Raw genomic sequence first — 114672 nt, forward strand, 5'->3', positions numbered from 1 at the left:
TCCCCAACCTCGGCTCGCTCCCCCACATCGTCGCGGCGGGTGCCTGCGCCACCGGTACCCACGGGTCCGGGCAGCACAACGGAGCGCTCGCCACCGCGGTGTCCGCCGTCGAGCTCGTGGGCGCCGACGGCGAGCTGCGCACCGTCCGGCGCGGCGATCCGGAGTTCCCCGGCTCGGTGGTGGCGCTGGGCGCGCTCGGGATCGTCACCACGCTCACGCTGGACCTGCGCCCCACGTTCGGGATCCGGCAGTGGATCTACGAGGGGCTGGCGCTCGAGGACGCCGAGGAGGCGCTCGCGGGCGGCTACAGCGTCAGCCTGTTCACCCATTGGGCGGGCGCCGGGTTCGAGCAGGTCTGGCTCAAGCAGCTCGACACCGACCCGGAACCGCCCGTCCGCTGGCTCGGCGCGACGCGGGCCCCCGCGCAGGTGCACATGGTGCCGGGCATCGACCCGCAGCACTGCACGCCGCAGCTCGGCGAGCCCGGCCCGTGGCACGAGCGGCTGCCGCACTTCCGCCTCGCGTTCACCCCGAGCAGCGGCGACGAGCTGCAGTCCGAGTACTTCGTGCCGCGCGCCGCGCTCGGCGACGCCCTCCGCGCGGTCGACGCCGTCCGCGACAAGATCACGCCGGTGCTGCAGGTGTCGGAGATCCGCACGGTCGCGGCCGACGAGCTGTGGCTCTCCCCGGCCCAGGGCCGCGACACCGCGGTGCTGCACTTCACCTGGGTGCCCGACACCGAGGCGGCGCTGCCCGCCGTGGCGGCCCTGGAGACGGCGCTCGCCGAGTTCGATGCCCGGCCGCACTGGGGCAAGGTGTTCGGCACGGCGCCCGCCACCGTCGCGTCGCTCTGGCCGCACCTCGCCGACTTCGCGGCCTTGACGCTGAAGCACGACCCGGAGGGCAAGTTCCGCAACGCGATGCTGGAGACGTACCTGCCCCGCTGAGTGCCGCGCCCGGCTCCGAGGTTCAGGAAAGCCACATTCAAGGCCTCTCCGGCCCTGAATGTGGCTTTCCTGAACTCGCCGGCGGGGCCTCTAGCCCTGCACCACCGGGTTCGTCAGCACACCCACTCCCGGGATGCGGCACTCCGCCACCGTGCCGGGGCGGATGTGGACCGCACCCGGGGTGCCGGTGGAGATGATGTCGCCGGGGTACAGCGGCATCACCGCGCTGTGGAAGCTCACGAGGAACTGCGGCGAGTAGCGCATGCGGGCGACGGTGTTGCTGCGGTGCACGGCGCCGTCGAGCACGGTGCTGACCTCCACCGACGCCAGGTCCCCCACCTCGGACAGCGGCACGATCTGGGGGCCGAAGGAGAAGAAGCCCGGGAAGTTCTTCGACCGGGTGAGGAAGCGCGGGTTGCGTTCGAGGATGTCCTCGGCGGTCTGGTCGAGCACGGTGGTGACGCCGGCGACGTAGTCGAGGGCGTCGGCCTCGCTCACGTTGCGGCAGGTGCGCCCGATCACGAGCCCGAGCTCGGCCTCGGCGGTGGTGCGGTTGCTCTGCGGCGGGATCGGGATCTCCTCGCCGGGGCCGATGACGGTGTGGTCGCCCTTGATGAACGACGCCGGTTCCTCGGGTACCTGCTCGGAGAGGTCGGCGGCGTGGTCGACGTAGTTGAGCCCGATGCCCCAGATCATCCGCGGGTGGCGGTAGGGGGCGCCGAAGGTCACCGAGGGCTCGGGGACGAACAGCCCGTCGGCCGCCGACTCGACGGCCTTCCCCAGCTCGGCGAGCCGGTCCTCGACGAGGAGGGTGCGGATGTCGCCGGTGAACCCGGGGAGCAGTTCAGGCACGCGGGCGACGCCCCGTGCCGGTTCGACGACAGCGGGGATCTCGGCCCCGTCGACGCGCACACTCGCCAGACGCATGCTGATCCTCTCGTGGGGGGTTCGAGCAGCCTACAAACCGGCCCGGGCGGTCCGCCGGATGCGGGGCAGCACCACGGGCAGCAGGACGAGCGCCGCCATCGCGACGAGCAGCACCAGGCTCGTGGGGCGCTGCAGGAAGATCGTGAAGTCGCCACCCGAGATGATCATCGTCTGACGCAGGGTCTCCTCCGCGAGCGGGCCGAGCACCAGCGCGATCACCAGCGCCGCGGGCGACATCCCGTACCGGCGCATGAAGAACCCGAGCACGCCGCAGCCCAGCATGACGGCGACCTCCACGAGGCTGCCGTTCACCGAGTACGTCCCGGTGACGCACAGCAGGATGATCACCGGCGCCAGCACCCGGAACGGCACGCGGGCGACGCTCGCGAAGGCCGGGATGCAGAAGACGTTGACCAGCAGCAGCATCACGTTGCCCAGATACATGCTGGCGATGAGGCCCCAGGCGAACTCCGGGTTCTGCTCCATGAGCAGCGGCCCGGGCTGCAGCCCCCACATCAGGAAGCCGCCCACCAGCACCGCGGTGGCCGCCGATCCCGGGATGCCCAGCGTCAGCAGCGGCACCATCGCCCCGGCCGATGCGGCGTTGTTCGCCGCCTCCGGGCCCGCGAGCCCGGCCATCGCGCCCTTGCCGAACCGCTCCGGGGTGCGCGAGACGGACTTCTCCACGTTGTACGACATCAGCGACGCCACGGTGGCCCCCGCGCCGGGTGCCGTACCCACGGCGAACCCGAGCAACGACCCGCGCAGGATCGGGCCGCGCGACTCCCGCAGGTCCTGCCGGCTGGGCCAGAACGCGCGGCCGCGCCCGCCCACGGTGAAGTAGCCGAGCCGCTCGAGGTGCCCGCCGCACCAGAGGGTGTGCAGGATCTCGCCGATGCCGAACAGCCCGATCGCCACCGGGATGAAGTCGATCCCGTTGATCAGCTCGGTGGAGCCGAACGTGTAGCGCTGGGCGCCACCGCCGATGTCGACGCCGACGGTGGCGAGCGCGAAGCCGATCAGCGCCGACAGCGCCCCGAGCAGCCGGTTGCGGCCGATCACCACGATGAGCGTGAGCAGCCCGGCGATCACGACCAGGAACAGTTCCGGTGGCCCGAAGCTGCTCGCCACCGCCGCCGTGACCGGGGCGGCGACGCTGATCAGCACGGCACCCACCGTGCCGGCGACGAACGAGGCGATGGCGGCGACCACCAGCGCGGGCCCCGCCCGGCCCTGCCGCGCGAGCGGGTAGCCGTCGAACGTGCTGGCGACGGTGGCCGACTCCCCTGGCGTGTTGATCAGGACGGACGTGATCGTGCCGCCGTACATCGCGCCGTAGTAGACGGCGGCCAGCATGATGATCGCGCCGGTCGGCTCGAGGCCGAACGTGAGCGGCAGCAGGATCGCGAGCCCGGCGGACGGCCCGAGCCCCGGGATCACGCCGACGACCATCCCGAGCAGCACGCCGGCGGCCAGCAGGAGCACGTTCTGCACGCTGAGCAGGGCCAGGATCCCCTGGCCGAGATCGGCGAAGACGTCCACGGTGTCGCCCCCGGCCCGTCAGAACGGCAGGACGCCGGCCGGCAGGCCCGCGTTCAGCACGGTGTCGAACAGCAGGTACAGCCCGAGCGGCACCCCGAGGCCGACCACCGCGTTGCGCACCGGGTGCGCGCGGTCGAGCAACCACAGGCAGCCCAGCAGGAACAGCGCCCCCGCCACCACGGCCCCGAGCACGGTGAACGCCGCGACCAGCCCCGCGCAGGCCGCGACGACGACCGCCAGGGTGCGCGGGTGCCGGTCGTCGGCCTCGGCCTCCGGTGCGCCGCGCCGCACGCTGCGCACCAGCGCCGCGAGCGTGAGCACGACCCCGGCCCCGCCGACGATGCGGGGGAAGAAGCCGGGCCCGATGCGCCCCGCGGCGGTGCGCCATTCCATGCCGAGGGCGAGCTGGAGGTAGACCGCGAACACCACGAGCAGGATCCCCAGGAAGACCTCCTGCGCGCCGACGTGCACCCCTCGTGCCACGTCGCGCTGCTGCACGGCCGTCACAGCGCGCCCTGCTCGGTGAGGATCCGCCGGAAGTCCGCTTGCGTCGTGTCGAGGAACGCGGTGAAGTCCGCGCCCCAGCGCAGGTCCTCGGACAGGTGGTTGTCCGCCACGTAGGCCTTCCACTCCGGCGTCTCGACGACCTTCTGCATGGTCGCGATCCACCACTGCTGCGCGTGCGCGGGGGCGCCCGGCGGGAGGATGAGCCCGCGGGGCATCGAGGGCAGACCGGTGAAGCCGAGCGACTCGTCGGTGGGCACGTCCGGGATCTCCGGCAGCGGCTGCGCTGCCGTGGTGAGCAGCGCCCGCAGCTGGCCCGCCTGCACCTGGCCCAGCACCGTGCCCGGGTTGGAGATGATCGCCTCGAGGCTGCCGGACAGCATGGCCGTCTGCATCTGGCCCTCGTCGTTGAAGGGCACGTACTCGATCGCGTACCCGGCCTGGTCGGCGAGCATCGACTGCACGATGAAGTCGACGTTGACCGTGCCGATGCCGCCGACGACCACCGTGCCCTTCGCCCGTGCGTGCTCCACCCAGCTCGCCCAGTCGGTGACCTGGCCCGTGCCGGGCACCAGGAACAGCGCGTCGTCGGTGGCGAAGAGCCCGACCGGCGTGAAGTCCTGGGGCTGCCACCCGGTGTCGGCCTGCAGCGGGGTGGTGATGAACGAGCCCGACGTGGTGGAGATGGAGTAGCCGCTGCCCGCGTCGCTGTAGACGTGCCCCCACCCGGTGGCCCCGCTGCCGCCCTCCCGGTTCTCCACCACGATGTCGTGCGGGTAGAGCTCGTGCCGCTGCAGGATGTCCACGATCGTGCGGGCCATGATGTCGTTGCCGCCGCCCGGCCCGAAGGCGATCGTCCAGTCCATGTCCTGCGACGGGTACTCCTCGGGCGACTCGTCCGTCGTCCCGGAGCAGCCGGCCACCACCGTCACGGCGGCCGCGGCGAGCGCAGCGCCCGCCCTTCTGAGGAACGTGGTGGCCATGACGGTCTCCCTTCCCGGCGACGGTGCCGGAGCGCGGGGTCTACCTACCGGGGCGTCGGATCCTTCGCGTCGAGTCGGTGCCACGAGCCGGCGGCGAACGCCACGAGCCGGCCCGCGTCGTCGGTGAGGCGGGACTGCAGGTGCACGAGCTTGCGGCCGGCGTTGAGCAGCTCCGCGGTGCAGCGCCCGTGGCCGGTGAGCGGGCGGAAGAAGCGCAGGTTCATCTCGACGGTCACCGCGGTGGACAGGAAGCGGTGGCACAGGTGCCCCATGGACACGTCCATCACGGTGGCGAGCACGCCACCGTGCACGGAGCCCTGGGGGTTGCACAGGTGCCCGGCGTACGGGAGCACCACCGTGCAGGTGCGGGCCTCGTCGTCGTAGGAGATGTCGAGGTCCAGGAAGCGGGCGAGGAAGAACGCGCCGAACTCGGGGCGGGCCTCGGCGGCGGCCCGTGCGGCGTGGGCCGCGACGTCGCCGCTCATCGCCAGGTGAACCGGGGCGGGCGCTTCTCCAGGAACGCGCGCACGCCCTCGGCGTAGTCGCCGGTGTCGAACGACCCGTTGCGGATCGCGAGGGTCTCCTCGTCGTCGGTGAGCTGGCCTGCCATCACCCGGCGCACCATCTCCTTGCCCTTCCGCACGCTGTACTGCGCGCGGGTGGTGACGACCTCCGCGAACCCGTACGTGGCTGCGGCGAGGTCGGCGCTGGGCACGACATCGTCGAAGAGGCCGAGCGCCACGGCCCGCTCGGCCGGGATCTGCTGCCCGGAGACGAGGATCCAGGTGGCCCGGGACGGCCCGGCGAGGTCGACGAGCCGGCGGGTGGACTCGAGGCTGTAGACGAGGCCGAGCTTCGACGGGGTGATCGCGAAGCGGGCGCGGTCGTCGGCGAAGCGCATGTCGCAGGCCAGCGCCAGTCCGGCCCCGCCGCCGATGCAGTAGCCGTGGATCATCGCGATGGTCGGTTTGACCATGCCGTCGAGGGCCCGCTCGGCCGCGGCCACGTGCTCGTTGTAGCGGCGGGCGCGCTCGGCGTCGCCGCGCTCGCGTTCGAACTCGGCGATGTCGGCACCGGAGGCGAACGCCTTCTCCCCCGCCCCGCGCACCACCACGACCAGGACGTCGGGCTCGGCGTCGAGCCCGGCGAGGAGCCCGGGCAGCTCCCGGTACATGTCGATGGTGATCGCGTTGTGGCTCTGCGGCCGGTTGAGCACGACGGTGGCGACGCCCGCGGGGCCGTCGCGCTCGATCAGGATCTGGTCGGGCAACGTTCAGCTCGCCTGCCTTTCGGGGTGGGCGTCGTAGGCGACTCCGGTCGCGAACAGCTCGGCCACCTCGTCGTCGCCGACGCCACTGTCGCGCAGCACCTGCGCGGTGTGCTGGCCGAGCCAGGGCGCGGGGCCGCGCACCCGGAAGTCGAGGGAGGAGAACTTGGTGGGCGGAGCGATCGTGCGCATCGGGCCCATGATCGGGTGCTCCTGCTCGACGATCATCCCGCGCTCGATGACGTGCGGGTCGTCGAGCGCTTCGGCGTAGGTGAGCACGGGCCCGCCGGGCACCCCGGCCCGGTCGAGGCGCTTGATCCACTCCTCGGTGGTGCGGGTGGTGGTGAGCCGCTCGATCTCGGCCTCGAGCTCGTCGATGTGGGCCATCCGGTCGGTCAGGGTGGTGAACCGCGGGTCGGTGAGCCACTCCGGCCGGTCGAGCACGCCGGTGACCAGGCGTTTCCAGAGCCGGTCGTTGTTGGCGCCGATCGTGACGTAGCCGTCGGCGGTGCGGTAGGCCTGGTACGGCGTGGACCGGCGGTGGCGGGTGCCGGTGGCCGCGGGCTCCTCCCCGCCGCCGAACCACGCGCCCGACTCCCACACCGTCCACGCCAGGCCGGCGTCGACCAGCGAGATGTCCAGGTACTGCCCCTCGCCGGTGCGGGCCCGCTGGATCTGCGCCGCGAGCACGGAGTAGATCGCGGTGGCGCCCGCGGCGATGTCGTTGATCGCGATGCCGACCTTGGCCGGGCGCCCGCCGGGCTCGCCGGTCATCCGCATCAGGCCGATGGCGCCCTGCGCCATGATGTCGAAGCCCGGCCGGTCGCGGTACGGGCCGGTCTGCCCGAACCCGCTGATCGAGCAGTAGATGACGTCGGGCCGCACCGCCTGCACGGCCGCATAGTCGATGCCGAGGCGGCGCACCACGCCCGGCCGGAAGTTCTCGATCACCAGGTCGGCGTCGGCGGCGAGGTGCAGGAACAGCTCGCGCCCGCGGTCGGTCTTGAGGTCCAGCGAGATGCTGCGCTTGCTGCGGTTGGGCATCGCGAAGGGGTAGCTCTCCCCCTCCACCTTCGGCGCGAGCCGCCGCGAGTCGTCGCCGGTGACGGGCTGCTCGACCTTGATCACGTCGGCGCCGAGCTCGGCCAGCACCATCGTGCAGTAGGGGCCGGACAGGAATCGGGTCAGGTCGAGGACGCGGAATCCGTCGAGCGGGAGCACAACACCGCCTTTCCCGTATCACGGGATATCATCCCGTTTCGTGGAAAGACTACGATCCGTCTCCGCCCAGGTCAAGGGCGCGCGTACGGCTGGAGGCGCGGTGAGCGAGGACGCGGCGGACGCGCCGGCACGGGCGGGCGTGCAGTCGATCGACCGGGCCGTCGCGATCCTGCGCTGCTTCGACGCGCGCCGGCCCGAGCTCGGGATCAGCGAGATCGCGCGCATGACGGGCCTGTCGACGAGCACCACGCACCGGCTGCTCGCGGCGATGCAGGGCAACAGCCTCGTGCGCCAGACCCCCGGCCGGCGCTACGGCCTCGGGCCGCTGCTCGTGCAGCTCGCGCGCAGCGGGGCCGTGCCCACGACGCTGCGCGACGCGGCGCTGCCGTTCCTGCGCGCGTTGCGGGACGAGATCGACGAGACCGTCGCGGTGCACGAGCTGCTGCCCACCGACGAGCGCGCGGTCGTCGACCAGGTGGAGAGCCACCAGGAGCTGCGCCGCACCTACACCGACATCGGCGTGCCGCTCGCCCTGCCGCACGGCGCGCCGGGCAAGGCGATGCTCGCGATGCTGCCGCCCGACCGGCAGGAACGTTGGCTCTCCCGCCCGATCCCGGCCGCCACCCCCCGCACCGTCACCGACCCGGACGAGCTGCGCGCCCAACTCGCCACGATCCGCACCCGCCGGTGGGCCGAGTCGCACGCCGAACGCCACCCCGGCATCTGGGCCGTCGCCGCGCCGCTGTTCGACCACACCGGGGCCGTGGTCGGCGCCCTCGGCACGTCGGTGCCCGAGGTGCGCATGGACGAGCGCCGCGCGGCGGAGCTGGGCGAGCGCGTGAAGGCCGTGGCCTGGGAGGTGTCGGAGGCCCTGGGCGCCACCGCGGAGGCGGTGACCCGCACGGTAGAGGCCGCGGGCGGCTGACGCGCCGTACGAACGGCACCCCCGTACCGCTCTATCGGACGAAGGTGCCGTTCGTACAGGTCAGCAGCTGCTCAGCGGCGGTTGCGGCGGCGTTGGTCCTGGGGCGGACCGTTGCGCGGCGCGGCGGCGCGGAGGTTGGGCCGCTCGCTCGCCGCGTCCCACCGGGCGTAGGCGTCGACGATGTCGGCCACCAGGCGGTGGCGCACCACGTCGGTGCTGGCCAGCTGGGCGAAGTGCACGTCGTCGACGTCGCCGAGGATGTCACGCACGACCGTGAGCCCGGAGCGGGTGCCGCCCGGCAGGTCGACCTGCGTGATGTCGCCGGTGACCACGATCTTCGAGCCGAAGCCGAGCCGCGTGAGGAACATCTTCATCTGCTCGGGCGTGGTGTTCTGCGCCTCGTCGAGGATGATGAAGGCGTCGTTGAGCGTGCGCCCGCGCATGTACGCCAGCGGCGCCACCTCGATGGTGCCCGCGGCGATCAGCTTCGGGATCGACTCCGGGTCGATCATGTCGTGCAGCGCGTCGTACAGCGGCCGCAGGTACGGGTCGATCTTCTCGTAGAGCGTGCCCGGCAGGTAGCCCAGCCGCTCCCCCGCCTCGACGGCCGGCCGGGTGAGGATGATGCGGTTGACCATCTTGGCCTGCAGCGCCTGCACGGCCTTGGCCATCGCCAGGTATGTCTTACCGGTACCGGCGGGCCCGATGCCGAACACGATGGTGTGGGCGTCGATCGAGTCGACGTAGCGCTTCTGGTTGAGCGTCTTGGGCCGGATGGTCTTGCCGCGCCGCGACAGGATGTCGAGCGAGAGCACCTCGGCGGGGGACTCCCCGATGCGGGCGCGCTCGTCGGCCTCGCCGTCGCCGAGCATCTCGACGGTGCGGCGCACGGCGTCGGGTGAGACCTGCTGGCCACGCTCGGCCAGCATGATCAGCTCGGTGAAGACGCGTTCGGCGAAGGCCACGTCAGCCGGGGTGCCGGTGAGGGTGAGCTCGTTGCCGCGCACGTGGACGTCGGCCTCGAGCATGTCCTCGGCGACGCGCAGGCTCTCGTCGCGCGAGCCCAGCAGCGCGAGCAGAGCAGCGTCCGGAACGGCCATGCGGGACTGGACGGGATCCGGATGGGTCAAGGGGTGTGCCGCCTGCTTCCTGTCTCTGCTCGTGGGACGTCCTCGATGGTAGCGCCTGCCCCTGTCGGAACGCCCGTTGTTTCGGCGCGCCGGCCGCCCTTGACAGCGCATTTAGTCCACCGATTGGATTTAACGCATGCACGACGACTCGAAGCTGGTCCGGGGGCGGATCGCCCGCTTCGTCCGCGAACGGCTCGTCACAGCCATGTACCGCGAACGCGTGCCGCTCGAGGTGACCGCGTGGACGGCACCGGGCGAACCCGTTCCGTTCGCCGAGGCGGTGCGCCAGGAGTTCACCCCGTTCGCGGTGGGCTCGCCGTGGGGCCGGCCGTGGGGCACGGTGTGGTTCCACGTCACCGGCACCGTGCCGGACGGGTGGACCGACCCCGGCACGCGCCCCGAGCTCGCCGTGGACCTCGGCTTCGCCGGCGTGCAGCCCGGCTTCCAGTCCGAGGGGCTCGCCTACACCCCCGACGGCGCGGTGGTGGCCGCCGTCGAGCCGCGCAACGCGCACGTGCCGCTCCCGGGCGGGCCGGGATCGGCCGTGGACCTGTACGTCGAGGCGGCGTCCAACCCCGGCGTCGCGAGCGAGTGGACCTACGCCCCCACGCGGATGGGCGACCTCGCCACGGCGGGTGACGACCCGCTCTACCGGCTCGTCGCCGCCGACATCGCGCTGCTGGACGTGCCGGTCTGGGAGCTGGCGCAGGACTTCTGGACGCTGGCCGGCCTGGTCGAGGAGCTGCCCGCGGACCTGCCGCGGCGCGCCGAGGTGCTGCGCGCGCTGGAGCGGGCCGTCGACGCCGTCGACCCCGACGACGTGGCGGGCACCGCGGCGCTGGGGCGGGCCGAGCTGGCCGATGTGCTGGCGAGCCCGGCGTGGCCGAGCGCGCACCGGGTGCACGCCGTGGGGCACGCGCACATCGACTCGGCCTGGCTGTGGCCGGTGCGCGAGACCGTCCGCAAGGTCGCGCGCACCTTCGCGAACGTGCTGGACCTGATGGAGACCGACGACGAGTTCGTGTTCGCCGCGTCGTCGGCCCAGCAGTACGCCTGGCTGGCCGAACACCAGCCCGGGCTCTTCGAGCGCGTCAAGCAGCGCGCGGCCGAGGGCCGGTTCGTGCCGGTGGGCGGGATGTGGGTCGAGTCCGACACCAACATGCCCGGCGGCGAGGCGCTCGCCCGCCAGTTCGTGGCGGGCAAGCGGTTCTTCATCGAGCAGCTCGGCGTGGAACCGCAGGAGGTGTGGCTGCCCGACTCGTTCGGCTACTCCGCCGCGCTGCCGCAGATCATCAAGGCGGCGGGGTCGCGCTGGTTCCTCACCCAGAAGATCTCCTGGAACGAGACCAACGTGATGCCCCACCACACGTTCCGTTGGCAGGGCATCGACGGCACGCAGGTGTTCACGCACTTCCCGCCGGTTGACACCTACAACTCCGAGCTGTCGCAGCGCGAGCTGCACCGGGCGCAGCGCCAGTACGCCGAGAAGGGGCGTGCCAACACCTCGCTCGTGCCGTTCGGCTGGGGTGACGGCGGCGGCGGGCCCACCCGCGAGATGCTCGCCGCGGCAGCCCGCACGAAGTCGCTGGAGGGTTCCCCGGCCGTGCGGATGACCTCGCCCGCCGAGTTCTTCTCCACCGCCGAGTCGGAGTACCCGCGCCCGCCCGTGTGGTCGGGCGAGCTGTACCTGGAGTTCCACCGCGGCACCTACACGTCGCAGGCTCGCACCAAGCGCGGCAACCGGCGCAGCGAGCACCTGCTGCGCGAGGCCGAGCTGTGGGCGGCCACCGCGGCCGTGCGCTCCGGGCTCCCCTACCCCGCCGACGTGCTGGAACGGTGCTGGCACACCGTGCTGCTGCAGCAGTTCCACGACATCCTGCCCGGCACCTCGATCGCCTGGGTGCACCAGGAGGCCGAACGCAACTACGCCCGCGTCGCCGAGGAACTCGAGGGCGTCATCGCCACCTCGCTGGCCGCGCTCGCGGGCGACGGCGAGGGCGCACTGGCCGTCAACGCGGGCCCCTATCCCGTCGACGGCGTTCCCGCGCTGGGCGGCGGCCCCCTCGCTCAGCCGGCCGCGGCGGTGCGCGTCGAGGACGGCCCCGGCGGCACCGTGCTGGACAACGGCGTCGTCCGCGCCGTGGTCGACGGCCGCGGCCTGCTCACCTCGGTGTACGACCTCGCCGCCGACCGCGAGCTCGTGCCGTCCGGCGCGGCGGCGAACCTGCTGCAGCTGCACCGCGACACCCCCACGCAGTGGGACGCCTGGGACATCGACGAGCACTACCGCCGCCACGGCCGCGACCTCACCGACGTCGCCGAGCTGGCGGTCGTCGACCGGGGACCGGAGCGGGCCGCGGTCCGGATCGTGCGCAAGACCGGCGCGTCGACGATCACGCAGGTCGTGTCGCTCGACGCGGGCTCCGCCGCGATCGACGTCGACACCCACGTCGACTGGCACGAGCGGCAGAAGCTGCTCAAGCTCGCCTTCCCGGTGGACGTGCACGCGGAGCGGTCCACGTCGGAGATCCAGTTCGGGCACCTGCACCGCCCCATCCACACGAACACATCGTGGGACGCCGCGCGGTTCGAGACCGTCGCCCACCGCTGGGTGCACGTCGGCGAGCCCGGCTACGGGGTGGCCGTGGCCAACGACTCGACCTACGGCCACGACGTCACCCGCTCCACCCGCGAGGACGGCGGCACCACCACGGTGGTGCGGCTGTCGCTGCTGCGGGCGCCGCTCTTCCCGGACCCCACCGCCGACCAGGGCGAACACCGGCTGCGGGTCTCGCTGCGGGCCGGCGCGACGATCGCCGACGCGGTGGCGGAGGGCTACCGGGTGAACCTGCCGCTGCGCACGGTGCGCGGCAGCGCGCCGATCGCCCCGCTGGTCACCGTCGACTCCCCCGCGGTCGTCGTGGAGGCCGTGAAGCTGGCCGAGGACGGCAGCGGCGACGTCGTGGTGCGGCTCTACGAGGCGCACGGCGGGCGGGCGAGCGCCCGGGTGACGGCCGGCTTCGACCACGCGGGCGTGGTGGAGACCGACCTGCTGGAACGGCCGCTGCCGGAGCCGATCTCGCTGGCGGCCGACGGCACCCGGCTCGACCTGCGGCCGTTCCGGATCGTCACGCTTCGGTACCGACGGATGTGAGCGCCAACATCGGTCATTGACACCCCTGTGATCGGGGCCATAGCGTCCGCTCTCCAAAGATCGAGCAAGGGCTTTCCGCCGCACACCCGTCAGCGAGGACGAGAGGCCAGCATGGCTGTCGAGAGATCCCGTATGAACCTGCCGTCTCGCATGCCCGTGTCCACCCGCCGCACGTTCCTGGCGCTCGTCGGCGGGCTCGGTCTGGGTGGCGCGCTGGCGGCCTGTGGCGGCGACAGCGGCGGCCTCGACACCGGCGGGGGCGGCTCCGGGGGTCAGCCCACGCTGCGGCAGTGGTACCACCTCTACGGCGAGTCGGGCACGGAGCAGGCCGTGCAGCGCTACGCCGAGGGGTACCCGCGGGCCACCGTCGACGTGCAGTGGACGCCGGGTGACTACGAGTCGAAGCTGTCGTCGGGCCTGCTGTCCGACAACGGCCCGGACGTGTTCGAGTACCAGCTCAACGCCGACATGGTCCGCAGCGGGCAGATCGTGCCGCTCGACGACATCGTCGGCCCGGTGCGCGACGACTACACCGACACCGACCTCACGGCCACCTCGCTCGACGGGTCGGTCTACGGCGTCAAGATCGTGGACGACACGGGCTTCCTCTACTACCGCAAGAGCCTGCTGGCGGCGGCGGGCGTGCAGCCGCCCACCACCATGGACGAGCTGATCGACGCCACGCGGGCGCTGGACCACGACGGGGTCAAGGGCCTGTTCATCGGCAACGACGCCGGTGTCACCCCGGCGTTCGGCGGCGGCGCCCTGCTCGACCTCGTGCTCTGGTCGGCGGGCACCGCGAACATCACCGCGGACAACCAGATCGGCTTCACCACGCCCGAGGCGAAGGAGTCGCTCCTCAAGCTGCGCCAGCTCGCCGAGAGCGGGTCGATCCTGCTCGGCGCTCCCACGGACTTCTGGGACCCCTCCGCCTTCACCCAGGAGCTGTGCGCCATGCAGTGGACCGGGCTGTGGGCGATGCCGAAGATCCTCGAGGCGTTCGGCGACGACGTCGGCATCGTGCCCTGGCCCGCGCTCAGCTCCACCGTCGGGAAGCCGGTCACCTTCCTCGGCGGCTGGTCGTCGATGGTCAGCGCCAAGGCCACCGACGTCGAACTGGCCAAGGACTTCGTCAAGTGGCTGTGGATCGACAACGCCGAGGCGCAGGAGGACTTCAACCTCAACTACGGTTTCCACATCCCGCCGCGCAAGAGCATCGCGTCCGGCGCCCAGAAGCTGCAGGAAGGCCTCGCCGCCGAGGCGCTGCGCATCTTCAACGAGTCGGCGGTGGCGCCCAACCCGATGTGGACGCCGAAGATGAAGTCGGCGTTCGCCGACGCCGCCACGGCCATCGTGCGCGCGGGTGGCGACATCGACGCCGAGCTGGCGAAGGCGCAGCAGGTGGTCGAGGCCGAGCTGGCCCGTCTCCAGGCGTGACAGCGGTACAGGCGCCTCCCGAGCAGAAGCCCGCCGCGGGTGCCCGCCCGCGGCGGCGCGGGAGCATGGGGGCCACCCCGGCGTTCTGGCTCTTCATGGGCCCGTTCCTCGCCGGGCTCGTCGTGTTCGTGTACCTGCCCATCGCCTGGAGCTTCGTCCTCAGCTTCAACCGGGCGCAGAACACCGTGCAGCCCCGCGAGTTCATCGGCCTGCAGAACTACATCGACCTGCTCACGCCCGGGCCGTTCCTCGACAGCCTGTGGACGTTCACGATCTTCGCGGCGATCATCGTGCCGCTCACGTTCGTGCTGGCGCTGCTGCTCGCGGTGCTGCTGAACCAGATCACGGTCGCGCGGGCCTTCTTCCGGTCGGCGTTCTTCCTGCCCACCGCGTGCTCCTACGTGGTCGCGTCGCTGGTCTGGAAGCTGTCGATCTTCAACGGCGTCCGGTTCGGGCTGGCCAACCAGGTGCTCTCGCTGTTCGGGGTGGAGAACATCGCCTGGCTGTCGTCGGTGAGCCCGCCGTGGTACTGGCTCGTGATCGCCACCGTGCGGCTGTGGCTGCAGCTGGGCTTCTACATCATCCTGTTCCTCGCCGGGCTGCAGCGGATCGCGCCGGAGCTCTACGAAGCCGCGTACGTCGACGGCGCCAAGGCGGGGTGGCAGACGTTCCGCCACATCACGCTGCCCCAGCTGCGCACCACGTCGGTGGCGGTGCTGCTGCTCAACCTGATCGCCGCCTACCAGGCCTTCGACGAGTTCTACAACCTGCTGGGCAACAGTTCGCTGGCCCGGCCCCCGCTCGTCTACCTCTACTACACCGCGCAGGGCAACCAGGACTACGGCCACGGCAGCGCGGGCGCGATGATCCTCGCCGCGCTGATCGTGCTGGTGACGCTGCTGCAGAACCGCGTGTACGGGTTCGGGAGGCCCGAGTGAAGCAGTCGACCGTCGCGGGCACCGTGGCGCGGTACGCGGCGCTGGCGATCGCCACCGTGCTGTTCCTGCTGCCGTTCTACCTGATGCTGCGCAACGCGTTCGCCACCGACAAGGAGATCACCGGCGTCGACTGGACGATCTTCCCGAGCTCGCTGCAGTGGGGCAACGTCGGCGAGGTCTTCACCGACACGTCGGCCAACTTCGGCCGCACGCTGTTCAACTCGGCGTTCATCGCGGTGACCCAGACGATCGGCACGATCGTGCTGTCGTCGATGGCGGGCTACGCGCTGGCCCGCATCCCGTTCCGGTACGCCACGCCGATCTTCTACGCGGTGCTGCTCACGCTGATGGTGCCGCCCGCCGTGACGTTCGTGCCGAGCTTCATCATCGTCTCGCGGCTGGGCTGGGTGAACTCCTACCAGGGAATCATCGTCCCGGTGCTGTTCAGCGGGTTCACCGCGTTCCTGTTCCGCCAGTACTTCCTCAACTTCCCGCGCGAGCTGGAGGAGGCCGGGCGCATCGACGGCCTCGGCTACCTCGGCGTCTTCTGGCGGATCGTGGTGCCGAACTCGCTGGGCTTCTTCGCCGCCATCTCGGTGATCACCGTGATCTCCTCGTGGAACCAGTTCCTCTGGCCGCTGGTCGTCGGGCAGGACCCGGACATGTGGACCGTGCAGGTCTCGCTGTCCACGCTCATGACCGCGCAGACGATCAACCTCCACCAGGTGTTCATGGCCGCGCTCATCTCGATCGTGCCGCTGGTGCTGGTGTTCGTGTTCCTGCAGCGCTACCTCGTGCAGGGCGTGGCGGAGTCCGGGATCAAGGGCTGATCGCCGCCAGACCATGCCGCATCCGGCGGCCAGGCTGGAGGGCATGACGGACGACGCGCTGGAAGTGCTGCGGGGCATGTACGCCGCCGAGCAGGAGTACCTGGACGCCGGCGGGCCCGGGAAGGCCGACTTCGCCACCCTGGCGCCGTTCTTCGCGCCCGACATCGCGCTGCACCAGGCCGAGGCGCTGCCCTACGGCGGTACCTGGCGCGGGCACGCCGGGATGGAGCGGTTCTTCGCCGCGATGAGCAGCGCGTGGGCGTCGTTCGAGATGCTCGCGCAGGAGTTCCACCCCGCGGGCGACGTGGTGGTGGTGCGCACGCAGGTGCGGGCCAGGGCCCGCGCGACCGGGCGGGAGCTCGAGTTCCCGATCCTGCAACAGGTGCGCGTCGCCCGGGGGCGGATCACCGAGGTCTGGCCGTTCTACTGGGACACGGCCGCGATCTCCGACGCCTGCGCGCCGGTTCCCGCCTGACCGTCACGGGGCGTAGAAGGCGCTGTCGTCGAGCCGGCCGCCGTCGCAGACGGGGCCGAGGTCCCAGATCACGGAGAACGGCGACGTCTCGTCCGGCGGGATCACGCGCAGCTGGCTGGCCGGCACCTGGCACGGCTCGTCCACCGGCTCGTCGCCGGTGGCCACCACGGTCCACCTCAGGTCCTTGCGGGCACTCGAGCCCGGCAGCAGCAGCACGAGGGACGGCCCGGGCTCGAGCGAGCGCGTCAACCGGGTCGGGATCGGCACGCCGCTCGCGGTGTAGAGCTCGGCGCCGCCGTAGCCGTAGAGCGTGCACCTGTTGGTCGACGTGTTGGTCACCACGAGCGTCGCCGAGCGGTGCCCCGCTCCCGCGTCGCCCGGCTCCATCCGCCCCTCGAGCTGGGCGGGCGCGCACCGGGGGTCGCCGTCGGAGACGTCGGGCGGCCGCTCCGGCCCACCGCCGTCCCCCACCGCCGGCGCCCCGGGGGCAGCCGCCGGAGGCTCCGCGGGTGCCGGCGTCGGCGTCGCGGCGGCGGCACTGCTCCCCACACCCGTGGGCTGCTCCGTTCCCCCGCAGCCCGCCAGCAGGCCGATCGCCACCAGCAGGACACCTGCCCGCGCCGCGATCCGAGATCCGTTCACGTCCGTTCCCCCTGTCCCACGACTCCCCCTGTGCCGGAAGAGACGTGCCGGGCCGGGGAACGGTTGCCATGGCTACGTGGTGTCAGCCGACCGGGGTAGCCGTGGAGCGGTCGGGCACGACGCGGTCGACGAGCCAGACCGCCAACGCGGCGGCCGCGTAGCAGGCACCCGAGATCGAGGCGGCCGGCCAGCCCCCGAGCGCGTAGAGGGTGGAGGTCGTGACGGCGCCGAGGGCCGAACCCAGCGAGTAGCTGATCATGTAGCCGCCGATGGTGCGGCTGCTCGCGTCCGGGTCCCGGGCGACGATCAGGCCCTGGTTGGTGACGTGCACAGCCTGCACGGCGAAATCGAGCAGCACCGCGCCGAGGGCCACGAGCCACAACGAGTGCGCGGCGTACCCGATCGGCGACCACGAGACGATCAGCACGACCAACGCCACGACCGTCACCAGGTCCGCCCGGCCGCGATCGGCCCACCGACCGGCGCGCGCCGCGCCGAGCGCGCCGGCCAGCCCTGCGAACCCGAACAGGCCGATCTGCTCCGGGGAGAGCCGCCAGGGGGCGTCGCTCAGCGGCAGTGCCAGCCCGCTCCAGAGCACGCCGAACGAGGCGAACAGGAAGAACGCGATCAGCGCGCGGACGCGGAAGACCCGGTCGTCGGCGCCCAGAACGAGCGTGGCGGCGACCACCCGTCCGTATGACGCCGGCGCGGGGAGCGGCCGGTCGTCGGGCAACGCCACCCAGGTGAGGACGGCCATGCCCACGGCCACGGCGGCCGCGCACGCGTAGACGGCACGCCACCCGGCGAGACCGCCGACGGCCCCGGCCACCGTGCGGGCCATGATGATCCCGACCACCACCCCGGAGGTGACGATCCCGAGGTTGCGGCCGCGCTCGTCGGGTGGCGACTGCGCCGCGGTGTAGGCGACCGCGATCTGGACCACCACCGAGAAGGCACCGGCGAGCGCCACCCCGGCGTACAGGACGGCGGGACCCGGCGAGACCGCCACCGCGGTGGCGCCCACCGCGATCACCAGCAGGTGCGCCGGGATGAGCGAGCGGCGGTTCAGCCAGTCCCCCAGCGGCACGAGCGCGGCGGGGCCGACCAGGTAGCCCGCCTGCCCGACGGCCACCACCCAGCCCAGCTGCGCCGTCGAGATCGACATTTCGGCGCCGACCCGCTCGAGCAGCGGCTGGGCGTAGTAGACGTTCGCGACCGACACACCGCACACCACCGCGAGCAGCAGGCGGCGGGTCCAGGTGAGGGCGGAGGTCGAGGGAGGCACGGTGGTCCGATCGGTAGTAGTTTGAAACCAATCGGCAACGTAGACACGAAGGTAGCGAAATGCAACCGATCGAAGCGGGCCACCGCCGGTGGACCGACCCCCACTGCCCCGTCGCGCGCGCCGTCGACCTCGTCGGGGACCGATGGAGCCTGCTGATCGTCCGCGACGCCGTCGAGGGCACCCGGACCTTCACCGACTTCCAACGCAACCTCGGCGTCGCCAAGAACATCCTGACCGACCGGCTCCGCCGGCTCGGCGACCACGGCGTCCTCCGCCGGCAGGCCGCTGCGTCCGGGAGGCGCCAGGAGTACGTCCTCACCGACGCCGGTCACGAGCTGTTCACCGTGATCGTCGCCCTGCGGCAGTGGGGCGAGGCGCACGCCTTCGACGCAGGCGAGCCCCACTCGGTGCTGGTCGACGACGAAACCGGCACCCCGGTCCCGCCGCTGCGGGTGGAACGGCCCGACGGCGTCGCGCTCACCGGGATGAACACCCATGTGGAGAAGGTGGGCTGACGCACGCGGGCCCACAGGCCGCCGGTGGCGCCGCGCATCGTGCGGGGCATTACGTGGGCAGGCGGGGCCTGCCCGGGTGGGCGCGCGGCGCCACCTCCGGCCGGTTCCGCGGTCATGATCACGGGTTTGGCACATTCCCGGGCGTTTTCGACACGGGAATGCGCCAACTCTCTGATCATGGGCCAGGTCGCTAGATGATCTCTGGGAGCGACCATTTGCCCTTGATCGCCGTGAAACCTCCGGCTCCGCCCCTCCGAGGGAAAGCTGCCTCCCGGTGGCGCCGCGCGCCAGGTCAGGCAGGCCCTGGCCTGCCCGTCCCCCCAATGCCAGCAAGGTGGCTTTACTGGCACATTGCGCCAGTAAAGCCACCTTGCTGGCACAAGGGGCGGCCTCAGTGCCCCCGGAACGCCTCCGCCAGCCACCAGGACCCGCCGTCGGAGGCGATCCGGGCGTGCACCAGCAGCGGCCGCTCCCGCGGCCCGTCCACCCAGCGCGCCACGCCGTCGAGGTCGGAGGGCGCGTTCACGGTGACGGCGTCGAAGCCGTAGCCGCGGCCGATGGCGGCGATGTCGGTGTCGGGGAAGGCGACGGTGGTGTGGTCCTCCCCGGTGAAGTGGTGCACCTCGGCGCCGTAGCCGCGGTCGTCGTACACCACGACGACCATCGGGAGGCCGAGCCGCGCCACGGTCTCCAGTTCGGCCGCCGACATCAGCGCGCCGCCGTCGCCCAGCGCGGCGACGGCGAGCCGGTCCGGCCGGGCGAAGGCGGCACCGATCGCGGTGGCCAGGCCGAGCCCGATCGACTGGAAGCCCTGGGTGAGGCAGTAGCCGTGCTCGTCGGGCACGCGCAGGTAGGCGCTGGGGTAGCCCATGAAGTTACCGGAGTCGACGGCCACGGTGCGTTCGGCGGGCAGCAGGTCGTCGAGGGCGATCGACAGGGTGCGGGGGTCGATGCCCCCGGGCCCGGTCAGGTCGTCGTACGGCTCGTCGCGCCAGCGGCCGCGTTCCGCGATCGCGGTGCGGACGTCCGGGGTGCGGTATCCGGTGCGGGTGCCGTCGAGCGCGGCGCGCACGTCGGTGGCGGTGGCCGCGGCGTCGCCGAGGACGCCGAGGTGCACCGGCCGGTTCGCCCCGATCGCGTCGGGATCGACGTCGACCTGCACCACGCTGGCGTCCGGCCCGATGAGCGCGCCGTGGCGCATCGTCCACATGTTCAGCGCGCAGCCCCACCCGACGACGAGGTCTGCGGCGGAGATCAGCTCGGCCGCGAGCGGGGTGGCGAAGCCGCCGGAGATCCCGAGCGACCACGGGTCGTCGGCGAAGAGCCCGGCCGCGACGGCGGACGTGGCGAGCAACGCCCCGGACGCGGCCGCCAGCTCCCGCAGTTCGGGGCCGGCGCCCCGGGCTCCCCGGCCCGCGACGAACACGGGCCGCTGTGCCCCCGCGACCAGCCCGACGAGCGCCTCCACCGCGTCCGCGCCGGGCCGGACCGGCACCAGCGACGGCAAGGCGGGCACCGGTGCGTCGTCCACCTCTGCCGCCTGCACGTCGAGCGGCAGGTTGAGCACCACGGTGCGGCGCTGCTCGACGGCGGTGCGGTAGGCCCGCACGACGTCGGCGAGCGCGGACTCGGGCGAGTGCACCCGTTCCGCCACCGCGCCCACCGAGCGGGCCAGGGCGTCCTGGTCGATCCGGAAGTTGGAGCGCACCGCCGCCGCACCGGTGTCGGCGGCGAGCACGAGCATCGGGGTGTGGCTCTTCGCCGCCTCGGTGATGCCGGTGAGGGCGTTGGTGAGGCCGCAGCCCTGGTGCACCGACAGCACGCCGACGCGCCCGCTGGTGCGGGTGTAGGCGTCGGCCATGGTGGCCGCGCCACCCTCGTGCCGCGCCGCGACGTAGGGCACGCCGCCCGCGCGCAGGGCGTTGGTCACGTGGAAGTTGCCGCTCCCGACCACCCCGAACGCGTGCCCGACGCCGAGCTCGGCGAGCGCGCGTCCGACCAGGTCCGCAACCCTCACCGCTCCACCAGCGCCAGCACGCGCGCCGGGCTGCCCGACCCGCCCACGATCGGCAGCGGACCCGCCACCAGCACGGCCCCGGTGGGCGGGAGCTGGGCGAGGTTCTGCAGCTGCGTGAGGCCGTACTTGCCGGCGCCGAGCAGGAAACTGTGGCACGGGAACGGCGGGTCGAAGCTGTGCGCCGCGCCCGCGTCGGTGCCGACGGTCTCCACCCCCAGCCCGATGATCGGCGCCTCCTCCGCGAGCCACTTCGCGCACGTCACGGAGAGCCCCGGCGTCGCGCCCGCGTTGAGGAACGCGGCGGCGTCGGCGCTGCGGGCGTCCCACCCGGTGCGGTACAGCAGCCAGCCGCCCTCGGGCAGCGGCCCGTGCTGCTCCTCCCACGCGCGCACGTGCTCGACCTCGAGGAGGAAGTTCGGGTCGTCGGCGGCCTGGTCGGCCATGTCGAGCACCGCGGCAGGCGCGATCAGCTTCTGCGGCGCGACCTGCGCGATGTCCTCCCCGTCCTTCGCGGTGATCCAGTGGACCGGCGCGTCGAAGTGCGTGCCCGTGTGCTCGGAGGTGTGGATGTCGTTCCAGTACCAGGCGGGCCCGCGGTCGTCGTAGCGGCTGATCTCGGAGAGCCCGAACGCGGACGCGTTGGCGAAGGGCGCGGGCAGCTGCAGCACCGGGGTGTCCGCCTGCAGCGGGGCCGTCAGGTCGACGACCTCGACGGTGCGGGCGCGCAACGCCGTGAGCAGGTCGGAGAGCACGGACACGGGAGCCTCCCGGGGGTCGTACGGACGGCACGTCGGTGCCAACCTATTGGACCGGGGTGCCGTTGGTGCGGGCTCCGTGCGCGAGCAGGCGCTCCAGCCCGTCCCGGCAGGCCCGCCACGCCTCGGTGGCCGGGTCGATCACCGCGAAGTGCTCGACGCCGGGCAGGGTCACCAGCTCCGCGGTGGCGCCCGCCGCGGCCACGAACCGCTCGCTCTGCCGGATCGGCACGTTGACGTCGGCGGTGCCGTGCACGCACACCACGGGGACGCCGATCGGGAGGCGCTCCACCGGCGAGGCGAGGGCGTAGCGGTCGGGCACGTCGTCCGGCCCGCCGCCGAGCAGGTCGGCCTGGGCGCCGTTGCCCACGCCGCGCCGTTCGGCGTCGGCGAGGTCGAGCACACCGGCCTGGCTCACCACGCCGGCGAGCCGCACGGCGGGCGCCGCGCCGGGGGCGTGCGGCGGAAGGCCCGGGCGTGCGGCCAGCCAGGTGGCCAGGTGCCCGCCCGCGGAGTGCCCGACGGCCACGACCCGGTCCAGCGGGAGGGGCCGGTCGGCGAGGACGTCGAGGGCGGCGGCGACGTCCTCGAACGTGGCGGGCCACCCGCCGTCGCCGCCGACCCTCCGGTACTCGATGTTCCACGCGGCGAACCCGGCGGCCGCGAGGTCGGCAGCGAGCGGCCGTCCGAGCTCGAGGCCGAAGCGCTGCCGCCAGAACCCGCCGTGCACCACCACGACCACGGCGCGGGGCTCGCCCGCGGGCAGCGTGAGCTCGCCGAACTGGCTGGGGTGGTCGCCGTAGGCGATGCGCTGCGGGGCGGTGGACACGTCGTGAGCATCGCATGATCCGGTTGCCGCGCCGCAGCGGACGTGGGGGGTACGCCCACTGCGGCGCGGCGTCCGCCGGCTGTGGGGGGAACCACGCCGACGGCCCCGTGGGTGCGAACACCCCCGGCCGGAGACCACGACGGGGGAACGGTACTCCCGCCGCAACCCGGCGGGCCCGATCTCACCCGGATGTCGGCGAGGTCAACCCCAACGCCGGGTGAGCACCCCCAAAGCGCCCAAAGCCACGGCGGCCGCGGTGGAGGCCCGCAGGACCTCCGGCCCCAGCCGCACCGGCCGCGCCCCCGCCGCCACCAGGGATTCGAGCTCGGCGTCGGTGACGCCGCCCTCGGGGCCCACCACGAGCAGCACGTCGCCGCGCTCGGGCAGCGCAACGTCGGTGAGCCGTTCGGCCGCGGCCTCGTGGAGCACGATCGCGAGGTCGGCCGCGGCGACCCGGCCGGCCAAGGCTGTGGTCGTGACGGGTTCCTCGACCTCCGGCATCCACGGCCTGCGCGCCTGCTTCGTGGCCTCGCGCACCGTGGTGCGCCAGCGGGCGAGCGCCTTCGCGCCGCGCGGCCCCTCCTCCCAGCGGGCGACGCAGCGCGCGGCTCGCCAGGGCAGGATGCCGTCGACGCCCGCCTCGGTGGCGAGCTCGACGGCCAGCTCGCCCCGGTCACCCTTGACCAGCGCCTGGGCGAGGAGCACCCGGGGGGCGGGCGGCTCGGCGTCGGCGCGGCGGGTGACCGTGAGGTCGACGGCGTCGCGCCCGGCAGCGTCCACCACGGCGTGCGCGAGCCCGCCCCGGCCGTCCGACAGCAGCACCGCCTCGCCCGGCCGCAGCCGCTTGACCGTGGCCGCGTGCCGTCCCTCGGGCCCGTCCAGCCGGGCGGGCCCCGCGGCGGGAAGCGCGTCGACCAGGAACAGGGGCGCGGTGCTCATGCCCGGCCGGTCACCGGCCGAACGAGTCGCGCAGCCGGGAGAAGATGCCGTGGCCGTTGCGGTTGCCACCGGCGAGGTCGGGCTGCTCCTCCCCGCGCAACGCCGCGAGCTGGCGCAGCAGCTCGGTCTGCTTGGCGTCGAGCTTGGTGGGCACCACCACGTCGACGTGCACCATCAGGTCGCCGCGCCCGTCGACGCGGCCCGTGGAACGCAGCCGGGGCATGCCCTTGCCGCGCAGCGTGTGCACGGTGCCGCCCTGGGTGCCCGGCTCCAGGTGCAGCTCCTCGGTGCCGTCGAGGGTGGGCAGCGGCAGGGTGGTGCCGAGCGCCGCGGCGGTCATCGGCAGCTGCACGGTGCAGTGCAGGTCGGCGCCGTCGCGGGTGAACAGCTCGTGCGGCTCCTCCTCGACCTCCACGTAGAGGTCGCCCGCGGGGCCGCCGCCGGGGCCGACCTCGCCCTGGCCGGCCAGCCGGACCCGCATGCCGTCGGCCACACCCGGCGGGATCCGCACGCCGACGGTGCGGCGCGACCGCACCCGCCCGTCGCCGCCGCACTGGCGGCACGGCTCCGGGATGACCTCGCCGAACCCGCGGCAGTTGGGGCAGGGCCGCGACGTGACGACCTGGCCGAGGAACGAGCGCTGCACGGTCTGCACCTCGCCGCGCCCGTTGCAGATGTCGCACATCGTGGGTGCGCTGCCCGGCGCGCACCCGGAGCCGCTGCACTCGCTGCAGAGCACGGCGGTGTCGACGGTGAGGTCGCGGGTGACGCCGGTGGCGCACTCCTCCAGCGTGAGCTGCATCCGGATCAGCGCGTCGGCGCCCGGCTGCACGCGGCTGCGCGGGCCCCGCCCACGTCCGCCGCCCTGGCCGCCGAAGAAGGCGTCCATGATGTCGCCGAAGCCGAACGCGCTGAACGGGTCGGACGCGCCGCCCCCGCCTCCGCCGCCGTTGCCCAGGGGGTCGCCGCCCAGGTCGACGATGCGCCGCTTCTCCGGGTCGGACAACACCTCGTAGGCCGCGCTCACCTCCCGGAAGCGCTCCTGTGCCTCCGGGTCCGGGTTCACGTCGGGGTGCAGCTCACGCGCCAGCCTGCGGTAGGCCCGCTTGATCTCGTCGGGCCCGGCGTCTGGCGCGACACCGAGTGTCCCGTAGTAATCCCGTACCACGTGCGCGTTCCCCATGGTCCTTCTCGATCGGTACTGCTCCGGATGCGGCGTCGTGCCGCGCGTCAGCGTCCAGCCAGGATCTCACCCACGTACCGGGCCACCGCGTGCACCGCGGCCATGGAGCCCGGGTAATCCATCCTTGTGGGTCCCAGGACACCCATTCCACCGAGCACCGTGCCGGGCCCGTAGCCGATGGACACCACGGAGGTGTCGCGCATCTCCTCGGCCTCGTTCTCCTCACCGATGTGCACCGTGACGGTGTCGGGCTCCCGCGCCGCGGCGAGCAGCCGCAGCACCACCACCTGCTCCTCGAGGGCCTCCAGGACCTGGCGGAGCGAGTGCGGGAAGTCGGCCGCGCTGCGGGTGAGGTTGGCGGTGCCGCCCAGCAGCAGCCGCTCCTCCGGGTGCTCGACGAGCGTCTCGATCAGCACCGTGGACACCGCGAGGACGACGTCCCGCAGCTCCGCCGGCACCGTCTGGGGCAGCTCGGCCACCGCAGCGGACGCCACGGCGAGCGGACGCCCGACCAGCGCCCCGTTGACGAGGGTACGCAGCCGCGACACCGTCTCGTCGGTGACGACGTCGCCGAGGTCGACGACCCGCTGGTCGACGCGGCCGCTGTCGGTGATGAGCACCAGCATCAGCCGCGCGGGCGTGAGCGAGACGATCTCGCAGTGGCGCACCCGGGAGCGGGTGAGCGTGGGGTACTGCACCACGGCCACCTGGCGGGTGAGCTGGGCGAGCAGCCGCACGCTGCGCCGCAGCACGTCGTCGAGGTCGACGGCGCCTTCGAGGAAGGCCTGCACCGCTCGCCGCTCGGCCGCCGACAGCGGCTTGACCTGCGCCAGCCGGTCGACGAACAGCCGGTAGCCCTTGTCGGTGGGCACCCGGCCCGCGCTCGTGTGGGGCTGGGCGATGAGCCCGTCCTCCTCGAGGACCGCCATGTCGTTGCGCACGGTGGCGCTGGAGACACCCAGGTTGTGCCGCTCGACGATCATCTTCGAGCCGACGGGCTCCTGGGTGGAGACGTAGTCGGCGACGATCGCCCGCAGGACGGCGAAGCGACGCTCGTCGGCGTTCACGGCAGCGCTCCTCCCGCCAAGGTTCTGTGGACTTCCACCCAGTCTATGTGTTCTTCCAGCGTGACAGCGCGGGCACGATGTGGCGTGTGCTGATCCGCCGCCCCGTCCTCGACGCCATCGCCGCCGGGACCGTCACGTGCGCGTTCCGGCGGTGGGACCGGCCGCGGGTGCGCGTGGGCGGCACGCAGCGCACGCCGGTGGGAGTTCTCGAGGTCACCGGCGTGGACCCGGTGGACGAGGCCGACCTCACAGCCGAGGACGCCCGCGCCGCGGGATTCGCCGACCTCGAGGCGTTGCGGCGGGCCCAGCGTGGCGCCGGGCAGCTCTACCGCGTGGGGCTGCGGCTGGCCGGGCCCGACCCGCGGGTGGCGCTGCGGGAGCAACGGCGCCTGTCGCGCGTCGACCGCGCCGAGATCGACGCCCGGCTGGCGCGGATGGACCGCGCCTCCGCCCACGGCCCGTGGACCGCGGCCGTGCTGGAGCTGATCGCGCAGAACCCGGGCGTGCGCGCCCCCGACCTGGCCGCCCGGATGGGGCGGGAGACGCTGCCGTTCAAGCGCGACGTCCGCAAGCTCAAGGAGCTGGGGCTCACCGAGAGCCTGGAGGTCGGCTACCGGCTCTCGCCGCGGGGCCGGGCCTACCGGCGAGGCGCTCGGGGGTGATCGTTCCGAGGTAGGGCCGAGCGCCCTCGGAAGGGCGTTCCGGGCCCACTCGGACCGATCAAGGGCCGGATGGATCATGCGCCCGCTGATCCTTCCGAGGTGCGGCCGCGCGCCCTCAGGAGGGCGTTCCGCGTCGACTCGGATCGATCACGCAGCACAGAGGCCGGCGACCCGCACCTGCGCGCGCACCCCGCCACCGCGCGGCCGACCGGCGAGGTGGTCGGGCCCCGGGCGCCCGTGAGCCGGGGGCGTGGGGTTCGGCGAGGGGCGCTCGCGGGTGATCGTTCCGAGGTGCGGCCGAGCGTCCCCGCAAGGGCGTTCCGCCTCACCTCGGACTGATCATGCGGTCCGAGACCAGCTTGAGCGCCCTCGCAAGGGCGATCTCCCGCATCTCGGAGCGATCATGCACCTCGTCCGAGCGCGTTCATAACCGCCGTCTATCACGGGATCACGAACTTTGCTTTGACCTGTACTAGGTCAGATCGCGACGGTCTACAGTATGAGCACCGACGTCACCGACCTCGCGGCGTTGCGGGTCGACCGCGTGCGGGCGATCGCCGGCCGGCTGCGTGACCAACGCGGACCGCTGCTGCCGATCCTCCACGCCGTGCAGCACGAACTGGGCCACGTCGACGCCGCGGACGTACCGGTCATCGCCGACGTGCTCAACCTCGCCGTGGCCGAGGTGCACGGCGTCGTCACGTTCTACCGCGATTTCCGCCGCGAACCCGGTGGACGCTCCACCGTGCGGGTCTGCCGGGCCGAGGCCTGCCAGGCGGTGGGGGCCGAGGCGCTCGCCGCGCACGCCCGCACCAGGCTGGGTGTCGACTTCGGGGAGACCACCTCCGACGGCGCGGTCTCGCTCGACGAGGTCTTCTGCCTGGGCAACTGCGCCCTCGGCCCGGCGGTGCAGGTGGACGGAAGGCTGCACGGCCGCGTGACGCCCGCGCGCCTCGACGCGCTGCTCGGGGAGGTGGCCCCGTGACGCGGGTGTTCGTGCCGCGGGACTCCGCGGCCCGGTCGGTGGGGGCCGACGCGGTGGCCGAGCGGATCGCCGCCGCCGGCGCAGACGTCGAGGTCGTGCGCAACGGCTCGCGCGGCATGCTCTGGCTGGAGCCGCTGGTCGAGGTCGAGACACCGGCCGGGCGCGTCGGGTACGGGCCGGTGGCGCCCGAGGACGTCGACGGGCTGGTGGCCGCGGGCATGCTCGAGGGGCGGGGCGCGCACCTGGGCCTGGTCGAGGACCTGCCGTGGATGCGGCGCCAGCAGCGGGTGACGTTCGCCCGCGTCGGGGTGGTGGACCCGCTCTCCGCCGACGACTACGTGACCCACGGCGGCCTCGTCGGCCTGCGGGCGGCGCTGCGCACCAGCCCGACCGCGGTGGTCGAGGCCGTCGTCGAGTCGGGGCTGCGCGGCCGCGGAGGTGCCGGCTTCCCCACCGGGATCAAGTGGCGCACGGTGCTGGGCGCCGAGGCGGACGTGAAGTTCGTCTGCTGCAACGCCGACGAGGGCGACTCCGGCACGTTCGCCGACCGGATGCTCATCGAGGGCGACCCGTTCACCCTCATCGAGGGCATGACGATCGCGGCGCACGCCGTCGGCGCCTCCGAGGGCTACGTCTACCTGCGCTCGGAGTACCCCGACGCCGTCGAGACGCTCACCGCGGCGATCGAGGTGGCCCGGGAGCGCGGCTGGCTCGGCGAGCGGATCCTCGGCTCGGACCTCACCTTCGACCTGCACGTCCGGGTCGGCGCGGGCGCCTACATCTGCGGCGAGGAGACCTCGATGCTGGAGAGCCTCGAGGGCAAGCGCGGCCAGGTGCGGGCCAAGCCGCCGATCCCGGCGCTCGAGGGCCTCTTCGGACGCCCGACGGTCGTCAACAACGTGCTGTCGCTCGCCTCGGTGCCCGCCATCCTCGCCGACGGCGCGGCGTCCTACCGCTCGCTGGGCGTCGGGCGCTCGCGCGGCACCAGCGTCTTCCAGCTCGGCGGCAACATCGCCCGGGGCGGGATCGTGGAGACCGCGTTCGGGATCACCCTCGGCGAGCTGGTGGAGAACTTCGGCGGCGGCACCGCGTCCGGCCGCCCGGCGCGCGCCGTGCAGGTGGGCGGCCCGCTCGGGGCGTACCTGCCGGTGGAGCGCTTCGACCTGCCCATGGACTACGAGGCGTTCGCCGAGGCCGGGGCGATGCTCGGGCACGGCGGCGTCGTGGTCTTCGACGACACGGTCGACATGGCCGCGATGGCGCGGTTCGCCTTCTCCTTCTGCGCCGAGGAGTCGTGCGGCAAGTGCACGCCGTGCCGGGTGGGCGCGGTGCGCGGCGTCGAGACGATCGACCGGATCCGCACCGGGCAGGAGCGGGAGAAGAACCTCGTGCTGCTCGAGGACCTGTGCGAGCTGATGACCGACGGGTCGCTCTGCGCCATGGGCGGGCTGACCCCCATGCCCGTGCGCAGCGCGGTGCGCCACTTCGGGGAGGACTTCGCGAAATGAGCCTGCTGAAGGAACCGGACTTCGGGACCCCGGCCCGCGAGGGCGCGGCCACCGTCGAGGTCACGATCGACGGCGTGGCGGTCGCGGTGCCGCCCGGCACGTCGGTGATGCGCGCGGCCAAGGAGGCCGGGATCGACATCCCGAAGCTGTGCGCCACCGACTCCCTCGAGCCGTTCGGCTCGTGCCGCCTGTGCGTCGTGGAGATCGACGGCGCACGGGGCACGCCCGCGTCGTGCACCACCCCGGTGGCGCCGGGGATGGTGGTGCGGACGCAGACCGACAAGGTCGGCAAGCTGCGCCGCGGCGTGATGGAGCTCTACATCTCCGACCACCCCCTCGACTGCCTCACCTGCTCGGCCAACGGCGACTGCGAGCTGCAGGACATGGCGGGCGTCACCGGGCTGCGCGAGGTGCGCTACGGCTCGGGGGTCGAGGCGGGCGCCAACCACATGGACGCCCCGAAGGACACGTCCAACCCCTACTTCGACTTCGACGCCTCCAAGTGCATCGCCTGCTCGCGCTGCGTGCGGGCCTGCGACGAGGTGCAGGGCACGATCGCGCTGACGATCGAGGGCCGCGGCTTCGACTCCAAGGTCGCCGCGGGCGCGGGCGTGCCGTTCATGGAGTCCGACTGCGTCTCCTGCGGCGCGTGCGTGCAGGCCTGCCCCACGGCCACGCTGCAGGAGAAGTCGGTCGTCGAGCTCGGGATGCCGACCCGGTCGGTCGTCACCACCTGCGCCTACTGCGGCGTCGGCTGCTCGTTCAAGGCCGAGCTGCGCGGCGACGAGCTCGTGCGGATGGTCCCGTACTCCGGCGGCGGGGCGAACGAGGGCCACTCCTGCGTCAAGGGCCGGTTCGCGTTCGGATACGCGAGCCACCCGGACCGGGTGCTGACGCCGATGCTGCGCGAGTCGATCGCCGACGAGTGGCGGGAGGTCTCCTGGGAGGAGGCCATCGGGTTCACGGCGCGCAGGCTGCGCGAGATCCAGGCCGAGCACGGCGCGGGCTCGATCGGCGCCATCACCTCGTCCCGCACGACGAACGAGGAGGTCTACGCCGTCCAGAAGATGGTGCGGGCCGTGTTCGGCAACAACAACGTCGACACCTGCGCCCGGGTGTGCCACTCCCCCACCGGTTACGGGCTCAAGCAGACCTTCGGCACGTCGGCGGGAACGCAGGACTTCAAGTCCGTCGGCAAGGCCGACGTCGTCCTGCTGATCGGGGCGAACCCCACCGACGCGCACCCGGTGTTCGCGTCGCGGATGAAGCGGCGGCTGCGGCAGGGCGCGAAGCTCGTGGTGATCGACCCGCGGCGGATCGACCTCGTGCGCACCCCGCACATCGAGGCCGCCCACCACCTCGTGCTGCGGCCCGGCACGAACGTCGCGGTCCTCAACGCGATGGCCCACGTGATCGTCACCGAAGGCCTCGTCGACCGCGCGTTCGTCGAGGAGCGCTGCGAGGACGTCTCCGAGTGGGAGGCGTTCGTCGCCCGCCCCGAGCACAGCCCCGAGGCCCTCGCCGAGATCACCGGCGTGCCGGCCGAGGAGCTGCGCGCGGCCGCCCGCCTGTACGCCGAGGCCGGGAACGGGGCCATCTACTACGGCCTGGGCGTCACCGAGCACAGCCAGGGCTCCACCACGGTCATGGCGATGGCGAACCTCGCGATGGCCACCGGCAACATCGGCCGGGAGGGCGTCGGGGTCAACCCGCTGCGCGGGCAGAACAACGTGCAGGGCTCCTGCGACATGGGCTCGTTCCCGCACGAGCTGCCCGGCTACCGGCACGTGGGCGACGACGACGTGCGCGGCATCTACGAGCAGCTGTGGGGCACGCCGATCCTCAGCGAACCCGGCCTGCGGATCCCGAACATGTTCGACTCCGCCATCGACGGCAGCTTCCGGGCGCTGTTCGTGCAGGGCGAGGACATCGCCCAGTCCGACCCCAACACCCAGCACGTCCACGCCGCGCTCGCCGCGCTCGACCTCGTGGTGGTGCAGGACCTCTTCATCAATGAGACGGCCAAGTTCGCGCACGTGCTGCTGCCCGGCACGTCGTTCCTGGAGAAGGACGGCACCTTCATCAACGCCGAGCGGCGGATCAACCGGGTGCGCCCGGTGATGGCGCCGAAGACCGGCAAGCAGGAGTGGGAGATCGTCTGCGAGATCGCGCAGGCGATGGGCTACCCGATGCACTACGACTCGGCCGCCCAGATCATGGACGAGATCGCGTTCACCACCCCGACCTTCGCCGGGGTGTCGTTCGAGCAGCTCGACCGGGTGGGCAGCGTGCAGTGGCCGTGCAACGAGGCCGCTCCGGACGGAACCCCGATCATGCACATGAACGGGTTCGTGCGGGGTAAGGGCAGGTTCATGGAGACCGTGTACGTGCCGACGAGCGAGCGATCCACGCGGAAGTACCCGCTGATCCTCACGACGGGCCGCATCCTGTCGCAGTACAACGTCGGCGCGCAGACGCGGCGCACCGCCAACGTGGCCTGGCACCCGGAGGACCTGCTCGAGCTCCACCCGCACGACGCCGAGGTGCGCGGTGTGAACGACGGCGACATGGTGGTGCTCTCCAGCCGGGTCGGGCGCACCACGCTGCGCGCGGTGATCTCGGAGCGCATGCCGGTGGGCGTCTGCTACACCACGTTCCACCACCCCGTCACCGGAGCCAACGTCGTGACCACGGAGCTCTCCGACTGGGCCACCAACTGCCCGGAATACAAGGTCACGGCGGTGCAGGTGGCGGTGGCACCGGAGCAGACGGCAGTGCGCGCGTCGCTGGAGTCGCGCACCGCGGTGGGGGGCGAGTAGATGGACGGCACGCCTCCCCACGTCCGGCTGGTCAACGACGTCGCCGTGCACCTCGCGCACCTGGGGCCCGACGCGGCGCCGCACGCCGTGGCCGAGCACCTGCGCGCCTTCTGGGAACCGCGGATGCGGGCCGCGCTGACCGCCCACGTCGCCGCCGGCGGCGAGGGCCTGGACCCGATCGCCGCGCGTGCGGCGGCGCTGCTCGACCCGGCGGGTGTCCGATGACCACGGCCGGTGTCCGCCACACGGCGGTGGCGGCCGGGAGCCTGACCTGGGACGCGGCGCGGGAGGTCGCCCACGCGGCGGCCACCGCGCTGCCCGCGTGCGAGGTCGCCCTCGCCGACGCCGGCGGCACCGTCCTCGCCGCCCCGCTGGTGGCGGCGGGCGACCACCCGCCGGTGCCCCGCTCCGCGATGGACGGGTACGCGGTGTGCGGTGCCCCGCCGTGGACGGTGGTGGAGGCCGCTGCGCGGCCTGCCACCCTCGCCGAGGGCGCGGCCTGCCCCGTGGTCACCGGGGCGCCCCTGCCCGTCGGCACCACCTCGGTGCTCACCGACGAGGACGCGGTGCGCGACGGCGTGCTCCTGCGCGGCGCCGCCCCGCGGGGGCACCACATCCGCCCCGCCGCCGAGGAGTGCGTGGCGGGCGAGGCCGTGCTGCCCGCGGGCACGCTGGTGACCCCCGCCGTGCTCGGGCTCGCCGCCGCGCTGGGCCACGACGCGCTGCTCGTGCGGCCGCTGCCCCGCGTGGCCGCGCTCGTCACGGGCAACGAACTGGTCGGCAGCGGGCGACCCGGCCCCGGCCAGGTGCGGGACGCGATCGGCCCGATGCTCCCGGGCCTGCTCGCCCGCGCCGGCGCCCGGCCGGACATCGCCCCCGTCGCGCTCCGGGACGACCGCGAGCTCCTGCGTTCCGCGCTCGTCACTGCGGCGCGGGGCGCGGCCGACCTCGTACTGGTGTCCGGGTCGTCGGCGGCAGGCCCCGCCGACCACCTGCGCGCCGTGCTGACCGACCTGCACGCCGACCTGCTCGTCGACGGCGTGCGGTGCCGGCCGGGGCACCCGCAGGCGCTGGCCCGCGTCGACGGCACGCTGGTGGTGGGCTTGCCGGGCAACCCGCTCGCCGCGCTGGCCGCGTTCCTGACCGTCGCCGTGCCCGCCCTCGCCGGGCTGCGCGGGGAGCCGTTGCCCGCGCTGATGGCGGTGCCGGTGCCCGGCGGGCTCCCCCGCCACCCCCTGCACACCCGGCTGGTGCCGGTGGCCGTCGGCCCGGCAGGCGCCGTGCCGGTGGGGCACGGCGGCTCCGCGATGCTGAGGGGCGCGGCGGCCGCCGACGCCTTCGCCGTGGTGGACCCGGGGCAGGCGGACGCGATCGCCGCCCGGATCCTCCCCCTCGACCCGGGAGCGCGCCCGTGGGCCGTCTGATCGCCCGCCGTCCGGTGCTGCGGATCGGCCCGGACGGCAGCACCCGCCGTCCCGACGCCCTCGCCGTCGAGGAGCCCCTCGAGCTGCGCGTCGGCGGCCGCGCGCTCGCCGTGACGATGCGGACGCCGGGCCACGACGTCGAGCTGGCCCACGGCTTCCTGCTCACCGAGGGCGTGATCGGCAGCCTGGAGGACGTCCGCGACGCCCGGTACTGCGGCTCGCGCGACGACGAGGGCCGCAACACCTACAACGTGCTCGACGTCGGCCTCGCCGAGGGCGTGCCCGCACCCGACACGGGGGTGGAGCGCAACTTCTACACGACCTCCTCCTGCGGGGTGTGCGGCAAGGCGTCGCTGGACGCGGTGCGCCTGCGCACCCGGCACTCCCCGGCGGACGACCCCGTCCAGGTCACGCCGGAGGTGATCGCCGCGCTCCCCGGCGTGCTCCGCGACCGCCAGCGGGTGTTCGACAGCACCGGGGGCCTGCACGCCGCCGGCCTGTTCACGGCGGCCGGCGAGCCGATCGTGGTGCGCGAGGACGTCGGGCGGCACAACGCTGTGGACAAGGTGCTCGGCTGGGCGCTCATGCAGGGCGGGGTCCCGGTGAAGGGCAGCGTGCTCGTGGTGTCCGGGCGGGCGTCGTTCGAACTCGTGCAGAAGGCCGTGATGGCCGGGGTCCCGATCCTGGCCGCGGTCTCGGCCCCCTCCTCCCTCGCGGTGGAGCTGGCCGCCGAGTGCGGCCTCACGCTCGCCGGTTTCGTGCGCGGCCGCCACATGAACGTCTACGCGCACGCGGCCCGCATCGAGCGCACGACGCCCTGACCACTACTGGTCGAGGCGGCCGAGCCGCTGCGCATCGGGCCTGGGTTCGACCGGGGCCGGCTGCTCCAGCACTCCGCGGACCATCGACTCCGCCCGGGCCATGTCAGCGGCGTCGCACGTGGCCGTGCCGATCTCGAGGCCGCCGTGGTACTCGATCCCGCGCTCACCCGCCTTCATGCCTTCGAAGGCCGGACCCACCGGGATCACGAAACCGCACTCGGCGAGCCCGGGAGGGAACTCCGTCCGGTACGCCGGGAGCCCACCGATATCGACCGGCTCACCCGTGAACTCGTCCTCGTCGACGACGGTGAGGTTCAACGCGTACTCGACGACGTCGCCCCCGTGGGAGCCGGAGCACCGGTACGGCGCGCCCATCGTGAGGGTGCGTTCCACGTCCTCACCCGGCAGGAGTTCGTCGGGATCCACCTCGACGTCGGCGACGGCCGCGGCGAGGGCCTGGCACGGGTCCTTGCCCAGCAACGGCGACCGCGGCCCGGTGAGCCCCTCGGCCAGGGTCGGCGGGTGGTCCATCCTGGCGAACACGACGTCGGTCAGGTACCGGTCGAGCGGTTCGCAGGATTCCTTCTCGACGACGTCCGGACCGTTGATCTCGATGTCGAGCCCCACCGCGTCGGAGTCGCCGGACGGGACGAAGGTCGCACAGCGGGTGCTCGTCGGGTCCCGCTTGACCGTCCGGCCTCCCACCTGCACGGGCGTCCAATCCTCGCCGAAGCGCGCCCCTCCCTCGCCGTAGGCGAACGAGATCTCCCAGGCGTCGGCGAAGGTGCCGAGGTCGAGCTCGCAGGTGGCGAGGTCGAATCTCCTCGGGGACATCGCCGCAGCCGGTTTCCCGAAGATCCGTTCCGCCCCGGAGACGTCGTGGAACGCGCAGACGTCGAACGTGCGGGCCCGGGCGTACGCGGCCGCGATCGCGGCGGTGTCCTCGTCGTAGTCCAGCGCGGGCACGACGGGCTGCGGTGCGCCGATGGGCGCAGGCACGCCCGGCACCGCGACGGAGCAGGCCGAGGCCGCACCCATCGCGAAGGCGGCGACAACGGGGAGCACGATGCGGGGGAGCACCGGAGGACGATAAGAGATCGTCGACCCTCGAGATACCGCCGGTATGCAACGCCACAGCTGATCAGGACGTCCCGCCCGCTAGCCGGGCGGGTGATCTCAGCTCTCCCGGCGCCACCGCTGCGCGTAGCGCTCGTCGCGCTCGGCGCGCCCGGAGGCCTCCTCCCGCACCCGCGCGGGCGTGCCCCGCGGGTAGCCGGCCTTGAGCGTGCGGTGCTCCGTGGACTCGTGCAGGTAGGCCATCGAGTAGAAGAGCCCGATCAACGCCCCGCCGAGCACGGCGCAGCCGCGCACCCACACCGGGCCGGGCAGGAGCAGGTAGATCACCAGCAGCAGGGGCGCCAGCTGCACGACCGCGCGCAGGAGGTGGCGCAGCTGCCAGGTGCGGGTGGTGACGTCGTGAAGCACCCACTCCCGGTACTCGGGCGGGAGCCCGGCGCCGTAGGCGTAGGCGAGCCAGCGCAGCGGTCCGGGACGGCGCACGGCCACGGTTATCACTCCAACCATTGGTGTCCCAAGTATTGTAGCCTCGCCGGGTGACCGCCGAACCGGACCGTGGCGAACCGGACACCACGGACCTGCTGCGCCTGGACCGCCAGGTCTGCTTCGCGCTCGCGGTGGCCGCCCGCAACGTCATCGCGCTCTACCGGCCGCTGCTGGAGCCGATGGGCCTCACCCACCCGCAGTACCTGGTGCTGCTCGCGCTCTGGGAGCGCTCGCCGCGCTCGCTCACCGAGCTGGCCGGAGTGCTCTCACTCGACCCCGGCACCCTGTCGCCGCTGCTCAAGCGGCTGGAGGTGGCCGGCCTGGTGTCCCGCAACCGGGTGCCGCGCAACGAGCGCACGCTGGCCGTGCGTCTCACCGAGCAGGGCCGGGCCCTGCGCGCCGAGGCGGAACGGATCCCGCCCGCCATCGTGGAGCGGCTCGGCCTCCCGGTGGCCGAACTCGAGCGCCTGCACGCCGAGCTCACCGCCGTGATCGCGGCCACCCGCACCGAGCCGGACCGGCGCGACCGGGGCGATCAGGCGCCGGGACTCACGGGCACGGAGCGGTGATGTCACCGGGCGAGGGCCCGTCCACCGGCTGGGCCGCGGAGATCCGGTTCCCGCAGAACGCGCCCTGCGCGGCGTCCGAACCGATGCGCACCGGCTCCGCCGCGGAGCCGGCGAGGGTGTTGTCGGCGACCACGTTCCCGCCGTTGTCGTAGTCGTCCTCGTCGTCGCTCTGGATCTTGACGTTCCAGCCTGCGCTGTCGGCGATCACGTTGCCGCGCACGATGTTGCCGTGCCCGCGCAGCTCGATGTTGCTGCCGTTGAACTCGCGCGGTTCGGTGTTGCCCGAGCACTCGTTGTTCTCGAACACGTTGTCGTGCGCGTTCTCCTTGACGTTGAAGCACTCCGAACCGAACGTGCGGATCGTGTTGCCGGTGACCTGGTTGCCGGAACTCGTGTCGTTGTCGGCCATCGGCTGGTTGTCCGACTTCGGGCTGGTGCCGATGTAGACGCCCTCGCCGTTGTGGAACTCGAAGCGGGCTGGGCGATCGTCCCCGCCGTCGTCGTCCCCTTCGTCGTCGCCCTCGTCGTCGCCATCGTCGTCGTCGTTCTCGGCGGGCTTGCCGAACAGGCCGCAGTACTGGATCACGGAGTCGGCGATCGTGTTGCCGACGGCGTTGTTGCGCAGGCGCACGCATTCCGTGCCCGCCTCGGTGAGGAACATGTTGCGGATCGTGATGCCGGTGACGTCCCGGGCCGTGTCCGCCGAGCCGATGTAGATGAGCTTGCTGTCCTTCACCTGCGGCTGCACGCCCGCCTTGAAGGCGTCGATCGCGGCGAGGTCGGTGGGCAACTGGTCGGCCGCCAGGCCCTCCTGGCCGTCGATCGTGAAGCCCTCGAGCGTGTAGTAGCTGTGGTCGATGTTGAAGATGCGGCCCGTGCCGTAGAGAACGGCCTGGCTGCGGCCCGACGGGTCCTTGCCGTTCTCCGGACCCCGGATCGTGATCGGCGCGCCCGGGTCGCCGTCGCGCTGCGTCGTCGGTTGCTCGCGGTACTCGCCCGGCGCGAGGTTGATCACCGAGCCCGCCTCCGCCTCGTCGAGGGCGGCCTGGATGGTGCGCAGCGGCGCGGCCTCCGTGCCGTCACCGTTGTCGTTTCCCGTGGGGCTCACGTAGATCTGCCGCGCCTCCGTGCCGGGCTCCGGCGAGTCCGACGGCCCCCCGGTCGTCGCGACGATCACGAGTGCGACGAGGAGGAGGATCGCTCCGACGGCGATCGCCACGATCGTGATCGTCCGGCGGTTGTTCGGCGTCAGGGTTGGGCTCATGTGGTCCGGTGTCCCGATGTCCGTTGGTCAGTGGCTGACGCAGTCTGGCGGCGCCACCTTGTTATCGCCGTGAAGCCACGACCGTTCCGGCGATCTCGGGACGATCGCCGAGCGGGCGCATGATCGGCATCAACGGCTGTCCATGGTTGCGGCCGCAGCAATGGAGAACCGATACCGGCGGTCAGCTGCTCCGGTTCGGGCGGAACTCACGGAGCTGAGCGAGGACGTTCTCCAGGTTCCACCTGTGCTGGCCACCGGGAGTCGTGTACTCCGGCGTGATCTTCCCGTCCCGGTGGTAGCGGCGCACCGACTTCTCCGAGAGCCGCAGCGCACGCGCGAGCTCCGGGGTCGTCAGGTAGTCGGACGGGCCTGCCACGCCGCCGACGCTAGGTGACTCCAGGCCGTGTACGGCCGGGTCTGTCCACGTAATTACAGGTAGTACCGCGAGATCCTGCCAATCCCCCGGCCGCTGCCCAACCACCCCTCGACCGTGCCGCTCTACTGCGGTGAACCGGCGCACAGGGCGCCACGGAGAAGGGGAATCTGAGATGAGGCGCACGGACGGGATGCGGTTGGCCGTGGTCGCAGGGCTGGCTGCGGTGGCGGTGGGGGCCCTGTCGGGCTGCCAGGTGTCGACCTACGCGATCGCGGACGGGCCGACCGTGGCGCGCACGGCGACCGAGCGGCTCACCGAGTTCGCCGGCCGGGCCCCGGACGCGGTGGAGTGCGCGGACGACCTCGACCTGAAGGTGGGTGTATCGACGCGGTGCACGCTCACCGACGGCGGCACCCGGTACGGGGTCACGGTCACGGTGACCACCGTGGCCGACGACGGCAACGCCGACCTCGACATCCAGGTCGACGAGGAGCCCCTCCCGTAGCGACGGGCGATTCCGGGGTTCGCGAGCGCCACAGATCGCCGAGATCTTGCCGACCCTCCCCGCACCACCCCACCCCGAGCAGGGGGAATGGGGTCTTCTCCGAACGTGGAACCCCTCACCGTGTGGGAGATCGGGCGGTATGCGAAGCCCGGACGCCGCTACCCGTCGCCGCTGCCCGCGCACCTGCGGGACGTGCACGTCCGCGCGGCGCGCGGGTTCGGCTGGTCGGCGGTCGCGGGTGTCCTGCTGGGGCTCGCCGGCTTCGTCGGGTTGAGCGCACTGCACGCGCGCTTCGTGACCGCCTCACTGACGGCGCTCATCGCCGGGGTCCTGCTGGTGTCGCTCACGGCGACGGGGTACGCGCGGCACAGCGCGGTGCTGAAGGCCTACGGGGTCGAGCTCGACGCCCTGGGCAGGCCGGAACCGACGCGCTCGGAGCTCGTCGCCCGCCGCCGGGAGCAGGCCGTGGGCCTCGACCTGCGCACCGAGGCCTCTCGCGCGCTGCGGTGGTACTGGTCGATCTCGGCGGTCGGCCTCGGGACCACCGTCGGCGTCATGGTGTTCACCGGGCAGGACCTGAGCCCGTACAACCGGCACGAGTCCCCCTGGTGGGTGCACGTCGGCCTCGTCGGCGCCGGCCTCCTGGTGGCCGTCGGCCTGGGGCGCGCCCTGCACGTGCTCATGGAGCGGGTGGCACTCGCGGGCGGGCCGCCGGACCCCGGGGACCGCCGCGGCGGTTGGACCCTCGTCGTCGTGGCGCTGCTCTGCGTCACGATCAGCTGGGCCGTGCACCTCGGTCGGATCGCCGACGAGCCGGTCGCCACGGTCGACGCGGAGGTCGGGTGCACCCGGGGCCGCATCGACAGGTGCTGGGCGTCCTACGAGTACGCGGGGAGCCACTACCGCGAGCGGGTCTCGCCCCACATCGCGCCGGGGCCCCGGCAGCTCGAGATCTCCTCCGCCCACCCCCACGTGGTGATCACCGGTGAGGACAACCCGTTCACGCGGTACGGCATCTGGGTCCTCACGCCCGTCGCCCTCGCCTGCGGCGCCCGGTGGCTGTCCCGGAGCGTGGAGTTGACCCGCAGGCTGCGCCGGGCGGCGCGCGGCGAAGGCGCTGTGGAGGGCCCGGCGATCCCGTCGCGCCTGCCCGAGGTCGACCCGTCGCTCCACCGGTTCCTCCCACCGTACGGGCGCGGTCCGGGCAGGTGAGTCACCGGCATCGCGGTGACGCGACGCACGCCCACCCGCGGCGACGAACCCGTTCCGCAGGGATCAGACGGGCGCCCCGGCCAGGAGTTGCTGCACCACTCGGTCGGCGAGCAGGCGGCCGGGGCGGGTGAGCACCGCGCGGCCCGCGGCCAGGTGCGCCGGGTCGAGCAGGCCGTCCTCCGCCGCGCGCCCCGCGGCTGCCGCACCCGGGTCGTCGAGCAGGGCCAGCGGCAGCCCGGTGGCCAGCCGCAGCTGCAGCATCACGCGCTCGGTCTGCCGCTCGGAGCCGGTGAGCACCTCGCGGTCGGCCTCCGGTGCGTCGCCCGCGCGGAGGAGCGCGGCGTAGCGGGCCGGGTGCTTCACGTTCCACCACCGCGCCCCGTCGAGGTGGGAGTGGGCGCCCGGGCCGAGGCCCCACCAGTCGCCGTCGAGCCAGTAGCCGAGGTTGTGCCGGCACACCGCCTCCGGCGACGACGCCCAGTTCGACACCTCGTACCAGTCGAAACCCGCCGCGGAGAGCCGGTCGTCGATCAGCTCGTAGCGGGCGGCGGCCACGTCGTCGTCGGGTGCGGGCAGCTCGCCGCGGGCCACGCGGCGGGCCAGCGCCGTGCCGTCCTCGACGATGAGGGAGTAGGCGGAGACGTGGTCGACCCCGGCGTCGAGCACCGCGTCGAGCGAGGCGCGCAGATCGTCGTCGGTCTCGCCGGGCGTCGCGTAGATCAGGTCGAGGTTGACGTGCCCGATCCCGGCCGCGCGGGCCTCCCGGGCCGCCGCCACCGCGCGCCCCGGGGTGTGGCGGCGCTCCAGCACGCGCAGCACGTGGGGCGCGGCCGACTGCATGCCCAGCGACACCCGGGTGAACCCGGCCGCCGCCAGCTCCGCGAAGAACTCCGGAGAGGTCGACTCCGGGTTGGACTCCGTGGTGACCTCCGCGCCCGGCGCGAGACCGAACGCGTCCCGCACGGCGCCGAGCACCTCGCCGAGCCGGCCGGCCCCGATCAGGGACGGCGTGCCACCCCCGACGAACACGGTGTCGACCGGGCGCCGCCCCACTGTCCGAAGGGCCAGGTCGATCTCGCGGTGCACCGCGGCGAGCCAGCCGTCCGGGGACGCGCCGGAGCCGGCGAGCTCGGAGGCCGTGTAGGTGTTGAAGTCGCAGTAGCCGCAGCGCGCCGCGCAGAACGGCACGTGGACGTAGATCCCGAAAGGCGGCACGAACGACCAGTCTGCCACCGCGGCCGGGACCGGCGCCGGGACCGCCGGGCTGTGAGTCCGCTCCCAGCATGCGGACACCGATGGATCGTGGACCGGACAAGTGGCACCCTTACCGGTATGCATGCGCTGGCCCTGCGACTCGTGGCTCGTCGCCACGTGGATCTGCGCCGGGTGAGCAGCGCGCTCTGTCGGTCCTGCTGATCTCGCGCCCCGACCCCCACCACCTCAGCCTCGAGCCCTGCCGCCGTTCCGCGCGGCACGGCCGTGCTGCGATCCGGAGGCTTGTGCCTTGCCCCCCACCACGCCCGTGAAGCGCAAGCGCGGCGAAGGCCAGTGGAAGCTGGGCCACCGCGAGCCGCTCAATCCCAACGAGCGCACCAAGAAGGACGACGACGGCCTGAACGTCCGGGCCCGGATCGAGAACATCTACTCCAAGCGCGGGTTCGACTCGATCGACCCCGCCGACCTGCGTGGCCGGTTCCGCTGGTGGGGCCTGTACACGCAGCGCCGCCCCGGCATCGACGGCGGCCGCACGGCGGCGCTGGAGCCCGAGGAGCTCGACGACCGCTACTTCATGCTCCGCGTGCGCATCGACGGCGGGGCGCTCACCACCGACCAGCTGCGGGTGGTCGGCGAGGTCAGCCAGGACCACGGCCGCGACACCGCCGACATCACCGACCGGCAGAACATCCAGTACCACTGGATCGAGGTCGAGGACGTCCCGGCGATCTGGCAGAAGCTCGAGGCGGTGGGGCTGCAGACCACCGAGGCGTGCGGCGACACCCCGCGCGTGATCCTCGGGTCGCCGGTGGCCGGCATCTCGGCCGACGAGGTGATCGACGGCACGCCTGCCGTCCGGGAGATCCTCGACCGCTACATCGGCAGCCGGGAGTTCTCCAACCTGCCGCGCAAGTTCAAGACCGCGATCTCGGGCCAGCAGGACATCGCGCACGAGGTCAACGACGTCTCGTTCGTCGGCGTCGACCACCCCGAGCACGGGCCCGGCTTCGACGTCTGGGTCGGCGGCGGGCTGTCCACCAACCCGAAGATCGCGCAGCGGCTCGGTGCCTGGGTGCCGATCGAGGACGTGCCCGACGTGTGGGCCGGCATCGTGTCGATCTTCCGGGACTACGGCTACCGCAGGCTGCGCCACCGCGCCCGCATCAAGTTCCTGGTGGCCGACTGGGGCGCTGAGGAGTTCCGCCGGGTTCTGGAGGAGGAGTACCTCGGCCGGAAGCTGGCCGACGGGCCCGCCCCGGTGATCCCCGAGCTGCCGATCGACCACGTCGGCGTCCACAAGCAGCGCGACGGCCTCAACTACGTCGGCGCGGCGCCCGCGTCCGGCCGGGTGTCGGGCTCCGTCCTGGTGGGCCTCGCGAAGGCCGCGGAGGCGGCGGGATCGCGGCGGGTGCGGCTCACGCCGTACCAGAAGGTCGTGGTGCTCGACGTCCCCGACGAGAACGTCGCGTCGCTTTCGGCCGAGCTCGACGCGCTGGGCCTGCAGGTGCAGCCGTCCCCGTGGCGCCGCTCCACGATGGCCTGCACCGGCATCGAGTTCTGCAAGCTCGCGATCGTCGAGACGAAGGAGCGGGCGATCCGCCTGGTCGAGGACCTCGAGGAGCGCCTCGCCGACGTCTCCCCCGACGTCCCGATCTCGATCCACCTCAACGGCTGCCCGAACGCGTGCGCCCGCACCCAGGTGGCCGACATCGGGCTCAAGGGCCAGATCGTCACCGACGCCGAGGGCAACCAGGTCGAGGGCTTCCAGGTGCACCTCGGCGGGGGCCTCGGGCTCGACTCCGGCTTCGGCCGCAAGCTGCGCGGCCTCAAGGTCACCAGCGCGGAGCTCGGCGACTACGTCGAGCGCGTGGTGCGCCGGTTCCTGGCCCAGCGCTCCGAGGGCGAGCGGTTCGCCCAGTGGGTGCTGCGCGCCGAGGAGGCCGACCTCAAGTGAGTGAGCGAGCCGTCCCGTTCTACTGCCCCTACTGCGGCGACGAGGACCTGCGCCCGGCGGAGGCGGCGCACGGTGCCTGGTACTGCGCGGCCTGCCTGCGCACGTTCTCCCTGAAGATGATCGGTATCGGAGTCCCGGAGGTCTCCCGGTGAGTCTCGCGACAGAAGTCGACTTGCGCGCGCTCGCCGAGCGCGGCGCCAGAGAGCTCGGCCCGGACGCCACGGCCCAGCAGGTGCTCGCCTGGGCGGCCGAGACGTTCGGCAACCGCATGATCGTGGCGTCGAACATGCAGGACGCGGTGCTCGTCGAGCTGGCGGCGAAGGCCCGCCCGGGCGTCGACGTGCTGTTCCTCGACACCGGCTACCACTTCGCCGAGACGATCGGCACCCGCGACGCCGTGGAGACCGTCTACGACGTGCGGATCGTCAACGCCACACCGGAGCACTCGGTGGCCGAGCAGGACTCGCTGCTCGGCAAGGACCTGTTCGCGCGCGACCCGAACCAGTGCTGCGCGCTGCGCAAGGTCGCCCCGCTGCAGAACACCCTCGCCGGGTACGACGCCTGGGTCACCGGGGTGCGCCGGGTCGAGGCGCCCACCCGGGCGGGCACGCCGCTCGTCACCTACGACGAGAAGTTCGGCCTCGTGAAGATCAACCCGATCGCCGCGTGGACCGACGAGGAGATGGACGCGTACATCGCCGAGCGGGGCGTCCTGGTGAACCCGCTGGTCGCCGAGGGCTACCCGTCGATCGGCTGCGCGCCGTGCACGGCGAAGCCGCTCCCGGGCGCCGACAAGCGCTCCGGGCGCTGGGCCGGCACCGGCAAGATCGAGTGCGGGTTGCACGTCTCATGACCGCCACGCTCCCGCTGACGCCCACGGCGGCTCCCGCGCTCGACGCGCTGGACGCCCTGGAGAGCGAGGCCATCCACATCTTCCGCGAGGTCGCGGGCGAGTTCGACCGCCCGGTGATCCTCTTCTCCGGCGGCAAGGACTCCACCCTGCTGGTGCACCTCGCCGTCAAGGCGTTCGCACCTGCTCCCGTGCCGTTCGCCCTGCTGCACGTCGACACAGGGCACAACTACCCGGAGGTCATCGACTTCCGCGACCGCCTCGTCGAGCGGCTGGGCCTGCGGCTGGAGGTGGCGCACGTCCAGGACTGGATCGACGACGGCAGGCTCGTCGAGCGTCCCGACGGCACCCGCAACCCGCTCCAGACCGTGCCGCTGCTCGACACGATCAACGAGCACCGCTTCGACGCCGTGTTCGGCGGCGGGCGCCGCGACGAGGAGCGGGCGCGGGCCAAGGAACGGATCATGTCGCTGCGCGACGCGTTCGGCCGGTGGGACCCGCGCAAGCAGCGGCCCGAGCTGTGGAACCTCTACAACGGCCGGCACGCGCCGGGCGAGCACGTGCGCGTGTTCCCGATCTCCAACTGGACCGAGCTGGACGTCTGGCGCTACATCCAGCGCGAGGGCATCGAGCTGCCGTCGATCTACTTCGCCCACGAACGCGAGGTGTTCCGCCGCGACGGGATGTGGCTGGCCGAGGGGCCGTGGGGCGGACCCCGCGGCTCCGAGGAGCTCGTGAAGAAGTCGGTGCGCTACCGCACCGTCGGCGACGGCTCGTGCACCGGCGCGGTCGAGTCCACCGCGAACACCCTCGACGAGATCATCGCCGAGGTCACGGCCTCCCGGCTCACCGAGCGGGGCGCCACCCGCGCGGACGACCGGTTGTCGGAGGCCGCCATGGAGGACCGGAAGCGCGAGGGCTATTTCTGATCATGACCAAGGACCTCTTGCGCTTCGCGACGGCGGGCAGCGTGGACGACGGCAAGTCCACGCTGGTCGGCCGGCTGCTCTACGACACGAAGTCGGTGCTCGCCGACCAGATCGAGGCCGTGCAGCGCGCGTCGGTCGACAAGGGGCTGGCCACTCCGGACCTGTCGCTGCTGGTCGACGGCCTGCGCGCCGAGCGCGAGCAGGGCATCACGATCGACGTCGCGTACCGCTACTTCGGCACGCCCACGCGCGAGTTCGTCCTCGCCGACACCCCCGGCCACGTCCAGTACACGCGCAACACGGTCACCGGCGCGTCCACGGCGGAGCTCGCCGTGCTGCTCGTCGACGCCCGCAACGGCGTGGTGGAGCAGACCCGCAGGCACGCCGCGGTGCTCGCCCTGCTGCGCGTCCCGCGGCTCGTGCTGGCCATCAACAAGATCGACCTCGTCGACTACGACGAAGGCATCCTCAACGCGATCGCGAAGGACTTCGCGGGGCTGGCGCGGTCGCTCGGGTTCGCCGACGACGCCGTCGTCACGATCCCGGTCTCGGCGCTCGTCGGGGACAACGTCGTGGAGCGCTCCGAGCGCACGCCGTGGTACGAGGGCCCCACGCTGCTGGGGCACCTGGAGTCGGTGCCGGTCACCGGCCCCGAGGTCGGCGCCCCGTTCCGGATGCCGGTGCAGTACGTGATCCGGCCCCGCACCGACGAGCTGCACGACTACCGCGGCTACGCGGGCCAGGTCGCCGCGGGCACCGTGGCGCCCGGCGACGAGGTCGTCGTGCTCCCGGGCGGCGCCCGCACCACCGTGGCCGCGGTCGAGACCGCCGACGGGCCGCTCGAGTCGGCGGCGGCGGGGCGCAGCATCACCGTGCAGCTCACCGACGACATCGACATCTCCCGCGGCGACGTGCTCGCCTCCGCCGCCGCCCCGCCGCGGGTCACCGACGAGCTGGACGCCACCCTGTGCTGGCTCGCCGAGAAGCCGCTGCGGGCCGGCGCCCGGCTGCTGCTCAAGCACGGCACGCGGGTCACCCCGGTGATCGTCGGGGCCGTCGGTGAGCGGCTGTCGCTCGGCTCCGAGATCCCCGCCTGGGAGCCCGCGCCGGAGGAGCTGGGGATCAACGACATCGCCCACGCGGCGCTGCGCACGGCCGACCCCCTGCCCGTCGACGAGTACGCCGACATCCGCGCCACCGGCAGCTTCCTGCTCATCGACCCGCCCACCGGCAACACCCTCGCCGCCGGGCTCGTGGGCACCCCGCTCACGGTGACCGGCTAGGCACAGGCACATGGCAGCACCGGCACTCGTCGCCGTCGCGCACGGCAGCCGCGACCCGCGGTCGGCGGCCACCGTGAGCGACCTGATCGCCGAGGTGCGCAGGCAACGGCCCGGGATGGACGTGCGGCTGTCCTTCCTCGACCTGTCCGCTCCCCGGCTGCCCGACGTCCTCGACGCCGTGGCCGCCGACGGGCACCGCTCGGCCGTGGTGGTGCCACTGCTGCTCGGGCACGCGTTCCACGCACGCGTCGACGTGCCGAGCGCGGTCACCGCGGCGGCGGCCCGGTTGCCCGGCCTGGACATCGAGATCAGCCCGGTGATCGGCGGGCACGAGGGGCTGTCCGCGGCGGCGTTGCGCAGGCTCGCCGCGACGCTGGGGACCGGCCTGCACGACCCCGGGCTGGGAGTCGTGCTCGCCGCGATCGGGTCGTCGCACGCCGCCGCCAACGCCGCGGTCGCCGACCTCGTGGCGGGCTGGACCCGCCGGTTCGGCTGGCACGGCGGCAGCCCGGCCTTCGCGGCGATGGCCGCCCCCACCGTCACCGACGCCGTGGCGGCGCTTCGCGCGAGCGGCGCGCAACGGGTGGCCGTGGCGCAGTGGATCCTCGCGCCGGGCCTGCTGCCCGACCGCATCGTCCGGGACGCGGAGGCCGCGGGCGCGTCCGTCGCGGCACCCCTGGGCCCCGACCCCGACGTCGCACACGCGATCCTCGCGCGATACGACGCCCTGATTGCGTCGAAACACTTTTCGCAGACCCGCATCGCGTGAAAGCCGCATTGCGGCACCCATAACCGCGAGAGCCTGGTCACCTCCTTCCCGCAACACCGGTGAACCCGGGCCCCACCTGCACATTCGCAGACGTCCGGACATTTCCCGGACGATCCCGCAGCACGGACACCTCCTTGTAGTCGATCAAGCGACAACGCACGATGGAGTGGTGTCGTCGACCGCGCAGACCCGCACCGCGGGTGAGGTGTCGATGACCGCCATTCTGCTGCCGGACCTCGAGCGGTTCTGGCCCTCGCGACGCTGCCACGCGTTCGACGAGTTCTGTCGCGGCTGAGCTCCTCCCCCACCCCGTCCGGCACGCGGCCGACGCACGGCCACGCCCTTCCCCGAGCTCACCGCCCGACCCCTCTTCGGGAGCACCCCGCATGCGCACCCTCATCGTCTTCGCCCTCGTGGGCTTCGGCGCCCAACTCGTCGACGGCGCCCTCGGCATGGCCTACGGGGTCACGTCGACGTCGTTGTTGCTGCTCATCGGCACCAACCCGGCCACGGCGAGCGCGTCCGTGCACCTGGCCGAGGTCGGCACCACCATCGCCGCGGGCCTCTCGCACTGGCGCTTCGGCAACGTCGACTGGAAGCTCGTGCTGCGCCTGGGCGTGCCCGGCGCGGTCGGGGCCTTCCTCGGCGCCACGGCGCTCTCGGCGCTGTCCACCGAGGACGCCGCCCCGTACATGGCGGGCGTGCTGCTCGCGCTCGGCGTCTACATCCTGATCCGCTTCTCGGTGCGCCCGCCGCGCGTCTCGCAGGCGCGGGTCTCGCCGCACCGCTCGAAGTTCCTGTCGCCGCTGGGCCTGGTCGCCGGCTTCGTCGACGCCTCCGGTGGCGGCGGCTGGGGCCCGGTGGCCACGCCCGCACTGCTCACCGCGGGCCGCACCGCTCCGCGCACCGTCGTCGGCTCCGTCGACACCTCCGAGTTCCTCGTCGCGGTGGCCGCGAGCATCGGGTTCCTCATCGGGATCGGGTCCGAGGTGCTCGACCCGTGGACGATCGGTGGCCTCCTGCTCGGCGGCGTGCTCGCCGCGCCCGTGGCGGCGTGGCTGGTCACCAAGATCCCCGCGCCGGTGCTCGGCACCGCGGTGGGCGGCCTGATCGTCCTGACCAACACGCGCACGATCCTGCGCGCGTTGGACGTCGCCGACGGCGCCCGCACCCCGATCTACCTCGCGGTCGTCGGCATCTGGGTGGCCGCCGTGGCCATCGCCGTCGCCAAGCTGCGGCAGGCGGCCGCCGCGGAGCCCGTCGCCTCCGAGGACGCCGACGAGGCGCCCGTTCCGGCCCGGGACTGAGGGACGCGGGGTGCTCACCCGACGGCGCGACCGGGACCACGGCCGGAACGCGAGCGACCGCTGTCACGCGGCACGCCCGTCCCGTCCCGTCCCGACCCGCCCAGGAGGCACCCCGTGTCCGGTCCCACCCGCGACTCCGTTCGCCACTCCATCGCCGAGCGCCTGCTGACCTCGCTCGAGGACCTGGTCCGCCGCCACCGCGCGCTCGGACCCCACGACGGCGGCGGTGGAGCGCTGCACGACCAGGCGCTGCACGCCGAGCTCATCGCCGCCGAGGTGGCCCACGAGCTGGCGGTCACCCGCAGCGCCCTGCACCGCCACCCGCCCTTGCGCTGAACACGCCGACGGGTTCTCGGCGACGCGCCGAGAAGTGAAGATCTCTTTCGGGTGAATCGTGACCCCGTTCGCTCCTGCTCGTTGCACTGCGTGCGGGGGCCGGTGGCTCCGCCGACCGGGCGAGGGAACGTCGATCGGGTGGGTATGAGGGTGCGCAGTGCCACGCTGGTCCGTGCTGCTCTGTCCGGTGCGGTGGTGTTCCTGATCGCGGCCGGCGTCACCGCACCGGCACTGGCCGCCGGCCAGGACGAGGACTGCCCCGACGCCGGGCCCGTCGAGGCCCTCATCCACGGTCTCTCCTGCACCACCACCGCCTCCTCCGAGCAGCTCACCCCCGGCACCCTGCTCGACCCCCGGTTCCCCGACGTCCCCGACTTCCCCGGGCTCGAGGACGACGACGACTCCGACGAGGACGATTCCGACGACGAGGACGAGGACTCCGACGACGAGGACTCCGACTCCGATGCGGACGAGGACGAGGACGAAGAGACCGAGAAGGACGAGGACGCCGAGGAGGACACCGGCGCCGCGGTGACCGCCGCCGGCGACGGGTCGGACGACACCGGCGCCACGGACAGCCGGCGCACCGCCCAGGCGGCCGACGCGAACACCGCCGCGCCGCGGGATTCCGGCGCGGGCGCCGCGGTCGGCTCGGCGGTGCTGCCCGGCGTCGGCGATGCCGTCGACCGCGAGCACTCCCCCGGCCTCGACTGGACCGGCGCCCTCGAGCCGCGGCGCCCGGCCATGCCGCCTGCGGTCGAGGAGCCACCCGCCCCGCCTGCCCCCGTGCGTCCCGAGACCCCCGCAGCACCCGAGGCGGACGAGCGGGTGGCCGGCCTGGCCGCCGTCTCGTTCGCCACGTCCTTCCCCTCGCCGGTGGAGGCCCGCTGGACCCTCGGCGCGGTGCTGGGGAGCCTGGCCCTCACACTGCTGCTGCTCGCCGCGCTCGCCCTGCCCGTGGGCACGCTCAACCGCGCCGCCGCGCAGCAGCCCGACCGGGTCGAGGCCCTGCTGTCGCGGCTGCGGGTCCCCCCGGGCGCGGGCCGGCCGGCGCCCGCGGTGTTCGTCACGGCGGTCGCGATCACGGCGCTGGCGGGCGCGGTGATGCTCGGCTTCCTCACGCCCGCGTTCCCGTTCGACGCGTCCGCGCCCGCGCTGCTCGTGGGCCTCGCCGTCGCGTTCCTCCTCGTGACGGCGGCACAGCAGGGCACGCAGCTGCTGTACGTCGCGCGCTGGTGGGGGGTGCGCTGCCACGTGGGCCCGGTTCCCGGGTTCCTGCTGCTCGGGGCGATCGGCGTGGTCCTGTCCCGCGCCGTCGGGCTGGAACCCGGACTCGTGCTCGGCACGCTCGTCGCCTACCGCACCGCCCGCCCGCTGCGCTCCGACGAGGAGGGTCCGGCCGTCGCGCTCGCCGCCACCGCCTTGACCGCCCTCGGTGGCACGGCGTGGATCGTGCGCGACCCGCTCGTCGCCGCGGCCGGAGCGCCCGGCACGTTCCTCGCCGACGTCGTCGCCACGGCGCTCACGGCCACCGCGGTGAGCTCCGCGGCCAACCTGCTGTTCGCGCTGGTGCCGCTGTCGTTCCTGCCCGGTGCCGCGCTGCTGCGCTGGTCGCCCGGGCTGTGGGCGCTCTTCGCCTGCACCGGCGGCTTCGCGTTCGTGCACCTCACGGTGCTCCAGGGCAGCGACGCCCTCGCGGGCCGAGCGGTGGCACTGGGCGTGCTGCTCGGCGTCTACCTCCTGGTGGCGGCAGGCCTCTGGACGTGGCTGCGCCCCACCGCGGCCGGCCCCGTCGCCTGAGCTCCGAACGCCCTCATACACCAGCTCTGGCGCCCACACACCGGTTGCAGTCGGTGTGCGAGCGGCACCGGTTGTGTGTGAGCGCCCCGACCGGCTCGCACACCAGCCGTGGTGCCGAAACACCGATCGCAACCGATGCGCCAGCACCACCCCCTCGTGCGCGAGCCCCCAGCGGGGGCACCCGACCCACTGGCACACCAGCTCTGACGCCGACACACCGGTTGCAGTCGATGTGTCAGCACCACCGGTTATGTGCGAGCCCCCCGGCGGCCGCACCCCACCCACTGGCACACCAGCTCTGGCGCCGACACACCGGTTGCAGTCGATGCGCGAGCGCTCCAGGTGGTGTGCGAGCACCACCGGCCGGCGGCTACCGCCGCGCCAGGCCTCCGACGGCGCAGTCGTCGGGCTGGACGGGCACGAGCTGCCCGTGCACGAGCCGCCGGTCCACGCCCAGGACGTCGACCAGGAGGTCGGTGAGGGCACCGAGCAACCGGCGCCGCAGCTCGGCGGGGTGGTCGGTGTACACGACGGCCGTGAAGTACGGGGCCGACCGCCCGTCTGCCGGGATGGCGCCGTTGGCCCACAGCTCAGGCCGGTGCAGGGTGATGTGGGCCCGGACCCGGTCCCGGGGCACGCCCGTGATCTCCGCGTAGCGGGTGCTCATCACGACGAGCAGCTCCGCGTGCTGAGCGGACGTGTGCAGCCCCTCGACGAGGTGAATTTCCAGCACCGGCATGCGCACACCGTAGGGATCTGCGCGGCGGCGCCTCCGCGCCGGGTCAGCCGGGTCAGTCCGAGAGCGCGTCCACGACGACGGGCTGGCGCTGCTCCCACTCGAGGAACCGCTCGGTCTCGGCCAGGAACGCCCCGCCGAGCCAGAGCGCGATGATGCCGTCGTCGGCGAGGCCGAGGAGCGGCACGATCGCCTCCGGAATGAGGTCGAGCGGCGACACGAGGTACGCCAGGGCGAGGACGATCAGCCCAAGCTTGCCGCGCGACAGCTCCGGGTAGCGGCCGGACAGAGCACTGCCCAGCAGCCGCGGGAGGGCGCGCAGCCGCTCCGCGATGCCCGGGCTGCCCGGACGCCGCGACTGCGTGATGGCCCGCCAGAGTGCGGTGAACGCCGCGATCCGTCGCGGCCCGATTTTCGCCACGCCCGTATCAACGCATCCGCGCCCCGTGGGGTTCCCGGCACGTGCCCGGATCGGGCGACGGGGCCGACTCGCTCCGACGGCAGGAGCACGGGCTACTGTCGAAGGGGAGCAGCACCACCTCTTGCCGGGAGAACATCCGATGGGCGTCATCTCGCGCGCGGGCGCGTCGGCCGCCCTCGTCGTCACGTTCGGCGCGGTGCTGCTCGGGTGCGGCGGTTCGGTGGCCGACGCCGACGCGCCCGACCCCACGCGCAGCCGCCCCGCGCCGCCGAGCCCGTTCTGCGCCGCGGCGCAGGCCAACCTCGAGGCGATCCGCCCGCTCAACGGGCTCGTCGCCCAGGGCCAGGTGCCGCGCGACGAGCTGGCGCGCACGATCGCGGCCGTGCGCCGCGCGGGCCAGGACATGGTGTTCGCCGCCCCGGACGACATCCGCACCGACGTCGAGCGCACGGTGGAGGCGCTCGGCATGCAGCTGGACGTGCTGCTGGAGAGCGGTGGCGACCAGACCGCGCTCTCCCGCGACACCGAGCTCACCAGCAAGCTCAACTCCCCCGAGTTCGCCGGGGCGGGTGAGCGGGTGCGCGCCTACGTCGAGCGCAACTGCGGCGCGGGCACCCCCAGCACCCGCCGCTGAGCGACCCCTGCCGATCCCGTTCGACCGCGAGCACCTTGCCGTATCGACTATCACGATATATCGTGATGGCACACGAGCTACTTCGATGCTCTTGAGAACGAGGAGATGGACATGCACGAGCAGAACCACCCCTGGGCCGGCCCCCGCTTCGGTTTCCGCGGCCGCCGCGGCCCGCACGGAGGCCACTTCCGGCCCGACGCCCCCCAGGTGCCGCCGTTCGCCGACCCGGGCGAGGGCGAGGAGTCGCTGCGGGGCCACCGGCGCCGCAGGCCACCGTTCGGACCCGGCTTCGGGCCGCCCTTCGGGCCCGGGATGCGCGGCTTCCCCGGCCCGCGCGGCAGGCGCGGGAGGCGCACGTCGCGCGGTGACATCCGGTCGGCGGTGCTGGCGCTGGTCGCGGAGCAGCCGCGGCACGGCTATGAGATCATCCAGGAGATCGCCGAGCGCACCGGAGGCGTGTGGCGGCCGAGCCCCGGCTCGGTCTACCCCACGCTCTCGCAGCTCGAGGACGAGGGCCTGGTCCGCGTCGAGCAGGCCGACGGCCGCCGCGTCGTCCACCTCACCGAGGAGGGCACGCGGTACGTCGACGAGCACCGCGAGGAGCTCGACGCCGTCTGGGCGTCGGTGGGCCGCGACGCCGATGACGAGGCCACCGTGGAGCTGTGGGAGCAGCTGGGTCAGCTGCACGCGGCCGCGGCGCAGGTGATGTCGGCGGGCACGCCGGAGCAGATCGCCACGGCCACCAGCACGATCACCGAGGCCCGCAAGGCGATCTACCGCCTGCTGGCCGAGTAACCACGGGCCGTGAGTGGATACGAGTGCCAGAGCACTCGTATCCACTCACGGGTCAGGCGCGGACCGCGGACATCCCGGGGGAGAAGTCGGGGTCGATCTGGGCAGCCAGGTCGGCCCCGACCGCCTTGTTGCCCCAGGCCGCCGCGTTGCGCAGGTGGAACTCCACGGTGCCGCGGTGGTAGGCGGCCCAGTCGCGCTCGCGCGCGTCGAGCGCGGTGAGCACGGCGTCGAGCACCTCCAGGTTCTCGGGTTCGAGGGCGGCCACCGGCGCCACCGCGCCGCGCTCCGCCGCCCGCACCCACGCCGACTGGCCGAACCAGCCGATCAGGGCGTCGCCCACCTGTTCCCGCAGGTAGGCGACGTCGTCGGCGTCGGTCACCTTGTTGCCCAGCACCCGCAGCTCCACGCCGTGCCCGAGGGCGTGCTCGGCGTACTGCTGGTACACCCCGATCCCCCGCCGGGTCGGCTCGCTGACGAGCACGGTGAGGTCGAACCGGGTGAACAGGCCCGAGGCGAACGCGTCCGCGCCCGCGGTCATGTCGACCACCACGTACTCGCCGGGCCCGTCGACGAGGTGGTTGAGGTAGAGCTCCACGGCGCCGGTCTTCGAGTGGTAGCAGGAGACGCCGATGTCCGCCTCGTCGAACTCGCCGGTGACGAGGTGGCGCACGCCGCCCGCCTCCACCGAGAACCGCTGCAGCAACTCGCCGTCGGGGTCGAGGTCGAGCAGGCGGGAACCGCGGCCCGGCGGAGTGGTTTTGATCATCGCGTCGGCGCTCGCGATGCGCGGGTTGGTGCCGCGCAGGTGGTCCTTGAGCCAGGGCAGGTCGGAGCCCAGCGCGCGCTGGGGCGGGCCGTCGTGACCCAGTGCCTGGCCGAGGTGCTGGTTGATGTCGGCGTCGATCGCGAGCACCGGCCTGCCGAGCTCGGCGAGGTAGCGGCTGAACACCGCTGCCGAGGTCGTCTTGCCACTGCCGCCCTTGCCGACGAACGCGATGCGCACGCCCGCCTCCTCCCGCACTAGCCGGATCACTGAGCGCAGATGATAATCATTGCCACTATGGGGTGACGGCGGCGGGCCCCGTGATCGGGAATCGGGTCAGCGGGGCGTACGCCGCCGCTCGGCCAGCACCGTGCGCAGCGACGGCACGACCACACCCTCGGCCGCCAGCTTCCGCCGCGCGCGCCTGCGCGCCACGAGGAGACCGCCGAGCGCGAGCGCCCACACGGCGTACTGCACCGTCCACGCCACGCGGAAGGCCTCCGGCGTGTAGCCACCGGGGCCGACGATCCCGAGCACCACCCCGACGCCGAGCGAGATGGCGAGCGTGGCGGAGAAGCCCGCCATGTTGATGATCCCGACGGCGGTGCCCTGCCGGTGGCCGGGGTTGAACGTGCGCGCGTAGTCGAAGCCGATCATCGAGGTCGGGCCGCCGAGCGCCAGCACCACCACGAGCAGGCAGAGCAGCCAGGTCGGGGCAGGTGGCGGGACGGCGAGCACGGCCGTCCAGACCGCCACCGTGATGCCGAGCACCGCGAGCACGAGCCACGACCGGCGCAGCGGGTGCCGGGCGGTGAACTCGCCGAACAGCGGCCCGGCGACGATCCCGGCCACGACGAGCAGCGTCAGCATCGCGCTCGCCGCGCCCGTCGAGAACCCCTGGCCGGCCACCAGGTACGGCACGCCCCACATCAGCGCGAACACCTGGCCGGAGAACTGGGTGCCCATGTGCGTCCAGAAGCCCAGCCGGGTGCCCGGCTCGAGCCACGAGGAGACGAGCCCGCGCACCACCTCGCGCGGCGACGGCGCGGGCGGCGGGGGCGGCGCGCCCGGCGGCCGGTCGCGCACCACGGCCAGCGCCGCCAGCCCGACGGCCACCCCGAGTGCCGCGGCCGAGACGAACGCGGGCGTCCAGCCGGGGCCGTGCAGCACCGCGGCGAGGGGCACGGCGGACAGCACCTGCCCGCTCTGCCCGATGAGCCCCGTCAGCTGCGTCATCATCGGCACCCGGCGGGGCGGGAACCAGCTTGTGACCACAGAGAGGACGCTGATGAACGTCAGCGCGTCGCCTGCCCCCACGAGCACGCGGGCGAGGATCGCGAGCGGGAGATCGGTGGCGACGGCGAGCACGAGCTGGCCCGCGGCCATCGTGAACGCGCCGACGACGATGAGCCGCCGGGCGCCGAACCGGTCGAGCAGCACGCCCACCGGGATCTGCAGGCACGCGTAGACCAGCAGCTGCAGCACCACGAACCCGGCGAGCTCCGCGGGGGCGGCCTGGAAGCGCTCGGCGGCGTCGAGACCGGCCACGCCGAAGGAGGTGCGGTGCATGACCCCCACGAGATAGGCGGCCAGACCGACCGACCAGACGACCCAGAGGCGATGGTGAAGATTCGTCCTGGGTCTCATCTCGTCCCCCATGGTGCCCCCGCGGGCGCGAAAACGGGATGCTGTGCGGGCAGACTCACGTTGCACACGGAGAGACGTGCGACGGGCGGGGCGAGGGCCTCGTCGAGAGGCGGAGGTGTGCCGTGCTGGATCCGGCTGGGCTTTACGAGGTGGCGCCCGATGCGCCGCAGCTGGACGGCCCCGTGCTGCTGGTGGCGCTCGACGGCTTCGTGGACGCGGGCAACGCGACGAGGCTGGCGACGGAGGCCCTGGTGGAGGGCCGGGAGAGGCGCCTGGTGGCGCGCTTCGACGTCGACCAGCTCCTGGACTACCGCTCGCGGCGCCCACCCCTGCGCTTCGAGACCGACCGCTGGGCGGGCTACACCGCCCCCGAGCTGGACGTCGTGGCGCTCACCGACACCGGCGACACCGGCTACCTGCTGCTCGCGGGCCCCGAGCCCGACATGCAGTGGGAGCGGTTCTGCGCGGCGGTCGAGCAGCTCGTGCGGCGCCTCGGTGTGCGGTTGGTGATCAACCTCACGGCCATCCCGATGGCGGTGCCGCACACCCGGCCGATCGGCGTCACGGTGCATGGCACGCGGCCGGAGCTCACCGAGGGGCACGAGGCGTGGTTCGCCACCGCACACGTGCCGGGCAGCGCCGTGGCGCTGATGGAGTACCGGCTCGGCGAGGCCGGGCTGGACGCCATGGGCTTCGCCGTGCACGTGCCGCACTACCTGGCGCGCGCCGAGTACCCGCAGGCCGCCCGCGTGCTGCTGGACCACGTCGGTCTCGCCGCGGGCCTCTACCTGCCCACCGAGAGCGTCAGCAAGGCGGCCGAGCGCACCGAGGCGGAGATCGCCGAGCAGGTCGCGGGCTCCGAGGAGGTGCGTCAGGTCGTCGAGGCGCTGGAGCGGCAGTACGACATGGTGTCCTCCGGCCGGGCCGAGCGCTCGAGCATGGGGCTGTCGGGCGAGCTGCCCAGCGCCGACGAGCTGGCCGCCGAGGTGGAGCGGTTCCTCGCCGGTCAGGACGACGAGGACCACGGCCCCGGCTGACGCCCGCTGCCGTCTGCGTGATCATGTTCCCGCCCATCCCCGCAGATCGGGCGGGTAACGACGCGGTCGCCATTCGGCTCCAGGAGTTGCGTCGAGCGCCTGGCAGATCGAGGGTGTGGCCCAGCGTGACACGTAGGAAGGGGGCGAGCTCGGGCGCAAGCCCGGGCGATACGGCATGACGATTCACAAAGAGGGCGATACCACCGAGAATCCACCGCTGCCGGATCCGACGGCGACGGTGCTGAGCGCGGAGGAACGCCAGCCCACCGACCCCTGGGTCTTCGGCATCGCCGCCGGCCTGGTCGTGGCCTTCATCGTCTGGGGGGCGGTGTCGGTCGAATCGCTCAGCAACGTCTCCTCCGCGGTGCTCAGCGGCGTGATGAACGCAGGTGGCTGGGCGTTCGTGCTCGTCGCGAGCGGGTTCGTGGTGTTCACGCTGTGGCTGGCGTTCAGCAACTACGGCAAGATCCCGCTCGGGCGCGACGACGAGGAGCCGGAGTTCCGCACGGTCTCCTGGGTCGCGATGATGTTCAGCGCCGGCATGGGCATCGGCCTGATGTTCTACGGCGTCAGTGAGCCGCTGTCGCACTTCACGAACCCGCCGCCGGGCACCGTGCCGCCCGGGTCGCCGGAGGCGCTCGACGTCGCGATGGCCACCACGCTGTTCCACTGGACCCTGCACCCGTGGGCGATCTACGCGGTGGTCGGGCTGGCGATCGCCTACAGCACGTTCCGCCGCGGCCGCCGCTCGCTGATCAGCTCGGCGTTCGCGCCGCTGCTGGGCGAGCGCCGCACCCAGGGCGCGTTCGGCCGGGCGGTCGACATCCTCGCGATCTTCGCCACGCTGTTCGGGTCGGCTGCCTCGCTCGGGCTCGGCGCGCTGCAGATCGGCGCCGGCTTGCAGGCCAACGGGTGGGGGGAAGCCCCGCTCGCGCTGCTGATCGCCATCATCGCCGTGCTCACGATCGCGTTCGTCGCGTCCGCGGTGTCCGGCGTTGCCAAGGGCATCCAATGGCTCTCGAACATCAACATGGTGCTCGCCGCGATCCTGGCGGTCTTCGTGTTCGTCGCGGGCCCGACGATCCTCATCCTGAACCTGATCCCCACGGCGATCGGCGACTACTTCGGCAACATGGCCCAGATGGCCGCCCGCACGGCGGCCACCGGCGGCGACGCCACCGCCGAGTGGCTGTCGGGGTGGACGGTCTTCTACTGGGCGTGGTGGATCTCCTGGACCCCGTTCGTCGGGATGTTCATCGCCCGGATCAGCCGGGGCCGCACCATCAAGCAGTTCGTCGTCGGCGTGCTGCTGATCCCGAGCCTCGTGAGCCTGATCTGGTTCGCGATCTTCGGTGGCGCCGCGATCAACCTGCAGCGCAGCGGCACCGATCTCGCCTCGCAGAGCCTCGAGGCGCAGCTGTTCGGGCTGCTGCACTCGATGCCGCTCGGCGGGCTGCTCAGCGTGGTCGCCATGCTGCTGGTCGCGATCTTCTTCGTGTCCGGTGCGGACGCTGCATCCGTGGTCACGGGCACCCTGTCGCAGCGCGGATCGATCGAGCCCTCCCGCCCCGTCGTGATCTTCTGGGGTGTGGTCATGGGTGCGATCGCCGCGATCATGCTCGCGATCGGGGCCGCGCAGGCGGGCGCCGAGGAGGAGGACGCGGCACTCACCGGCATCCGCGACATCACGATCATCTCCGCGGCACCGTTCGCGATCGTCATGGTCGCGCTGTGCGTGGCGCTGGCGAAGGACCTGCACCACGACCCGCTCATGCGCCGCGACCGGCGTGCGGTGGCGGCCGTGGAGCAGGCGGTCGAGCACGGCACGAAGACCTACGGCGACGAGTTCGTGGTGGCGGTCAAGCCGCACCCGGACGCGGCGGCCGACGGGTCGGCGCCCGAGACGGAGAAGAAGAAGGACGACGAGGCGTAGTTCCTCGAACAAACGCCGGCAAGGTGGCTTTACTGGCGTAATCGGCCAGCAAAGCCACCTTGCTGGCATTTAGGGGGCCTCTACGGCTGGAGGACCACCTTGCCCGTCACGCGGCGCTCGTCGATCAGTGCCAGCGCCTCGGCCGCGCGGTCGAGCGGGAGGGTGGTGCTGATCAGCGGGTCGAGGGCGCCCGACCGCAGGTGGGGCTCCAGCTCGGCCCACTGCGCCTTCAGGTAGCCGGGCCGGGCCGAGGCGAACGCGCCCCAGCCGACGCCCACCACGTCGATGTTGTTCAGCAGGAGCCGGTTGACCTTGACGGTGGGGATCTCGCCCGCGGTGAAGCCGACGACGAGCAGCCGCCCCTCGGGGGCGAGGCAGCGCAGCGAGTCGGTGAAGCGGTCGCCGCCCACCGGGTCGACCACGAGGTCGACGCCCGCGCCCCCGGTGAGTTCCTTCACGGCGTCCTTGAACCCGTCGGCGAACACGGTGTCGTGGGCGCCCGCGGCGCGGGCCACCTCGGCCTTCTCCGCGGTGGACACCACCGCGATCACCCGGGCACCGAGCGCGGCGGCGAGCTGGATGACAGCCGTGCCCACGCCGCCCGCGGCCCCCTGCACCAGCACCTTCTGGCCCGCGCGCAGGTGCCCGCGCACGAGCAGGGCGAAGTGGGCGGTGAGGTAGTTCATCGGCAGGCAGGCGGCCGCCGGGAACCCGAGCTCGTCCGGCAGCGGCAGCACGACGTCCACGGGGGCGGCCACCACCTCGGCGAACGCGCCGGTGCTCGTGAACGCGGCCACGCGGTGGCCGGGGTGCAGACCCGAGCCGTCGGGCGCCTCCCGCACCACGCCGGCCACCTCCGACCCGAGTGTGAACGGCAGCTCTGGTTTGTTCTGGTAGAGCCCCTTCGACTGCAGGACGTCGGGGAAGTTCACCCCGATCGCCCGCACGTCGACGAGCACCTCGTCGGGCTTGCGTTCCGGCTCGGGCAGCTCCCGCACCTCGACCGCCGCCGGCCCGTCCAACCTCACCACCTGTACCGCGCGCACCCCGCAGTCCCTTCGTCGACCAGTGCTGCGGGGGACATTACGGGTCAGAGGCGCCCCTTGGCCGGGTCGCCGCCGGGCAGCGGGGCCATGGTCACCACCGTGGGCGGCGCCGCCAGCAGCCCCTCGATCGCCGTGGTGAGCTGCTTGACGCCCTGGCCGGCCGCGTGGGCGCCGAGCAGTCCCTCCGACTCCCACTTCTCGATGAGCACCAGGGTGCCGTCCGCGGCCTCGTGCAGCGCGTAGAGCAGGCAGCCGTCCTCCGCGTGGACCACGGGGAGGACGTCCTCGATGGCCGCCCTGGCCTCGGCGTGGCGGCCGTCGGCCGGGCGGAAGACGGCGGTGACGACCACGGGCTTCGGCATGGGCTCTCCCTACAGGTGGGTGGTGCTGGAGCGTTCGAGGAACTCTGCGGGCACCCTGATCCGCCGGGGCGCGGGCGGCAACTTCTGCCGCATCCTCGCGTGCACCAGCTCGACGGAGTGGAGCGCGAGCATGTCGATCGGCTGGCGGACGGCGGTGAGCGGGGGGCGGATCAGGTCGGTCCACGGGTTGTCGTCGAAAACCACCAACGACAGGTCGCCCGGGATCGCGATGCGGGCCTGCGCGAGCATCTTCAGCACCACCCGCACCTGCGCGGTGTTGGCCACCACGAGGCCGGTGGGCGGCTCGTCGAGCGCGAGCATCTCGGCCACGACGTCGGCACCCCGGTCGCCCCGGAACGGTGCCGGGCGCACGAGGCGCTCGTCGCGGGCGACACCGCGCTCGCGCAGCGCCTGCTCGTAGCCGCGCACCCGTTCCACGCCCGTGCTCGTGTCGAGCGGGCCGGAGACGATCCCCACCCGCGTGTGGCCCCGGTCGAGCAGGTGCCGCGTGGCGGTGGCGGCCGACTGCACGTTCTCGATGCTCACGACGTCGACCTGGTCGAGCTCGGCGACGGTGCGGTCGACGAAGACCGCCGGGATGTCGAGGGCGGCGAGCTTCTCCCACCGTTCGACGTTGTGGCCGGTGGGCGTGCCGATCATCCCGCCGACGGAGCGGTCGAGCAGCGTGTCGAGGGCCTGCGCCTCCAGGTGCGGGTCCTCCTGCGTGGTCATGAGCAGGATCTGCAGGTCGCGGGCCCGGGCGTCGGCCACAACGCGGTCGGCGAGGCGGGCGAAGAACGGGTTGGTCAGGTCGGCGAGCAGCAGCCCGACGGTGTCGCTGTGGCCCTGGCTGAGCTGGCGGGCGGCGGCCCGCGGGCGGTAGGCGAGCGCCTCGATCGCGTCGAGGACCTGGGCGCGCTTCGGCGCCGCCACGGGTCCGGTGCCGTTGAGCACGCGCGAGACCACCGAGACCGAGACGCCGGCACGAGCGGCGACGTCCCGGATGGTGGCCGCCTTCTTCATGCCTCCCCCTCCGCGCTGCGACGCGTCAGTAAACCCCACCGCGCCCGTTGACCCGGGAGAAACGCACATGGTACGAAACTGGAACCGTTACCACCCTAACACCCAGGGAGTCCCGTGAACTTGCACGACCTCCTGCAGGCCCGCGAGCGCGACGGCAACCCGATCCGGGTCGGGCTCATCGGTGCCGGCCGGTTCGGCACGATGTTCCTCGCCCAGGCCCGCACCACCCCGGGGATCCACGTCGCGGCCATCGCCGACATCGACACCGACCGGGCGCGGCAGGCCCTGAAGCTCGTCGACTGGCCCCCGGACGCCGTCACCGACGACCTCGGCGCCGCGCTCGACGGCGGGACCACCGCGGTGCTGCCGGAGGCCGCTCCCCTGTTCACCGACCGGATCGACGTCGTCGTGGAGGCCACCGGCAACCCGATCGCGGGCAGCGGACACGCGCTCGCCGCGTTCGACGCGGGCCAGCACGTGATCATGGTGACGGTCGAGGCGGACGCCGTGGTCGGCCCCGCGCTCGCCCGTCGGGCCGCCGAGCGCGGCGTGGTCTACTCGCTCGCCTACGGCGACCAGCCCGCGCTGATCATGGAGCTCGTCGACTGGGCCCGCACCAGCGGCTTCCAGGTGGTCTGCGCGGGCAAGGGCACCAAGTACCTCGAGCACTACCACGAGATGAACCCCGACAACGTCTGGGAGCACTGGGAGTTCTCGAAGGAGCTCACCGACTCGGGCCAGCTCAACCCGTTCATGCACACGGCGTTCCGCGACGGCACGAAGGCGGCGATCGAGATGGCCGCCGTCGCCAACGCGGCCGGGCTCGTGCCGTCCGACGACGGGCTCACCTTCACCCCCGGCGACGTCGAGCAGATCGCCACCGTCTGCAGGCCCCGCGACGTGGGCGGCGTGCTGGCACACGAGGGCACGGTGGACGTCATGTCCAGCGTCGCCCGCGACGGCACCTGGATCCCCCACAACACGCAGGAGGGCGTGTTCGTGGTGGTGAAGGCGACGAACGACTACGTGGCGAACAACTGCTTCGCCGAGTACGCATGGCACCCGGACCCCACGAACCGGTACGCCGCGCTCTACCGCCCGTACCACTACATCGGCCTCGAGCTGGGGATCTCGATCGCCAACGCCGCGCTGCGCGGCGTGGCCACCGGCACGGCCACCGGCTTCCGCGCCGACGTGGTGGCCACGGCGAAGAAGAACCTGGCCGCGGGCGACGTGCTCGACGGCGAGGGCGGCTACGCGGTGTGGGGGAAGCTGATCTCCGCGCGCGGGTCGGTCGAGCGGGGCGCGCTGCCGATCGCGCTGGCCCACCACGTGGAGCTGCGCCGCGACGTCCCCAAGGGGGCGATCGTCACCTGGGACGACGTGCGGGTCGACGACCCCGCGTTCGGCCGGGTGCTCGAGCTGCGGCGCGAGACGGAGCGGCTCCTCGAGCAGCCGTGACGGCACTCTCGCTCCTCGGGCTCGGGCCGATGGGGGCGCCCGTGGCCACCAACCTCGCCCGCCGCCTCGGCGGGCTGACCGTCTGGAACCGCACGCCGGGCAAGGCGGGTGCCGTCACGGCCCTCGGGGCGCGGGAGGCGGCGACGCTCGCCGACGCGGCCGCCGACGTCGTGCTCACGGTGTTGCCCGACCTACCGCAGGTGGAGACCGTGCTGCACGGCCCGGACGGCCTGCTGGCGGGCTGGCGCCGCCGCGGCGTGCGGACGCCCACGCTCGTCGTCCACGGCACGGTCTCCCCCGTCGCCGTGCGCGGGTTCGCCGCCCGGCTGCGGCGCGAGCACGGCGTGCGCGTCGTGGACGCCCCGATGAGCGGGGGCGTGCCCCACGCCGAGCGGGGCACGCTCAGCCTCATGGTCGGTGGCGACCCGGCCGACGTGGAGGTGCTCGCGCCGGTGTTCGCCGCGATCGCCACCACGATCGTCCACCTCGGCCCGGTCGGGGCGGGCCAGCTCGCCAAGGCGTGCAACCAGGTGGTGGTGGCCGGCACCATCGCCGCCCTGTCCGAGGCGCTCTGCCTGGCCGAGGGCTACGGGCTGCCCCGCGCCGACCTGCTCTCCGCGCTCGCGGGCGGGCTCGCCGGGTCCGCCGTGCTCGACCAGAAGCGCGACCGGTGGCTGCGCGAGGACTTCACCGGCGGCGGCAGCGCCCGCAACCAGCTCGAGGACCTCGCGTTCGCCCGCGAGGCCGAGGAGGCCGTCGACGCGCCGTCGGCACTCACGGCACTGCTGCACGACCAGTTCCGCCGGATGGTGACCGGCGGCGACGGCGAGCTCGACCACTCGGGGCTGCTGCGCACCGTCCGCGCGGGCTCCTGACACCGACGTCCACGGAAGGAAGGATCTGCAATGGCGCGTCCGGAACACCCGGAGGCCGGTACGTCACCGCCGCTCCTGCCGGAGGTGCCGCGCGAGCTCGCGCGGCGGCGGATGAACCCCCGCACGATCCTGCTGTTCTTCGGTCCGGGGGCGATCATCGCCTCGCTGACCGTCGGCAGCGGGGAGACGGTCCTCGCCTCGCGGCTCGGGGCCGTGTTCGGCTACGCGATCCTCTGGCTGGTGGTGATCGGCGCGGTCACCAAGGCCGCGATCATCTACGCGTCCAACCGCTACATCGTGCTGACCGGCGAACATCCCATGAGCGGGCTCGCGCGCGTCATCCCCGGACCGCGCGGCTGGTTCCCCGCGCTCATCGGCGCGCTGGCCGTGCTGTCGTTCCCGTTCGTGGCCAGCGCGCTCGCCACCGGCATCGGCAGCTACCTCTCCCTCGTCGTCGGCGGCCCGGCCGTGGCCTGGGGCCTGGTGCTGCTCGTCCTCGCCGCAGCGCTGGCGTGGTTCGGCTGGTACGCCCTGCTGGAGCGCGCGCAGGTCACCATCGTGGCGCTCAAGGTCACCCTCGTGGTCGTCGCCGTCTTCGCCGCGCAGCCGCAGTGGCTCGACGTGCTCGCCGGGTTCGTGCCGCAGGGGTTCGGCTACGAGCCCTACGTGTTCACCGAGTACCCGGAGATCGCCGAGCGGGCGGTCTGGGTGGAGGCCGTGGTGTTCATGGGCGGCCTCGGCGGCGGGATGTACGACTACATCGGGTACGCCGGGCTGATGCGCGAGAAGCGCTGGGGCGCGCTCGGCCTGCCCGGCCGCGACGAGGCGGCGGACGGACCGCTCGCCCTGGCCGACTCGGCACGCGAGCGGGAGCGGGTGCGCGGCTGGTCGCGCGCGCCGCTCGGGGACGTGGTGCTCAGCTTCACGGCCATGGCGCTCACCGCGGTGGCCTTCGTGATCACCGGCAAGGAGATCCTCGGCGCGGCGCAGAACGTGCCGAGCGGCCAGAACGTGCTGACCTACCAGGGGGACGTGCTCGGGGTCGTCCACCCGGTGCTCGAGCACTTCTACGTCGTCGCGATCATTATGGTCTTCCTCGGCACCATGTACGCGCTCTGGGAGGTCTACTCCCGCACCACCTACGAGTCGCTGTCGGCCGTCTCGGAGAAGGTGCGCCGGGCGGGCTTCGGCGCCACCCGCCGCGTCGTGTACCCCTACCTGCTGCTCGGCGGCACCGCGCTGGTGCTCACCGGCGCCGACCTCGTCGCCCTCATCACGCCCGCCAACATCGTGGGCGGCACGATCGCCTGCGGCGTCTACGGACTCGGCCTGCTCGTACTGGAACGGCGCGCGTTCCCCGCCGCGCTGCGCATCCGGCCGGCCACCCGCGTGCTGGTGGCCGTGTCGTCGGTGGTGCTGCTCGGCGCCGGGCTCGTGGCGCTCGGCCAGTACGTGGGGTCGCTGGGATGACCGGGCTACCGATCGCGCCCGGCCACCTGATCGCGGCGGGCTGCTTCCTCGTGCTCGCCGGGCTGCGGGCCGCCGGGGGATCGTGGCTGTGGGCCGCCGTGTTCGCGCTGGCCGCGCTCGTGCAGGTCCTCTTCGGCGCGCGGTTCGCGCCACGGCCCGCGTCCCCGCGGCGGGTGGGCGGCGATCCACGGCGGGCGTCGACGTGGCGGCTGCTCGCGGTGTCCTCGCTCGTCCTGAGCGCGGTGCTGCTGCTGGTGCAGCCGGTGCTCGGCCTGGTGGCCGCGGTGGGCGCGCTGCTCTGCCTCCGGGAGACCCGGCTGCACCGGACGGCCGGCTGACGGCGTCGGGCAACATGGGGGCATGGCGATCAAGGGAGTGCTCTTCGACTTCTCCGGCACCCTCTTCCGCATCGAGTCCACCCGGCAGTGGCTCACCGCGGTCCTCGCCGACACCGGCACCGAGCAGCCGGGCGCCGAGGTCGACCGGCTCGTCCGGGAGCTCGAGCGCGCCGGCGCGCTCCCGGGCGGGCCGCCGCCGGAAGCCGTGCCGGCCCACCTCGCGGAGCTCTGGGCCACCCGCGACGAGAGCGCCGAGCGGCACCGCGCCGCCTACACCGGGCTCGCCCGGAAGGTGCCGCTGCCCGACCCCCGCCTGTACGACGCGCTCTACGACCGGCACATGACCCCCGCGGCCTGGCGCCCGTACCCGGACGCCGCCGACGTCCTGCACGCGCTGCAGCGGCGGGGCGTCCCCGTCGGTGTGATCAGCAACATCGGCTGGGACCTGCGGCCGATCTTCCGCGCCCACGGGCTCGACCCGGCCGTGGCCGCCTACGTCCTGTCGTACGAGCACCGGATCCAGAAGCCCGACCCGGAGCTCTTCCGGCGCGCGTGCGACGCGCTCGGCACCGACCCGCACGACGTGCTGATGGTCGGCGACGACCGCACGGCCGACGCCGGTGCCACCGCCGTCGGCTGCGCGGTCCACTTCGTGGACCACCTGCCGGTCGACCGCCGCCCCGACGGCCTCCGCCCGGTCCTCGCGCTCCTCGACCGGCCCGGTGCCGCCGGGGCGTAGCGCCCTGCGAGCATGACGCCCTTCCACACCACGGGCCGAGGGGGGCGACCATGGAACTGATCGCGGTGGACCTGCCGGAGCCGGACGCGATGCGCGGGCGGTGGGCCGCGTTCGCCGCCGTGTGCGCGGCCCGCGGCTGGGGCGACAGCTGCCACGCCGACGGGCCCGTGTGGCACTTCGACGACGGCGGCGGCAACTGGGCCGACCTGCACCACCTCGGCGACGGGCGCGCCGTGCTCGTCGGGCACGACCACGAGTACTCCGACACGTACTTCCGCACCGCGGCCGCGTACTTCGAGGAACCCGAGACCGACCTGCTGGCCGGGGCGCCCGCCTGGTGGGCGCCGCCGGCCGAGGCGGCGATGGGGCGCGACCTGTGGGTCGGGTTCGTGTACGGGTTCGCCGACGGCGGGTGGCGCCGCGCCGCCTACGACCTCGACGACGGGTTGGACTCCGTCGGTCTCCCCGCGCTCGACGACGGCCCGTGCCGCGTGCTGGTGGCCGAGTTCGCCAAGGACGCACCGGGCCTCGCCGGCGCGCCGCCGGACCCCGAGGCCATCGACGCGCTGATCGCCGCCGACGCCGCGGTCACCGAGGAGCAGGTGCGGGCCGTGATCGGCCCGGAGGGCTGGGACGCGGTGGCGGGTGCCGCCGCAGCGCAGGCGTTCCTCCGGGCCTGACGCGGCTGGTCAGGCCGGCACGCCGTCGTCGTAGGGCACGGCGCGCGGCGTGCTCGTGAGCTCGTCCACGAGCGCGGTGAGGCGCCGGTCCATGCGTTGCTGGACGCGTTCGAGCCCGTCCAGCTCCGAGGCGAGGTCGACGGCCCGGTCGGTGTTGCCCACCCCGTCCAGGATCCGGTCCAGCTCGGCGCTCACGCACTCGATGCGCACGCGGCACCGGTCGGAGGCCTGCACGTGGGCGAGCAGGCGGGCGCGTTGGTCGGCGTCCACGGTGTCCGGCACGGACGCCACGAGCTGCTGCAGTCGATGCGGGTGCACGGCGGTCCCCCCTTCACGTGACGGGCATCACCACCGACCGTAGATGTGCACCCTCCGTGAGGGAAGGGGTCGTCGCTACGGTTGCGCCGTGACGGCGTGGGCTGACACCGGCCGCTTCGTGCGCGAGTTCGTGCGCGACCCCCTCCACACCGCATCCGTGACACCCAGCTCCCGGGCGCTCTCCGCCGCGATGGTGCGGGCCGTGCCGGCCACCGGCGCCCCCGTCGTCGTCGAGCTCGGGCCGGGCACGGGAGCGTTCACCCGCGCGATCCAGGAGCGCACCGGCGGGCGGGCGCGGCACGTGGCGGTCGAGCTGAACGAGCGGTGGGCGCGGCTGCTCGCCCGCCGCCACCCCGAGGTCGACGTCGTGCGCGCCGACGCCCGCGAGCTGCCCCGCCTGCTCGCCGAGCGCGGGGTCGGCGCCGTGGACGCCGTCGTGAGCGGGCTGCCGTGGGTGGCGTACTCCCCCGGGCCCGACGGCCGCGGGCTGCACGCCGTGATCACCGAGGTGCTCGCGCCCACCGGCGTGTTCACGCAGTTCGGCTACACCTGGACGCGGTGGGCGCCGCCGGCCCGCCGCCAGCTCGCCGACCTGCGGGCCCACTTCGCCGCGGTCACCACCAGCCCCACGGTGTGGCGCAACCTCCCGCCCGCGATCGTCCACGAGGCCCGGGATCCGAGACCTGGCGGGATGCACCCGATAGAGTCACGCCAGCACTCGTCGTGATCATGCAGCGCGGGCTGCCACCTGGGGGACATGACATGGGGATCAGCCACCAACCTTCTCCGGAGAGCCCGGCCCTCGGCGCCGGCTTCGAGCGGATCGGTGTCGACCGCATTCCCGACGAGGAACGCACGTCGACCCCCGGCACGTTCTTCGTGGTCTTCGTCGGCACGTCGGTCGGGCTGGGCGCGGTGGCGTTCGGCTGGGTGGGGATCACGTTCGGGCTCGGCTTGTGGGCCACGATCACCGCGATCGCCGTGGGCACCGCCGTCGGTCAGATCCTGCTCGTCCCGCTGATCCTCGCCGGCTCCCGGGCGGCCACGAACAACGCCACCGCGTCCGGGGCGACGTTCGGGGTCCGCGGGCGGGTCATCGGCAGCGGGATCGGGTTGGCCACGTGCCTCGTCTCGGTCGCCCTCACGGTGTGGACCAGCGGCGCGGCCGGGGTCGCCGTCGCCGGCAGGCTGTTCGGGCTCCCCGACAGCCAGGGCACCCAGGCGGTGGCCTTCGCGGTCGTCACGGCGATCGCGGCGGCCGTGGCCATCTGGGGGTACCGGTGGCTGGTGCGTTCCACCGCGGTGCTCGCGGTCGTCGGCGGCACGCTGCTGATCCTGATGCCGTTCGCGTTCGGCGGTTCGATCCAGTGGGACTACGCAGGCGGCGAGTACCTGCTCGGCGGCTTCTGGGCCACCTGGCTGTCGGTGGCCACCACGGTCGGCGTGGCGGGGGCGCTGGTCGTGTGCACGATCCTCGGCGACTGGACCCGCTACATCCGCTCCGACCTCCACCCCGCCGGCCGGCTGGTGCCGATCGCGTCGGCGGGGGTCTTCATCGGCTTCGTCGTGCCCGCCACGGTCGGCGCCCTGGTCTCCACCGCCTTCACCGACCCCTTCGCCCCGTTCCCGGTGAGCCTCGCCGCCGAGTCGCCCCTCTGGTACGCGGTCGTGCTGCTCCCGCTGGCGCTCCTCGGCGGGGTGGGGCTCACCGCGTCGTCGCTCTACAGCGCGGGCCTCGACCTGGACGCGCTGGTGGTGCGGTTCACCCGGGCCCGGGCTACCGTGATCATCGGTGTGGTCGCGGTCGGCCTGGTGTACCTCGGCCTGCTCGCGCCCACGGTGCAGGGGTCGATCGCGGCCGCGCTGCTCGTCCTCGCCGAGCTGAGCGCGCCGTGGGCGGTGGTCTTCGGGCTCGGGTTCCTCCAGATCGGCGGCCGCTACCACGCCGACGACCTCCAGGTGTTCAACCGCCGGGAGACCGGCGGGCGGTACTGGTACACCGGGGGCTGGCACGTCCCGGCCGCGGTGGCGTGGGCCGTGGGGTCCGTCGCCGGGCTGCTCACGATCCAGACCCCGCTCTTCAACGGCCCGCTCGCGGGCATCGCAGGCGGCGTCGACGTCAGCCTCGTCGTCGCCTCGGTGCTGGCAGCGGTGGTCTACCTCCTGCTCACCGGCACCGGCCGCAAGGCAGGCAACCTCGAGGACAAGTAGGGAATCCATGACGGACAGCACGCGCGGCGGGACCCCGGCGCCGCGCGAGATCGACATCACGACCCCGCACTCGGCGCGGATCTGGAACTACTGGCTCGGCGGCAAGGACAACTACCAGGCCGACCGCGAGGCCGGCGACGAGTTCCTCGCGATCTACCCCGGCCAGCGCGATAAGGCCCGGGCGTGCCGCCACTTCCTGTCCCGCGCCATCCGGTACCTCGCGAACGAGGCGGGTGTGCGGCAGTTCCTCGACATCGGCACGGGCCTGCCCACCGCCAACAACACCCACGAGGTGGCCCAGCAGGAGGCCCCCGAGTCGCGGATCGTCTACGTCGACAACGACCCGCTCGTGCTCGCCCACGCCCGCGCGCTGCTCACCAGCTCCCCCGAGGGCGTCACCACCTACATCGACGCCGACCTCCACGACCCCGAGCGGATCCTCGACGAGGCCACGAAGACCCTCGACTTCGACCAGCCGATCGCGCTGATCCTGCTCGGCGTGCTCGGCCACGTGCAGGATTACGACGAGGCCCGGTCGATCGTGAAGCGCCTGCTGGCGCGCCTGCCCGCGGGCAGCTACCTCGTGCAGTGCGACGGCGACGACACCAGCGAGGCGTACATCGCCGCGCTCGAGCGCTACCGCGACCGCAGCGAGGTGCCCTACAACGTCCGCAGCCAGGACGAGCTCGCCGCCTTCTACGAGGGGCTGGAGGTGGTGGAGCCGGGGCTGGTCCCCATCCAGCTGTGGCGGCCCGAGCCGAACATCTTCGGCGAGCCGCCCGCCGTCGCCGAGTTCGGCGGGGTCGGCCTGAAGAGGTGACCTGTACGAACGGCACTCTCGTCCGATAGAGCGGTACGAGAGTGCCGTTCGTCCAGCGGGTGCGCTCTCCGGCGGTCAGAGGTACGACTCCACCAGCTCCACGTAGCGCCGGGCCATGGTGGCGACCACCTCGGCACCGGGGGCCGCCCAGACGTCGGCGTGGAAGATCTCCACCTCGACGTCGCCGGTGTAGCCGGCCGCCGCCACCGCGCGGGTGAACGCCGGGAAGTCGACGTGGCCGTCGCCCATCATGCCGCGGGCGAGCAGGGAGTCGGCCGGCAACGGGGTGATCCAGTCGCACACCTGGTAGGACACGATCCGCTCCCCCGCCCGCGCGATCTGCTCGTGCACGCCGGGTTCCCACCACACGTGGAAGGTGTCGACCACGACGCCGACCTCGTGCGGGGCGAAGTGCTCGGCGATGTCGAGCGCCTGCGCGAGGGTGGAGACCACGCCGCGGTCGGCGGCGTAGATGGGGTTCATGGGCTCGATGCCGAGCGTCACGCCCCGCTCCACCGCCGCGGGGACGAGCGCGGCGATCGCCTCGGCGGCCCGGGTGCGGGCGCCTGCCAGGTCCTTGTCCCCCGGCGGGAGCCCGCCGGGCACGAGCACCAGCGCCGTCGTGCCGAGGGTCGCGGCCTCGTCGAGGGCGCGCAGGTTGTCCTCGTGCGCCGCGGCGCGCTCGGCCGGGTCGGAGGCGGTGAAGAAGCCGCCCCGGCACAGCGAGGACACCCGCAGGCCCGCGTCGTCGACGATCTTGCGCGCGGTCTCGAGGCCGGTCTCGGCCACCGGCTCGCGCCACAGCCCGATCGCGGGCAGCCCGGCGGCCACGGCGCCGTCCACGGCCTCCCGGAGGCTCCAGTTGGCCGTGGTGCGCTGGTTGAGCGAGAGCCGGGCGAGCCGCGGGTCGCCCGGCGCGGGCGTGGCGACCCGGGCCGGGCGCCCGCTGGGCACGTCGAGCGCGGTCACCGCACCGCCCCGGCCACGTCGAGCAGGCCGCGCACCTTCGCGGCCGCCGCCTCCGGGTCCGGCAGCAGCCGCGCCTCGTTGGCCAGCGCGAACACCTCGGACAGGTGCACCACCGACCGGGCCGACTGCAGCCCGCCGACCATCGTGAACCCGGGCTGGTGCCCGGCGAGCCACGACAGGAACGCGATGCCGGTCTTGTAGTAGAAGGTGGGCGCCTCGAACACCTTCCGCGACAGGGCGAGGGTGGGCGCGAACTCGGCGTCGTAGCGCTCGAGGTCGCCCTCGTCGAGCGCCGCCAGCGCGGCCGACGCGGCCGGTGCGATCGCCGCGAAGGCGCCGAGCAGCGCGTCGGAGTGGTGGGTGCCGTCGCCGCGGATCAGCTCCGGGTAGTGGAAGTCGTCGCCGGTGTAGAGGCGCACCCCCTCGGGCAGCTCGGCGCGCAGCCCCACCTCGTGCTCGGCGGACAGCAGCGACACCTTCACCCCGTCGACCTTCGCCGCGTGCGCCTCCACGAGCTGCACGAACGTGGCGGTGGCCGCGTCGACGTCGGCAGAGCCCCAGTAGCCGGCCAGCTGCGGGTCGAAGGCCTCGCCGAGCCAGTGCAGGATCACCGGCTCGCGCACCTGGCGCAGGAGCGCCTCGTAGACGCGCAGGTAGTCGTCCGGGCCCGCGGCCACGGCGGCGAGCTGCCGTGACGCCATGAGGATCACCTGCGCCCCGGTGCCCTCGACGTACTCCACCTGCTCGGTGTAGGCGGCCAGCACGTCGTCGACGATGCGCAGGTCGGTGCGGTGGTCGGTGCCCGCGCCGGCGGCGATGCGGGCGCCCGCCGCGCGCGCCTGCTCGGCGCTGCGGCGCACCAGCTCCTGCACGGCCGGCCAGTCCAGGCCCATGTTGCGCTGCGCGGTGTCCATGGCCTCGGCGACGCCCAGGCCGTAGGAGAACAGGTGGCGGCGGAAGGCCAGCGTGGAGTCCCAGTCGACGACGGCGGGCGCGCCGGGCACGTTCTCGCCCCACGGGTCGCCCACCACGTGCGCGGCCGCGAACGCCACCCGGGTGCGGTAGGGCTCGGGGTGGGGCGCCCACTCGCGGGGCGCGGCGAGCTCGACGGTGCGCCACCCACCCCCGGCGACGGGCAGTGCGATGCGAGAACCGAGGGCGGTCACGCCACACCCCCCGCCCCGTATGCCAGCAAGGTGGCTTTACTGGCGTAATACGCCAGCAAAGCCACCTTGCTGGCGTTCGTGGCACGCGTGGGGCACCTCATTTCGACGCCTCCAGTTCCACGCGCACGCCTTCCCTCGACGACCGCAGCGCCGCGTCCACCAGCCGCAGGCCGCGCACACCGCTGGCGAAGTCGTACGGGTGCGGGCGGCCGGCGTCGACGTCGAGCAGGTACTGCTCCCACTGGGCGCGGAAGCCGTTGCCGAACTCCTGGTTGTCGGGCACCTGCTCCCACTGGGCGCGGAAGTCCTGGTCGGTGGGCACGTCGGGGTTCCACACCGGCATGGGGGTGCGCACACGCGGCTGGATGCGGCAGCCGAACAGGCCCGCGACGGCGGAGCCGTGGGTGCCGTCCACCTGGAACTCGACGAGCTCCTTGCGGTCGACCCGCACGGCCCACGACGAGTTGATCTGGGCGATGACGCCGCCGGGCAGCTCGAAGATCCCGTACGCCGCGTCGTCGGCCGTGGCCTCGTAGGGCTCGCCCTTCTCGTCCCAGCGCTGCGGGATGTGCGTGACGGCCTTGGTCATCACGGCCTCGACGCCACCGAACAGGTGCTCGAGCACGTAGTTCCAGTGGCAGTACATGTCGAGGACGATCCCGCCGCCGTCCTCGGCGCGGTAGTTCCAGCTGGGCCGCTGGGCCGGGAGCAGGTCGCCCTCGAACACCCAGTAGCCGAACTCGCCGCGCACGGACAGGATCCGCCCGAAGAACCCGGAGTCGATCAGCCGCTTCAGCTTGATCAGCCCGGGCAGGTAGATCTTGTCGTGCACGACCCCGTTGACGATGCCCGCGGCCTCGGCGGCCGCCACCAGCTCCTCGCCCTCGGCCACCGACTCGGCGATCGGCTTCTCGGTGAAGACGTGCTTGCCCGCGGCGATCGCGCTCAGGATCGTCTTCTTGCGCTCGCTGGTGACGAGCGAGTCGAAGTAGACGGGTGCGTCGTCCTCGAGGGCGGCGTCGAGGTCGGTGTGCACGGTCTCGATGTCGTGCTTGCGGGCGATCTCGGTGAGCTTCTCGCGGTTGCGGCCGACGATCACGGGCTCGACCTGCAGGCGCGTGCCGTCGGGGCGCAGCACACCGCCGTCGTCACGGATCGCGAGGATGGACCGCACGAGGTGCTGGCGGTACCCCATCCTCCCGGTCACGCCGTTCATGACGATGCGCATGCGCTCTACCTGCTTTCTCTCGTAGCGGTGGGACGGCCGCCGAGGTAGAGCTCGGCGAGCTGCGGGTCGGCGAGGAGTTCGGGCGCGGGACCGCTGATGTGGACGCGGCCGAGGTCGAGCACGCAGCCGAGGTCGGCGGTCTCCAGGGCGTGCCGGGCGTTCTGCTCGACCAGCAGGATCGCGAGCCCGGCCTCGCGCATGGCGACGACCTGCTCGAACACCACGGCGGTGGCCTTGGGGTCCAGGCCCATCGACGGCTCGTCGAGCAGCAGCACCGAGGGGTCCACCATCAGGGAGCGGGCGAACTCGACCTGCTTCTGCTGGCCGCCCGACAGCAGCCCGGCGAGCGAACGCCAGCGTTCGCGGACCACCGGGAAGAGGTCCTGCACGAACGCCACCCGCTCGGCCACGCGCGCCTTGTCGGTGACCGTGTACGCCCCGAGCGTGACGTTCTCGGCCACGGTCATCTCGGGGAACACGCTGTGGCCTTGCAGCACGTGGGCCACGCCCGCGCCGAGCATGCGCTGCGGGGACAGGCCCGTGACGTCCTTCCCGGCCACGCGGATCGTGCCCGAGCGGGGCGCGAGCATCCCGCTCGCCACCTTGAGGACGGTCGACTTGCCCGCCCCGTTGGGGCCGACCAGGCACACGACCGTGCCCGCGGGCACGGTGACCGTGAGCCCACGCAGCACGAGCGCGGCGCGGCCGTAGCCGGCTTCGACGTCCCGGAGTTCGAGGAGGGGTTCAGACACCGAGGTACGCCTCCAGCACCGCCGGGTCGGCCCGCACCGTGTCGGGCGGCCCCTCGGCGATCGGCCGCCCGCGGTCGAACACGACCACGTGGTCGGACAGGCTCATGACCAGCTCCATGTTGTGCTCGACGACGATGAACGTGCGCCCCTCGGCGTTGAGCTCGCGCACGAGCGCGGCGATCCGGTCGATGAGGGCGGGGTTCACCCCGCCGGCCGGCTCGTCCAGCATGATCGTTTCCGGCTCGGCCATGAGCACGCCGGCCAGCTCGAGGAGCTTCTGCTGGCCGTAGGACAGGTTGCGGGCCTCGACGTCCTCCAGGTGGTCGATGCCCACGCGGCGCAGCCAGCCGCGGGCCCGCTCGACGTCGCCCGCGTCGTGCGCCGAGCGCAGCAGGCCGGCCATCCCGCGCGGGCGGACGGCGGCGAGCACGTTCTCCCGCACCGTCATGCGCGGGAAGATCCGGCACAGCTGGAAGCTGCGCCCGATGCCCGCCGCGGCGATGCGGTGGGGCGCCCGCCCGGTGACGTCGCGGCCCCCGTAGGTCACCGTGCCCGAGTCGGGCCGGATCATGCCGGTGACGCAGTTGAAGAACGTGGTCTTGCCCGAGCCGTTCGGGCCGATCACCGCGTTGATCTTCCCGTCGTGGAACTCGACGGTGGCGTCGTCGACGGCGCGCACGCCGCCGAAGGCCTTGGTGAGCCCGGCCGTCGCCAGGTTCCCGGCGCTCACAATTTGACCTCTTCCTTGAGCTCCGCGGCGCTGACCTCGCGGATCGAGCTCTGCTGCGGCCGGAAGCGGGCCAGCAGCCCCTGCACGGCGGGGATCACGCCGTCGGGCATGAAGAGCACGACGACCGCCAGCAGCAGCCCGGTGGCGACGAGGTGGAACTGCGTGTCGCCGTAGGAGACCTTGAAGTACTCGATCGCCACCCCGACGACGAGTGCCCCGAGCACCGGCCCGAACAGGTGCCGCACCCCGCCCAGGAGCGCCATCAGCACCATGTAGGAGCCGATCAGGATGGAGAACTGGAAGATCGGGTCGAGGTCGCCGAACCACAGCGCGTACAGGCCGCCGCCGAGCGCGGTGAACGTGGCCGACACGACGAAGGCCACGAGCTTGTAGGCGAACGTCGGCACGCCCAGCGACTGCGCCTTGTCCTCGTCCTCCCGGATGGCCTTGAGCCCCAGCCCGAAGCGCGACCGGTCGATCGTCCACCAGGCCAGCAGCGCGAGCCCGAGCAGCACGGCGAAGAGGTAGAAGAACACCACGTGGTGCTCGGGGCGGGACAGGTCCGGGAACGGGCGCGGCACGACGAGCCCCTCGGAGCCGCCGGTGAAGTCGCGCCAGCTCTGGAACACCAGCAGGAGCACCAGCACCAGGGCGATCGACACGATCACGAACGACGCGCCGCGCACCCGCAGCGCCGCGATCCCGATCGGCACCGCGAGCACCGCGACGATCACGCCGGCCAGGCCGAGGGCGAGGAAGGCGGGCACCCCGGCCCGGGCGATCAGCAGCCCCGTGCCGTAGGCGCCGAGGCCGAACCAGGCGGCGTGCCCGAGCGACATGTACCCCGTGAAGCCGCCGACGAAGTTCCAGGACGTCGACAGCACCGCGTAGGAGAGCACGACGACGCCCGCCGACGTGATGTACGGGTTCGGGCTCCAGATCGGGAACGACAGCAGGGCCGCCGCGCCGACGAGGAGCGCCACCCAGCTGGAAGCGCGCCCTTCAAAAACGTTGCGCAAGGCGACCTCCGAAGAAGCCCTGCGGCCGCACCAGCAGGGTGGCGAACAGGGCGAGGTAGAAGACCGTCTGCGCCCAGGTGGTGCCCAGCGGCAACTGCAGCAGGCTCTGCACGATCCCGAGCACCATCGCGGCGATCGCGGCACCCGGGATGCTGCCGAGCCCGCCGACCACGATGATCGCCATCAGCGGGCCGATCCAGTGCCAGTGCAGCGACGGGTAGATCGTGGAGTCCAGCGAGAGCGCGGTGCCGCCGATCGCGGCGGTGGCGAGCCCGAGGCCGAAGCCGTAACCCGCCACGCGGTCGGTGTCGATGCCGATCAGCCGAGCCGCCTGCGGGTGCTGGATCGTGGCGCGCAGCGCCTGGCCGAAGCGGCTGCGGGTGAGCAGCAGGTAGAGCGCGAGCAACGAGAACGCCGCCAGCCCGAACGCGATCAGCTTGACGACCGCGACCTGCGCGCCGAGCACCTCGATGCTCGCGGCGCTGTAGGACAGCTGCACCCGCCGTTGCGTGCCGGAGTAGACGAAGCCGAGCGCGCCCTCGATGACGAGCGCCACCGCGAACGTCAGCAGCACCGACATCATCGTGACCGACGCCGGACGCAGCCGGGCGATCAGCAGCCGCTGGAACCCCACACCCGCGAGGAAGAACAGCGGCACCGTCACCACGAGCGACAGCAGCGGGTCTACACCGAACCGCTCGTGGACGTCCCACGCCAGGTACGCGGCCAGCACCAGGAATGCGGCGTGGGCGATCATCACCACCCGCATCACGCCGAAGTACAGCGTGAGACCCGCGGCCAGCAGCGCGTAGAGCCCGCCCAGCAGGATGCCGAGCACGAGGCTCTGGAAGAGCAGGGAGCCGCTCACCACGTCGCCTTCGGGTAGGCGAACTCCGCCTCGGCGGTGTCCTGCGGCAGCACGATCCGGATCCCCCCGTCGACGTACTGCTGGATGAGGTGGGCGCTCTGCGGGCGGCCCTGCGCGTCCCAGGACAGCGGGCCCACGACCGTGTCGACGGTGTTGGTGCGCAGCCAGTCGATGAGCCGCTGCTGGCACTCCCCCTGCTCGGCGCACCCGACGGCCTGCACGGCGGCCGCCACCACCTGCCCGGTGGTGTACGCGTTCGCCTCGTCCTCGGTGGGCGGGTTGCCGAACTGCGCCGTGTAGCGCTGCACGAAGTCGACGTTCGACGGGTACGGCGCCTCGGGCGTGTACCCGGTGGGCGACAGGATGCCCTCGGTGCCGCCGCCGATGGCTTCCGCGAACTCGGGGTTGGTCGGCGCGGTGGAGAACGCCGCGAGCTTGGGCTGGTAGGCGAGCTGGCGCAGCGCCACGATCAGGTTGACCGCGTCCTGGTACTGGGTGCCGCCCACCACGATGTCGGCCTGCGAGTCGGCGATCTGGGCGGCGATCGAGGAGAAGTCGGTGGTGTTGGGCGGGTAGACCTCGTCCACCACCGTCCGGATCCCGGCCGCCTCCAGCTTGGCCTTCAGCCCGTAGGCGGTGCCCTGGGCGAACGGGTCGTCCATCGCGGCGTACGCGGCCGTCTGCGGGCGCTGCCCGTCGGGCATCGCGATGATCGTCTCGGCCAGGTGGTTGTAGTGGTCGTCGGCGATGGCCGGCGCGGCGTAGAAGAGGTTGTCGAAGCCCTGCTCGAAGACCTCGGCCGCCGCGCCCGCGGGCTCGACGAAGAGCATCTCGTACTCCTGCGCCACCCGCGCCGACGGCACCACGAGCCGGGTGGAGAACGGCCCGAACACCAGGTCGACCTGGTCCTGGGCGATCAGCGACTCGTAGTCGGCCACCACCCGGTCGGCGTTGGACTGGTCGTCGAGGATGCGCAGCTCGACCTGCCTGCCGAGCAGCCCGCCGGTGGCGTTCACCGCGGCCGCCCACGCCTCGTAGCCGCGCTGGACGCCCTTGCCGGGCTCGGAGAAGTCGCCGGTGAGCGGGAGCGAGATGCCGACCGTGATCGGATCGGACGCGTCGTCACCACCCGCGGCGCCCCCGGAGCACGCGGTGAGGAGCAGTGCCGAGACGCCGGCCAGGCATCCCAGCCGGAGGGCGGTGCGGGCGTTCATCGGACGGATCTCCTCCTCGTCGAGGACTGGCGTAAGCGCTTTCCGTAAGCGCTTGCGTAGAGTACGGTCGACCCCGCGAGCTGGCAAGGGAGGCCATCGATGGCGAAACCCCGGTCGGCGCCGCGCCTCGCCGACGTGGCAGCGCGCGCCGGGGTGTCGATCGCCACGGCGTCGCGGTCCCTCGCCGGCCGCGAGGGCGTGAGCGAGGCCGTCGCCGCGCACGTGCGTGAGATCGCGCTGCAACTGGGCTACGTGGCCAACGTGCACGCCCGCACCCTCGCCGGCGGCGCGACGTCCACGGTGGGGCTGATCGTCCACGAGATCGGCGACCCGTACTTCGCCGAGATCGCCAGCGGTGTGATCGAGGTGGCCGCGCAGCGCGGGCTCACCGTGCAGATCTGCCACTCCGCCCGCGACCCGCGCACCGAGCTGCACCAGATCCGCACGCTCATCGCCCACCGCACCGACGCGATCATCGTGGCCGGTTCCGGCTACACCGAGCCGGCGCTGCAGGCGGAGTCCAACGCCGTGCTGCAGGCGTTCCAGGACGGCGGCGGCCGGGTGGCCGTGATCGGCCGCCACTTCCTCGCCGCCGACGCCGTGCGCCCCGACAACGAGGCCGCGGGCCGCGCCGTCACCGCCCACCTGCTGGAGCTGGGCCACCGCCGGATCGGGGTGATCGCGGGCCCCGCCGTGCTCACCACCGTGGCCGACCGGCTCGCCGGCGTCGCCGCCGCGCTCGCCGACCGCGGCCTCTCGCTCGCCGACGTTCCCGTCCTGCACACCGACTTCACCCGCAACGGCGGCCACGCGGGCGCCGAGAAGCTGCTCGCCGAGCACCCCGACCTCACCGCCTTGATCGCGCTCAACGACGTCATGGCGATCGGCGTGCTGTCGGTGCTGCGCGCCCACGGCATCGCGGTGCCCCAGCAGATGTCGGTGGCGGGCGTCGACGACGTGGCCGTCGCCGCAGACCTCGCGCCCAGCCTCACCACCGTCCGGCTGCCGATGACCGAGATGGGCGAGCTGGCCCTCACCATGGCGCTCAAGCCGCCCTCGGCCCGCAAGCGGCGCAAGACCACCGGCCACGAGCTGGTGGTGCGCGACTCCACGGGCCCGGCCCCCACCCCCGCCCCCTGAACGCCAGCAAGGTGGCTTTACTGGCCGATTACGCCAGTAAAGCCACCTTGCTGGCATAAGGGGCGGGGGCGACCGCCGCGTCACCCCCAGCACACCGGACGGGCGATCTTTTGTGGGGCCCCCCTCGATCGTGCGGGAGGCGGCCTGCCAAGGTTGGTCGAGTGCGACTCGTGTTCGGCCCCGACGATCTGGAGGAGTACTCCGCCGTTCGCGACCGCCTGCGGCTGCACATCGTCGCGTGGGCCCGCAGGCGAGGAATCGCGGTGGAGCCCTCCCTGGTGGCAGCTGCCCTCGACCACAAACACAGCGTCGACGGCAGGCTCGGCCACTGGACCCGCAGGCACGTCGCCGACGCGTTGGCGGTCTGGTTCCCGCGCACGGTCGCGCTGCTGGAGGACGACCGCGACGCCGTCCCCACGGCGTTGCACGCGCTGATCGGCTTCCTCGACGACCACGACTGGCTGGACTCGCGTTCGGCGCCCGCGGCCGAGCTGCACGAGCAGGTGCGCGACTCCACGCCCGCCCTGCACGACGCGCTGGACGACGAGCGCAACCACGACCTGGGCACGTTCTGGGCGGTGCAGATGCTGCGCCACGGGGTGCCCACGGCCGATCCGGCGGCGGTCGCGCGGTTCCTGCAGCAGGTGCACGCGGGTGAGCTGGAGATCGACCGGGCCGCGCTGGAGGAGATCCAGCGCCGGCACGCGGACGAGCCGCAGGAGCAGCCGAAGGAGGAGCTGCCGCCGGTGCTGCCGCCGAGCGCGGCGCAGATCCTGGCAGCGGCCGACTCGTCGGTGGCGCTGGCCCGGCTGCGCGCGTTCACGCGATGGGTGCGGGCGGGCCGCGCGCTCACCCGGGAGGGCAGGCTGTTGCTGTCCGACGCCCGCGCTGTGGCCGACGCGCTGGACCTCGACCACTTCTCCCGCGACCGGGCCCGCACCAGCGACGACCTCCCGGAGATCAGCCTCCTGCTGGCGTGGGCCCGGCAGGCGCGGCTGGTCCGGGTGGTGCACGGGCGGCTGGTGCAGGTGCGCAGCGCGGCGCCGCTGCTGTCGAAGCCGATCGAGCTGTGGCGGCGCGCCTTCGAGGCCGTGGGTGGGATCGGCGAGCACTTCGGCGGCAGCAACGTGTTCGGGGCGCCGTCGCTGTTCGGCATGAGCCTGGGCGAGGCCTACCCGATCCTGCTGTACCAGCTCTACGCGGCAGGCGGGGAGCCGATGCCGGTGGAGCGGTTCCACCGCGCCGTGCGCGACACCGTGAACGACCGGATGGGCTGCGTGGTCGACGACCTCGCGGGCGACGTGGAGCACCGGCTGTGGCGGCGCGACGTCACCGCGCTGCTCGACGCGCTGGAGCTGCTGGGCGCGGTGCAGCTGTCGGAGAGCCTCGGCGTGGAGGACGGCGAGGACATGAGCGAGCTCATCGCCCTCGCCGGTCGCGACGACCCGGACCCCACCCTCGTCGCGCTCACCCCGATCGGGATCTGGGCCGTGCGCGAGATGCTGGTGGAGCGCGGTGTGCACGCACCGCTGGTCGGCGAGCTCGCCGACGAGGACATCGAGTACGTGTGCGTGCGCATGGCCTGCGTGAACCGTGAGGTGGCCGAGGCCGAGCTCACGGCGTGGGTGAAGGCCCGCTCCAGCCGGGCCGCGAGCCACGAGATCATGCGCTACCTGCAGCGGGTCGAGGTGCCCGCGCACCGGGAGCTGGCCCTGTTCGCGCTGTCGCGGTGCGGAGCGCCGGGCAAGGAGACGAGCCGCTGGCGGGCCCGGGTGAGCGCCGCCCTCCGGGCCCCGGCGAGCGGCGCCCAGCCCCGGGTGGAGTGCGACGCCCGGCTCGCCCGTCCCTGAGACGGGGCTCACACCATCGGGTGACTCCGGGCGCGGAGTGTGACGCCGGCGCCCCGCCGCGCGAATACGGATGCGGAACACCACTGAGCGCTCAGGAGAAGGAGCCCACGTGCCCGCGCCCGACCCCTACCGGACCTCGTCCGAGGCCCCGAAGCACTGGATCCACATCCCCGCGCAGCGCAGCCACCCGCCCGCGCCCGACCAGCTCGACGCGGCGATCTCGGGCGAGGACGCGCGGCCCGCGCCGGGGCAGCTCACCGTGGTCGCGATCGCATTGGCCGTGGCGGTCGCGGTGATCGTCCTCATCGGCATCGGGGGCCCGATCAGCGGCGGCGACGCTCCCCCGCAGGTCCCCTCGAACGGCTCATTCCAGCGCTAGCCGCACCTGCTTGGCTGTACGGGGGTGGTCCCATGCGTGCACTGGTTGCTGTCCTCGTGATCGCCGGCTCGGTGATCCTCGCACCGGGCACGGCCTCAGCTGACGAGGACACCTACAAGGTGAACCGGTCGTGGAAGCTCACGCACGACGACGGGGAGCCCCGGATCGTGCCGCACGCCGAGGACGACGTCATCGAGCTCACCTGCCACAACGAGGACCTGATGAAGGACTGGTGGGTCAACGACAAGGACCTCGTCGCCCGGTCCTGGGAGAAGGCCGACGGCACCGGCGTGCAGGTACGGCCCGACTTCCCCGACGACGAGGAGGACACGGCGACCCTCCGGATCACGCTCGTGTGCGAGGAGAGCGGCCAGGAGGACTCGTCTGGCAAGATCCGGTCGTAGGTTGGCGTCGGCCGGGCTGGTGCGCGGCGGTCGATCCCGGCACGGTTGGCCCTCCGATCTCGGTATCGATCGATTCGGGGGCCCCTTGCTCAGAACGGCGTTCATGATCGCCTGCGCGATCGCCCTGGCCGCGTGCACGACCTCCGTGGAGGGCCAGGCCGGCAGGCTGGGCACCAGCCTGGGTCTCCCGCCGGTCCCGGTCATACCCGACGAACCCGCCCGGTGGGCGATGTCGGTGCTGGACCCGTGCGCGCTGCTGCGGGACATGCCGCTCAAGACCGCGCGGCCCGAGTACCCCGTCCGGCCGCACAGCTGCGCGGTCGAGCACGCCCCCGACGAGGCCACGACGTGGTGGGAGTCCGAGGTGGGTGGGCTCTACACCCGGGTGGACGGGGAGATCCTCGAACTCCACACGCTGGTCGTGCACGTCGGCGCCGCGTTCAGCGGACGCGACCGGTCCACGATGGTCAAGACGGAGATCGGTGGCCGCATCGCCTACCAGTCCCACGGCAAGAACATTCCCTCATACGAGATAGGCAGGTCGGGAGACCGGTGCCGCATCGACTTCCCGATCTCGGCGGACCGCTCGATCCAGATCGTGTCGTCGGCGCCGGACGGGGACATGGCCACCGCGTGCGCAGCGCCGCGGGCGGTGGCCGAGACCGTGGCGGCGAAACTCGCGTCGCCCGCCGCATCGGCGCGCGCCACGCCCCGCTGGACCGCCTGCGACCTGGTGAAACAGGCGGCGGGCTACGTTCCGTCGGACGACCCCGGACTCACCGCCGACACGTGCCTGTCGCGGGTGCTCGGCGCCAACCACGAGGAAATACCGAGCGTGGAGATCGACACGATCGCGGACGAGGGACTGCGCGAGCCCTCCCCCTACATCTCCGAGACGCGCGTCGACCTCCCGTTCGGTGCCGCAGTGCAGAGCAAGGCCGGCGCCGACCAGTGCACGGTGGAGTTCGTGGCAGGGACGCAGCCCGACGCCCCGGCCGATTTCGCCGCCCAGATCATGTCTGTCCGCCTCGCCAAGTCGCTGGGCGAGCCGTGCGCCGGTGCCGCCGAGGTCGCGGCGAAGATCCACGAAGCGCTCTCCGGACCTGCACCGGCGCCGCCTCCACCCCCTCCGCATCTCGGGTTCGCCGTCGGCGAACCCGACGCGGAGATGCCGGCGGCGTGTGGCGCGTTCTCCGGCACCGTTCCCGAGACGTGCCGGATGCCCCTGCCGGTTCCGGTACCGGCCACGGCACCCGAGGTGCTGCGCGCGAGCGAGACTCTGTTCGCCGCCGACATGACCTGTGCCGTCCTGCACGATGCCGCCGCACCGGTCCTGGGCGATGCCATCGAGGTGGCCGCGCAGATGAACGCCGGCGGCGGTGGTTGCATCGGCCTGACCAACGACGCCTACGTCGTGTACCTCGGCTTCTTCCCCGACGCCACCGCCGGTGAGTACTGCCGGGACTTCGAGAGGAACGAGGTGCAGATCGCCGGCCGCACCGTGACCCAGTGCTCTGACCGCGACACCTTCAACCTCTACCTGCCGGCTGCTCCGGACCCCGGGGTACCGGGTGTCGCACTGGTGGAGGCACGCCTCGTCGCACCACGCGGCGACATGTCGTGGAATCCCGGTCGGTCCGACCCGGCTGCCATGGCGCGGATGGGGGACGGCACCACCCGCATGGCGGAGAACGTGATCACCCGGACGCTGGCGGGTTAGGCGTCCTCCGGGACCACGACCTCGTCGAGGACGCCCGCGTCGATGTCGAGCACGAACCCGCGCACCCGGGTGTCCGGGTGCAGGAAGGGGTCGTGGCGCAGCTGGACGATGTCGCGCCGCACGCTCACCGCCGGATCGCGGAAGGCGTGGGTGCGCCAGGTCGGGCGCATCCCGGTCTCGGCGGCGATCTCCTCGCAGAACTCGTCGTCGGAGAACGTGGCGAGACCGCAGCCGTTGTGCTGGACGAGCAGCACGTCGCGCGTATCCAGCTTGCGCTGGCTGATCGTGAGCGATCGGATGACGTCGTCGGTGACCACGCCACCCGCGTTGCGCAGCACGTGGACCTCGCCGAGGTTCGCCCCGAACAGGGCGAAGACGTCGATGCGGGAGTCCATGCACGTCACCACGGCGGTGTGCAGGGCGGGCGGCACCGCCAGCCCCACGGCGCTCGCCGCGGCGAGCCGGCCGCCACCTGCTTCGTACCGCTTGATCAGTTCGTCCGCACTCACGGCAACAACTAACCACGTCACGCGCGGTTCGGCCGGGTTCGCGGGGAGGATGGGGCAGACGTCACCCGCGCGGCGCGCGTACGAACGGCACCCTCGTCCGATAGAGCGGTACGAAGGTGCCGTTCGTGCGGTCGGTCAGGCGCGCGCCAGCTGCACCACCGCCCAGGACAGCGGCGGCAGCGTCACGTGGGCCACCCCGTCCTCGACGGCCACGCCGTCGAGCGGGCGCATGCCGACCTGGTCGGGGTGCTGCTCGTCGTTGGCCGTGTGGCGGTCCTGGCCCTCGGCCGCGGCCAGCACGGCGGCGTGCTGCACGCGCAGCGGGCCGAACCCGCGCACGCCGACCTCCACGGAGGCGGCCTCGGCCTGGTCGCGGTTGGCCAGGAACAGCGAGACCACGCCGGCCTCCTCGTCCCACGTACCCGCGGCGTCCACGAGGTCGACGTCGCCGAAGCTCGGCGTCTCGTAGCGGTCGCTGCGCGCCTGCACGGCGAGGATCTGCCCGGTGGCCCGGTGGCGGACCTGCTCGAACGGGTGCGCGATCGTCTGCTTCCACGCCGGGCCGCCCGGCTCGCTGCGCAGCAGGCCGATCACGTTCACCAGCTGTGCCTGGCACGCGACGGTGACGCGGTCGCCGTGGCGCAGCAGCGAGTTGAGCAGCGTGCCGACGACCACGGCGTCGGTGATCGAGTACTCGTCCTCGATCACCCGCGGCGCCACCTCCCACTCGCTCTCGCCCTTGGCGATCGCGGACGCGCGGTGGCGCGACTGGTACCAGACGTTCCACTCGTCGAAGGAGATGTCGATGCGCTTGCGGTGCTTGCCGCGGGCGCGCACGGCGTCGGCCGTGGCCACGACGGACTCGATGAACCGGTCCATGTCGCACGCCGAGGCGAGGAAGTCGCCCGCGTCGTCGTGCTCCTGGTAGTAGGCGTGCGCGGAGATGTAGTCGACCTGGTCGTAGGTCTCCTCGAGCACCACCCGCTCCCACTCGCCGAACGTCGGCATGGCGTACTTCGAGCTGCCGCAGGCCACCAGCTCGATGCTCGGGTCGACCAGCCGCATGGCGCGCGCGGTCTCGGCGGCCAGCCGGCCGTACTCGGCGGCGGTCTTGTGGCCGACCTGCCACGGGCCGTCCATCTCGTTGCCCAGGCACCACAGCTTGATGTCGAACGGCTCGGCGCTGCCGTGGGCCCGGCGCAGGTCGGAGTACTTCGTGCCACCGGGGTGGTTGGCGTACTCCAGGATGTCGCAGGCCTCCTGGACGCCGCGGGTGCCGAGGTTGACCGCCATCATCGGCTCGGTGCCCGCCGCCTTCGTCCAGCGGGCGAACTCACCGAGGCCGAACTCGTTGGTCTCGATCGAGCGCCAGGCCCGGTCGAGCCGGCGCGGCCGCTGCTCCTTCGGGCCGACCCCGTCCTCCCAGTAGTAGCCGGAGACGAAGTTGCCGCCGGGGTAGCGCACCACGGTGGGGCCGAGCTCGCGCACCAGGTCGAGCACGTCGGTGCGCAGACCGTCGGCGTCGGCCTTCGGGTGGCCGGGCTCGTAGATGCCGGTGTAGACGCAGCGGCCCATGTGCTCGACGAACGAGCCGAACAGGCGCGGTGGAACGGGCGCGATCGTGAAGTCGGGGTCGACGGTCAGACGTGCGCGAGGCAACCGGATTCCTTCCAAAGGGGGTATTTCACGTTCCGCCGAGGCCGGTCGTCGCGACCCCGCGGATGATCTGGCGCTGGAACAGCATGAACACGACGATCAGGGGCAGGCCCGCGAGGATCGCCGAGGCCATCACCTGCGCGTAGCGGACGCCGAACGCGCTCTGCACCTGCACGAGCCCGACCGGGAGCGTCATGAGGCCGGGATCGGAGGTGATGATGAACGGCCACAGGAAGTTGTTCCAGGCGTGGATGAACACGAAGATCGCCACCGCGGCGAGGATCGAGCGCGACAACGGCAGCACGATCTGCAGGAAGATCCGCAGCGACCCGGCGCCGTCCATCCGGGCGGCCTCCTCCAGTTCGTGCGGGATGGCGTCGAAGAACTTCTTGAGGATGAACACCATCGCGGGCACGACCAGCTGCGGCAGGATGATGCCCGCGTAGGTGTCCGCCAGGCCGAGCGCCAGCATCTGCCGGTACAGCGGCACGATCAGGATCTGCGGCGGCACCATGATCCCCGCGACCGTCAGCGCGAACAGCGCGTTCCGCCCGCGGAAGCGGGTGCGGGAGAAGCCGTATGCGGCGGCCGCCGACAGCGCCACGGTGAGCACGGTGGCCACCACCGCCACCACGGTGCTGTTGACGAACCACGTGACCAGGTTGCCGTTGGCGAGCACCGAGACGTAGGCCTGCAACGTGAAGCCGCGGTCGGGCACGACCTCCAACGGCACGGTGGTGGTGTCGGCCTCGTGCTTGAGCGAGGTGAGCAGCGCCCACACCAGCGGGGTCAGCCAGAGCACGGCGAGCACCGCGAGCGCGGTGATCAGGCCGGCCCGGGCGAGGGGCTGGTAGCGCCGGATGTCGGTGGGCCCGTCCGCGTCGGCCCGGGCCCGGCGGCGGACCGGGGTCGTCGCCACGGCGGCGGTGTCGGTGGTCGTCACGATTCGCTCCTGCGGCTGAGCCGGGCCTGGACGAGGGCGATCACGATGATCAGCATGAAGAACGCGTACGAGATGGCCGAGGCGTAGCCCAGGCGGTAATCGGTGAAGCCGGTGTCGTAGACGTACTGCAGGATCGGGGTGGCCGAGCCGCCCGGCCCGCCGTTGGCCTCGAACAGGATGTACGCCTGGTCGAACAGCTTCAGCGAGGCCAGCACCTGCAGCACGACCACCAAGCCCGTCGTGCGGTTGAGCAGCGGGAGGGTGATCGAGAACAGCCGGCGCCAGCCACCGGCGCCGTCGATCTCGGCGGCCTCGTAGATCTGCGCCGGGATGCCCTGCAGGGCGGCGAGGTAGAGCAGGAAGTTGAACCCGACCGTCCACCAGACGGTGAGGATCACCACCGACCACAGGCCGATCCCCGGCTCGGTGAGCCACCCGACCCCCGGCAGGCCCATCCCGGTGAGGACCCCGTTGAACAACCCGTAGTCGCCGGAGAACAGCCACTTCCAGATCAGCACGACGGTGGCCACCGGCAGGAGGAACGGCGCGAAGTACACGAAGCGCCAGAACCACTGCCCCCGCACCCCGGTCTGCACCAGCAGCGCCATCACCAGCGCGACCGCCACCAGCGGGATCGTGCTGCCGATCGTGAACAGCACCGTGACGCCCAGGGTGCGCCAGACCTCCGGGTCGGAGAACAGCCGCACGTAGTTGGCCAGCCCGACGAACTCCGACTCGCTGCGCACCAGGCTGGTGTCGAAGAGGCTCAGCCCCAGGCCGTAGGCCAACGGCCACAGCACGAACGCGGCGTAGACCACCAGGAACGGCAGGACGAACCAGATCCCGCCGCGACCGCCGACGAGGCTGGGGCCGCCGCGGGGGGCGGTGCCCCGCGCGACCCGGGCCGCGGGCGCCACCGTCCCGGCGGTCATCCGACGACCTCGCTGCGCTCGGTCCACGGCTGACGCGAGTCGCTGTGTCGATGGTTCACTCGCTGACGCTCGTTCACAGTGGGCTCCCGAAGGTGAGCTGCTCGTCGAGCCAGCCGATCAGGTCGTCGGCGCCCTGCTCCGGGGTCAGCGCCCGGGTCGCCACCCCCTGCAGGCTCTGGCCGGCCCGGGCCATCAGCGTCGACCCGGATCCGGAGAAGTAGGCCTCGGGATCGAACTCCACCACCTGCGCCGCCTCCCGGTAGTTCGAAATCGGCTGTTCGGCCACGTACTCGGGACTCGCCGCCACCGCGGACAGCGCCGGGATGTGACCACCGCCCGTCGCCCAGACGAGGCTGTTGCGCAACATCGACACCGCCATGTCGTACGCCGCGGCGCGGGCCGCCGGGTCGACGCTGGCCTGCGACGGCAGCACGAAGCTGTGGCTGTCCGCCCGCACGAACGGCGTGTCCCCGAACAGGGCGGGGAACTGCGTCATGGAGAACGGGATCTCCGCCTCGCGGGCCGAGGTGACCTCCCACGGCCCGACGAACAGGAACCCGGCCTGCTGGCTGGCGAACGCCGCCGGTGCCGACTGCCCGTCGAGGGTCGGCGAGCAGATGGTGCCGTCGCACATGTCGCGCACGAAGCCCATCGCCTGGACCATCGCGTCGCGGTCCACCTCCGCCGGACCGCCGTCGGGCAGCCGCATCTCCCCGCCGAGCTGGCGGAACAGCGACCAGAACACCATCCACACGTGGGACGACTCGCCGATGCCGAGCGCGATCCCGGTGGAGCCGGTGACCTCGGCGGCCCGGCGCCCGGCGTCGAGCATCTGCTCGGCGCTCGTGATCGGCGCCAGCGCGCCGTCCGGACCGAGCAGCCCGGCCCGCTCGCAGACGTCGGTGTTGTAGTAGAGGACGAGCGGGTGGGTGTCCAGCGGCAACGCCATCAACCGGCCGTCGACCAGCACCCGGTCCAGCACGGGCTGAGGGAACTCGTCGAGGCTGACGCCGCGAGCCGCGAGCTCGTCGAGGTCCCACTCGTCGAGCAGGTCGCGCCCGAACGTCGCCAGCCGGGAACCGTGCAGCGTGGCCAGGTCGGGCGCCCGCCCGCCGGCGCAGGCCATGGCCAGCTTCGTGTAGTAGGGCGGGCCCCAGTCGAGGGTGGTGTCGGTGACCCGGATGCCGGGCGCCGTGGCCCGGAATTCGTTGACGAGCTCCACCATGAGCTCGCCGTCGCTGCCCCCGAAGAAGTTCCAGTACGCCAGGTCGACGGCGTCCCCCCGGCCTCGCGAGCACGAGGACAGGAGGGCGGCGCCGCCGGCGGCAGCCGTCGCGCGCAGCAGGGTTCGGCGCGAAAGGCGGTGCGTCGACATCGACCACTCCCTCTTTACATCGTGGTAAACACTGTCGGGAAGGCGCTTGCCTGTCAAGGGGAGCATCCGGGGAGACTGGGGACGTGAGCACGGAGCGACGACCGGTGACGATGCGCGACGTAGCGGTCGCGGCGGGTGTCTCCCCCAAGACGGTGTCCAACGTGGTCAACGACTACGTCCACGTGCGCCCCGAGACGCGCGCGCTCGTCCAGCGCTACGTCGAGGAGCTCGGGTACCGGCCCCAGGCGGTCGGGCGACAGCTGCGCCGGGGCCGCACCGGGGCGATCGCGCTGGCCGTGCCGCACGTCGACATGCCCTACTTCGCCGACCTCGCCGCCCTGCTCGTCAGCGCCGCCCGCGACCGCGGGCTCACCGTCGTCGTCGAGCAGACCGACGGCGACGTCGAGCGCGAACGCGAGGTCGCCGCCGGGTTCCCCGTCCGGTTCGCCGACGCGCTCATCTTCAGCCCGCTGTCGATGGCCCCCGCCGAGCTCGCCCTCGCCCGCCACGACACGCCCATGGTGCTGCTCGGCGAACACGGCGCCGCCGCGCACGCCGACCGCGTCGACATCGACAGCACCGCCATCGGACGCACCGCCACCAGCCACCTGGCGGCGGCCGGGCGGCGGCGGATCGCCGTGGTCGGCCACCAGCGCGATCCAGCGAAGATCGCGATGAAGCAGCGGGTACTCGGCTACGAGCAGGCGCTGCGCGCGGCGGGCCTCCCGAGGGAGCGGTCGCTGATCCGGACCGTCTCCGGCTGGGACCGCCAGCCCGGCGCCGACGCCGTCGACGCCCTGCTCGCCGAGCACCCCGACGTCGACGCCGTCTTCGCCGCCAACGACGTGCTCGCCATCGGCGTGCTCAGCGCCCTGCACCGCCACGGCCGCCGCGTGCCCGACGACGTCGCCGTGATCGGGGTCGACGACGTGCCCGAGTCCCGCTTCACCACCCCCGCCCTCACCACCGTGGCCATCGACCGGGCGTTCGTGGTCGAGCAGGCCCTGGAGATGATCACCTCGAGGTTGGCCGAGCCCGACCTGGCGCCCCGCAGCGTCGTGGCCCCCCACCGGCTGGTGGTGCGTGGCAGTGCCTGAGGGAGTTCAGGAAAGCCACATTCAGGCCCTGTAGAGCCCTGAATGTGGCTTTCCTGAACTTCCCCGACGGGCCGGGAGCCGGCGCAGCGCCAGGGCGCCGAGCCCGACGTGGAGCAGGGCGGCCGTCGCCGCCACCACGTGCAGGCCGGTGACGAACGCGGCCTTCGCATCCGCAGCCGCGGCGGCCGCGAGCCCCGGGAGCTGGAGCGTCTCGTCGAGGGTTGGCGCGAGGTCGGGCCCCTGGAGCCGGAACAGCAGGCCGGCGAGGGAACCGAGCAGGGCGATGCCGAGGACGTTGCCGATCTCGTTGCTGGTCTCGGCGATCGCGCCCGCGGAGCCCGCTCGTTCGGCGGGGACGGCACCGACGGCGGTGTCGGCGACGAGGGCGAACGAGATGCCGTAGCCGACGCCCGCGACCGCCGTGGACGCGACGTACCAGCCGATCCCGCCCGCGGTCGTCGTGGGGAGCAGCACCAGCAGGCCGGTGGCGACGCAGGTGTGGCAGGCGACGAGCGCGGTGCGCTTGCCCACGCGGTCGACCAGGGCGGGCGCGAGGACGCACGTCGCGGTGAGCACCACCGCGCCGGGGAGCGCGAGCAGCGCCGCGTGCAGGACCGGCAGGCCGAGCACGGACTGGAGGTAGACGCCGGAGAGGTAGGCGGTGGCCGACCAGGCCGCCAGCGGCAGCAGACCGGTGACGATCGCGACCGTGAACACCCGGTCGCGGAAGAGCGCGACCTCGATCAGCGGGTGTGCGAGCCGACGCTGGCGCCGGACGAACCACACCAGCAGCGCCACGCCGGCGGCGCCCACGGCGACCGGGGCCACCGACACGCCCTCGGCGGCGGCGCGCTTGACCCCGTAGATCGTGAACAGGAGCCCGGCCGCCGACGACACGACGCTGGGCAGGTCGACCCGCCCCGGCCGGGTCGTGCGCACCTCCCGGAGCAGGACCGGCGCCAGGGCGATGAACGCGACCAGGACGGGCAGGTTGATCAGGAACACCGATCCCCACCACAGCCGCTCCAGCAGCAGCCCGCCGAGCACCGGGCCGATCGCGAACCCGGCGGCGAACGCGGACGCGAAGATCCCGATGGCCCGCGCGCGTCGGCGGGGGTCGGGGAACAGCTCGCTCAGCACGGCGAGCGCCGAGGGCAGCAGCGTCGCGCCGGCCACGCCCATCAGAGCCCGCGCGGCGATGAGGAACCCAGCGCTCGGAGCGAACGCGGCCGCCGCCGAGCCGACGCCGAACACCGTCGCGCCGATCATGAGCAGCCGCAGCCGCCCGTACCGGTCGCCGATGCCGCCGAAGGTGATCAGCAGCGAGCCGACGGCGAAGCCGTAGACGTCCAGGATCCAGAGGGCCTCGTCGGCGGCCGGGGTGAGGGCCTGGCTGATTCGGGGCATCGCCAGGAAGAGGATCGAGCCGTCCATGGACACGAGCAGGACCGGGCCGAGGATCACCAGCAGCCCGAGCCAGGCTCGCAGGTCGTTCGTGCGTTCGCGAGACATGCAGGCGACGCTGCGGCAGGACCCGGTGGGCAGCCATCCCCGTGCTGTGGGTAGATCCGGCAGGTGTACCCGCACGCCGCGCCCGCCGCCTACCGTCGGGGACGTGGAGAGCCTCGGAGCGTTCCTGAAGAGCCGCCGGGACCGGGTCACCCCGGCCCTGGTCGGCCTGCGCACCCACGGCTCCGCCCGCCGCGTGCCCGGCCTGCGCCGCGAGGAGCTCGCCCAGCTCGCAGGGGTGAGCGCGGGGTACTACACGCGCCTGGAGCAGGGGCAGGCCGAGTCGGCCTCCGCTCAGGTCCTCGACGCACTCGCGCGGGCGCTCCAGCTGGACGGCGTCGAGACCGCCCACCTGCACAACCTCGCGCGCCAGCCCTCCGGCGGGCGCCTGTCCGAACCGCCCCCGGAGGATCCCCACCCCCGCGTCCTCGCGCTTCTGCAGGCCCTCGGCGACACGCCCGCGATCGTGCTGGGCCGGCGCGGCGACGTCCTCGCCTGGAACCGCGCCGGGCACGCGCTGCGGGCCGAGCACGTCGACTTCGAGGCACCGGCGGACCCGGACCGGCGGCCGTCGGTCCCGCGGATGTTCTTCCTCGATCCACTCACCCGCGACATGCACCGCAACTGGTCAGAGGTCGCCCGCGCCCACATCGCGTTCCTCCGGCTCACCGCGGGCCGCTACCCCACCGACGCGCGTCTCGCCGAGCTGATCGGGGAGCTCTCGATGCGCAGCCCCGAGTTCGCCACGATGTGGGCGGAGGGCGAGGTCGCCGACTGCACGGTCGGCACCATGGAGCTGCGGCACCCCACCGTCGGCGACGCCAGCGTCACGTACCAGGTGTGGCTGCAGCCCGACAGCCCCGACCACCGGCTCGAGATCTACACCCCGGACGACCCGGCCTCCGCCGACGCGTTGCAGGTCCTCGTCGGGGGCTGGTGAGCACGGCCTCGAGCACGCGAGGATCGACGCCTGAGGGGTCAGGAAAGCCACATTCAGGGCCTCTCCGGCCCTGAATGTGGCTTTCCTGAACTTCCCCGGGCGAGCCTCAGAGAGCCGCCAGCACGCTCGCCAGGAGCGCCGCCCGCTCGGGGAGCGTCGCCAGCTCGATCCGCTCGTCCGGGGCGTGGGCGCCGCCACCCAGGGGGCCGAACCCGTCGAGGGTGGGGATGCCCGCAGCACCCGGGGTGTTGGTGTCGGCCCCGCCCGCCGCCGGGCGGCCGGTGACCTCCTGCCCCACGGCGGCGCCGGCCGCGGCCACCCGGGCGAGCAGGTCGTCGTCGGTCTCGGACCAGGCCGGGCGGCTGGTGAGCGTCCGCACGGTGACCTCGGCGCCCGCGCGCACGGGCGTGAGGCGCCCGAGCGCGGCGAGCACGCGGTCCTGGGTGGCGGTGTCGGTGAACCGCAGGCCGATGTCGGCGCAGGCCTGGTCGGGCACCACGTTGGTGCGCCCTCCCCCGTCGACGGTGCCGACGTTGCACAGCACGGTCGGCTCGGCCGCCATGATCTCGCGGACCGCGAACAGCTGGTCCACCAGCTCGTCGACCGCGGACACCCCGGACTCCGGGTCGAGCGCGGCGTGCGCGGACCGGCCCCGGACCTCGATCCGCACGCGCGTGCTGCCCAGGCGAGCCGACTTCAGCGCGCCGCCGGGGTGCGGTGACTCCAGGCCGAGCACGGCGACGGCCCCCGCCACGTGCTCCTCCACGAGCGGGCGCGCCGTGGGGCTGCCGACCTCCTCGTCGGCCACCACGACGAGGCGCACGGGCCGGGCGGGCGCCACCCCGCACTCCCGCAGCACCGCGAACGCCGTCTCGGCGACCACCAGGCCGCCCTTCATGTCGTAGACGCCGGGTCCGCGCAGCACGCCGTCGGCCGCCGCCACCGGCATGGTCTCGAGGGTGCCGCGGGGCCACACGGTGTCGTGGTGGCCCAGCAGCAGCACGTGCGGCCCGTCGCCCTCGCCCCATCGGGCCACGAGGTGATCACCGGTCTCGCGCGCGACCCGCTCGGTACGGGCCCCCAGCTCCCGGTAGCGCTCCTCGAGGACGTCCGCCAGCGCGTTGAGCTCCTGCGCGTCGCCGGTGGGGGTCTCGTGCCGGGCGTACGCGATGAGCCTGGCCTGCGCGTCGTCGGCGAGAGCGGCGGCGACACCGGTGAAGTCGGGCATGGATACGGACTATATCTTTGCGGACGTCCGGTTGACAGCCTGCAGTTTCATCGGTAGGACCGTCACGCATACATTGAGTATCACCGTTTGGAGCGCCATGCCCGGGATCACCGCCCGGCCCTTCGCCACCGCTGCGGAGCGGCTCGCGGCCGTCCGGCTCTACCGCGAGGTGTTCGGCCTGCCCGGCGACGACCCGGCGTTCACGCCGAAGCTGCTCGCCGCGCTGCAGCACACCGGCGGGTCGGCCGTGGGCGCCTTCGACGAGGACGACCGGCTGGTCGGGTTCACGTACGGCTTCGTGGGCCTCGACCACGGCACGCCCTACCACTACTCGCAGACGGCGGCGGTGGATCCGGCCGCGCAGGGCCGCGGCGTGGGCCGTCAGCTCAAGCGGGCGCAGGCCGAGGTGGCGCGCCGGGCGGGCGTGCGCACGATGCGGTGGGCGTTCGACCCCCTGCAGGCCCGCAACGCCCACTTCAACCTCGACGTGCTCGGCGCCGTCGGTCGCTGGTTCCACCGCGACTACTACGGCCTGCAGGACCACAACGGTCGCACCGACCGGATCGTCGTCGAGTGGGACCTCTACGCGCACGACCACGCGCCGGTCCCGCCGCTTCCCGCGGACGTGCCGGAGTGGGGCCGGTCCCGGCGGGAGGGCGACGCCTGCTGGCTCGCGGTGCCCGCGGACGGCGGCGCGCTACGGGGCATGGACCCGGGCGACGCGCTCGCCCTGCGGGACCGCGTGGCCGACGAGCTCGACGCGCTGCTCGGCGCGGGCCGGGTGCTGCGGTCGTGCCGGCGGGTGGACGAGCGCACGGCGCTGTACTGCGCGGGAGCGTCGTGACCGTCGAGAACACGCAGGACAACAAGCAGCTCAGCAGTCCCGACGAGCGGTACGGCGCGCGCCTGCAGCGCCGGTCCACGGCCACCGCGCTGCTGCAGCAGGTGGTGGCCCAGGAGACGGCGAACCTCGCGGCCACCCTGGAACGCCTGCAGGCCGACGGCTCGCTGGAGCAGGCCGCCCGCCGGATCGTCGCGGCCAAGCGGCGGTTCGTCACGGGCGGGTCGAAGTCGTGGTCCTACGCGTCGCTGCTGGCCACGGACCTGTCGGCCAGCATGGCCAACGTCACCCTGATCGACGGCACGGTGGTGCGGGGCGTCGACGTGCTTTCCGACGTGCGGCCCGGCGACGTGCTCGTCGCGTTCTCGCTGCGCCGCTACGCCCGCTCGACCATCGCGATCGCCGAGGAGTTCGCCGCGGCGGGCGGCACGGTCGTCGGGGTCACCGACGACGCCTGCAGCGCGGTGGCGCGGCTGTCCGACGTCGCGGTGGTGGTGAGCACCGACAGCGCGTCCTACGCCGACTCCCCCACCGCCGTCGCGGCTGTCGTGCACATCCTCGCCACGCTCGCCGCGGCCAGCGCGAAGGGCGCCCGGCGCCGGCTCGCGCGCCGTGACGTGCTCACCGCCCGCCTGGGCGTCTACGCGGACGGAGACTGAGGTGCGGATCGATCGGATCGAGCTGCTGCAGGTGCAGCTGCCGCTGGTGCACGAGTTCGAGACGAGCTCGCACCGCAAGTCCGCCCTGGAGCACGTGCTGGTGCGCGTCGAGGACGGGGGCGGCGCCGTGGGCTGGGGCGAGATCGCGTCGCCGTCCGGGCCGTTCTTCACCGCCGAGACCGTGGAGACGTGCTGGGCGATCGGCTCGGCGTTCCTGCTGCCCGCGCTGCTGGGTGAGTCGTGGGAGCACCCCACCGAGGTGCCCGGCCGGTGGGCGAAGGTCCGGGGCAACGAGTTCGCCAAGGCCGGGTTCGACATGGCGTGCTGGTCACTCTGGTCGGCGGCGAAGCGCGAACCCCTGGCCGGGGCGCTCGGCGGGGAGCGGCGCACCGTCGTCGCCGGGGTGAGCCTGGGCATCGAGCCCACCGTCGACGCGCTGGTGGCCCAGGTGCGCAAGCAGGTGGACGCCGGCTACCCGCGGGTGAAGCTGAAGATCGCGCCGGGGTGGGACGTGGCCCCCGTGACCGCGGTGCGCGCCGCGTTCCCCGACCTCGCGCTGCACGTCGACGCCAACGGCGCCTACACCGAGGCCGAGGAGCACCTCGCGGCACTGCGCGCCCTCGACGGCGCCGGGCTCACCATGATCGAGCAGCCGTTCGCGCCGCGCGACCTCATGGCCGCGGCCCGGCTGCAGGCCACGATCGACACCCCGATCTGCCTCGACGAGTCGATCGTCGACGGCCACGACCTGGAGACCGCGCTGGCCGTGGGCGCCTGCCGGGTGCTCAACATCAAGGTTTCGCGGATGGGCGGGCTCACCGCCGCCGTGGCCGCGCACGACCGCGCCCGCGCGCACGACGTGCCGGTCTGGTGCGGCGGGATGCACGAGTTCGGTGTCGGCCGCGCCGCCAACGTCGCGCTGTCCAGCCTGCCCGGATTCGTCCTGCCGTCGGATGTCTCCGGTTCCGACAAGTACTACGCGCGCGACGTGGTGGACCCACCGATCCGCGCCGACGACGGCATCGTCGCCGTGCCGTGGGACTCCCCCGGCCTCGGGCACGACGTCGACGAGGACTTCGTGCGGGCACACGCCACGCGCGTTCACGAGGGGATCCGATGAGCGAACAGATCGAACGGACCGAGCGCGCCAACGCCTACGAGCTGGAACAGGGCCGCGGCCGGCGCATCGTCACCAATGCGATCGCCGTCGCAGGCCTCGTCATCTGCGCGATCGCGGGCTTCGGGGCCGAGGCGCCCACGCTCTGGGGCGTCGTGCCGATCGCGATGTACGCGGTGCTGTGCCTGCTCGGCATGGACCTCGTGATCGCCACCGTGGTGAGCCTGGTGGGCGGGGTGCTCATCGCCCAGCAGACGCCGGCCGAGTTCGGGAAGCTGCTCGGCGAGTCGATGGGCGACCTCGTCACCACCATCGGCGTGATCATCATGCTCGGCGCGGGTGTCGGGGAGGTGCTGCGCGTCACCGGCGTGGCCCACACGATCGTCCACTGGGTGCTGCGGGTGGCAGGCCAGCGCAGCCAGCGGGCCGTGCTGCTGGGCGTGATGCTGTCCTGCCTGGTGCTGGTCACGAGCCTGGGCACGCTCGCGGGCGCGCTCGCGATCTCGGCGCCGATCCTGCTCCCCGTGGCCGCGCGCGTGGGCTTCACGCGCTCCGCCACCGCCGCGATGATGTTCGTCGGCGGCTGTGCCGGGCTCGCGCTCGCTCCGTTCGCCGGCTCGAACGTCGCGATCATGGAGGCCGCGGGCGTCGGCTACCTGACCTACCTGCAGTACGGCGCGGCGCCGATCGCGGTGCTGTCGCTGGTCGTCGCGATGGTCGTGGTGCCGTGGATCCAGCGGCGCAGCGCGCGCACCGACGACTTCTACACCGACGCCGACCTCGAGACCGAGCAGGAGGGGGTGCCCGCGGGCGCGGGCCGGGCCACCGCGGTGTTCCTCCTGCTGCTGGTCGCCACCGTCGTCTACGCGACGGTCACCGCGGCCGGCACCTCGTTCCCGCTGCTCGCGCTGCCGCTGCTGGGCATCGCCACCGGCGTGGCCGCCCGGCTGCCCGCCACCGAGATCGCGCGGCACCTCTACCGCGGCGCGGCCCGGCTGGTGAGCATCTTCCTGCTGTTCTGGCTGCTCGCGGCGCTGTTCCTGGTGATCGACGCCCTGAAGCCCTACGACGTCGTGCTCGAGGTGTTCGGGCCGCAGCTGCAGAGCGCGTCGGGCGTCGGGTTCGCCGTCGCGATCGCGCTGCTCGGCTGGGTGGGCGTCCCCGGGGCCACCGCGGCCCAGGTGGTGCTCCTGGACCAGGTGTTCGGCGACCTCGCCACCACCGTCGGGCTCGGCTCGGGCGCCTGGGTGATCGTGCTGCTGTGGGCGTCGAAGGCCGACACCTACGGGCCGTTCCCCAACGCCAACATGGTCGGCGCGATGGGCCTCGCCCGGTCGACGAACCTGAGATCGTTGCTGCTCACCGGGTGGATGGTGCTCATCCCGGCGTCGTTGATGTACGTCGCGATCCTGGCGGTGCTCGCATGAGCGACCTCGTCATCGCGGGCGGCACGGTCGTCGACGGCACGGGCGCCCCCGAGCGCGTGGCCGACGTCGGGATCACGGCGGGCCGGGTGGACGCCGTCGCCGCGCCGGGCACGCTCGACGGCACGCGGATCGACGCCGACGGGCTCGTGGTCTGCCCCGGCTTCATCGACCTGCACTCCCACGCCGACTTCAGCGTCACCGGGCACCCGGGCGCCGACACCGCCGTGACCCAGGGCGTCACCACGCTGGTCACCGGCAACTGCGGGTGGTCGCCGTTCCCGGTGGGCGACCTCGCCGAGCTGCGGGCGGCGTCGGCGTTCCTGAAGGGTGAGCTCGACTGGACCTGGACCGACGCGGCCGGGTACGCCGACGCGGTCGACGCCGCGCGGCCCGCGGTGAACCTCGCCCTGCAGGTGGGGCACTCGGCGCTGCGCCTGGCCGCCATGGGCGGCGCCGAGCGCGCGCCGTCGGCCGACGAGCTGGAGCGGATGGGCACGCTGCTCGCCGAGGCGGCCGTGCAGGGCGTCTGGGGGTTCTCCACCGGCCTGATCTACGCCCCCGGCGCCTACGGCGACGCGGCCGAGGTCACGGCCCTGGCCCGCGTGGCCGCCGCGCACGGCCTGCTCTACTCCACGCACATGCGCAACGAGGCCGACGCGCTGCTCGACGCCGTGCGCGAGGCCGTCGCCACCGCCCGGGAGACCGGGGTGCGGCTGGAGATCTCCCACCTCAAGGTCATGGGCCGCACCAACCACGGCGCCGTCACCGAGGCGCTGGCGATCATCGACGCGGCCCGCATCGAGGGCGTGGACGTCGCCTGCGACGTCTACCCCTACACGGCCTCGTCCACCACGCTGACCTCCCGGCTGCCCGCCTGGGCCCTCGACGGCGGAGTGGAGCGGATGCTGGAGCGGCTCGCCGACGGCCCCACCCGCGAACGCGTCGCGGCCGGGCTGCGCGAGCGCATGGCCCGCGACGTCGACCCGGAGGGCGTGGTGATCGCCGACCTGCCGCCGGGACCGTTCACCGCCGCGCGCGGGCGCAGCGTCGCCGACATCGCCCGCGACCTGGGCACCGACCCCGCCGACGCCGCGCTGCGCGTGCTCGCGGGCCACCGGGGCGCGGTGTCGATCGTGAACCACGCGATGGCCGCCGCCGACGTGCGCACGGTGCTGCGCCACCCGGCCTCGAGCGTGGCCAGCGACGGCTGGGAGCTGCGCCCCGACGGCCCCGGCCGGCCGCACCCGCGAAGCTTCGGCACGTTCACCAAGGTCCTGGGGCCACACGTGCGCGACGGCGACCTCCCGCTCGCCGCGGCCGTCCACAAGATGACCGGGCTGCCCGCCGCCCGGCTCGGCATGACCGACCGCGGCGTCCTACGCCCCGGTGCCGTGGCCGACGTCGCCGTGCTCGACCCGGCCACGGTGACCGACCGCTCCACCTACGACGACCCGTGGCAGCTCTCGACGGGCGTCCAGCACGTGCTGGTGGCAGGCGACCAGGTGCTGTCCGACGGTGCCCTCACAGGAAGGCGCCCCGGGAAGGTCCTCCGCCGCCCCGCCCCCGAACGCCGGCAAGGTGGCTTTACTGGCGCAATCCGCCAGTAAGGCCACCATGCTGTCACTCCTGACCGGAGGCTGCCCGTGAGCTCGTCCGTATCGGACGTCAACATCTACACGCTCGACATGTCCCGGCGGCAGGCCGTGGCCGCCGCAGCGCTCTACGCCGTCGCGCTGGTCGCGAGCACCGTCGTGGCGGTGCAGACCGACCAGCCGGGGCTGTGGGGCATCGTGCCGGTCGTCGTGTACGCGGGGCTCGCGCTGCTCGGCGTCGACATGGTGCTCGCCACCCTGGGCGCGGTCGTCACCGCCGTGGTGCTCACCCGCTCCACACCCGCGGAGCTCGGGCCGGTGCTGCTCGAGTCGATGGGTTCGCTGGTCGCGCTGCTCGGCGTGATCATCCTGCTCGGTGCGGGCCTCGGGGAGGTGCTCAAGCGCACCGGGGTGGCCGAGTTCATCGTGCTCAGCGTGGTGCGCGGGGTCGGCCTCACCACACAGCTGCGTGCCCAGTTCGGCGTGATGGTGGCCTGCACCGTGCTCGCGGGGGCGCTCGGCACGCTCGCCGGATCCGTCGCGATCGTCGCGCCGATCGTGATCCCGCTGCTCGCCGCGCTCGGGTTCTCCACCACGGCCACGGCGGCGATGTTCTTCTTCAGCGGCCTGGCCGGGCTCACGCTCAGCCCGTTCGCACCGATCACCGCGAGCATCTACGGCGCGGCGGGGGTCAGCTGGATCGGTTACGTCCTCGCCGCGGGCCTGCCCATCGCGGCCGTGATGTTCGGCGCGGGCTTCCTGTCGGTGCGCTGGAACCAGCGCCGCACCGCGCAGGCGTTCCCCTACCCGCCCGAACGCGCCGTCGACCTCGACGACGCGCACGACCCCGTACCCGGCGCCCGGCGCACCACCGCCGCGTTCCTGATCGCGTTCGTCGCGCTGGTGGTCTACAGCGGCGTCACCGCGGCGGGAGCCACGTTCGTGCCGGTCGCGCTGATCCTGCTCATCGCGGTCGCCGGGCTCGCCGCCCGCCGGTCGATCGGTGAGCTCATGGGCGCCGTCTACGCGGGCGCGAGCCGGCTGCTCGGCATCTTCTTCCTGTTCTTCCTGCTCGCCGTGCTGTTCACGCTCGTCGACTCGATGGGCGTCTACGACGGCGTCGCGGAGCGGTTCGCGCTCTCCTCGCTCGGCCCCTACCTGTTCTGCCTGGTCGTCGTGCTGATCGGCTGGGTCGGTGTGGCCGGGGCGGCGGCCGCGCAGGCGGTGCTGGTGAACCAGGTGTTCGGCCCGCTCGCCGTCGCGCTCGGCGTGCCGCCCGCGGCGTGGAGCCTCGTGCTGCTCGCCGGTGCGCAGACCGACGGGCTGGGCCCGTTCCCCAACCCTGACATGATCGGCCAGATGGGTCTGGCGGAATCGCGGTCGCTGCGCTGGCAGCTGTTGTCCTCGTACCTGGTGCTCGTGCCCGTGGTGGTGGTCTACGCCGTGCTGCTGGCGGTGTACCTGTGAGCGCGGCCGACGTGCTCGCCACCCTCGCCGACGGCGCGTCCGCGCAGGTGGCGGGCGAGGTGCTCGGCACGCCGCAGTACGGCGGGGCGCCGCTGCGGGCCACGGCGGCCCGGCGCGGCGCCGCCCGGCTGCGGTGCGCGTCGGTGCTCAAGCCGCTGGTGGTGTGGGTGGCGGCGGGTGGCCGCTCCGAGGACGGCGAGCGCGCGATCCGCTACTCCGACAACGCCGCCACCCAGCGCCTCTGGCACGGCGGTCCGCCGCCACGGATCCTCGACCGGCTGGCGGGGTCCACGGGGGTGCGCTGGCGGCAGGCGGGCGCCGACCCGAGCTGGTTCGGCGGGGTGGAGGTGAGCGCCACCGAGCTGGTCACGGCCTACGGGGCGCTCGCACGCGACCCGTCGGCGGCGCGGGTCCTGGACTGGATGCGCGCGGTGGCGCCCGAGCAGGCCTTCGGCGTGCCGGGGGCGGTGGCCGACACGTTGGGGGTGCCCGCGGGCGACGTCGCGGTGAAGGCGGGCTGGATCGGCCACCCCGACGAGACCGTGCTGCGCACCCACGCCGTCGCCGTGGCCGAGCGGGACGGCGAGATCGTGGTGGTCGCCGCCCTGACCGCCCTCCCCTACCCGGCCGACCGGGAGCGCTACCAGGAGGACCTGCGCGCCGGGCGGCCCGTCGTCGACGTGCACGAGGCGCTCGCCGGGCAGCTGCTGCGCGACCTGCTCGCGGCGACCTGCCGCGACCTGGCCCGTCTGGGCGGCCGGTAGCAGCGGCCCGCGCGCCCGAACGGGATCTTCGGCGCGCGAAACGGGGGACTCACCCGGCAGAATGCGAGACTCGCCGAACCCGGGCGCGAGTCCCGCGTTCCAGCGCGCGAGTATCGCGTCTCGCGCTGATCTGCCGCAGCTGTGAATCTCCTACGAGGACGCCCAGCACGGCTCCATCGGCGCTCGCGACCACTCATGATGGCGCCCACTCGACGGGTCGGGAGGGGCGCGGATGGACCGAGGGCGCGCGGGCGGGGCATTGGTGGGCCGGCTCCTCCGGTTGGTCGGCTCGCGGCCGCTCACCAGCTACGTCGTGATGACGTTCGCCCTGTCCTGGGTGTGGTTCGGACTGGCGCTCGGCGTCTGGGGGCTGCCGTTGCAGGGTGCGGCCGGATTCCTGGGCACGCTGCTCGGCCCGTGCCTCGCGGGGTTCGCCCTGACAGCGCTCCTGCGCGGGTGGGCGGGGGTGCGCCACCTGCTGCGCCGGCTCGTCCTGTGGCGGGTGGCGCCGGGGTGGTACCTGATCGCGGTGCTCGCGTGGCCCGCGCTGCTGGTCGCGGCCGTCCTCGCGCTGCCGGGCAGCCCGCAGGCAGGCGGCCCCCCACCGGTCCTGTCCGCAGCGGGCTTCCTGGGGCTCTACCTCTCGATCCTCGTCTTCGGTGGTCCCTTGGGCGAGGAACCCGGCTGGCGCGGCTTCGCCCTGCCCGGACTGCAGGAGCGGTGTGGGCCGTTGGTGGGGGCGCTCCTGCTGGGAGTGCTGCACGGCACCTGGCACCTCCCGATCTACCTGCTGATCCCCGGTTACAACGGCGCACCGCCCGGCCTCGCGGCGGCACTCGGGCAGTTCCTGCTCTTCGTCGTCGGGGTCACCGCGGGCTCGGTCGCCGTCACCTGGCTGTTCAACAACACCCGCGGGAGCCTCCTGATCGCGGTGCTCCACCACGCTGCCACCAACACCGCGGGCATCGTCGTGAGCGCGGTCCTCCCCGGTACGGCCGTGCTCCCCGCCCTCGGCGAGGTCCGCCTCCCGCTGCAGATCGCCGCCGCACTGTTGATCATCGCCGCGACGCGCGGCCGACTGTCGTACGAGCGCTACCGGCGCGAGACCGCCGCCGACGGGCCCTGGCCGCAGGCGTCCGGTGAACCGCGGGGCACGACCAGCCCGGCGCGGTGATCACCCGGGGAGCGGACGGGCGGCGGCCGATGCTCAGGCCGGGACCGGAAGCCCCCGGAATGCGGCGTTCGGCCCACGGAAACGGGGATCTCGCGCGGCAGAATGCGAGACTCGCCGGGACCATCGGTGGAGGGCGTCATGGGCGACGTGGTGGAGAGCCGCACCGACCGGTTCTTCAAGATCGCGCTGGTCCTGAAGGGTCTGGACGGCGCCGTCGAACTGGTCGCCGCCGCGGTGCTGCTGCTGGTGCCCGCCGCAGCGCTGAACCAGCTGGTGGCCGAGATCGTGAGCCACGACCTGGTCGGCCCGCCAGACGGCTTCCTCGCCCGCCACCTCGTGGCCGGCACCGCGGAGTTCGCGTCGGGCAACCGCACCTTCGTGCTCGTCTACCTCGCGCTGCACGGCATCCTGAAGGTCGGGCTGGTGGTGGCGCTGCTGACCCGGTACCGCCCCGCCTACCCGGTGGCCGTCGTCGTGCTCGCCGTCCTGATCGCGTTCGAGGTGACCCGCGCCGTGCGCACCGGGTCGGCGGTGCTGCCGTTCGCGGCCGCGCTCGACATCCTGATCCTCGTGCTGGTCGTGCGGGAGTACCGCGCGATGGGGCGATGATCACCCGAGCGGAAGGGATCTTCGGCGCGCGAAACGGGGGACTCGCCCGGTTGGATGCGAGACTCGCCGCAACCCGGCCGCGAGTCCCCCGTGCCAGCAGGCGAGTCTCACGTTCCAGCGCGCGAGGACACGTGGCAGACAGGGTGCGGCCGATGCTCAGGCCAGGGCGGCCGCCACCACCTCCTGCGCCTCCTCCTGGATCCGGGCCAGGTGGTCGGGGCCGCGGAAGCTCTCGGCGTAGACCTTGTAGACGTCCTCGGTGCCCGACGGGCGCGCGGCGAACCAGCCGCCCTCCGTCACGACCTTCAGCCCGCCGAGCGGGGCGCCGTTGCCCGGCGCGTGGGTGAGCCGGTCGGTGATCTTCTCGCCGGCCAGCTCGGTGGCGCGCACGTCGTCGGCGGAGAGCTTGCCGAGCTTCGCCTTGTCCTCGGGGCTGCAGGCCACGTCGGTGCGGGCGTAGGCGGGCTCGCCGAACCGCTCGGTGAGCTCGCGGTAGCGGTCGCTGGGCACACTCCCCGTCACCGCGGTGATCTCGGAGGCGAGCAGCGCGAGGATGATCCCGTCCTTGTCGGTGGTCCACACCCCGCCGTCGGTGCGCAGGAAGGACGCGCCCGCGCTCTCCTCGCCGCCGAACCCGATCGAGCCGTCGAGCAGGCCGGGCACGAACCACTTGAACCCGACGGGGGTTTCCACCAGCTTGCGGCCCAGGTCGGCGGCCACCCGGTCGATCATCGACGAGCTGACGGCCGTCTTGCCCACGCCCGCGTCGGCCGACCACCCCGGGCGATGCGCGTACAGGTAGCCGATCGCGACGGCGAGGAAGTGGTTGGGGTTCATCAGGCCGTCGACCGTGACGATGCCGTGCCGGTCGGAGTCGGCGTCGTTGCCGGTGGCGATGCGGAACTCGCCGCGCCGCCCCACCAGCGAGGCCATCGCGTACGGCGACGAGCAGTCCATCCGGATCTTGCCGTCCCAGTCGAGCGTCATGAACCCGAACTGCGGGTCGACCTCGGGGTTGACGACCGTGAGGTCCAGCCCGTGGCGCTCGGCGATCGCGCCCCAGTAGGCCACGCTCGCCCCGCCCATCGGGTCGGCGCCGATGCGCACGCCCGCCGACCGGATCGCGTCCAGGTCCACCACCGAGGGCAGGTCGGCGACGTAGGCGCCGAGGAAGTCGTGGCGGGCCAGGCCCGCCCGGTCGATCGGAGTGCGCCGCACCCCGGCCAGGCCCGCGCGCAGCAACTCGTTGGCGCGGTCGGCGATCCAGGACGTGGCATCGGTGTCGGCCGGGCCGCCGTTGGGCGGGTTGTACTTGAAGCCGCCGTCCGACGGCGGGTTGTGCGAGGGCGTGACGACCACGCCGTCGGCGAGCCCGCCCGTGCGGCCGCGGTTGTGGGTGAGGATCGCGTGGGAGACGGCCGGGGTGGGCGTGAACGCGTCGTCGGCGTCGGCGAGCACGTGCACGCCGCCCGCCTGGAACACCTCGATGGCGGTGACCCACGCGGGCTCGGACAGCGCGTGGGTGTCGCGCCCGATGTAGAGCGGCCCGTCGGTGCCCTGCTGCGCCCGGTACTCGCAGATGGCCTGGCTGGTGGCGGCGATGTGCGCGTCGTTGAACGTGGTGCGCAGCGACGAGCCCCGGTGCCCGGACGTCCCGAACGCCACGCGCTGCGCCGGGTCGTCCGGGTCGGGGGTGCGCTCGTCGTACGCGGCGAGCAGGGCCTCGACGTCGACGAGGTCCTCGGGCTGCGCGGGGGTTCCGGCGCGGGGATGGTTCGGCATGTCGCACTCCCGGTTCGCGGCGGGGTCTCCGCGCTCACCATGCCACCGCGGCGGACGAACGGCACTTCCGTACGCGCGGCGCCACCGGGAGGCAGTCCCCCCACACGCCCATGATCGGCGGACCGGCGCGTTCTCCGACGGGATGCGTCGGGTTCCGCGCCGAAACAACGATCATGCTCCCGGGCGGGCGGCCGATGCCGCGTGTGATCAGCGCGAGCCGCACACCGGAGCTGTCACAGCCGCCGTGAGGTCCTGCTCGCCTGGAAGCGGTCCGCGTGCTCGGCCACCCACCGGTCGAACGTGCGGGCCGGGTGGCCGGTCACCCGTTCCACGGTGTCGACCACGGTCGTCGCGTCGGCGCCGGGCGCGGCGTACCAGCCGATGACGAACTCGGCGTCGGCCCGGGACACGCCCGTGGCCACGAGCCGCTCGACGGCCTGCTCGTGCGTGATCGGCACGAACGTGATGTCGCGGCCGACCACCCGGGACAGGATCGCGATCCGTTCCCGCGAGGTGAGCGCCTCGGGCCCGGTGAGGTTGTAGGCGCGCCCCGCGTGGCCGTCCTCGAGCAGCGCGACCGCGGCGACCTCCCCGATGTCGGCCGGGTGCACCAGCGCGCTGGGGAAGTCGTAGGGCTCCCGCACGACCCCCTCGTCCCGGATCGCGTCTGCCCAGGTCAGCGTGTTGGACATGAATTCCTGCGGCTCCAGGCGCGTCCACTCCACGCCCGACTCCGCCACCGCCTGCTCGACCGGGCCGACGAAGCCGCCCCAGACCACCGTGATGCGCCGGACCCCCGCGTCGACCGCGCGGCGCACCAGCTCGGGCCCGACCTCGGCGAGCCCCGCGGTGACGGTGACGTGCAGGCGGTCGACCCCCTCGAGGGCGGGGCCCAGCTCCGCCGGTGCCGTGTGCGTGCCGGCGACGACCTCGGCCCCCGCCGGGAACCTCGTCGCCACCGGGTTCCGGGTGAGTGCGCGGACGTGTTCGCCCCGGCGGACCAGTTCCGCGACGACGTGGCGCCCCGTGTTGCCGGTGGCGCCCGTGACCAGCGTCGTCATGTCGATCTCCTCTCGCCGCGGACGACGCTAGGAGCTCGACCTGACTTCAGGTCAAACCTATGCGGAGAGCGGGCGGCGCTGCTGCGGGATGCGCAGGTGCAGCGGGAGGTGCGCCGTGCGGGGCGCGTCCGTGGTGAGGTGGTAGTGGCCACCCCGGGAGCGCGCGCAGAGGTAGGAGCGCAGCGGCCGGGCCCCGAGCGCCTCCAGTTCGCGGGCGGCGGCCTCGGCGTCCTCGCGGGTGGAGTAGATGACCTTGCCGTCGGAGCCGGGCCGCGGCAGCGCCCGGCCCTCGGCCTCGGCGCGGCTCGGCCGGCAGAAGATGGGTCGCCCCGCCTTGGTGAGGCGGCCGTGGCGGGCGAGGACCTCGGCACGCGCCGCGTCCCGCACCCCGCGCTGCTCCGGCACCATCGGTCCGGTCGTCGCGTCGCTCCTGTCGGCGCTCATCCGACCCCTCCTCCGCGTCCTGTACCCGGTGATCGCGCAGGGCACAGCTTTCCGTTAGCCGGGCCGCAGCGGGATGACACCATCGTGTTGTTTCGCGCCGATGATCACGGTGGGTGACCGCCCGGCCCGGCATTCGATCACCGTGCGTGCCGCGCCGCGCGCCTCCGCCTCACGTTCGGTCACTTGTGGAAAACTCGTCCGCCCGCACCCGGGACCGTCACCGCCCGCCCCTAACGTGTGCGCAGAAGTGAACGAGGGGGCAGCCATGTGGCATCTGCACCGCGCCGAGCGCGCCGACACGCTCGCCCGCGCCCTCGGCGAGCTGCTGGCCGAACCGCCTGCCGACCCGTTCACCACCGAGGTCGTCGCGGTCCCGGCCCGGGGGGTGGAGCGGTGGCTGGCCCACCGCCTGGCCCACCGGCTCGGCGCGGCGGGCGCCGCCGACGGCGTGTGCGCGGGCGTGGCCTTCCCGGCCCCGGCGGCGGTCGTCGCCGAGGTCGTCGCGGCCGCCACCGGCGTGCACCCCGACGACGACCCCTGGCAGCCCGAGCGCGCGGTGTGGCCTCTGCTCGAGGTGATCGACGCGAGCGTCGGTGAGCCGTGGTGCGCGCCGCTGGGCGCCCACGTCGGCGACGCGACCCGGGGCCGTCGCTACGCCGTGGCGCGCCACCTCACCGACCTGTTCGCCTCCTACGCCACCCACCGCCCGGAGATGCTCAGGGCATGGCTGGCCGGGGCCGGGGAGCCGCAGGAGCGCGCGGCCGACCTCGCCTGGCAGGCGGAGCTGTGGCGGCGGCTGCGCGAGCGCGTCGGCGCCCCGTCGCCCGCCGAGCGGCTGGCCACGGCCTGCGCGGCGCTGCGGGCCGACCCGCAGGTGGTCGCGCTGCCCGAACGCGTGTCGGTGTTCGGCCCCACCCGGCTGCCCGCCGAGCACCTCGCGGTTCTGGGGGCGCTGGCGGAGCACCGCGACGTCCACCTCTGGCTCCCCCACCCGTCCCCCGCGCTGTGGGCAGCGATCACTCCCCCGCCCGAGGTCCCGGCCCGCCGCGCCGACCCCACGGCGAGCACGCCGCGCCACCCGCTGCTGAGTTCGCTGGGCCGCGACGCCCGCGAGCTGCAGCTCCGGCTGCCCACGGAGTGCGAGGACGTCCACCACGCCGAGGCCGACCACTCGCCCGCCACGCTCCTGCAGCAGCTGCAGGCCGACCTGCGCCACGACCACACGCCCGACGGCGCGTTCGCGCTGCGGCCCGACGACCGCAGCGTGCAGGTCCACGCCTGCCACGGGCCCGACCGCCAGGTCGAGGTGCTGCGCGAGGTCGTGCTCGGGCTCCTGGAGGCCGACCCCACGCTGGAGCCGCGCGACATCCTGGTGATGTGCCCCGACGTCGAGGCGTTCGCCCCGCTGGTCTCGGCCAGCTTCGGGCTCGCCGACGGGCCCGACGCCCACCCCGGGCAGCGCCTGCAGGTGCGACTGGCCGACCGCGCGCTGCGCCAGGTCAACCCGCTGCTCGACACGGTGTCGCAGCTGCTGGAGCTGGCCGACGCGCGCGCCACCGCCTCCCAGCTGCTCGACCTGCTCGGCACCGCGCCCGTGCGCAGGCGGTTCGACCTCGACGAGGCCGACCTCGAACGGCTGCGCGAGCTCGTGCTGCGCTCCGGTGTGCGGTGGGGGCTCGACGGCGCCCACCGCGCGCCGTTCCAGCTCGACGGGTTCCCGCAGAACACCTGGTCGGCAGGCCTGGATCGGCTGTTGCTCGGCGTCACCATGTCGGGCGCCGAGCACCACTGGCTCGGCACGGCGCTGCCGCTCGACGAGGTCGAGTCGGGCGACGTGGCGCGGGTCGGCAGGCTCGCCGAGTTCGTCGACCGGGTCGCCGCGGTCCTCGCCGGGCTCTCCGGGCGCCAACCGCTCGCGCGCTGGGTGGAGGTGCTGCAGGAGGCGCTCGACGCGCTCACCCTCGTCACCGGCACCGACGAGTGGCAGGGCACGCAGGCACGGGCCGAGCTCACGGCGGCCGTCCACGCCGCCGGGCCGCACGCCACCACCGTCGAGCTCGAGCTGGCCGACGTCCGCGGCCTCCTGGGCGAGCGGTTGCGGGGCCGGCCCACCCGCGCCAACTTCCGCACCGGCACCCTCACCGTGGCCACGCTGGTGCCGATGCGGTCGGTGCCCCACCGCGTGATCTGCCTGCTGGGCCTCGACGACGGCGTGTTCCCGCGGGCGGGCGTGCCCGACGGCGACGACCTGCTCGCCCGCGACCCGCTCGTCGGCGAGCGCGACCCGCGCAGCGAGGACCGCCAGCTGTTCCTCGACGCGATCTGCGCCGCCACCGAACACCTCGTGGTGGTGCACTCCGGCGCCGACGAGCGCAGCGGCGCCCGCCGCCCGCCGGCCGTGCCGCTCGGGGAGCTCCTCGACGCCGTGGCGGCCACCGCGGGGCCGGAGGCGCTCGACCAGGTGGTGGTGCGCCACCCGCTGCAGCCGTTCGACCCGCGCAACTTCACCGGGCAGCGCCCGTTCAGCTTCGACCGCGCCGAGCTCGCCGGGGCCGTGGCGGCGGCCGGGGCGAAGTCGCCGCCCGCGCCGTTCCTCGCCGCGCCGCTGCCCCCGCCGGACGACGACTCGGTGGTCGCGCTCGACGAGCTCGTGTCGTTCGTGGAGCACCCGGTGAAGGAGTTCCTGCGCCAGCGCGTGGGCCTGTCGCTGTTCACCGCCGAGGAGCAGGACACCGACGCGTTGCCGGTCGACCTCGACGGGCTGGCGCAGTGGAACGTCGGCGACCGGCTGCTGCGCGACCGGCTGGCCGGGCGGCCGCTCGACCGGTGCCGCCAGGCCGAGTGGCGCCGCGGTGAGCTGCCGCCGGGGGCGCTGGGCGAGCAGGTGCTGCACAAGGTGCTCGACGACGTCGAGCCGATCGTCCTGGCGGCGCGGCCCTACCTCACCGGCGAGGCGGGCGACCGCGACGTCGACGTCGTGCTGCCCGACGGCACCCGCGTCGTGGGCACGGTCGGCGGGCTGCACGGCAGCGTCCTGCTGCGCGTCGAGTACTCGCGGCTCGCGCCCAAGCAGCGGATCCGGGCGTGGGTGCGGCTGCTCGCGCTCACGGCCACCACCCGCGAGCCGTGGCGGGCGGTCACGATCGGGCGCGGGCAGAAGTTCGGGCTCGCGATGGCCACGGCAGGCCCCCTCGACCCCGACCGCGCCACCGCCGAGCTCGCGCAGCTCGTGGCGCTGCGGCGCGAGGGCCTGCGCGAGCCGCTTCCGTTGCCCACGGTCACCGGCGAGACCTACGCCACGCGGCGACGTGGTGGCGCCGACCCGGCGGGCGCGCTCGACGAGGCCCTGCGCCGGTGGACCTCGGGCGCGGGCGCCGAGCGGGCCGACACCGCCCACACCCGTGCCTGGGGCCCCGCCGCCGGCCCGGAGGTGCTCAACACGCCCGGGCCACCGGGGGGCGAGCCCACCCGGTTCGGCACGCTCGCGGTGCAGGTGTGGTCCCCGCTGCTCACGGCCGAGGATCTGGTGCGCCTGTGACCAACGTGATCCCGTTCCCCGCCCCGGTGCTCGCGCCGGCCGCGTTCGACGTGTGCGGCGAGCTGCCCAGCGGCACCACCGTGCTCGAGGCGAGCGCGGGCACCGGCAAGACCTTCACGATCGCGGCGCTCGCCACGCGCTACGTCGCCGAGGGCCACGCCGCCCTGCCCGAGCTCATGCTCGTCACGTTCGGCCGGGAGGCCACACAGGAGCTGCGCGAACGCGTGCGGGAGCGCCTCGTCACGGCCGAGCGCGGCCTGGCCGATCCGGCGGCGGCGCGCGCAGGGAGCGACTCGGTGCTCGCGATGCTCGCCGACGCGCCCGACACCGAGGTCGCGCGGCGGCGGGCCCGGCTCGCCCGCGCGCTCACCCAGTTCGACGCCGCCACCATCGCCACCACCCACCAGTTCTGCCAGCAGATGCTGGCCGGGCTCGGCGTGGCGGGCGACGGCGACCGCGACGCGGTGTTCGTGGAGTCGATCGACGACGTCATCGAGGAGGTCGTCGACGACTTCTACGTGCGCAAGTACGGGGCGCGGGGTGCCGGCAACCCGGCGTTCACCCGGGCCGAGGCGCTCGCGCTGGCCCGCCGCGCCGTGCACGACGGGCAGGCGCGGCTCGAACCGCGCGACGCGGAGCCGGGCAGCACCGCCCAGGTGCGGTACCGGTTCGCCACCGCGGTGCGGGGCGAGGTGGCGCGCCGCAAGCGGGTGCGGCGCATCTACACCTACGACGACATGCTCACCCGTCTTGCCGACGCGCTGGCCGACCCGGCGCGCGGTGCGGCGGCCCGGCTGCGGTCCCGGTTCCGGGTGGTGCTGGTCGACGAGTTCCAGGACACCGACCCGGTGCAGTGGCAGATCCTGCGCCAGGCGTTCCACGGTTCCACCACGCTGGTGCTGATCGGCGACCCGAAGCAGGCGATCTACGCGTTCCGCGGGGCCGACGTGGTGAGTTACCTCGACGCCACCGAGGCCGCCCACCACCACGCCACGCTGGCGCGCAACTGGCGCAGCGACGCGGTTCTGCTGGACGCCCTCGACACGGTGTTCAACGGCGCCGCCCTGGGCGACTCGCGCATCACCGTGCACCCGGTCGAGTCGGCCCACCCGGGCAGCCGGTTGCGCGGCGCGCCGGTCGACACCCCGTTCCGGCTGCGCGTGGCGTCGCGCGCCGGGCTGCCCACGGCGCCGCGGCGCGACCTCGCCGTCGTCGGCCCGGCCCGCGAGGTGGTGGCGCGCGACGCGGCGGCCGACATCGCCACGCTGCTGGCGAGCGACGCCACGATCAGCGGGGAGCCGATCGCGCCCGGCGACGTCGCGGTGCTGGTGCGCACCAACGACCAGGGCGCGATGATCCGCCAGGCCCTGGCCGCGGTGGGGGTGCCCGCGGTGCTGTCGGGCACCGCGAGCGTGTTCGGCACCCCGGTGGCCGCGGAGTGGCTCACGCTCCTGGAGGCCCTCGAGCAGCCGCGGGCGGCCCGGGTGCGGGCGGCGGCGCTCACCCCCTTCCTCGGCCGCACGGTCGCGGAGCTGTGCGGGCCGAGCGCCGATGCGCTGCTCGACGAGGTGGGCGCCACCCTGCGCACGTGGGCCGCGGTGCTGCACGAACGCGGTGTGGCGGCGCTCCTGGAGGCCGTCACCACCGGCACCGGGCTGCCGGGCAGGCTGCTCGGGGTGGCCGACGGCGAGCGGCTGCTCACCGACCTGCGCCACATCGCCCAGACGCTGCACGCGGCCGCGGTGTCCGAGCACCTCGGCCCGGCCGCGCTGGTGGAGTGGCTGCGCCACCGCATCGCCGACGCCGCCCAGGACGTGGTGGTGGAACGCAGCAGGCGGCTGGAGTCCGACGCCGCGGCCGTGCAGATCATCACGATCCACCGCAGCAAGGGGCTCGAGTTCCCGATCGTCTACGTGCCGTTCGCCTGGGACCGCAACGTCCGCGACCCGGACGTTCCGCTCCTGCACGACCACACGGGCGCCCGGGTGCTCGACGTCGGTGGCGAGTCCGGCGAGGGGTGGAAGGAGCGGGTGGCCCGCCACCGCGCGGAGGAGGCGGGCGAGGACCTGCGGCTGCTCTACGTCGCGCTCACGCGGGCTCGCTGCCAGGTGGTCACGTGGTGGGTGCCGGCCACCACCACGGCCACCTCGCCGCTGCACCGGTTGCTGATCGGGCGCCCCGACGCGGGCCGCGACCCTGCGGAGACCTACCGCGTGCCCGCCGACAACGCCGCGCTCCACGCGCTGCGCGAGCTCGCGGGCAGCCGGATCGCGGTGGAGGAGATCGGGTTCACGCAAGCGGCGCTCACGTTCTCCGCTGGCGGGTCCGCGGGCGGCGAGCTGCGCGCCGCGGAGTTCTCCCGCAGGCTCGACATCGCCTGGCGCCGCACGTCCTACAGCGCGCTCACGGCCACGGCGGGCCACGGCCACGGGCCGGGTGTCGGCAGCGAGCCGGAGGCGCCGGGCATCGAGGACGAGGCGGCCGTCGAGCTGGCGCCGGATGCCGACGAGGAAAGCGCGGAGGAGGGGATCGCGGTGCCGTCCCCGATGGCCGACCTGCCCCTCGGCGCGGGCTTCGGCACGCTGGTGCACGGCATCTTCGAGGCGGCCGACCTCACCGCCCCCGACCTGCTCGGTGAGCTCACCGCCCGGGCCCGGGAGCAGCTCGTGCACCACCCCGTGCCCGGGGTCGACGCCGATGCGCTCGCCGCGGCGCTGCTGCCGGCGGCCCGCACCCCGCTCGGCCCGCTCGCGGGCGGCCTGCGCCTGGCCGACATCGCGCCCCGCGACCGCCTCGCCGAGCTCGACTTCGAGCTCCCGCTGGCCGGTGGCGACTCCCCCGGCTCACCGGTCGCCCTCGGGGCGATCGCGCCGCTGCTGCGCAGGCACCTGCCTGCCGACGACCCGCTGCACCCCTACCCCGACGCGCTGGCCGGGCTGGAGGAGCAGCCGCTGCGGGGCTACCTCACCGGGAGCATCGACGCCGTGCTGCGGCTGCCCGGCTCCCGGTTCGCCGTGGTCGACTACAAGACCAACTGGCTGGGCCCGATGGGGCCCGACGGGCGTGAGCCGCTCACGTCCGCCCACTACGGGCCGGCCCGGCTCGCGGAGGCGATGATCGCCGCCCACTACCCGCTGCAGGCGCTGCTCTACAGCGTGGCCCTGCACCGGTACCTGCGGTGGCGGCTGCCCGGCTACGAACCGGAGCGCCACCTCGGCGGTGTGCTGTACCTGTTCGTGCGCGGGATGTGCGGCCCCGACACCCCCGCCGTCGACGGCGTGCCGTGCGGCGTGTTCAGCTGGCGCCCGCCCGCCGCGCTCGTGGAGGAGCTGTCGCGGCTGCTGGACGGGGGCGGGGCATGACCACCACCGTCGACGTCGGCGACGCTCGGCTGGCGCGTCGCGCCGACGGGCTGCTCGGCGTCTTCAACACCGCGGGCGTGCTCGACCCCGCCGACGTGCACGTGGCCGCCCGGGTGGGGCGGCTGTCCGGGGAGGCCGACGAGCACGTCCTGCTCGCCGTGGCGCTCGCGGTGCGCGCGGTGCGGCTGGGGTCGGTGTGCGTCGACCTGTCCTCGGTGAGCCACACCGTGCTCGGCGAGGGCGACGAGCTGGTCGACGTCTCGGCGCTGCCCTGGCCCGGTCCGGAGCGCTGGGTCGCGGAGTGCGCGGCGAGCCCGCTGGTCGCCCACGGCGCCGACGCCCCCGGCGGCCGGCCGCTGCGGCTGGTCGACGGCCTGCTCTACCTGGAGCGGTATTGGGGCGAGGAGGAGCTGGTCCGCCGCTCGCTCACCGAGCGGGCCGCAAGCCGCCCGCCGGAGGTCGACATCGACCGGCTGAAGGCAGGTCTCGACCGGCTCTTCTCCGCACCCGGGTCGGAACGCCAGCGGCTCGCGGCGGCCGTGAGCGTCCTGCGGCGGGTCACGGTGCTGGCGGGCGGGCCGGGCACCGGCAAGACCACCACGGTGGCGCGCCTGCTCGCGCTGCTGCACGACCAGCCGGGCCCGCCGCCGCGGGTGGCGCTCGCCGCGCCCACCGGCAAGGCGGCGGCGCGGCTGCAGGAGGCGGTGGCGGCCGAGCTGCCCGCCGAGCTGCGCGCCCACACCCCCGAGGCCGCCACCCTGCACCGCCTGCTGGGCTGGCGCCCGGGTGGGCGCTTCCGCTACGGCCGGGCGCAGCGGCTGCCCTACGACGTGGTGGTGGTCGACGAGACGTCGATGGTGTCGCTCACCCTGATGGCCCGGCTGCTGGAGGCCGTGCGCACGGAGTCGCGGCTCGTCCTGGTGGGCGACCCCGACCAGCTGGCCTCGGTCGAGGCGGGCGCGGTGCTCGGCGACCTGGCCCGCGCCCCGGGGCAGCCCGAACCGGCGCTCGACGCGGCGCTGGCCGCCGCGGGCCTGCCCCACGACCTCACCGGCGGCTCCGTGATCAACGGCGTGGTCACCCTCCGGCACGTGTGGCGCTTCGGCGGCGCGATCGCGGATTTCGCCCGCGCGGTGCAGGCGGGCGATGCCGACACGGCGGTGGCGCTGCTGCGCGCGGGCCGTCCCGACCTGGAGTTCGTGGAGCCCGACGACACCACGGGCGTGCGCGGCGACGTCGTCGGCGCCGGCCGCGAGCTCACCGACGCCGCGCTGGCCGGTGACGTCCCCTCGGCGCTCGCGGCGCTCGAACGCCACCGGGTGCTGTGCGCCCACCGGCGGGGCCCGTACGGCGTCACGCGCTGGAGCGGCGAGATCGAGCGGTGGCTGCGGGGTGCCCGGCCCGACGCGCCGACAGGTCCCTGGTACGCCGGGCGGCCGGTGCTCGTCACGGCCAACGACTACGACGTGGGCCTGTTCAACGGCGACACGGGCGTCGCCGTGGCCACCCCGCACGGCCTGCGCGTCGCGTTCGCGCGGGGCGGGGTGCCCACCCTGCACCCGCCCGCCCGGCTGTCCGAGGTGGCCACCGTGCACGCCATGACCGTCCACCGCGGCCAGGGCAGCCAGTTCCGCCGCGTCACGGTGGTGCTGCCGCCCGCGGAGTCGCCGCTGCTCACGCGGGAGCTGCTGTACACCGCGGTCACGCGGGCCGCGGAGTTCGTGCGGGTCGTGGGCACGGAGGAGGCGGTGCGCGCCGCGGTGGCCCGCCCGGTCAGCCGGGCGAGCGGGCTGCGCCACCGGCTGGGGCGCGGCTGAGCGGGTTCACCACCGCCCGGGTGCGCTCCCGGTGATCGCCTCGGAGGGCCTGCCGTCGACGCCGACGGGCACGTCCCCGGCGAGCATCACCCGGTGCATGATCCGCGGCGCGCCGAGGTGGGCGTGGTCGCTGGGGGCGAGGTGGATGGTGGCCCGGTTGTCCCAGAAGGCCACGCTGCCCGGCTCCCAGCGGAACCGCACCGTGTACTCGGGTCGCACGGCCTGCTCGAGCAGCATCTCGAGGATGGCCCGGCTCTCCGCGCGGGAGACGCCGACGATCTGCTCGACGTAGTAGCCGTTGACGTACAGCACCCGCTCCCCGGTCTCGGGGTGGACGCGCACGAGCGGGTGCACCGAGGCCACCTGGTGGTCGAGCAGGTGGCGGACGTAGGCGTCGTCGCCGGGCCGGGGCTGGTAG

109 protein-coding genes (2 of these 109 cut by a window edge) are annotated in these 114672 nt (G+C 73.5%); 61 read left to right on the forward strand and 48 right to left on the reverse strand.

Annotated features, from left to right (window positions below):
• A protein-coding gene (locus tag ACFPL3_RS10985) for a D-arabinono-1,4-lactone oxidase (RefSeq protein WP_343944702.1) crosses the window boundary here: on the forward strand, positions 1-947 show its 3' portion. Its footprint begins 286 nt before the window's first position; only the last 947 of its 1233 coding nucleotides appear in the window; its start codon lies beyond the left edge, outside the window; the stop codon is at positions 945-947.
• A 90-nt stretch (positions 948-1037) separates the two neighbouring features.
• On the opposite strand, the gene ACFPL3_RS10990 is transcribed toward ACFPL3_RS10985, so the two are convergent.
• The 7 genes from ACFPL3_RS10990 to ACFPL3_RS11020 are packed head-to-tail and all read right to left on the reverse strand — an operon-like array spanning position 1038 to position 7391.
• On the reverse strand, positions 1038-1874 hold the full coding sequence (locus ACFPL3_RS10990; RefSeq protein WP_343944701.1) for a fumarylacetoacetate hydrolase family protein: 837 nt from the start codon (positions 1872-1874) through the stop codon (positions 1038-1040).
• A 30-nt stretch (positions 1875-1904) separates the two neighbouring features.
• Positions 1905-3416: a tripartite tricarboxylate transporter permease gene (locus ACFPL3_RS10995; RefSeq protein WP_343944700.1), complete on the reverse strand. Its 1512-nt coding sequence runs from the start codon at positions 3414-3416 to the stop codon at positions 1905-1907.
• A gap of 18 nt (positions 3417-3434) precedes the next feature.
• A complete protein-coding gene (locus ACFPL3_RS11000) occupies positions 3435-3923 on the reverse strand; it encodes a tripartite tricarboxylate transporter TctB family protein (RefSeq protein ID WP_343944699.1) in 489 nt (162 codons plus the stop codon).
• Entirely contained in the window at positions 3920-4903 is a 984-nt protein-coding gene (locus ACFPL3_RS11005) for a Bug family tripartite tricarboxylate transporter substrate binding protein (protein WP_343944698.1), read from the reverse strand. Before ACFPL3_RS11005 ends, ACFPL3_RS11000 begins: the two co-directional genes overlap by 4 nt.
• Before the next feature lie 44 nt (positions 4904-4947).
• Entirely contained in the window at positions 4948-5388 is a 441-nt protein-coding gene (locus ACFPL3_RS11010; protein WP_343944697.1) for a PaaI family thioesterase, read from the reverse strand.
• Positions 5385-6173: an enoyl-CoA hydratase-related protein gene (locus tag ACFPL3_RS11015; protein ID WP_343944696.1), complete on the reverse strand. Its 789-nt coding sequence runs from the start codon at positions 6171-6173 to the stop codon at positions 5385-5387. The genes ACFPL3_RS11010 and ACFPL3_RS11015 overlap by 4 nt, the downstream gene beginning before the upstream one ends.
• Before the next feature lie 3 nt (positions 6174-6176).
• A complete protein-coding gene (locus ACFPL3_RS11020; protein WP_343944695.1) occupies positions 6177-7391 on the reverse strand; it encodes a CaiB/BaiF CoA transferase family protein in 1215 nt (404 codons plus the stop codon).
• Between the two features lie 100 nt (positions 7392-7491).
• On the opposite strand from ACFPL3_RS11020, the gene ACFPL3_RS11025 reads away from it, so the two are divergent.
• Complete coding sequence (locus ACFPL3_RS11025) at positions 7492-8316, forward strand: IclR family transcriptional regulator (protein ID WP_343944694.1); 825 nt, start codon at positions 7492-7494, stop codon at positions 8314-8316.
• 71 nt (positions 8317-8387) lie between these two features.
• Here ACFPL3_RS11025 and ACFPL3_RS11030 read toward each other — a convergent pair whose 3' ends face one another.
• The gene (locus tag ACFPL3_RS11030) at positions 8388-9557 is read right to left on the reverse strand and encodes a PhoH family protein (protein WP_379588863.1); all 1170 of its coding nucleotides are present in this window, start codon (positions 9555-9557) and stop codon (positions 8388-8390) included.
• Positions 9558-9582: 25 nt separating this feature from the next.
• Here ACFPL3_RS11030 and ACFPL3_RS11035 point away from each other — a divergent pair, with 25 nt between their 5' ends.
• From ACFPL3_RS11035 to ACFPL3_RS11055, 5 genes are all read left to right on the forward strand, one after another.
• A complete protein-coding gene (locus ACFPL3_RS11035) occupies positions 9583-12600 on the forward strand; it encodes a glycoside hydrolase family 38 N-terminal domain-containing protein (protein WP_343944692.1) in 3018 nt (1005 codons plus the stop codon).
• A 150-nt stretch (positions 12601-12750) separates the two neighbouring features.
• Positions 12751-14037 carry an ABC transporter substrate-binding protein gene (locus ACFPL3_RS11040; protein WP_343944691.1) on the forward strand — a complete coding sequence of 429 codons (1287 nt, stop codon included), beginning with the start codon at positions 12751-12753 and terminating at the stop codon, positions 14035-14037.
• Between the two features lie 65 nt (positions 14038-14102).
• Positions 14103-14975, forward strand: coding sequence for a carbohydrate ABC transporter permease (locus ACFPL3_RS11045; RefSeq protein ID WP_343944750.1), 873 nt, complete (start codon positions 14103-14105; stop codon positions 14973-14975).
• A gap of 47 nt (positions 14976-15022) precedes the next feature.
• A complete protein-coding gene (locus ACFPL3_RS11050) occupies positions 15023-15805 on the forward strand; it encodes a carbohydrate ABC transporter permease (RefSeq protein ID WP_379588934.1) in 783 nt (260 codons plus the stop codon).
• 43 nt (positions 15806-15848) lie between these two features.
• Entirely contained in the window at positions 15849-16280 is a 432-nt protein-coding gene (locus ACFPL3_RS11055; RefSeq protein ID WP_343944690.1) for a nuclear transport factor 2 family protein, read from the forward strand.
• 3 nt (positions 16281-16283) lie between these two features.
• Here the strand turns inward: ACFPL3_RS11055 and ACFPL3_RS11060 are convergent, their stop codons facing one another.
• The gene (locus tag ACFPL3_RS11060) at positions 16284-16922 is read right to left on the reverse strand and encodes a DUF4232 domain-containing protein (RefSeq protein WP_343944689.1); all 639 of its coding nucleotides are present in this window, start codon (positions 16920-16922) and stop codon (positions 16284-16286) included.
• Between the two features lie 82 nt (positions 16923-17004).
• Entirely contained in the window at positions 17005-18207 is a 1203-nt protein-coding gene (locus ACFPL3_RS11065) for an MFS transporter (protein ID WP_343944688.1), read from the reverse strand.
• 59 nt (positions 18208-18266) lie between these two features.
• Between ACFPL3_RS11065 and ACFPL3_RS11070 the strand changes: the two genes are divergently transcribed.
• Complete coding sequence (locus ACFPL3_RS11070; RefSeq protein ID WP_343944687.1) at positions 18267-18722, forward strand: winged helix-turn-helix transcriptional regulator; 456 nt, start codon at positions 18267-18269, stop codon at positions 18720-18722.
• Between the two features lie 391 nt (positions 18723-19113).
• Here ACFPL3_RS11070 and ACFPL3_RS11075 read toward each other — a convergent pair whose 3' ends face one another.
• The 6 genes from ACFPL3_RS11075 to hrcA form a co-directional block, all read right to left on the reverse strand.
• Complete coding sequence (locus ACFPL3_RS11075; protein ID WP_343944686.1) at positions 19114-20739, reverse strand: thiamine pyrophosphate-binding protein; 1626 nt, start codon at positions 20737-20739, stop codon at positions 19114-19116.
• The gene (locus ACFPL3_RS11080; protein ID WP_343944685.1) at positions 20736-21497 is read right to left on the reverse strand and encodes a cyclase family protein; all 762 of its coding nucleotides are present in this window, start codon (positions 21495-21497) and stop codon (positions 20736-20738) included. Before ACFPL3_RS11080 ends, ACFPL3_RS11075 begins: the two co-directional genes overlap by 4 nt.
• Positions 21498-21540: 43 nt before the next feature.
• Positions 21541-22323, reverse strand: a complete 783-nt coding sequence (locus ACFPL3_RS11085) for an alpha/beta hydrolase family protein (RefSeq protein WP_343944684.1) — start codon at positions 22321-22323, stop codon at positions 21541-21543.
• Positions 22324-22524: 201 nt separating this feature from the next.
• A complete protein-coding gene (locus ACFPL3_RS11090) occupies positions 22525-23262 on the reverse strand; it encodes a 16S rRNA (uracil(1498)-N(3))-methyltransferase (protein ID WP_343944683.1) in 738 nt (245 codons plus the stop codon).
• A 10-nt stretch (positions 23263-23272) separates the two neighbouring features.
• Complete coding sequence (gene dnaJ, locus ACFPL3_RS11095) at positions 23273-24430, reverse strand: molecular chaperone DnaJ (protein ID WP_343944748.1); 1158 nt, start codon at positions 24428-24430, stop codon at positions 23273-23275.
• A 62-nt stretch (positions 24431-24492) separates the two neighbouring features.
• Positions 24493-25512 carry a heat-inducible transcriptional repressor HrcA gene (hrcA, locus tag ACFPL3_RS11100; protein WP_343944682.1) on the reverse strand — a complete coding sequence of 340 codons (1020 nt, stop codon included), beginning with the start codon at positions 25510-25512 and terminating at the stop codon, positions 24493-24495.
• A 26-nt stretch (positions 25513-25538) separates the two neighbouring features.
• Between hrcA and ACFPL3_RS11105 the strand changes: the two genes are divergently transcribed.
• From ACFPL3_RS11105 to fdhD, 7 genes are all read left to right on the forward strand, one after another.
• Positions 25539-26174 (forward strand): ASCH domain-containing protein, encoded by a 636-nt coding sequence (locus ACFPL3_RS11105; RefSeq protein WP_343944681.1) that lies wholly within the window; start codon positions 25539-25541, stop codon positions 26172-26174.
• A 499-nt stretch (positions 26175-26673) separates the two neighbouring features.
• Positions 26674-27159 (forward strand): formate dehydrogenase subunit gamma, encoded by a 486-nt coding sequence (locus tag ACFPL3_RS11110; RefSeq protein ID WP_343944680.1) that lies wholly within the window; start codon positions 26674-26676, stop codon positions 27157-27159.
• On the forward strand, positions 27156-28667 hold the full coding sequence (locus tag ACFPL3_RS11115; protein WP_343944679.1) for a formate dehydrogenase beta subunit: 1512 nt from the start codon (positions 27156-27158) through the stop codon (positions 28665-28667). Before ACFPL3_RS11110 ends, ACFPL3_RS11115 begins: the two co-directional genes overlap by 4 nt.
• On the forward strand, positions 28664-31486 hold the full coding sequence (fdhF, locus tag ACFPL3_RS11120; protein WP_343944678.1) for a formate dehydrogenase subunit alpha: 2823 nt from the start codon (positions 28664-28666) through the stop codon (positions 31484-31486). The genes ACFPL3_RS11115 and fdhF overlap by 4 nt, the downstream gene beginning before the upstream one ends.
• A complete protein-coding gene (locus ACFPL3_RS11125; RefSeq protein WP_343944677.1) occupies positions 31487-31711 on the forward strand; it encodes a formate dehydrogenase subunit delta in 225 nt (74 codons plus the stop codon).
• Entirely contained in the window at positions 31708-32910 is a 1203-nt protein-coding gene (locus tag ACFPL3_RS11130) for a molybdopterin molybdotransferase MoeA (protein ID WP_379588865.1), read from the forward strand. Before ACFPL3_RS11125 ends, ACFPL3_RS11130 begins: the two co-directional genes overlap by 4 nt.
• Positions 32898-33731, forward strand: coding sequence for a formate dehydrogenase accessory sulfurtransferase FdhD (fdhD, locus tag ACFPL3_RS11135; RefSeq protein WP_343944675.1), 834 nt, complete (start codon positions 32898-32900; stop codon positions 33729-33731). Before ACFPL3_RS11130 ends, fdhD begins: the two co-directional genes overlap by 13 nt.
• Positions 33732-33734: 3 nt before the next feature.
• On the opposite strand, the gene ACFPL3_RS11140 is transcribed toward fdhD, so the two are convergent.
• Together ACFPL3_RS11140 and ACFPL3_RS11145 are read right to left on the reverse strand one after the other, a co-directional pair.
• Positions 33735-34811 (reverse strand): hypothetical protein, encoded by a 1077-nt coding sequence (locus ACFPL3_RS11140; protein ID WP_343944674.1) that lies wholly within the window; start codon positions 34809-34811, stop codon positions 33735-33737.
• A 96-nt stretch (positions 34812-34907) separates the two neighbouring features.
• Complete coding sequence (locus tag ACFPL3_RS11145) at positions 34908-35297, reverse strand: DUF5313 family protein (RefSeq protein ID WP_343944673.1); 390 nt, start codon at positions 35295-35297, stop codon at positions 34908-34910.
• Positions 35298-35344: 47 nt separating this feature from the next.
• On the opposite strand from ACFPL3_RS11145, the gene ACFPL3_RS11150 reads away from it, so the two are divergent.
• Complete coding sequence (locus ACFPL3_RS11150) at positions 35345-35863, forward strand: MarR family winged helix-turn-helix transcriptional regulator (protein WP_343944672.1); 519 nt, start codon at positions 35345-35347, stop codon at positions 35861-35863.
• Here ACFPL3_RS11150 and ACFPL3_RS11155 read toward each other — a convergent pair.
• Together ACFPL3_RS11155 and ACFPL3_RS11160 are read right to left on the reverse strand one after the other, a co-directional pair.
• Entirely contained in the window at positions 35844-37127 is a 1284-nt protein-coding gene (locus ACFPL3_RS11155; RefSeq protein ID WP_343944671.1) for a DUF1565 domain-containing protein, read from the reverse strand. The genes ACFPL3_RS11150 and ACFPL3_RS11155 overlap by 20 nt on opposite strands.
• Positions 37128-37308: 181 nt before the next feature.
• Entirely contained in the window at positions 37309-37503 is a 195-nt protein-coding gene (locus tag ACFPL3_RS11160) for a helix-turn-helix domain-containing protein (protein WP_343944670.1), read from the reverse strand.
• A gap of 172 nt (positions 37504-37675) precedes the next feature.
• Here ACFPL3_RS11160 and ACFPL3_RS11165 point away from each other — a divergent pair, with 172 nt between their 5' ends.
• On the forward strand, positions 37676-38008 hold the full coding sequence (locus ACFPL3_RS11165) for a DUF4333 domain-containing protein (protein WP_343944669.1): 333 nt from the start codon (positions 37676-37678) through the stop codon (positions 38006-38008).
• Positions 38009-38113: 105 nt separating this feature from the next.
• A complete protein-coding gene (locus ACFPL3_RS11170) occupies positions 38114-39220 on the forward strand; it encodes a hypothetical protein (RefSeq protein ID WP_343944668.1) in 1107 nt (368 codons plus the stop codon).
• A gap of 63 nt (positions 39221-39283) precedes the next feature.
• Here ACFPL3_RS11170 and hemW read toward each other — a convergent pair whose 3' ends face one another.
• Complete coding sequence (hemW, locus tag ACFPL3_RS11175; protein ID WP_343944667.1) at positions 39284-40435, reverse strand: radical SAM family heme chaperone HemW; 1152 nt, start codon at positions 40433-40435, stop codon at positions 39284-39286.
• A gap of 117 nt (positions 40436-40552) precedes the next feature.
• Here hemW and ACFPL3_RS11180 point away from each other — a divergent pair, with 117 nt between their 5' ends.
• The 11 genes from ACFPL3_RS11180 to ACFPL3_RS11230 all read left to right on the forward strand — a co-directional run bounded on the left by ACFPL3_RS11180 (position 40553) and on the right by ACFPL3_RS11230 (position 49663).
• The gene (locus tag ACFPL3_RS11180) at positions 40553-40636 is read left to right on the forward strand and encodes a putative leader peptide (protein WP_379588936.1); all 84 of its coding nucleotides are present in this window, start codon (positions 40553-40555) and stop codon (positions 40634-40636) included.
• A gap of 88 nt (positions 40637-40724) precedes the next feature.
• Complete coding sequence (locus tag ACFPL3_RS11185; RefSeq protein ID WP_343944666.1) at positions 40725-42389, forward strand: nitrite/sulfite reductase; 1665 nt, start codon at positions 40725-40727, stop codon at positions 42387-42389.
• Positions 42386-42541: a PDDEXK family nuclease gene (locus tag ACFPL3_RS11190; RefSeq protein ID WP_343944665.1), complete on the forward strand. Its 156-nt coding sequence runs from the start codon at positions 42386-42388 to the stop codon at positions 42539-42541. The genes ACFPL3_RS11185 and ACFPL3_RS11190 overlap by 4 nt, the downstream gene beginning before the upstream one ends.
• Entirely contained in the window at positions 42538-43242 is a 705-nt protein-coding gene (locus tag ACFPL3_RS11195) for a phosphoadenylyl-sulfate reductase (RefSeq protein WP_343944664.1), read from the forward strand. Before ACFPL3_RS11190 ends, ACFPL3_RS11195 begins: the two co-directional genes overlap by 4 nt.
• Entirely contained in the window at positions 43239-44168 is a 930-nt protein-coding gene (gene cysD, locus ACFPL3_RS11200; protein ID WP_343944663.1) for a sulfate adenylyltransferase subunit CysD, read from the forward strand. The genes ACFPL3_RS11195 and cysD overlap by 4 nt, the downstream gene beginning before the upstream one ends.
• 2 nt (positions 44169-44170) lie before the next feature.
• On the forward strand, positions 44171-45451 hold the full coding sequence (locus ACFPL3_RS11205) for a sulfate adenylyltransferase subunit 1 (RefSeq protein WP_343944662.1): 1281 nt from the start codon (positions 44171-44173) through the stop codon (positions 45449-45451).
• A 10-nt stretch (positions 45452-45461) separates the two neighbouring features.
• A complete protein-coding gene (locus tag ACFPL3_RS11210; protein WP_343944661.1) occupies positions 45462-46220 on the forward strand; it encodes a sirohydrochlorin chelatase in 759 nt (252 codons plus the stop codon).
• Positions 46221-46389: 169 nt separating this feature from the next.
• Positions 46390-46515 carry a hypothetical protein gene (locus ACFPL3_RS11215; protein ID WP_343944660.1) on the forward strand — a complete coding sequence of 42 codons (126 nt, stop codon included), beginning with the start codon at positions 46390-46392 and terminating at the stop codon, positions 46513-46515.
• Between the two features lie 91 nt (positions 46516-46606).
• A complete protein-coding gene (locus ACFPL3_RS11220; RefSeq protein WP_343944659.1) occupies positions 46607-47527 on the forward strand; it encodes a sulfite exporter TauE/SafE family protein in 921 nt (306 codons plus the stop codon).
• A gap of 114 nt (positions 47528-47641) precedes the next feature.
• Positions 47642-47863, forward strand: a complete 222-nt coding sequence (locus ACFPL3_RS11225; RefSeq protein WP_343944658.1) for a hypothetical protein — start codon at positions 47642-47644, stop codon at positions 47861-47863.
• 144 nt (positions 47864-48007) lie between these two features.
• The gene (locus ACFPL3_RS11230) at positions 48008-49663 is read left to right on the forward strand and encodes a hypothetical protein (RefSeq protein WP_343944657.1); all 1656 of its coding nucleotides are present in this window, start codon (positions 48008-48010) and stop codon (positions 49661-49663) included.
• A 370-nt stretch (positions 49664-50033) separates the two neighbouring features.
• Here the strand turns inward: ACFPL3_RS11230 and ACFPL3_RS11235 are convergent, their stop codons facing one another.
• Positions 50034-50402 carry a tautomerase family protein gene (locus tag ACFPL3_RS11235; RefSeq protein ID WP_343944656.1) on the reverse strand — a complete coding sequence of 123 codons (369 nt, stop codon included), beginning with the start codon at positions 50400-50402 and terminating at the stop codon, positions 50034-50036.
• 52 nt (positions 50403-50454) lie between these two features.
• Positions 50455-50820 (reverse strand): YkvA family protein, encoded by a 366-nt coding sequence (locus tag ACFPL3_RS11240; protein WP_343944655.1) that lies wholly within the window; start codon positions 50818-50820, stop codon positions 50455-50457.
• Between the two features lie 139 nt (positions 50821-50959).
• On the opposite strand from ACFPL3_RS11240, the gene ACFPL3_RS11245 reads away from it, so the two are divergent.
• Both ACFPL3_RS11245 and ACFPL3_RS11250 read left to right on the forward strand, forming a co-directional pair.
• Entirely contained in the window at positions 50960-51454 is a 495-nt protein-coding gene (locus ACFPL3_RS11245; RefSeq protein WP_343944654.1) for a hypothetical protein, read from the forward strand.
• A gap of 111 nt (positions 51455-51565) precedes the next feature.
• The gene (locus ACFPL3_RS11250; RefSeq protein WP_343944653.1) at positions 51566-52249 is read left to right on the forward strand and encodes a PadR family transcriptional regulator; all 684 of its coding nucleotides are present in this window, start codon (positions 51566-51568) and stop codon (positions 52247-52249) included.
• Between the two features lie 52 nt (positions 52250-52301).
• Here ACFPL3_RS11250 and ACFPL3_RS11255 read toward each other — a convergent pair whose 3' ends face one another.
• Positions 52302-53252, reverse strand: coding sequence for an ATP-binding protein (locus ACFPL3_RS11255; protein WP_343944652.1), 951 nt, complete (start codon positions 53250-53252; stop codon positions 52302-52304).
• 96 nt (positions 53253-53348) lie between these two features.
• Positions 53349-54671: an MFS transporter gene (locus ACFPL3_RS11260; protein ID WP_379588868.1), complete on the reverse strand. Its 1323-nt coding sequence runs from the start codon at positions 54669-54671 to the stop codon at positions 53349-53351.
• A 110-nt stretch (positions 54672-54781) separates the two neighbouring features.
• On the opposite strand from ACFPL3_RS11260, the gene ACFPL3_RS11265 reads away from it, so the two are divergent.
• Together ACFPL3_RS11265 and ACFPL3_RS11270 are read left to right on the forward strand one after the other, a co-directional pair.
• Complete coding sequence (locus ACFPL3_RS11265; RefSeq protein ID WP_343939749.1) at positions 54782-55696, forward strand: proteasome assembly chaperone family protein; 915 nt, start codon at positions 54782-54784, stop codon at positions 55694-55696.
• 175 nt (positions 55697-55871) lie between these two features.
• Positions 55872-57629 (forward strand): BCCT family transporter, encoded by a 1758-nt coding sequence (locus tag ACFPL3_RS11270; protein ID WP_343939748.1) that lies wholly within the window; start codon positions 55872-55874, stop codon positions 57627-57629.
• Positions 57630-57709: 80 nt separating this feature from the next.
• On the opposite strand, the gene ACFPL3_RS11275 is transcribed toward ACFPL3_RS11270, so the two are convergent.
• From ACFPL3_RS11275 to ACFPL3_RS11285, 3 genes are read right to left on the reverse strand one after another with little or no spacing between them, the layout of a single operon-like run.
• The gene (locus tag ACFPL3_RS11275; protein WP_343939747.1) at positions 57710-58675 is read right to left on the reverse strand and encodes an NADPH:quinone oxidoreductase family protein; all 966 of its coding nucleotides are present in this window, start codon (positions 58673-58675) and stop codon (positions 57710-57712) included.
• A 44-nt stretch (positions 58676-58719) separates the two neighbouring features.
• Positions 58720-59037, reverse strand: a complete 318-nt coding sequence (locus ACFPL3_RS11280) for a putative quinol monooxygenase (protein ID WP_343939745.1) — start codon at positions 59035-59037, stop codon at positions 58720-58722.
• A 9-nt stretch (positions 59038-59046) separates the two neighbouring features.
• Complete coding sequence (locus ACFPL3_RS11285) at positions 59047-60060, reverse strand: LacI family DNA-binding transcriptional regulator (protein ID WP_343939743.1); 1014 nt, start codon at positions 60058-60060, stop codon at positions 59047-59049.
• A 114-nt stretch (positions 60061-60174) separates the two neighbouring features.
• Here ACFPL3_RS11285 and ACFPL3_RS11290 point away from each other — a divergent pair, with 114 nt between their 5' ends.
• Genes ACFPL3_RS11290 through ACFPL3_RS11315 form a run of 6 tightly spaced genes read left to right on the forward strand, consistent with a single transcriptional unit; the run spans position 60175 to position 65623 of the window.
• A complete protein-coding gene (locus ACFPL3_RS11290) occupies positions 60175-61521 on the forward strand; it encodes an NAD(P)H-dependent oxidoreductase (RefSeq protein WP_343939741.1) in 1347 nt (448 codons plus the stop codon).
• Positions 61518-62396, forward strand: coding sequence for an NAD(P)-dependent oxidoreductase (locus ACFPL3_RS11295; RefSeq protein ID WP_343939739.1), 879 nt, complete (start codon positions 61518-61520; stop codon positions 62394-62396). Before ACFPL3_RS11290 ends, ACFPL3_RS11295 begins: the two co-directional genes overlap by 4 nt.
• Before the next feature lie 30 nt (positions 62397-62426).
• On the forward strand, positions 62427-63866 hold the full coding sequence (locus tag ACFPL3_RS11300; protein ID WP_343939737.1) for an Nramp family divalent metal transporter: 1440 nt from the start codon (positions 62427-62429) through the stop codon (positions 63864-63866).
• Entirely contained in the window at positions 63863-64204 is a 342-nt protein-coding gene (locus ACFPL3_RS11305; RefSeq protein ID WP_343939735.1) for a hypothetical protein, read from the forward strand. Before ACFPL3_RS11300 ends, ACFPL3_RS11305 begins: the two co-directional genes overlap by 4 nt.
• 22 nt (positions 64205-64226) lie before the next feature.
• On the forward strand, positions 64227-64943 hold the full coding sequence (locus tag ACFPL3_RS11310; protein ID WP_343939733.1) for an HAD family hydrolase: 717 nt from the start codon (positions 64227-64229) through the stop codon (positions 64941-64943).
• 50 nt (positions 64944-64993) lie between these two features.
• Complete coding sequence (locus ACFPL3_RS11315; protein WP_343939732.1) at positions 64994-65623, forward strand: proteophosphoglycan 5; 630 nt, start codon at positions 64994-64996, stop codon at positions 65621-65623.
• Between the two features lie 9 nt (positions 65624-65632).
• Here the strand turns inward: ACFPL3_RS11315 and ACFPL3_RS11320 are convergent, their stop codons facing one another.
• Positions 65633-65941: a hypothetical protein gene (locus ACFPL3_RS11320; protein ID WP_343939730.1), complete on the reverse strand. Its 309-nt coding sequence runs from the start codon at positions 65939-65941 to the stop codon at positions 65633-65635.
• 88 nt (positions 65942-66029) lie between these two features.
• On the opposite strand from ACFPL3_RS11320, the gene ACFPL3_RS11325 reads away from it, so the two are divergent.
• From ACFPL3_RS11325 to ACFPL3_RS11335, 3 genes are read left to right on the forward strand one after another with little or no spacing between them, the layout of a single operon-like run.
• Positions 66030-66668, forward strand: a complete 639-nt coding sequence (locus ACFPL3_RS11325) for a class I SAM-dependent methyltransferase (protein ID WP_343939728.1) — start codon at positions 66030-66032, stop codon at positions 66666-66668.
• A 35-nt stretch (positions 66669-66703) separates the two neighbouring features.
• On the forward strand, positions 66704-68152 hold the full coding sequence (locus tag ACFPL3_RS11330; protein ID WP_343939726.1) for a cytosine permease: 1449 nt from the start codon (positions 66704-66706) through the stop codon (positions 68150-68152).
• Positions 68153-68159: 7 nt separating this feature from the next.
• Positions 68160-68972 (forward strand): SAM-dependent methyltransferase, encoded by an 813-nt coding sequence (locus ACFPL3_RS11335; RefSeq protein ID WP_343939724.1) that lies wholly within the window; start codon positions 68160-68162, stop codon positions 68970-68972.
• A 75-nt stretch (positions 68973-69047) separates the two neighbouring features.
• On the opposite strand, the gene ACFPL3_RS11340 is transcribed toward ACFPL3_RS11335, so the two are convergent.
• From ACFPL3_RS11340 to ACFPL3_RS11375, 8 genes are all read right to left on the reverse strand, one after another.
• Positions 69048-69941 carry a sugar phosphate isomerase/epimerase family protein gene (locus tag ACFPL3_RS11340; protein ID WP_343939722.1) on the reverse strand — a complete coding sequence of 298 codons (894 nt, stop codon included), beginning with the start codon at positions 69939-69941 and terminating at the stop codon, positions 69048-69050.
• The gene (locus tag ACFPL3_RS11345; protein WP_343939720.1) at positions 69938-71107 is read right to left on the reverse strand and encodes a dihydrodipicolinate synthase family protein; all 1170 of its coding nucleotides are present in this window, start codon (positions 71105-71107) and stop codon (positions 69938-69940) included. The genes ACFPL3_RS11340 and ACFPL3_RS11345 overlap by 4 nt, the downstream gene beginning before the upstream one ends.
• A 97-nt stretch (positions 71108-71204) precedes the next feature.
• Entirely contained in the window at positions 71205-72335 is a 1131-nt protein-coding gene (locus ACFPL3_RS11350; protein ID WP_343939718.1) for a Gfo/Idh/MocA family protein, read from the reverse strand.
• Between the two features lie 5 nt (positions 72336-72340).
• Complete coding sequence (locus ACFPL3_RS11355) at positions 72341-73087, reverse strand: ABC transporter ATP-binding protein (protein ID WP_343939717.1); 747 nt, start codon at positions 73085-73087, stop codon at positions 72341-72343.
• Positions 73080-73817 (reverse strand): ABC transporter ATP-binding protein, encoded by a 738-nt coding sequence (locus tag ACFPL3_RS11360; protein WP_343939715.1) that lies wholly within the window; start codon positions 73815-73817, stop codon positions 73080-73082. The genes ACFPL3_RS11355 and ACFPL3_RS11360 overlap by 8 nt, the downstream gene beginning before the upstream one ends.
• On the reverse strand, positions 73814-74800 hold the full coding sequence (locus ACFPL3_RS11365; RefSeq protein ID WP_343939713.1) for a branched-chain amino acid ABC transporter permease: 987 nt from the start codon (positions 74798-74800) through the stop codon (positions 73814-73816). Before ACFPL3_RS11365 ends, ACFPL3_RS11360 begins: the two co-directional genes overlap by 4 nt.
• 19 nt (positions 74801-74819) lie before the next feature.
• Positions 74820-75704: a branched-chain amino acid ABC transporter permease gene (locus tag ACFPL3_RS11370; RefSeq protein ID WP_343939712.1), complete on the reverse strand. Its 885-nt coding sequence runs from the start codon at positions 75702-75704 to the stop codon at positions 74820-74822.
• On the reverse strand, positions 75701-76918 hold the full coding sequence (locus ACFPL3_RS11375; RefSeq protein ID WP_343939710.1) for an amino acid ABC transporter substrate-binding protein: 1218 nt from the start codon (positions 76916-76918) through the stop codon (positions 75701-75703). Before ACFPL3_RS11375 ends, ACFPL3_RS11370 begins: the two co-directional genes overlap by 4 nt.
• A 99-nt stretch (positions 76919-77017) precedes the next feature.
• On the opposite strand from ACFPL3_RS11375, the gene ACFPL3_RS11380 reads away from it, so the two are divergent.
• The 5 genes from ACFPL3_RS11380 (at position 77018) to ACFPL3_RS11400 (ending at position 82411) form a co-directional block, all read left to right on the forward strand.
• Complete coding sequence (locus ACFPL3_RS11380) at positions 77018-78058, forward strand: LacI family DNA-binding transcriptional regulator (protein WP_343939708.1); 1041 nt, start codon at positions 77018-77020, stop codon at positions 78056-78058.
• Between the two features lie 161 nt (positions 78059-78219).
• Positions 78220-79908, forward strand: a complete 1689-nt coding sequence (locus tag ACFPL3_RS11385; RefSeq protein WP_343939706.1) for a hypothetical protein — start codon at positions 78220-78222, stop codon at positions 79906-79908.
• 109 nt (positions 79909-80017) lie between these two features.
• Positions 80018-80287 (forward strand): hypothetical protein, encoded by a 270-nt coding sequence (locus ACFPL3_RS11390; RefSeq protein ID WP_343939704.1) that lies wholly within the window; start codon positions 80018-80020, stop codon positions 80285-80287.
• A 32-nt stretch (positions 80288-80319) separates the two neighbouring features.
• Positions 80320-80691, forward strand: a complete 372-nt coding sequence (locus ACFPL3_RS11395; RefSeq protein WP_343939702.1) for a hypothetical protein — start codon at positions 80320-80322, stop codon at positions 80689-80691.
• Between the two features lie 103 nt (positions 80692-80794).
• Positions 80795-82411: a hypothetical protein gene (locus ACFPL3_RS11400; RefSeq protein ID WP_343939701.1), complete on the forward strand. Its 1617-nt coding sequence runs from the start codon at positions 80795-80797 to the stop codon at positions 82409-82411.
• On the opposite strand, the gene ACFPL3_RS11405 is transcribed toward ACFPL3_RS11400, so the two are convergent.
• The 5 genes from ACFPL3_RS11405 to ACFPL3_RS11425 all read right to left on the reverse strand — a co-directional run bounded on the left by ACFPL3_RS11405 (position 82408) and on the right by ACFPL3_RS11425 (position 87826).
• Positions 82408-82920 carry a beta-class carbonic anhydrase gene (locus ACFPL3_RS11405; protein ID WP_343939699.1) on the reverse strand — a complete coding sequence of 171 codons (513 nt, stop codon included), beginning with the start codon at positions 82918-82920 and terminating at the stop codon, positions 82408-82410. The two genes, ACFPL3_RS11400 and ACFPL3_RS11405, sit on opposite strands and share 4 nt — an antisense overlap.
• A gap of 135 nt (positions 82921-83055) precedes the next feature.
• On the reverse strand, positions 83056-84579 hold the full coding sequence (gene arfA / locus ACFPL3_RS11410) for an arabinosylfuranosidase ArfA (protein ID WP_343939697.1): 1524 nt from the start codon (positions 84577-84579) through the stop codon (positions 83056-83058).
• Between the two features lie 25 nt (positions 84580-84604).
• Entirely contained in the window at positions 84605-85519 is a 915-nt protein-coding gene (locus tag ACFPL3_RS11415) for a carbohydrate ABC transporter permease (protein ID WP_343939695.1), read from the reverse strand.
• Positions 85516-86451 carry a carbohydrate ABC transporter permease gene (locus tag ACFPL3_RS11420; RefSeq protein ID WP_343939693.1) on the reverse strand — a complete coding sequence of 312 codons (936 nt, stop codon included), beginning with the start codon at positions 86449-86451 and terminating at the stop codon, positions 85516-85518. Before ACFPL3_RS11420 ends, ACFPL3_RS11415 begins: the two co-directional genes overlap by 4 nt.
• A gap of 73 nt (positions 86452-86524) precedes the next feature.
• The gene (locus ACFPL3_RS11425) at positions 86525-87826 is read right to left on the reverse strand and encodes an extracellular solute-binding protein (RefSeq protein WP_343939691.1); all 1302 of its coding nucleotides are present in this window, start codon (positions 87824-87826) and stop codon (positions 86525-86527) included.
• Positions 87827-87909: 83 nt separating this feature from the next.
• Between ACFPL3_RS11425 and ACFPL3_RS11430 the strand changes: the two genes are divergently transcribed.
• Positions 87910-88923 (forward strand): LacI family DNA-binding transcriptional regulator, encoded by a 1014-nt coding sequence (locus ACFPL3_RS11430; RefSeq protein WP_343939689.1) that lies wholly within the window; start codon positions 87910-87912, stop codon positions 88921-88923.
• Positions 88924-88944: 21 nt separating this feature from the next.
• Here the strand turns inward: ACFPL3_RS11430 and ACFPL3_RS11435 are convergent, their stop codons facing one another.
• Complete coding sequence (locus ACFPL3_RS11435) at positions 88945-90435, reverse strand: MFS transporter (RefSeq protein ID WP_343939687.1); 1491 nt, start codon at positions 90433-90435, stop codon at positions 88945-88947.
• 103 nt (positions 90436-90538) lie between these two features.
• On the opposite strand from ACFPL3_RS11435, the gene ACFPL3_RS11440 reads away from it, so the two are divergent.
• On the forward strand, positions 90539-91372 hold the full coding sequence (locus ACFPL3_RS11440) for a helix-turn-helix transcriptional regulator (protein ID WP_343939685.1): 834 nt from the start codon (positions 90539-90541) through the stop codon (positions 91370-91372).
• Positions 91373-91478: 106 nt separating this feature from the next.
• Here the strand turns inward: ACFPL3_RS11440 and ACFPL3_RS11445 are convergent, their stop codons facing one another.
• Positions 91479-92600 carry a M20/M25/M40 family metallo-hydrolase gene (locus ACFPL3_RS11445; protein ID WP_343939682.1) on the reverse strand — a complete coding sequence of 374 codons (1122 nt, stop codon included), beginning with the start codon at positions 92598-92600 and terminating at the stop codon, positions 91479-91481.
• A gap of 97 nt (positions 92601-92697) precedes the next feature.
• Between ACFPL3_RS11445 and ACFPL3_RS11450 the strand changes: the two genes are divergently transcribed.
• The 9 genes from ACFPL3_RS11450 to ACFPL3_RS11490 all read left to right on the forward strand — a co-directional run bounded on the left by ACFPL3_RS11450 (position 92698) and on the right by ACFPL3_RS11490 (position 102250).
• On the forward strand, positions 92698-93444 hold the full coding sequence (locus tag ACFPL3_RS11450) for a GNAT family N-acetyltransferase (protein WP_343939680.1): 747 nt from the start codon (positions 92698-92700) through the stop codon (positions 93442-93444).
• Positions 93441-94100, forward strand: a complete 660-nt coding sequence (locus ACFPL3_RS11455) for a MurR/RpiR family transcriptional regulator (RefSeq protein WP_343939678.1) — start codon at positions 93441-93443, stop codon at positions 94098-94100. Before ACFPL3_RS11450 ends, ACFPL3_RS11455 begins: the two co-directional genes overlap by 4 nt.
• 1 nt (position 94101) lies before the next feature.
• On the forward strand, positions 94102-95220 hold the full coding sequence (menC, locus tag ACFPL3_RS11460) for an o-succinylbenzoate synthase (RefSeq protein WP_343939676.1): 1119 nt from the start codon (positions 94102-94104) through the stop codon (positions 95218-95220).
• On the forward strand, positions 95217-96644 hold the full coding sequence (locus ACFPL3_RS11465; RefSeq protein ID WP_343939674.1) for a Na+/H+ antiporter NhaC family protein: 1428 nt from the start codon (positions 95217-95219) through the stop codon (positions 96642-96644). Before menC ends, ACFPL3_RS11465 begins: the two co-directional genes overlap by 4 nt.
• Entirely contained in the window at positions 96641-98251 is a 1611-nt protein-coding gene (locus ACFPL3_RS11470; protein WP_343939672.1) for an N-acyl-D-amino-acid deacylase family protein, read from the forward strand. Before ACFPL3_RS11465 ends, ACFPL3_RS11470 begins: the two co-directional genes overlap by 4 nt.
• A gap of 36 nt (positions 98252-98287) precedes the next feature.
• Positions 98288-99703, forward strand: a complete 1416-nt coding sequence (locus tag ACFPL3_RS11475; protein ID WP_343939670.1) for a Na+/H+ antiporter NhaC family protein — start codon at positions 98288-98290, stop codon at positions 99701-99703.
• A complete protein-coding gene (locus tag ACFPL3_RS11480) occupies positions 99700-100467 on the forward strand; it encodes a hypothetical protein (protein WP_343939668.1) in 768 nt (255 codons plus the stop codon). The genes ACFPL3_RS11475 and ACFPL3_RS11480 overlap by 4 nt, the downstream gene beginning before the upstream one ends.
• A 232-nt stretch (positions 100468-100699) precedes the next feature.
• The gene (locus tag ACFPL3_RS11485; RefSeq protein WP_343939666.1) at positions 100700-101641 is read left to right on the forward strand and encodes a CPBP family intramembrane glutamic endopeptidase; all 942 of its coding nucleotides are present in this window, start codon (positions 100700-100702) and stop codon (positions 101639-101641) included.
• Positions 101642-101779: 138 nt separating this feature from the next.
• On the forward strand, positions 101780-102250 hold the full coding sequence (locus ACFPL3_RS11490) for a DUF2127 domain-containing protein (RefSeq protein ID WP_343939664.1): 471 nt from the start codon (positions 101780-101782) through the stop codon (positions 102248-102250).
• Positions 102251-102406: 156 nt separating this feature from the next.
• On the opposite strand, the gene pgm is transcribed toward ACFPL3_RS11490, so the two are convergent.
• The 3 genes from pgm to ACFPL3_RS11505 all read right to left on the reverse strand — a co-directional run bounded on the left by pgm (position 102407) and on the right by ACFPL3_RS11505 (position 105537).
• Complete coding sequence (gene pgm / locus ACFPL3_RS11495) at positions 102407-104032, reverse strand: phosphoglucomutase (alpha-D-glucose-1,6-bisphosphate-dependent) (protein WP_343939662.1); 1626 nt, start codon at positions 104030-104032, stop codon at positions 102407-102409.
• Between the two features lie 233 nt (positions 104033-104265).
• Complete coding sequence (locus ACFPL3_RS11500) at positions 104266-105093, reverse strand: NmrA family NAD(P)-binding protein (protein ID WP_343939660.1); 828 nt, start codon at positions 105091-105093, stop codon at positions 104266-104268.
• Between the two features lie 57 nt (positions 105094-105150).
• A complete protein-coding gene (locus ACFPL3_RS11505) occupies positions 105151-105537 on the reverse strand; it encodes a hypothetical protein (protein ID WP_343939658.1) in 387 nt (128 codons plus the stop codon).
• Positions 105538-105802: 265 nt separating this feature from the next.
• Between ACFPL3_RS11505 and recC the strand changes: the two genes are divergently transcribed.
• The 3 genes from recC to recD are packed head-to-tail and all read left to right on the forward strand — an operon-like array spanning position 105803 to position 114254.
• Positions 105803-109075, forward strand: coding sequence for an exodeoxyribonuclease V subunit gamma (recC, locus tag ACFPL3_RS11510; protein ID WP_379588881.1), 3273 nt, complete (start codon positions 105803-105805; stop codon positions 109073-109075).
• Positions 109072-112437, forward strand: coding sequence for a UvrD-helicase domain-containing protein (locus tag ACFPL3_RS11515; protein WP_343939652.1), 3366 nt, complete (start codon positions 109072-109074; stop codon positions 112435-112437). Before recC ends, ACFPL3_RS11515 begins: the two co-directional genes overlap by 4 nt.
• Positions 112434-114254, forward strand: a complete 1821-nt coding sequence (gene recD, locus ACFPL3_RS11520) for an exodeoxyribonuclease V subunit alpha (RefSeq protein ID WP_379588883.1) — start codon at positions 112434-112436, stop codon at positions 114252-114254. Before ACFPL3_RS11515 ends, recD begins: the two co-directional genes overlap by 4 nt.
• 6 nt (positions 114255-114260) lie before the next feature.
• On the opposite strand, the gene ACFPL3_RS11525 is transcribed toward recD, so the two are convergent.
• Positions 114261-114672, reverse strand: the final stretch of a protein-coding gene (locus tag ACFPL3_RS11525; RefSeq protein ID WP_343947146.1) for a TauD/TfdA dioxygenase family protein. Its footprint extends 542 nt past the window's final position; only the last 412 of its 954 coding nucleotides appear in the window; its start codon lies off the right edge, out of view — the gene reads right to left on this strand; the stop codon is at positions 114261-114263.

This window comes from Pseudonocardia zijingensis, assembly GCF_042657305.1.
GTDB classification, from domain to species: Bacteria; Actinomycetota; Actinomycetes; order Mycobacteriales; family Pseudonocardiaceae; genus Pseudonocardia; species Pseudonocardia zijingensis.

Coding starts and splice junctions, on each gene's coding strand:
- ACFPL3_RS10990 (WP_343944701.1), bottom strand. CDS start 1,874: ATGCGTCTGGCGAGTGTGCGCGTCGACGGGGCCGAGATCCCCGCTGTC.
- ACFPL3_RS11005 (WP_343944698.1), bottom strand. CDS start 4,903: ATGGCCACCACGTTCCTCAGAAGGGCGGGCGCTGCGCTCGCCGCGGCC.
- ACFPL3_RS11010 (WP_343944697.1), bottom strand. CDS start 5,388: ATGAGCGGCGACGTCGCGGCCCACGCCGCACGGGCCGCCGCCGAGGCC.
- ACFPL3_RS11030 (WP_379588863.1), bottom strand. CDS start 9,557: ATGCGCTGTCAAGGGCGGCCGGCGCGCCGAAACAACGGGCGTTCCGAC.
- ACFPL3_RS11035 (WP_343944692.1), top strand. CDS start 9,583: ATGCACGACGACTCGAAGCTGGTCCGGGGGCGGATCGCCCGCTTCGTC.
- ACFPL3_RS11040 (WP_343944691.1), top strand. CDS start 12,751: ATGCCCGTGTCCACCCGCCGCACGTTCCTGGCGCTCGTCGGCGGGCTC.
- ACFPL3_RS11045 (WP_343944750.1), top strand. CDS start 14,103: ATGGGGGCCACCCCGGCGTTCTGGCTCTTCATGGGCCCGTTCCTCGCC.
- ACFPL3_RS11055 (WP_343944690.1), top strand. CDS start 15,849: ATGACGGACGACGCGCTGGAAGTGCTGCGGGGCATGTACGCCGCCGAG.
- ACFPL3_RS11070 (WP_343944687.1), top strand. CDS start 18,267: ATGCAACCGATCGAAGCGGGCCACCGCCGGTGGACCGACCCCCACTGC.
- ACFPL3_RS11090 (WP_343944683.1), bottom strand. CDS start 23,262: ATGAGCACCGCGCCCCTGTTCCTGGTCGACGCGCTTCCCGCCGCGGGG.
- ACFPL3_RS11110 (WP_343944680.1), top strand. CDS start 26,674: ATGAGCACCGACGTCACCGACCTCGCGGCGTTGCGGGTCGACCGCGTG.
- fdhF (WP_343944678.1), top strand. CDS start 28,664: ATGAGCCTGCTGAAGGAACCGGACTTCGGGACCCCGGCCCGCGAGGGC.
- ACFPL3_RS11125 (WP_343944677.1), top strand. CDS start 31,487: ATGGACGGCACGCCTCCCCACGTCCGGCTGGTCAACGACGTCGCCGTG.
- ACFPL3_RS11130 (WP_379588865.1), top strand. CDS start 31,708: ATGACCACGGCCGGTGTCCGCCACACGGCGGTGGCGGCCGGGAGCCTG.
- ACFPL3_RS11155 (WP_343944671.1), bottom strand. CDS start 37,127: ATGAGCCCAACCCTGACGCCGAACAACCGCCGGACGATCACGATCGTG.
- ACFPL3_RS11165 (WP_343944669.1), top strand. CDS start 37,676: ATGAGGCGCACGGACGGGATGCGGTTGGCCGTGGTCGCAGGGCTGGCT.
- ACFPL3_RS11180 (WP_379588936.1), top strand. CDS start 40,553: ATGCATGCGCTGGCCCTGCGACTCGTGGCTCGTCGCCACGTGGATCTG.
- cysD (WP_343944663.1), top strand. CDS start 43,239: ATGACCGCCACGCTCCCGCTGACGCCCACGGCGGCTCCCGCGCTCGAC.
- ACFPL3_RS11205 (WP_343944662.1), top strand. CDS start 44,171: ATGACCAAGGACCTCTTGCGCTTCGCGACGGCGGGCAGCGTGGACGAC.
- ACFPL3_RS11210 (WP_343944661.1), top strand. CDS start 45,462: ATGGCAGCACCGGCACTCGTCGCCGTCGCGCACGGCAGCCGCGACCCG.
- ACFPL3_RS11220 (WP_343944659.1), top strand. CDS start 46,607: ATGCGCACCCTCATCGTCTTCGCCCTCGTGGGCTTCGGCGCCCAACTC.
- ACFPL3_RS11230 (WP_343944657.1), top strand. CDS start 48,008: ATGAGGGTGCGCAGTGCCACGCTGGTCCGTGCTGCTCTGTCCGGTGCG.
- ACFPL3_RS11235 (WP_343944656.1), bottom strand. CDS start 50,402: ATGCCGGTGCTGGAAATTCACCTCGTCGAGGGGCTGCACACGTCCGCT.
- ACFPL3_RS11245 (WP_343944654.1), top strand. CDS start 50,960: ATGGGCGTCATCTCGCGCGCGGGCGCGTCGGCCGCCCTCGTCGTCACG.
- ACFPL3_RS11250 (WP_343944653.1), top strand. CDS start 51,566: ATGCACGAGCAGAACCACCCCTGGGCCGGCCCCCGCTTCGGTTTCCGC.
- ACFPL3_RS11260 (WP_379588868.1), bottom strand. CDS start 54,671: ATGGGGGACGAGATGAGACCCAGGACGAATCTTCACCATCGCCTCTGG.
- ACFPL3_RS11270 (WP_343939748.1), top strand. CDS start 55,872: ATGACGATTCACAAAGAGGGCGATACCACCGAGAATCCACCGCTGCCG.
- ACFPL3_RS11280 (WP_343939745.1), bottom strand. CDS start 59,037: ATGCCGAAGCCCGTGGTCGTCACCGCCGTCTTCCGCCCGGCCGACGGC.
- ACFPL3_RS11285 (WP_343939743.1), bottom strand. CDS start 60,060: ATGAAGAAGGCGGCCACCATCCGGGACGTCGCCGCTCGTGCCGGCGTC.
- ACFPL3_RS11300 (WP_343939737.1), top strand. CDS start 62,427: ATGGCGCGTCCGGAACACCCGGAGGCCGGTACGTCACCGCCGCTCCTG.
- ACFPL3_RS11305 (WP_343939735.1), top strand. CDS start 63,863: ATGACCGGGCTACCGATCGCGCCCGGCCACCTGATCGCGGCGGGCTGC.
- ACFPL3_RS11310 (WP_343939733.1), top strand. CDS start 64,227: ATGGCGATCAAGGGAGTGCTCTTCGACTTCTCCGGCACCCTCTTCCGC.
- ACFPL3_RS11315 (WP_343939732.1), top strand. CDS start 64,994: ATGGAACTGATCGCGGTGGACCTGCCGGAGCCGGACGCGATGCGCGGG.
- ACFPL3_RS11330 (WP_343939726.1), top strand. CDS start 66,704: ATGGGGATCAGCCACCAACCTTCTCCGGAGAGCCCGGCCCTCGGCGCC.
- ACFPL3_RS11335 (WP_343939724.1), top strand. CDS start 68,160: ATGACGGACAGCACGCGCGGCGGGACCCCGGCGCCGCGCGAGATCGAC.
- ACFPL3_RS11350 (WP_343939718.1), bottom strand. CDS start 72,335: ATGCGCATCGTCATGAACGGCGTGACCGGGAGGATGGGGTACCGCCAG.
- ACFPL3_RS11375 (WP_343939710.1), bottom strand. CDS start 76,918: ATGAACGCCCGCACCGCCCTCCGGCTGGGATGCCTGGCCGGCGTCTCG.
- ACFPL3_RS11380 (WP_343939708.1), top strand. CDS start 77,018: ATGGCGAAACCCCGGTCGGCGCCGCGCCTCGCCGACGTGGCAGCGCGC.
- ACFPL3_RS11395 (WP_343939702.1), top strand. CDS start 80,320: ATGCGTGCACTGGTTGCTGTCCTCGTGATCGCCGGCTCGGTGATCCTC.
- ACFPL3_RS11400 (WP_343939701.1), top strand. CDS start 80,795: ATGATCGCCTGCGCGATCGCCCTGGCCGCGTGCACGACCTCCGTGGAG.
- ACFPL3_RS11420 (WP_343939693.1), bottom strand. CDS start 86,451: ATGACCGCCGGGACGGTGGCGCCCGCGGCCCGGGTCGCGCGGGGCACC.
- ACFPL3_RS11425 (WP_343939691.1), bottom strand. CDS start 87,826: ATGTCGACGCACCGCCTTTCGCGCCGAACCCTGCTGCGCGCGACGGCT.
- ACFPL3_RS11435 (WP_343939687.1), bottom strand. CDS start 90,435: ATGTCTCGCGAACGCACGAACGACCTGCGAGCCTGGCTCGGGCTGCTG.
- ACFPL3_RS11445 (WP_343939682.1), bottom strand. CDS start 92,600: ATGCCCGACTTCACCGGTGTCGCCGCCGCTCTCGCCGACGACGCGCAG.
- ACFPL3_RS11450 (WP_343939680.1), top strand. CDS start 92,698: ATGCCCGGGATCACCGCCCGGCCCTTCGCCACCGCTGCGGAGCGGCTC.
- ACFPL3_RS11465 (WP_343939674.1), top strand. CDS start 95,217: ATGAGCGAACAGATCGAACGGACCGAGCGCGCCAACGCCTACGAGCTG.
- ACFPL3_RS11470 (WP_343939672.1), top strand. CDS start 96,641: ATGAGCGACCTCGTCATCGCGGGCGGCACGGTCGTCGACGGCACGGGC.
- ACFPL3_RS11485 (WP_343939666.1), top strand. CDS start 100,700: ATGGACCGAGGGCGCGCGGGCGGGGCATTGGTGGGCCGGCTCCTCCGG.
- ACFPL3_RS11490 (WP_343939664.1), top strand. CDS start 101,780: ATGGGCGACGTGGTGGAGAGCCGCACCGACCGGTTCTTCAAGATCGCG.
- pgm (WP_343939662.1), bottom strand. CDS start 104,032: ATGCCGAACCATCCCCGCGCCGGAACCCCCGCGCAGCCCGAGGACCTC.
- ACFPL3_RS11500 (WP_343939660.1), bottom strand. CDS start 105,093: ATGACGACGCTGGTCACGGGCGCCACCGGCAACACGGGGCGCCACGTC.
- ACFPL3_RS11505 (WP_343939658.1), bottom strand. CDS start 105,537: ATGAGCGCCGACAGGAGCGACGCGACGACCGGACCGATGGTGCCGGAG.
- recC (WP_379588881.1), top strand. CDS start 105,803: ATGTGGCATCTGCACCGCGCCGAGCGCGCCGACACGCTCGCCCGCGCC.
- recD (WP_379588883.1), top strand. CDS start 112,434: ATGACCACCACCGTCGACGTCGGCGACGCTCGGCTGGCGCGTCGCGCC.